General features: G+C 39.3%; 125 protein-coding genes and 1 pseudogene (1 of these 126 running past the window's edge). 105 read left to right on the forward strand and 21 right to left on the reverse strand.

All coding sequences use genetic code 11. The features are described 5' to 3' along the window. The 14 genes from dnaA (at window position 1) to IGI64_RS00070 (ending at window position 16,692) form a co-directional block, all read left to right on the forward strand. A complete protein-coding gene (gene dnaA, locus IGI64_RS00005; protein ID WP_429939060.1) occupies window positions 1–1,332 on the forward strand; it encodes a chromosomal replication initiator protein DnaA in 1,332 nt (443 codons plus the stop codon). A 167-nt stretch (window positions 1,333–1,499) separates the two neighbouring features. Further along, window positions 1,500–2,630 (forward strand): DNA polymerase III subunit beta, encoded by a 1,131-nt coding sequence (gene dnaN / locus IGI64_RS00010; RefSeq protein ID WP_016623158.1) that lies wholly within the window; start codon window positions 1,500–1,502, stop codon window positions 2,628–2,630. A 228-nt stretch (window positions 2,631–2,858) separates the two neighbouring features. Beyond that, a complete protein-coding gene (yaaA, locus tag IGI64_RS00015; protein ID WP_034861224.1) occupies window positions 2,859–3,101 on the forward strand; it encodes a S4 domain-containing protein YaaA in 243 nt (80 codons plus the stop codon). Then, complete coding sequence (gene recF, locus IGI64_RS00020) at window positions 3,088–4,212, forward strand: DNA replication/repair protein RecF (protein WP_016623160.1); 1,125 nt, start codon at window positions 3,088–3,090, stop codon at window positions 4,210–4,212. The genes yaaA and recF overlap by 14 nt, the downstream gene beginning before the upstream one ends. After that, the gene (gene gyrB / locus IGI64_RS00025) at window positions 4,209–6,158 is read left to right on the forward strand and encodes a DNA topoisomerase (ATP-hydrolyzing) subunit B (protein ID WP_016623161.1); all 1,950 of its coding nucleotides are present in this window, start codon (window positions 4,209–4,211) and stop codon (window positions 6,156–6,158) included. The genes recF and gyrB overlap by 4 nt, the downstream gene beginning before the upstream one ends. 19 nt (window positions 6,159–6,177) lie before the next feature. Further along, entirely contained in the window at window positions 6,178–8,670 is a 2,493-nt protein-coding gene (gene gyrA / locus IGI64_RS00030) for a DNA gyrase subunit A (protein ID WP_016623162.1), read from the forward strand. A gap of 140 nt (window positions 8,671–8,810) precedes the next feature. Further along, the gene (rpsF, locus tag IGI64_RS00035; RefSeq protein WP_016623163.1) at window positions 8,811–9,110 is read left to right on the forward strand and encodes a 30S ribosomal protein S6; all 300 of its coding nucleotides are present in this window, start codon (window positions 8,811–8,813) and stop codon (window positions 9,108–9,110) included. A 45-nt stretch (window positions 9,111–9,155) separates the two neighbouring features. Next, window positions 9,156–9,674 carry a single-stranded DNA-binding protein gene (gene ssb / locus IGI64_RS00040; RefSeq protein ID WP_429939065.1) on the forward strand — a complete coding sequence of 173 codons (519 nt, stop codon included), beginning with the start codon at window positions 9,156–9,158 and terminating at the stop codon, window positions 9,672–9,674. Window positions 9,675–9,699: 25 nt separating this feature from the next. Next, complete coding sequence (rpsR, locus tag IGI64_RS00045; RefSeq protein ID WP_016623165.1) at window positions 9,700–9,936, forward strand: 30S ribosomal protein S18; 237 nt, start codon at window positions 9,700–9,702, stop codon at window positions 9,934–9,936. Window positions 9,937–10,148: 212 nt separating this feature from the next. Beyond that, window positions 10,149–12,122 carry a DHH family phosphoesterase gene (locus IGI64_RS00050; RefSeq protein ID WP_429939066.1) on the forward strand — a complete coding sequence of 658 codons (1,974 nt, stop codon included), beginning with the start codon at window positions 10,149–10,151 and terminating at the stop codon, window positions 12,120–12,122. A gap of 5 nt (window positions 12,123–12,127) precedes the next feature. Then, window positions 12,128–12,580, forward strand: a complete 453-nt coding sequence (gene rplI / locus IGI64_RS00055) for a 50S ribosomal protein L9 (RefSeq protein ID WP_016623168.1) — start codon at window positions 12,128–12,130, stop codon at window positions 12,578–12,580. A 214-nt stretch (window positions 12,581–12,794) separates the two neighbouring features. Continuing rightward, window positions 12,795–14,162 (forward strand): replicative DNA helicase, encoded by a 1,368-nt coding sequence (gene dnaB / locus IGI64_RS00060; RefSeq protein ID WP_016623169.1) that lies wholly within the window; start codon window positions 12,795–12,797, stop codon window positions 14,160–14,162. Between the two features lie 134 nt (window positions 14,163–14,296). Continuing rightward, a complete protein-coding gene (locus IGI64_RS00065) occupies window positions 14,297–15,589 on the forward strand; it encodes an adenylosuccinate synthase (protein WP_016623170.1) in 1,293 nt (430 codons plus the stop codon). Between the two features lie 239 nt (window positions 15,590–15,828). Beyond that, the gene (locus IGI64_RS00070; RefSeq protein WP_429939069.1) at window positions 15,829–16,692 is read left to right on the forward strand and encodes a DegV family protein; all 864 of its coding nucleotides are present in this window, start codon (window positions 15,829–15,831) and stop codon (window positions 16,690–16,692) included. A gap of 112 nt (window positions 16,693–16,804) precedes the next feature. Here IGI64_RS00070 and IGI64_RS00075 read toward each other — a convergent pair whose 3' ends face one another. Both IGI64_RS00075 and spxB read right to left on the reverse strand, forming a co-directional pair. Beyond that, window positions 16,805–18,427, reverse strand: coding sequence for an ABC-F family ATP-binding cassette domain-containing protein (locus IGI64_RS00075; protein WP_429939071.1), 1,623 nt, complete (start codon window positions 18,425–18,427; stop codon window positions 16,805–16,807). 251 nt (window positions 18,428–18,678) lie between these two features. After that, window positions 18,679–20,412, reverse strand: coding sequence for a pyruvate oxidase (gene spxB, locus IGI64_RS00080; protein WP_429939073.1), 1,734 nt, complete (start codon window positions 20,410–20,412; stop codon window positions 18,679–18,681). Window positions 20,413–20,551: 139 nt separating this feature from the next. Here spxB and IGI64_RS00085 point away from each other — a divergent pair, with 139 nt between their 5' ends. Further along, a complete protein-coding gene (locus IGI64_RS00085) occupies window positions 20,552–21,370 on the forward strand; it encodes a ZIP family metal transporter (RefSeq protein ID WP_016623174.1) in 819 nt (272 codons plus the stop codon). Between the two features lie 137 nt (window positions 21,371–21,507). Here the strand turns inward: IGI64_RS00085 and IGI64_RS00090 are convergent, their stop codons facing one another. Beyond that, window positions 21,508–21,708 carry a hypothetical protein gene (locus IGI64_RS00090; protein WP_016623175.1) on the reverse strand — a complete coding sequence of 67 codons (201 nt, stop codon included), beginning with the start codon at window positions 21,706–21,708 and terminating at the stop codon, window positions 21,508–21,510. Between the two features lie 159 nt (window positions 21,709–21,867). On the opposite strand from IGI64_RS00090, the gene IGI64_RS00095 reads away from it, so the two are divergent. Next, a complete protein-coding gene (locus IGI64_RS00095) occupies window positions 21,868–22,449 on the forward strand; it encodes a TMEM175 family protein (protein ID WP_429939076.1) in 582 nt (193 codons plus the stop codon). A gap of 716 nt (window positions 22,450–23,165) precedes the next feature. Next, a complete protein-coding gene (locus tag IGI64_RS00100; protein ID WP_429939078.1) occupies window positions 23,166–23,972 on the forward strand; it encodes a hypothetical protein in 807 nt (268 codons plus the stop codon). A gap of 47 nt (window positions 23,973–24,019) precedes the next feature. Here the strand turns inward: IGI64_RS00100 and IGI64_RS00105 are convergent, their stop codons facing one another. Beyond that, the gene (locus IGI64_RS00105) at window positions 24,020–24,883 is read right to left on the reverse strand and encodes an AraC family transcriptional regulator (RefSeq protein ID WP_429939080.1); all 864 of its coding nucleotides are present in this window, start codon (window positions 24,881–24,883) and stop codon (window positions 24,020–24,022) included. 332 nt (window positions 24,884–25,215) lie between these two features. On the opposite strand from IGI64_RS00105, the gene IGI64_RS00110 reads away from it, so the two are divergent. After that, complete coding sequence (locus IGI64_RS00110; RefSeq protein ID WP_429939082.1) at window positions 25,216–25,899, forward strand: CpsD/CapB family tyrosine-protein kinase; 684 nt, start codon at window positions 25,216–25,218, stop codon at window positions 25,897–25,899. 141 nt (window positions 25,900–26,040) lie between these two features. Here the strand turns inward: IGI64_RS00110 and IGI64_RS00115 are convergent, their stop codons facing one another. After that, the gene (locus tag IGI64_RS00115; protein ID WP_429939084.1) at window positions 26,041–26,799 is read right to left on the reverse strand and encodes a MerR family transcriptional regulator; all 759 of its coding nucleotides are present in this window, start codon (window positions 26,797–26,799) and stop codon (window positions 26,041–26,043) included. A gap of 142 nt (window positions 26,800–26,941) precedes the next feature. Between IGI64_RS00115 and IGI64_RS00120 the strand changes: the two are divergent. Together IGI64_RS00120 and IGI64_RS00125 are read left to right on the forward strand one after the other, a co-directional pair. Beyond that, window positions 26,942–27,286 (forward strand): annotated as a pseudogene (locus IGI64_RS00120) (ABC transporter transmembrane domain-containing protein); the annotation flags it as partial. A 158-nt stretch (window positions 27,287–27,444) separates the two neighbouring features. After that, window positions 27,445–27,747 carry a hypothetical protein gene (locus IGI64_RS00125; protein ID WP_429939086.1) on the forward strand — a complete coding sequence of 101 codons (303 nt, stop codon included), beginning with the start codon at window positions 27,445–27,447 and terminating at the stop codon, window positions 27,745–27,747. 81 nt (window positions 27,748–27,828) lie between these two features. Here IGI64_RS00125 and guaA read toward each other — a convergent pair whose 3' ends face one another. Beyond that, the gene (guaA, locus tag IGI64_RS00130; RefSeq protein ID WP_034861819.1) at window positions 27,829–29,397 is read right to left on the reverse strand and encodes a glutamine-hydrolyzing GMP synthase; all 1,569 of its coding nucleotides are present in this window, start codon (window positions 29,395–29,397) and stop codon (window positions 27,829–27,831) included. A gap of 57 nt (window positions 29,398–29,454) precedes the next feature. Beyond that, entirely contained in the window at window positions 29,455–30,378 is a 924-nt protein-coding gene (gene coaA, locus IGI64_RS00135) for a type I pantothenate kinase (protein WP_016623901.1), read from the reverse strand. A gap of 314 nt (window positions 30,379–30,692) precedes the next feature. Between coaA and IGI64_RS00140 the strand changes: the two genes are divergently transcribed. The 18 genes from IGI64_RS00140 (at window position 30,693) to IGI64_RS00225 (ending at window position 48,080) form a co-directional block, all read left to right on the forward strand. Next, entirely contained in the window at window positions 30,693–31,295 is a 603-nt protein-coding gene (locus IGI64_RS00140) for a class I SAM-dependent methyltransferase (protein ID WP_429939089.1), read from the forward strand. A gap of 42 nt (window positions 31,296–31,337) precedes the next feature. Next, complete coding sequence (locus IGI64_RS00145) at window positions 31,338–32,354, forward strand: LacI family DNA-binding transcriptional regulator (protein WP_016623899.1); 1,017 nt, start codon at window positions 31,338–31,340, stop codon at window positions 32,352–32,354. A 139-nt stretch (window positions 32,355–32,493) separates the two neighbouring features. Continuing rightward, window positions 32,494–33,795 carry a pyrimidine-nucleoside phosphorylase gene (locus IGI64_RS00150; RefSeq protein WP_429939091.1) on the forward strand — a complete coding sequence of 434 codons (1,302 nt, stop codon included), beginning with the start codon at window positions 32,494–32,496 and terminating at the stop codon, window positions 33,793–33,795. A 15-nt stretch (window positions 33,796–33,810) separates the two neighbouring features. Next, window positions 33,811–34,473 carry a deoxyribose-phosphate aldolase gene (gene deoC, locus IGI64_RS00155; RefSeq protein ID WP_016623897.1) on the forward strand — a complete coding sequence of 221 codons (663 nt, stop codon included), beginning with the start codon at window positions 33,811–33,813 and terminating at the stop codon, window positions 34,471–34,473. 4 nt (window positions 34,474–34,477) lie between these two features. Continuing rightward, the gene (locus IGI64_RS00160) at window positions 34,478–34,885 is read left to right on the forward strand and encodes a cytidine deaminase (RefSeq protein WP_429939093.1); all 408 of its coding nucleotides are present in this window, start codon (window positions 34,478–34,480) and stop codon (window positions 34,883–34,885) included. 64 nt (window positions 34,886–34,949) lie between these two features. Beyond that, window positions 34,950–36,026: a BMP family lipoprotein gene (locus IGI64_RS00165; RefSeq protein ID WP_034861879.1), complete on the forward strand. Its 1,077-nt coding sequence runs from the start codon at window positions 34,950–34,952 to the stop codon at window positions 36,024–36,026. A gap of 519 nt (window positions 36,027–36,545) precedes the next feature. After that, window positions 36,546–38,108, forward strand: a complete 1,563-nt coding sequence (locus IGI64_RS00170) for an ABC transporter ATP-binding protein (protein ID WP_034861811.1) — start codon at window positions 36,546–36,548, stop codon at window positions 38,106–38,108. Beyond that, a complete protein-coding gene (locus IGI64_RS00175; protein WP_016623893.1) occupies window positions 38,101–39,234 on the forward strand; it encodes an ABC transporter permease in 1,134 nt (377 codons plus the stop codon). The genes IGI64_RS00170 and IGI64_RS00175 overlap by 8 nt, the downstream gene beginning before the upstream one ends. Then, window positions 39,234–40,190: an ABC transporter permease gene (locus IGI64_RS00180; RefSeq protein ID WP_016623892.1), complete on the forward strand. Its 957-nt coding sequence runs from the start codon at window positions 39,234–39,236 to the stop codon at window positions 40,188–40,190. Before IGI64_RS00175 ends, IGI64_RS00180 begins: the two co-directional genes overlap by 1 nt. Before the next feature lie 161 nt (window positions 40,191–40,351). Then, on the forward strand, window positions 40,352–41,518 hold the full coding sequence (gene deoB, locus IGI64_RS00185) for a phosphopentomutase (protein ID WP_429939097.1): 1,167 nt from the start codon (window positions 40,352–40,354) through the stop codon (window positions 41,516–41,518). Between the two features lie 12 nt (window positions 41,519–41,530). After that, the gene (locus IGI64_RS00190; RefSeq protein ID WP_429939099.1) at window positions 41,531–42,349 is read left to right on the forward strand and encodes a purine-nucleoside phosphorylase; all 819 of its coding nucleotides are present in this window, start codon (window positions 41,531–41,533) and stop codon (window positions 42,347–42,349) included. Between the two features lie 16 nt (window positions 42,350–42,365). Beyond that, on the forward strand, window positions 42,366–43,070 hold the full coding sequence (gene deoD / locus IGI64_RS00195; protein WP_016623889.1) for a purine-nucleoside phosphorylase: 705 nt from the start codon (window positions 42,366–42,368) through the stop codon (window positions 43,068–43,070). A 125-nt stretch (window positions 43,071–43,195) separates the two neighbouring features. Further along, window positions 43,196–44,374 (forward strand): iron-containing alcohol dehydrogenase, encoded by a 1,179-nt coding sequence (locus tag IGI64_RS00200; RefSeq protein WP_429939101.1) that lies wholly within the window; start codon window positions 43,196–43,198, stop codon window positions 44,372–44,374. 456 nt (window positions 44,375–44,830) lie between these two features. After that, complete coding sequence (locus IGI64_RS00205) at window positions 44,831–45,778, forward strand: magnesium transporter CorA family protein (protein ID WP_429939103.1); 948 nt, start codon at window positions 44,831–44,833, stop codon at window positions 45,776–45,778. A gap of 28 nt (window positions 45,779–45,806) precedes the next feature. After that, window positions 45,807–46,700 (forward strand): SDR family oxidoreductase, encoded by an 894-nt coding sequence (locus IGI64_RS00210; protein WP_016623881.1) that lies wholly within the window; start codon window positions 45,807–45,809, stop codon window positions 46,698–46,700. Between the two features lie 27 nt (window positions 46,701–46,727). Further along, window positions 46,728–47,294: an alkaline shock response membrane anchor protein AmaP gene (gene amaP, locus IGI64_RS00215; RefSeq protein ID WP_016623880.1), complete on the forward strand. Its 567-nt coding sequence runs from the start codon at window positions 46,728–46,730 to the stop codon at window positions 47,292–47,294. A gap of 12 nt (window positions 47,295–47,306) precedes the next feature. Then, the gene (locus IGI64_RS00220; protein WP_016623879.1) at window positions 47,307–47,495 is read left to right on the forward strand and encodes a DUF2273 domain-containing protein; all 189 of its coding nucleotides are present in this window, start codon (window positions 47,307–47,309) and stop codon (window positions 47,493–47,495) included. A gap of 12 nt (window positions 47,496–47,507) precedes the next feature. After that, on the forward strand, window positions 47,508–48,080 hold the full coding sequence (locus tag IGI64_RS00225; RefSeq protein ID WP_016623878.1) for an Asp23/Gls24 family envelope stress response protein: 573 nt from the start codon (window positions 47,508–47,510) through the stop codon (window positions 48,078–48,080). 355 nt (window positions 48,081–48,435) lie between these two features. Here the strand turns inward: IGI64_RS00225 and IGI64_RS00230 are convergent, their stop codons facing one another. Then, window positions 48,436–48,558, reverse strand: a complete 123-nt coding sequence (locus IGI64_RS00230; protein ID WP_429939106.1) for a putative holin-like toxin — start codon at window positions 48,556–48,558, stop codon at window positions 48,436–48,438. A 172-nt stretch (window positions 48,559–48,730) separates the two neighbouring features. On the opposite strand from IGI64_RS00230, the gene IGI64_RS00235 reads away from it, so the two are divergent. The 3 genes from IGI64_RS00235 (at window position 48,731) to IGI64_RS00245 (ending at window position 50,876) form a co-directional block, all read left to right on the forward strand. Beyond that, window positions 48,731–49,252 carry a GNAT family N-acetyltransferase gene (locus tag IGI64_RS00235; protein ID WP_429939108.1) on the forward strand — a complete coding sequence of 174 codons (522 nt, stop codon included), beginning with the start codon at window positions 48,731–48,733 and terminating at the stop codon, window positions 49,250–49,252. Between the two features lie 61 nt (window positions 49,253–49,313). Further along, window positions 49,314–50,048 carry a hypothetical protein gene (locus IGI64_RS00240; RefSeq protein WP_429939110.1) on the forward strand — a complete coding sequence of 245 codons (735 nt, stop codon included), beginning with the start codon at window positions 49,314–49,316 and terminating at the stop codon, window positions 50,046–50,048. Window positions 50,049–50,183: 135 nt separating this feature from the next. Further along, window positions 50,184–50,876 (forward strand): N-acetylmannosamine-6-phosphate 2-epimerase, encoded by a 693-nt coding sequence (locus IGI64_RS00245; protein WP_429939112.1) that lies wholly within the window; start codon window positions 50,184–50,186, stop codon window positions 50,874–50,876. Between the two features lie 71 nt (window positions 50,877–50,947). Here the strand turns inward: IGI64_RS00245 and gpmA are convergent, their stop codons facing one another. The 3 genes from gpmA to rpiA form a co-directional block, all read right to left on the reverse strand. Next, window positions 50,948–51,634 carry a 2,3-diphosphoglycerate-dependent phosphoglycerate mutase gene (gpmA, locus tag IGI64_RS00250; protein WP_016623873.1) on the reverse strand — a complete coding sequence of 229 codons (687 nt, stop codon included), beginning with the start codon at window positions 51,632–51,634 and terminating at the stop codon, window positions 50,948–50,950. 251 nt (window positions 51,635–51,885) lie between these two features. Further along, window positions 51,886–52,464 carry a recombinase family protein gene (locus IGI64_RS00255; RefSeq protein WP_016623872.1) on the reverse strand — a complete coding sequence of 193 codons (579 nt, stop codon included), beginning with the start codon at window positions 52,462–52,464 and terminating at the stop codon, window positions 51,886–51,888. Window positions 52,465–52,581: 117 nt separating this feature from the next. Then, entirely contained in the window at window positions 52,582–53,259 is a 678-nt protein-coding gene (gene rpiA / locus IGI64_RS00260) for a ribose-5-phosphate isomerase RpiA (RefSeq protein ID WP_016623871.1), read from the reverse strand. Window positions 53,260–53,567: 308 nt separating this feature from the next. Here rpiA and rpsL point away from each other — a divergent pair, with 308 nt between their 5' ends. The 40 genes from rpsL (at window position 53,568) to IGI64_RS00460 (ending at window position 79,908) form a co-directional block, all read left to right on the forward strand. After that, window positions 53,568–53,981 (forward strand): 30S ribosomal protein S12, encoded by a 414-nt coding sequence (gene rpsL, locus IGI64_RS00265; RefSeq protein WP_002294318.1) that lies wholly within the window; start codon window positions 53,568–53,570, stop codon window positions 53,979–53,981. 71 nt (window positions 53,982–54,052) lie between these two features. Further along, window positions 54,053–54,523, forward strand: a complete 471-nt coding sequence (gene rpsG, locus IGI64_RS00270; protein ID WP_016623870.1) for a 30S ribosomal protein S7 — start codon at window positions 54,053–54,055, stop codon at window positions 54,521–54,523. A 78-nt stretch (window positions 54,524–54,601) separates the two neighbouring features. Further along, the gene (gene fusA, locus IGI64_RS00275; protein ID WP_016623869.1) at window positions 54,602–56,686 is read left to right on the forward strand and encodes an elongation factor G; all 2,085 of its coding nucleotides are present in this window, start codon (window positions 54,602–54,604) and stop codon (window positions 56,684–56,686) included. 168 nt (window positions 56,687–56,854) lie between these two features. After that, complete coding sequence (gene tuf, locus IGI64_RS00280; protein ID WP_034861800.1) at window positions 56,855–58,042, forward strand: elongation factor Tu; 1,188 nt, start codon at window positions 56,855–56,857, stop codon at window positions 58,040–58,042. A 332-nt stretch (window positions 58,043–58,374) separates the two neighbouring features. Further along, the gene (gene rpsJ, locus IGI64_RS00285; protein ID WP_034861796.1) at window positions 58,375–58,683 is read left to right on the forward strand and encodes a 30S ribosomal protein S10; all 309 of its coding nucleotides are present in this window, start codon (window positions 58,375–58,377) and stop codon (window positions 58,681–58,683) included. A 31-nt stretch (window positions 58,684–58,714) separates the two neighbouring features. Further along, a complete protein-coding gene (gene rplC / locus IGI64_RS00290; RefSeq protein WP_016623866.1) occupies window positions 58,715–59,344 on the forward strand; it encodes a 50S ribosomal protein L3 in 630 nt (209 codons plus the stop codon). Between the two features lie 27 nt (window positions 59,345–59,371). Next, window positions 59,372–59,995: a 50S ribosomal protein L4 gene (gene rplD, locus IGI64_RS00295; protein ID WP_016623865.1), complete on the forward strand. Its 624-nt coding sequence runs from the start codon at window positions 59,372–59,374 to the stop codon at window positions 59,993–59,995. After that, window positions 59,995–60,282 (forward strand): 50S ribosomal protein L23, encoded by a 288-nt coding sequence (gene rplW / locus IGI64_RS00300; protein WP_016623864.1) that lies wholly within the window; start codon window positions 59,995–59,997, stop codon window positions 60,280–60,282. Before rplD ends, rplW begins: the two co-directional genes overlap by 1 nt. A gap of 40 nt (window positions 60,283–60,322) precedes the next feature. Then, on the forward strand, window positions 60,323–61,156 hold the full coding sequence (gene rplB, locus IGI64_RS00305; RefSeq protein WP_034861793.1) for a 50S ribosomal protein L2: 834 nt from the start codon (window positions 60,323–60,325) through the stop codon (window positions 61,154–61,156). Between the two features lie 42 nt (window positions 61,157–61,198). Beyond that, window positions 61,199–61,477, forward strand: a complete 279-nt coding sequence (gene rpsS, locus IGI64_RS00310) for a 30S ribosomal protein S19 (RefSeq protein WP_016623862.1) — start codon at window positions 61,199–61,201, stop codon at window positions 61,475–61,477. Window positions 61,478–61,499: 22 nt separating this feature from the next. After that, the gene (gene rplV, locus IGI64_RS00315; protein ID WP_002288657.1) at window positions 61,500–61,847 is read left to right on the forward strand and encodes a 50S ribosomal protein L22; all 348 of its coding nucleotides are present in this window, start codon (window positions 61,500–61,502) and stop codon (window positions 61,845–61,847) included. Window positions 61,848–61,860: 13 nt separating this feature from the next. Continuing rightward, on the forward strand, window positions 61,861–62,517 hold the full coding sequence (gene rpsC, locus IGI64_RS00320) for a 30S ribosomal protein S3 (protein ID WP_016623861.1): 657 nt from the start codon (window positions 61,861–61,863) through the stop codon (window positions 62,515–62,517). A 2-nt stretch (window positions 62,518–62,519) separates the two neighbouring features. Next, entirely contained in the window at window positions 62,520–62,954 is a 435-nt protein-coding gene (gene rplP / locus IGI64_RS00325) for a 50S ribosomal protein L16 (RefSeq protein WP_010720445.1), read from the forward strand. Further along, a complete protein-coding gene (gene rpmC, locus IGI64_RS00330) occupies window positions 62,944–63,132 on the forward strand; it encodes a 50S ribosomal protein L29 (protein WP_002288664.1) in 189 nt (62 codons plus the stop codon). The genes rplP and rpmC overlap by 11 nt, the downstream gene beginning before the upstream one ends. Window positions 63,133–63,156: 24 nt before the next feature. After that, window positions 63,157–63,423 carry a 30S ribosomal protein S17 gene (gene rpsQ, locus IGI64_RS00335; RefSeq protein ID WP_016623860.1) on the forward strand — a complete coding sequence of 89 codons (267 nt, stop codon included), beginning with the start codon at window positions 63,157–63,159 and terminating at the stop codon, window positions 63,421–63,423. A 57-nt stretch (window positions 63,424–63,480) separates the two neighbouring features. After that, window positions 63,481–63,849: a 50S ribosomal protein L14 gene (gene rplN / locus IGI64_RS00340; RefSeq protein WP_002288669.1), complete on the forward strand. Its 369-nt coding sequence runs from the start codon at window positions 63,481–63,483 to the stop codon at window positions 63,847–63,849. Window positions 63,850–63,885: 36 nt separating this feature from the next. Continuing rightward, window positions 63,886–64,194: a 50S ribosomal protein L24 gene (gene rplX / locus IGI64_RS00345; RefSeq protein WP_016623859.1), complete on the forward strand. Its 309-nt coding sequence runs from the start codon at window positions 63,886–63,888 to the stop codon at window positions 64,192–64,194. A 28-nt stretch (window positions 64,195–64,222) separates the two neighbouring features. Continuing rightward, window positions 64,223–64,762, forward strand: a complete 540-nt coding sequence (gene rplE, locus IGI64_RS00350; protein ID WP_010734460.1) for a 50S ribosomal protein L5 — start codon at window positions 64,223–64,225, stop codon at window positions 64,760–64,762. 18 nt (window positions 64,763–64,780) lie between these two features. After that, window positions 64,781–64,966 (forward strand): type Z 30S ribosomal protein S14, encoded by a 186-nt coding sequence (locus tag IGI64_RS00355; RefSeq protein WP_016623858.1) that lies wholly within the window; start codon window positions 64,781–64,783, stop codon window positions 64,964–64,966. 34 nt (window positions 64,967–65,000) lie between these two features. Next, window positions 65,001–65,399 (forward strand): 30S ribosomal protein S8, encoded by a 399-nt coding sequence (gene rpsH / locus IGI64_RS00360; protein WP_016623857.1) that lies wholly within the window; start codon window positions 65,001–65,003, stop codon window positions 65,397–65,399. Between the two features lie 30 nt (window positions 65,400–65,429). Next, entirely contained in the window at window positions 65,430–65,966 is a 537-nt protein-coding gene (gene rplF / locus IGI64_RS00365; RefSeq protein ID WP_016623856.1) for a 50S ribosomal protein L6, read from the forward strand. A 165-nt stretch (window positions 65,967–66,131) separates the two neighbouring features. Then, window positions 66,132–66,488, forward strand: a complete 357-nt coding sequence (rplR, locus tag IGI64_RS00370) for a 50S ribosomal protein L18 (RefSeq protein ID WP_034861781.1) — start codon at window positions 66,132–66,134, stop codon at window positions 66,486–66,488. A 20-nt stretch (window positions 66,489–66,508) separates the two neighbouring features. Continuing rightward, window positions 66,509–67,009: a 30S ribosomal protein S5 gene (gene rpsE, locus IGI64_RS00375; protein WP_016623854.1), complete on the forward strand. Its 501-nt coding sequence runs from the start codon at window positions 66,509–66,511 to the stop codon at window positions 67,007–67,009. A 14-nt stretch (window positions 67,010–67,023) separates the two neighbouring features. Then, window positions 67,024–67,203 (forward strand): 50S ribosomal protein L30, encoded by a 180-nt coding sequence (gene rpmD, locus IGI64_RS00380; RefSeq protein WP_016623853.1) that lies wholly within the window; start codon window positions 67,024–67,026, stop codon window positions 67,201–67,203. Between the two features lie 40 nt (window positions 67,204–67,243). After that, on the forward strand, window positions 67,244–67,684 hold the full coding sequence (gene rplO / locus IGI64_RS00385; RefSeq protein WP_016623852.1) for a 50S ribosomal protein L15: 441 nt from the start codon (window positions 67,244–67,246) through the stop codon (window positions 67,682–67,684). Beyond that, entirely contained in the window at window positions 67,684–68,979 is a 1,296-nt protein-coding gene (gene secY / locus IGI64_RS00390) for a preprotein translocase subunit SecY (protein WP_016623851.1), read from the forward strand. The genes rplO and secY overlap by 1 nt, the downstream gene beginning before the upstream one ends. Before the next feature lie 106 nt (window positions 68,980–69,085). After that, window positions 69,086–69,733 (forward strand): adenylate kinase, encoded by a 648-nt coding sequence (locus tag IGI64_RS00395; protein WP_016623850.1) that lies wholly within the window; start codon window positions 69,086–69,088, stop codon window positions 69,731–69,733. Window positions 69,734–69,925: 192 nt separating this feature from the next. Then, window positions 69,926–70,144 (forward strand): translation initiation factor IF-1, encoded by a 219-nt coding sequence (gene infA, locus IGI64_RS00400; RefSeq protein WP_034861776.1) that lies wholly within the window; start codon window positions 69,926–69,928, stop codon window positions 70,142–70,144. Window positions 70,145–70,176: 32 nt separating this feature from the next. Continuing rightward, window positions 70,177–70,293, forward strand: a complete 117-nt coding sequence (rpmJ, locus tag IGI64_RS00405) for a 50S ribosomal protein L36 (RefSeq protein WP_034861773.1) — start codon at window positions 70,177–70,179, stop codon at window positions 70,291–70,293. Between the two features lie 17 nt (window positions 70,294–70,310). Beyond that, a complete protein-coding gene (gene rpsM, locus IGI64_RS00410) occupies window positions 70,311–70,676 on the forward strand; it encodes a 30S ribosomal protein S13 (RefSeq protein ID WP_016623848.1) in 366 nt (121 codons plus the stop codon). A gap of 27 nt (window positions 70,677–70,703) precedes the next feature. Next, window positions 70,704–71,093, forward strand: coding sequence for a 30S ribosomal protein S11 (gene rpsK, locus IGI64_RS00415; protein WP_016623847.1), 390 nt, complete (start codon window positions 70,704–70,706; stop codon window positions 71,091–71,093). 79 nt (window positions 71,094–71,172) lie between these two features. Next, window positions 71,173–72,111 (forward strand): DNA-directed RNA polymerase subunit alpha, encoded by a 939-nt coding sequence (locus IGI64_RS00420; RefSeq protein ID WP_016623846.1) that lies wholly within the window; start codon window positions 71,173–71,175, stop codon window positions 72,109–72,111. A gap of 27 nt (window positions 72,112–72,138) precedes the next feature. Then, the gene (gene rplQ / locus IGI64_RS00425) at window positions 72,139–72,519 is read left to right on the forward strand and encodes a 50S ribosomal protein L17 (RefSeq protein WP_429939122.1); all 381 of its coding nucleotides are present in this window, start codon (window positions 72,139–72,141) and stop codon (window positions 72,517–72,519) included. Window positions 72,520–72,787: 268 nt separating this feature from the next. After that, a complete protein-coding gene (locus tag IGI64_RS00430) occupies window positions 72,788–73,627 on the forward strand; it encodes an energy-coupling factor ABC transporter ATP-binding protein (RefSeq protein WP_429939123.1) in 840 nt (279 codons plus the stop codon). Continuing rightward, window positions 73,603–74,472 (forward strand): energy-coupling factor ABC transporter ATP-binding protein, encoded by an 870-nt coding sequence (locus IGI64_RS00435; RefSeq protein ID WP_429939124.1) that lies wholly within the window; start codon window positions 73,603–73,605, stop codon window positions 74,470–74,472. The genes IGI64_RS00430 and IGI64_RS00435 overlap by 25 nt, the downstream gene beginning before the upstream one ends. Continuing rightward, on the forward strand, window positions 74,462–75,259 hold the full coding sequence (locus IGI64_RS00440) for an energy-coupling factor transporter transmembrane component T (protein WP_034861767.1): 798 nt from the start codon (window positions 74,462–74,464) through the stop codon (window positions 75,257–75,259). Before IGI64_RS00435 ends, IGI64_RS00440 begins: the two co-directional genes overlap by 11 nt. A 138-nt stretch (window positions 75,260–75,397) precedes the next feature. Then, the gene (gene truA / locus IGI64_RS00445; protein WP_429939125.1) at window positions 75,398–76,162 is read left to right on the forward strand and encodes a tRNA pseudouridine(38-40) synthase TruA; all 765 of its coding nucleotides are present in this window, start codon (window positions 75,398–75,400) and stop codon (window positions 76,160–76,162) included. 138 nt (window positions 76,163–76,300) lie between these two features. Next, window positions 76,301–77,992, forward strand: a complete 1,692-nt coding sequence (locus tag IGI64_RS00450; protein WP_429939126.1) for a hypothetical protein — start codon at window positions 76,301–76,303, stop codon at window positions 77,990–77,992. Between the two features lie 22 nt (window positions 77,993–78,014). Continuing rightward, window positions 78,015–78,146 carry a hypothetical protein gene (locus tag IGI64_RS00455; protein WP_429939127.1) on the forward strand — a complete coding sequence of 44 codons (132 nt, stop codon included), beginning with the start codon at window positions 78,015–78,017 and terminating at the stop codon, window positions 78,144–78,146. A 166-nt stretch (window positions 78,147–78,312) separates the two neighbouring features. Next, complete coding sequence (locus IGI64_RS00460) at window positions 78,313–79,908, forward strand: hypothetical protein (protein WP_429939128.1); 1,596 nt, start codon at window positions 78,313–78,315, stop codon at window positions 79,906–79,908. Window positions 79,909–79,963: 55 nt separating this feature from the next. Here IGI64_RS00460 and IGI64_RS00465 read toward each other — a convergent pair whose 3' ends face one another. Together IGI64_RS00465 and rpmB are read right to left on the reverse strand one after the other, a co-directional pair. After that, window positions 79,964–82,600 (reverse strand): YfhO family protein, encoded by a 2,637-nt coding sequence (locus IGI64_RS00465; protein ID WP_429969558.1) that lies wholly within the window; start codon window positions 82,598–82,600, stop codon window positions 79,964–79,966. Window positions 82,601–83,050: 450 nt separating this feature from the next. After that, on the reverse strand, window positions 83,051–83,239 hold the full coding sequence (gene rpmB, locus IGI64_RS00470; RefSeq protein ID WP_016623836.1) for a 50S ribosomal protein L28: 189 nt from the start codon (window positions 83,237–83,239) through the stop codon (window positions 83,051–83,053). A gap of 366 nt (window positions 83,240–83,605) precedes the next feature. On the opposite strand from rpmB, the gene IGI64_RS00475 reads away from it, so the two are divergent. The 14 genes from IGI64_RS00475 (at window position 83,606) to ftsY (ending at window position 101,581) form a co-directional block, all read left to right on the forward strand. Next, window positions 83,606–83,968, forward strand: a complete 363-nt coding sequence (locus IGI64_RS00475; RefSeq protein WP_016623835.1) for an Asp23/Gls24 family envelope stress response protein — start codon at window positions 83,606–83,608, stop codon at window positions 83,966–83,968. Between the two features lie 51 nt (window positions 83,969–84,019). Further along, window positions 84,020–85,699 (forward strand): DAK2 domain-containing protein, encoded by a 1,680-nt coding sequence (locus IGI64_RS00480; RefSeq protein WP_016623834.1) that lies wholly within the window; start codon window positions 84,020–84,022, stop codon window positions 85,697–85,699. Window positions 85,700–85,807: 108 nt separating this feature from the next. Then, a complete protein-coding gene (gene recG, locus IGI64_RS00485) occupies window positions 85,808–87,844 on the forward strand; it encodes an ATP-dependent DNA helicase RecG (protein ID WP_429939130.1) in 2,037 nt (678 codons plus the stop codon). A 51-nt stretch (window positions 87,845–87,895) separates the two neighbouring features. After that, entirely contained in the window at window positions 87,896–88,900 is a 1,005-nt protein-coding gene (gene plsX / locus IGI64_RS00490; RefSeq protein WP_016623832.1) for a phosphate acyltransferase PlsX, read from the forward strand. Between the two features lie 110 nt (window positions 88,901–89,010). Beyond that, window positions 89,011–89,253, forward strand: a complete 243-nt coding sequence (gene acpP / locus IGI64_RS00495) for an acyl carrier protein (protein ID WP_034861759.1) — start codon at window positions 89,011–89,013, stop codon at window positions 89,251–89,253. Between the two features lie 337 nt (window positions 89,254–89,590). Next, entirely contained in the window at window positions 89,591–90,595 is a 1,005-nt protein-coding gene (locus IGI64_RS00500) for an ABC transporter ATP-binding protein (protein WP_034861757.1), read from the forward strand. Beyond that, complete coding sequence (locus tag IGI64_RS00505) at window positions 90,596–91,540, forward strand: ABC transporter ATP-binding protein (RefSeq protein WP_429939131.1); 945 nt, start codon at window positions 90,596–90,598, stop codon at window positions 91,538–91,540. After that, the gene (opp4B, locus tag IGI64_RS00510; protein ID WP_016623828.1) at window positions 91,540–92,502 is read left to right on the forward strand and encodes an oligopeptide ABC transporter permease; all 963 of its coding nucleotides are present in this window, start codon (window positions 91,540–91,542) and stop codon (window positions 92,500–92,502) included. The genes IGI64_RS00505 and opp4B overlap by 1 nt, the downstream gene beginning before the upstream one ends. Before the next feature lie 30 nt (window positions 92,503–92,532). Beyond that, window positions 92,533–93,447, forward strand: a complete 915-nt coding sequence (locus IGI64_RS00515; protein WP_034861754.1) for an ABC transporter permease — start codon at window positions 92,533–92,535, stop codon at window positions 93,445–93,447. A gap of 26 nt (window positions 93,448–93,473) precedes the next feature. Next, window positions 93,474–95,255 carry an oligopeptide ABC transporter substrate-binding protein gene (locus tag IGI64_RS00520; protein ID WP_016623826.1) on the forward strand — a complete coding sequence of 594 codons (1,782 nt, stop codon included), beginning with the start codon at window positions 93,474–93,476 and terminating at the stop codon, window positions 95,253–95,255. Window positions 95,256–95,453: 198 nt separating this feature from the next. Continuing rightward, window positions 95,454–96,146: a ribonuclease III gene (gene rnc / locus IGI64_RS00525; protein WP_429939132.1), complete on the forward strand. Its 693-nt coding sequence runs from the start codon at window positions 95,454–95,456 to the stop codon at window positions 96,144–96,146. A gap of 16 nt (window positions 96,147–96,162) precedes the next feature. Then, a complete protein-coding gene (gene smc / locus IGI64_RS00530; protein ID WP_429939133.1) occupies window positions 96,163–99,744 on the forward strand; it encodes a chromosome segregation protein SMC in 3,582 nt (1,193 codons plus the stop codon). 9 nt (window positions 99,745–99,753) lie between these two features. Beyond that, window positions 99,754–100,563: a Cof-type HAD-IIB family hydrolase gene (locus IGI64_RS00535; RefSeq protein WP_429939134.1), complete on the forward strand. Its 810-nt coding sequence runs from the start codon at window positions 99,754–99,756 to the stop codon at window positions 100,561–100,563. Window positions 100,564–100,573: 10 nt separating this feature from the next. Next, window positions 100,574–101,581 carry a signal recognition particle-docking protein FtsY gene (ftsY, locus tag IGI64_RS00540; protein WP_016623821.1) on the forward strand — a complete coding sequence of 336 codons (1,008 nt, stop codon included), beginning with the start codon at window positions 100,574–100,576 and terminating at the stop codon, window positions 101,579–101,581. Between the two features lie 81 nt (window positions 101,582–101,662). Here ftsY and IGI64_RS00545 read toward each other — a convergent pair whose 3' ends face one another. Next, complete coding sequence (locus tag IGI64_RS00545; protein ID WP_429939135.1) at window positions 101,663–102,109, reverse strand: MerR family transcriptional regulator; 447 nt, start codon at window positions 102,107–102,109, stop codon at window positions 101,663–101,665. Between the two features lie 108 nt (window positions 102,110–102,217). On the opposite strand from IGI64_RS00545, the gene IGI64_RS00550 reads away from it, so the two are divergent. Together IGI64_RS00550 and gshAB are read left to right on the forward strand one after the other, a co-directional pair. Next, window positions 102,218–103,261, forward strand: a complete 1,044-nt coding sequence (locus IGI64_RS00550; protein ID WP_429939136.1) for an SDR family oxidoreductase — start codon at window positions 102,218–102,220, stop codon at window positions 103,259–103,261. Window positions 103,262–103,393: 132 nt separating this feature from the next. Beyond that, window positions 103,394–105,658 (forward strand): bifunctional glutamate--cysteine ligase GshA/glutathione synthetase GshB, encoded by a 2,265-nt coding sequence (gshAB, locus tag IGI64_RS00555; RefSeq protein ID WP_429939137.1) that lies wholly within the window; start codon window positions 103,394–103,396, stop codon window positions 105,656–105,658. Window positions 105,659–105,701: 43 nt separating this feature from the next. Here the strand turns inward: gshAB and IGI64_RS00560 are convergent, their stop codons facing one another. The 4 genes from IGI64_RS00560 to IGI64_RS00575 all read right to left on the reverse strand — a co-directional run bounded on the left by IGI64_RS00560 (window position 105,702) and on the right by IGI64_RS00575 (window position 108,315). Next, window positions 105,702–106,451 carry a hypothetical protein gene (locus IGI64_RS00560; RefSeq protein WP_429939138.1) on the reverse strand — a complete coding sequence of 250 codons (750 nt, stop codon included), beginning with the start codon at window positions 106,449–106,451 and terminating at the stop codon, window positions 105,702–105,704. Beyond that, the gene (locus tag IGI64_RS00565) at window positions 106,451–107,311 is read right to left on the reverse strand and encodes an ATP-binding cassette domain-containing protein (protein ID WP_429939139.1); all 861 of its coding nucleotides are present in this window, start codon (window positions 107,309–107,311) and stop codon (window positions 106,451–106,453) included. Before IGI64_RS00565 ends, IGI64_RS00560 begins: the two co-directional genes overlap by 1 nt. Beyond that, window positions 107,301–107,675 (reverse strand): GntR family transcriptional regulator, encoded by a 375-nt coding sequence (locus IGI64_RS00570; RefSeq protein WP_429939140.1) that lies wholly within the window; start codon window positions 107,673–107,675, stop codon window positions 107,301–107,303. The genes IGI64_RS00565 and IGI64_RS00570 overlap by 11 nt, the downstream gene beginning before the upstream one ends. 181 nt (window positions 107,676–107,856) lie before the next feature. Further along, the gene (locus IGI64_RS00575) at window positions 107,857–108,315 is read right to left on the reverse strand and encodes a YueI family protein (protein WP_034861746.1); all 459 of its coding nucleotides are present in this window, start codon (window positions 108,313–108,315) and stop codon (window positions 107,857–107,859) included. A 150-nt stretch (window positions 108,316–108,465) separates the two neighbouring features. Between IGI64_RS00575 and IGI64_RS00580 the strand changes: the two genes are divergently transcribed. Genes IGI64_RS00580 through IGI64_RS00595 form a run of 4 tightly spaced genes read left to right on the forward strand, consistent with a single transcriptional unit; the run spans window position 108,466 to window position 112,088 of the window. Then, on the forward strand, window positions 108,466–109,416 hold the full coding sequence (locus IGI64_RS00580) for an ABC transporter permease (protein WP_429939141.1): 951 nt from the start codon (window positions 108,466–108,468) through the stop codon (window positions 109,414–109,416). Beyond that, window positions 109,409–110,368, forward strand: coding sequence for an iron chelate uptake ABC transporter family permease subunit (locus IGI64_RS00585; protein ID WP_429939142.1), 960 nt, complete (start codon window positions 109,409–109,411; stop codon window positions 110,366–110,368). Before IGI64_RS00580 ends, IGI64_RS00585 begins: the two co-directional genes overlap by 8 nt. Further along, entirely contained in the window at window positions 110,365–111,120 is a 756-nt protein-coding gene (locus IGI64_RS00590; protein ID WP_429939143.1) for an ABC transporter ATP-binding protein, read from the forward strand. The genes IGI64_RS00585 and IGI64_RS00590 overlap by 4 nt, the downstream gene beginning before the upstream one ends. Window positions 111,121–111,140: 20 nt before the next feature. Continuing rightward, window positions 111,141–112,088 carry a siderophore ABC transporter substrate-binding protein gene (locus IGI64_RS00595; protein ID WP_429939144.1) on the forward strand — a complete coding sequence of 316 codons (948 nt, stop codon included), beginning with the start codon at window positions 111,141–111,143 and terminating at the stop codon, window positions 112,086–112,088. A gap of 109 nt (window positions 112,089–112,197) precedes the next feature. Here the strand turns inward: IGI64_RS00595 and IGI64_RS00600 are convergent, their stop codons facing one another. The 3 genes from IGI64_RS00600 to IGI64_RS00610 all read right to left on the reverse strand — a co-directional run bounded on the left by IGI64_RS00600 (window position 112,198) and on the right by IGI64_RS00610 (window position 113,005). After that, a complete protein-coding gene (locus tag IGI64_RS00600; protein ID WP_429939145.1) occupies window positions 112,198–112,338 on the reverse strand; it encodes a hypothetical protein in 141 nt (46 codons plus the stop codon). Window positions 112,339–112,486: 148 nt separating this feature from the next. Continuing rightward, window positions 112,487–112,699 (reverse strand): hypothetical protein, encoded by a 213-nt coding sequence (locus IGI64_RS00605; RefSeq protein ID WP_429939146.1) that lies wholly within the window; start codon window positions 112,697–112,699, stop codon window positions 112,487–112,489. A gap of 9 nt (window positions 112,700–112,708) precedes the next feature. Next, window positions 112,709–113,005, reverse strand: a complete 297-nt coding sequence (locus IGI64_RS00610; protein WP_016623806.1) for a hypothetical protein — start codon at window positions 113,003–113,005, stop codon at window positions 112,709–112,711. A 203-nt stretch (window positions 113,006–113,208) separates the two neighbouring features. On the opposite strand from IGI64_RS00610, the gene IGI64_RS00615 reads away from it, so the two are divergent. From IGI64_RS00615 to IGI64_RS00630, 4 genes are all read left to right on the forward strand, one after another. Further along, complete coding sequence (locus IGI64_RS00615) at window positions 113,209–113,778, forward strand: GNAT family N-acetyltransferase (RefSeq protein WP_429939147.1); 570 nt, start codon at window positions 113,209–113,211, stop codon at window positions 113,776–113,778. 69 nt (window positions 113,779–113,847) lie between these two features. Further along, window positions 113,848–114,201 (forward strand): iron-sulfur cluster biosynthesis family protein, encoded by a 354-nt coding sequence (locus tag IGI64_RS00620; protein WP_429939148.1) that lies wholly within the window; start codon window positions 113,848–113,850, stop codon window positions 114,199–114,201. A 7-nt stretch (window positions 114,202–114,208) separates the two neighbouring features. Next, window positions 114,209–115,108, forward strand: coding sequence for a metallophosphoesterase (locus tag IGI64_RS00625; protein ID WP_429939149.1), 900 nt, complete (start codon window positions 114,209–114,211; stop codon window positions 115,106–115,108). 112 nt (window positions 115,109–115,220) lie between these two features. Next, window positions 115,221–115,343, forward strand: partial view of a DUF1093 domain-containing protein gene (locus IGI64_RS00630; protein WP_034861739.1) — the start only. It continues 258 nt past the right edge of the window; the window shows 123 of its 381 coding nt (coding positions 1–123); its start codon is at window positions 115,221–115,223; its stop codon lies off the right edge, out of view.

Genomic DNA, 115,343 nt, shown 5'->3' on the forward strand with positions numbered 1-115,343 from the left:
ATGGTATCCCTCGATGCTCTCTGGACCGAACTAAAAACTGGTTATCAAAAGGATTTATCTCCTGCCAGTTACAATACCTGGATCGAAACAGCTGTCCCTCGCTCGCTGAAAAACAATCAGCTGGTATTAGAGGTACCCAGTAAGATCCATAAAGAATATTGGGAAAAAAATCTCTCAACAAAAATCGTTGAACTAGGCTTCATGCTGACCGGCGATGAGATTATCCCTCGTTTCGTTACAGGCGATGAAGCTGACCAAGAAATCATTGAAGAAGCAGCTCCAAAAGCACCAGCTGCTGATCCAAAGAAAAAAGCGATGCTGAATCCTAAATATACATTTGATACTTTCGTTATCGGGAAAGGCAACCAAATGGCCCATGCTGCAGCTTTAGTTGTTGCGGAAGATCCTGGTTCTATCTATAATCCGCTGTTCTTTTATGGTGGTGTCGGACTTGGTAAAACCCATTTGATGCACGCGATCGGCCATCAAATGCTGCTTAGCCAGCCAAATGCGAAAGTAAAATATGTCAGCAGCGAAACATTTGCGAATGACTTTATCAATTCTATCCAAAACAAAACAGCAGAAGAATTCCGACAAGAATATCGAAATATTGATCTGCTGCTAGTAGATGACATTCAATTTTTTGCTGAAAAAGAAGCAACCCAAGAAGAATTTTTCCATACATTCAATGCACTTTATAACGAAGGAAAGCAAATCGTTCTGACAAGTGATCGTCTGCCAAATGAGATCCCTAAACTCCAAGAACGTTTGGTTTCGCGCTTTGCGTGGGGTCTTTCAGTTGACATCACACCGCCAGACCTTGAAACACGTACTGCGATTTTGCGAAAAAAAGCGGCAGCTGAACGTTTGGAGATCCCGGATGACACACTAAGTTATATTGCGGGACAAATCGATTCAAATATCCGTGAACTTGAAGGCGCGTTGGTGCGTGTTCAAGCATTCGCTACAATGAATAGTGCAGATATCACAACTAGTTTGGCAGCTGATGCACTGAAAACATTGAAATCAGGAAAAGGGCACAATCAATTGTCGATTTTGCAGATCCAAGAAGAAGTGGCAAAATATTATCACATCCAATTGAAAGATCTAAAAGGGAAAAAACGGGTCAAATCCATCGTTGTTCCTCGACAAATCGCAATGTACCTTGCTCGAGAGCTGACAGACAGTTCATTACCGAAAATCGGTGCTGAATTTGGCGGCAAAGATCATACAACAGTCATCCATGCGCATGAAAAGATCCAGCAATTGATGGATTCAAGTGCAAGTATGCAAAATGAAGTTTCAGAGATCAAAAATTTTCTTTTAAATTAGCTTGTGGATAGTACCGGATTTTTCCCAAAAGTTTTCCACACGATATCCACAAGGCTTTTTCTTTGAGAATCTTTGATTTTTTTAGTTTTCCACAGAATTAACAGCACCTATTACTTTTATTATTTATATATACTAATAATAAATATAACTACCAAAGGAGATTCATTATGAAAGTTACGTTAAATCGAGCAAGTTTTATGCAAGAGTTGCAAACTGTTCAGCGCGCTATTTCAAGTAAAACGACTATTCCTATTTTGACTGGGGTAAAAATCACTTTATCTTCAGAAGGATTGACCTTGACTGGGAGCAATGCGGATATTTCTATTGAAACTTTCTTGTCTTCTGATAATGAAAAAGCCCAAATGCAGATCGAATCAACTGGTTCGATCGTTTTACAGGCGCGTTTTTTCAGCGAAATCATCCGTAAATTGCCAGAAGATACATTTACACTAGAAGTTTTAGAAAACAAACAAGTAGCAATCACATCAGGTAAAGCAAACTTTACTGTAAATGGGTTAGATGCCGATAATTATCCGCATTTGCCTGTAGTAGAGAGCCAAAACCAAATCAAATTACCTGTCCATGTTTTGACAAAATTGATCAATGAAACTGTTTTTGCCGTTTCTCAACACGAAAGCAGACCGATTTTAACAGGGGTCCACTTTATTTTGTCTAATCAATCCTTATTGGCTGTAGCTACTGATTCACATCGTCTAAGCCAGCGTGTGATCCCAATTGAACAAGCAGCAGATCAATTTGATATTGTTATTCCAGGAAAAAGTTTGACAGAATTATCTCGTTCTTTGACAAATGAAGAAGAAATCGTTGAAATCAGCATCATGGAAAACCAAGTGCTGTTCAAAACAGAGACAATGTTCTTCTATTCTCGATTACTGGAAGGGAATTACCCTGACACAAACCGTTTGATTCCTTCAAGTTTCAATACAGAAATCGAATTTTCTGTTCCAAGTTTCTTAGCAGCGATCGAACGTGCTTCTTTGCTATCCCATGAAGGCAGAAATAACATTGTACGTTTGTCTATTTCTTCTGATTCCGTTATTTTGTATGGAAATTCTCCTGAAATCGGGAAAGTAGAAGAAAGCTTGTCTTATGAATCAAGCAGCGGCGACCCATTAGAAATCTCATTCAACCCTGATTACATGAAAGCTGCATTACGCGCATTTGGCGATATGAGCATCAAAATCAAATTTATCTCATCTATTCGTCCATTTACGCTGGAACCAACGGAAGACGGCGTTCAATTTATTCAGCTGATTACACCAGTCCGCACGAATTAATCTGGGATTTTTCACACTTTTTGAAAAATGAACTGAAAAAAAATAGAAAAAAGAATCTTGAAACAGAAAGCCATAAAATCACTTTTAAGGCTTTCTGTTTCTTTTTATTCAAAATACCTTTTTTCGCTTAAATCGTCTTATATCCAAAAATATACGTATGAATTTGTTTTCTTGGGCAAAAAAAGGTATAATATACATATGTTGAAAATTGAAAATGAGGGATGAGCTTTGAAACAACAAATCGTTTTGGAAACGGATTACATGACACTCGGTCAAATGCTGAAAGAAGCGACGATCATCAGCAGCGGAGGCCAGGCAAAATGGTTTTTAGCTGAAAATACCGTTTATGTCGATGGAGAACCAGAAAATCGTCGCGGTAGAAAACTTTATCCCGGAATGATTGTTGAAGTTCCAGATGTCGGAACTTTTTTTATGGTAAAAAAAGGAAATCAATCAAATGAGGCTGAATAAACTCCAGCTGAAAGATTATCGGAACTATCATGAGCTGAACATGGAATTTTCTAAAAATCTGGTCATTTTTTTAGGAGAAAATGCGCAAGGAAAGACGAACATTTTAGAAAGTATCTATGTTTTGGCTATGACAAGAAGCCACCGGACAGCCAGCGAACAGGAGCTGATCAGCTGGGGAAAGGATCAAGCGCTGATCCAAGGCGAGATCACGCGAGGTACTTCAAAGATTCCCTTAGAGATCCTGCTTTCTAAAAAAGGACGCAGAACAAAGATCAACCATATCGAACAAAAAAAATTAAGCAGCTACGTCGGCCAGCTAAATGTCATTTTATTTGCGCCAGAAGACCTTTCGATCGTAAAAGGAAGTCCGCAGCTGCGTCGAAAATTTTTAGACATGGAATTAGGACAAGTCAATCCAATCTATCTTTATGATCTGGTCCAATATCAAGGAATCTTAAAGCAGAGAAATCAATATTTGAAACAGCTGAACGAAAAGAAACAGTCCGATCAGCTGTATTTAGACGTTTTATCTGAACAATTAGCGGAATTCGGAAGCAAAGTACTCGCTGCCAGGTATCGTTTTGTTCAACGTCTGGAATATTGGGCGAATGCATTGCATGGTCAAATCACACATCAAAAAGAAAGTCTGCAAATCGACTATTTGTCTTCAATCGGTTCTTTAGCTGATCAAACACAAGAACAATTACAAGAAACGTTTCTAGAATTATTGAAAAAAAACAAGCAAAAAGATTTGTTCAGAGGGACGACCACTATTGGACCCCACAGAGACGATCTTCAGTTTTTGATCAATGAAAAAAACGTCCAGACTTACGGGTCACAAGGACAGCAGAGAACGACTGCATTAAGTGTGAAATTAGCAGAGATCGATTTGATCAAAGAGGAAACAAACGAATACCCGATTTTGCTGCTTGATGACGTGATGAGTGAGCTAGATGACAGCCGCCAGCTTCATCTGTTGGAAACCATCGAAGGAAAAGTACAAACATTCTTAACAACAACGACACTTGAACATGTAAAAAATAAAATGACGGTGGAACCGGAAGTGTTTTATGTTCAGCAAGGGAAAATAAAAGGAGAAGAAACTGAATGACAGAAGAAGAAAAAAGTTTAGTGGAACGCGCGAAAGAGTACGATGCCAGTCAGATCCAAGTACTGGAAGGTCTCGAAGCTGTTCGTAAGCGTCCAGGGATGTATATAGGTTCAACAAGTTCAGAAGGGCTGCATCATTTGGTTTGGGAAATCGTCGATAATTCGATTGATGAAGCTTTAGCCGGTTTCGCAAATTCGATCCATGTAGTGATTGAAGAAGACAACAGTATCACAGTCATCGATGACGGACGCGGAATCCCAGTTGGTATCCAAGCGAAAACAGGTCGTCCAGCCGTAGAAACAGTTTTCACTATTTTGCATGCTGGAGGAAAATTTGGCGGAGGCGGATATAAAGTTTCCGGCGGTTTGCACGGGGTAGGTTCATCTGTTGTAAACGCGTTGTCAACTTCTCTTGACGTAAAAGTATATAAAGACGGAAAAGTTTATTATCAAGAATATCGCAGAGGCGCTGTAGTGGATGATTTGAAAGTCATCGATTCAACCGATCGCCATGGTACGACCGTCCATTTTGTCCCAGATCCAGAAATCTTTACTGAAACAGTGGTCTATGATTTCAATAAATTAGCGACACGTATCCGCGAACTTGCATTTTTGAACCGCGGACTGCAAATCTCTATTGAAGACCGCAGAGAAGAAGAACCTGTACTGAAAACTTATCATTATGACGGCGGAATCAAAAGCTATGTTGAATATTTGAACGCAAACAAAACAGTGATTTTCCCTGAACCAGTTTATTTAGAAGGTGAACAACAAGATATTACTGTTGAAGTCGCAATGCAATATACAGATGGCTACCATTCAAACATCATGAGTTTTGCCAATAATATCCATACGTATGAAGGCGGAACACATGAATCAGGGTTCAAAACAGCGTTGACTCGTGTCATCAATGATTATGCGCGCAAACAAAAGTTGATGAAAGAAAATGATGACAATCTAACAGGTGAAGATGTACGTGAAGGACTAACAGCTGTTATTTCTATCAAGCATCCCGATCCTCAGTTTGAAGGGCAAACAAAAACAAAATTAGGAAATTCAGAAGTGCGGACAGTAACAGATCGTCTGTTCAGCGAACATTTCATGAAATTTTTACTAGAAAATCCTAGCGTCGGCCGTCAAATCATTGAAAAAGGACTGCTGGCTTCAAAAGCACGTCTAGCCGCAAAACGCGCGCGTGAAGTGACACGTCGAAAAGGCGCTTTGGAAATCAGCAACTTGCCAGGGAAATTGGCAGACTGCTCAAGCAATGATCCAGAAAAATGCGAATTGTTCATCGTCGAAGGAGATTCAGCCGGCGGATCAGCAAAACAAGGTCGAGACAGACAATTCCAAGCTATTTTGCCAATTCGAGGAAAAATCTTGAATGTTGAAAAAGCAAGTATGGATAAAATCCTTGCCAACGAAGAGATCCGTTCTTTGTTTACAGCGATGGGCACAGGTTTCGGCGAAGATTTCGATGTATCAAAAGCGCGTTACCACAAATTAGTTATCATGACCGATGCCGATGTCGATGGTGCACATATCCGTACGTTGTTATTGACATTGTTTTATCGCTACATGCGTCCAATCGTTGAAGCTGGTTATGTTTATATCGCACAACCACCTTTATACGGAGTGAAACAAGGGAAGAAAATCACTTATGTACAGCCTGGTAAAAACGCAGAAGAAGAATTGAAAGAAGTTGTTGCTTCTTTACCTGCTTCACCAAAAGCAACTGTTCAGCGTTATAAAGGGCTTGGAGAAATGGACGACCATCAATTATGGGAAACAACTATGGACCCAGAAAAACGTATGATGGCGAGAGTCAGTGTGGATGACGCAATCGAAGCAGATCAGATTTTTGAGATGCTGATGGGTGACCGCGTAGAGCCAAGACGCGCATTCATTGAAGAAAATGCCCACTATGTTAAGAATTTAGATATTTAATCGAAAAGGAGGAAAAATCGTGAGTGAAGAAATCAGAGAAAATATCCATGATGTCAATTTAAGCAGTGAAATGAAAAACTCCTTTATCGATTACGCGATGAGTGTTATCGTCGCTCGTGCTTTGCCAGATGTACGGGATGGATTAAAACCTGTCCACCGCCGTATTTTGTACGGAATGAATGAACTAGGAGTCACACCAGATAAACCACATAAAAAATCAGCCAGAATCGTCGGGGATGTTATGGGTAAATACCATCCCCATGGCGACAGCGCGATTTATGAATCAATGGTCCGGATGGCACAGCCGTTCAGCTACCGCTACATGCTGGTAGACGGACACGGAAACTTTGGATCGGTCGATGGAGACGGCGCTGCGGCGATGCGTTATACGGAAGCACGTATGAGCAAAATCGCCACAGAGATGCTGCGCGACATCAACAAAAACACGGTAGATTTCCAAAGCAACTATGATGATACAGAAAGAGAGCCGCAAGTACTGCCAGCACGTTTCCCTAATCTTCTTGTCAATGGAACAACAGGGATCGCGGTAGGTATGGCTACAAATATCCCACCGCATAATTTATCGGAAGTTGTGGCTGCGATTGATCTTTTGATGGACAATCCTGACGTAACGACCCATGAATTGATGGAAGTCTTGCCTGGACCAGATTTCCCTACTGGCGGTTTAGTTATGGGTAAATCAGGTATCCGAAGAGCTTATGAGACAGGAAAAGGTTCGATTACTGTCCGTGCTCGTGTTGAAATCACAGAGATGCCTAACGGAAAAGAACGGATCTTAGTAACGGAATTGCCTTACATGGTCAATAAAGCGAAATTGATCGAACGTATTTCAGAACTTCATCGTGACAAACGAATCGAAGGAATCACAGATTTACGTGATGAATCATCTAGAGAAGGTATGCGGATCGTGATCGATGTTCGACGCGACGCAAGTGCATCTGTTATTCTAAATAACTTATACAAACTTACTTCTTTGCAAAACTCATTTGGTTTCAACATGCTGGCTATCGAAAAAGGCGTGCCGAAAGTCTTGAGTTTAAAACAAATTTTAGAAAATTATGTGGAACATCAGCGCGAAGTTATTACTCGCCGGACGATTTTCGAAAAAGACAAAGCAGAAGCACGCGCACATATCCTAGAAGGTCTGCGTATTGCTTTGGATCATATCGATGAGATTATTGCAATCATTCGCGGTTCGAAATCCGATGATGAAGCAAAAAGTACAATGATCGAACGTTTCGAGTTATCAGATCGTCAAGCGCAAGCAATTTTAGATATGCGTTTGCGCCGTTTGACTGGTTTGGAACGAGAAAAAATCGAAAATGAATATCAAGAATTATTAAAACTGATTGCTGATTTAGCAGATATTTTGGCACGTCCAGAGCGTGTATCAGAGATCATCCGCACAGAATTAGCTGAGTTGAATCAACGTTTTGGCGACAAACGCCGCACGGAACTTCTTGTCGGTGAAGTCTTAAGTCTAGAAGACGAAGATTTGATCGAAGAAGAAGAAATCGTGATTACATTGACTAATAACGGCTACATCAAACGTGTAGCAAACAATGAATTCCGCGCACAAAGACGTGGTGGCCGCGGTGTCCAAGGAATGGGTGTCCATGACGACGACTTCGTGAAAAATCTGGTTTCTTGTTCGACTCATGATACATTGCTGTTCTTTACGAATAACGGCAAAGTTTATCGTGCAAAAGGATATGAGATCCCAGAATACGGCCGCACAGCTAAAGGAATCCCTGTAATCAACTTGCTAGGAATCGATTCAAGCGAAAACATCCAAGCAATCATCTCTGTGTCTGGACAAGCAGAAGAAGGCCATTATTTATTCTTCACCACTCGCTTAGGAACAGTGAAACGTACCTCAGTCACAGCCTTCTCAAATATCCGAAGCAACGGTTTGATTGCTATTGGTTTGAAAGATGAAGATGAATTAGTCAATGTATTGATGACAGATGGCCAATCAAACATCATTATCGGTACTCACGATGGCTACTCTGCAACGTTCAAAGAAGAAGCCGTTCGCGATATGGGACGTACAGCATCCGGTGTTCGCGGGATTCGCTTGAGAGAGAATGATTACGTCGTTGGAGCAGCCTTGATGAAAGAAGACCGTGAAGTTCTTGTCATCACAGAAAAAGGTTACGGAAAACGAACAAAAGTTTCTGAGTATCCTGTAAAAGGTCGTGGCGGTAAAGGGATCAAAACTGCGAATATCACTGAGAAAAATGGACCATTGGCAGGTTTGACAACTGTAACTGGCGACGAAGATATCATGTTGATCACAGACAAAGGCGTCATTATCCGTTTCAATGCGGCAACTGTTTCTCAAACAGGCCGTTCTACATTAGGTGTGCGCTTGATGAAAATGGAAAATGAGACAAAAGTTGTGACAATGGCAACCGTTGAACCAGAAGCAGCAGAAGAAGCGCCAGAAAGCGCCGAAACAGAAAATCCAGAAACAACCGAAGATAAGTAAAACTTAAAATTATTTATTTCTGAGTTTTATTGCTTTTTCAATTGAAGTCATGTATAATCAAGGATCGTGGGTAGTCTATACTCACGATCCTTGCTCTTAGAAAACTAAGAGCCTGAAGTCCATAGGGAGGTGAAAAATCAATGGAAAATACGAAATATGAAATCATGTACATTATTCGTCCAAACATTGATGAAGAAGCGAAAACTGCTTTAATCGAACGTTTCGATACAATCTTGAAAGATAATGGAGCTGAAGTTCTAGAATCTAAAGATTGGGAAAAACGCCGTCTAGCGTATGAAATGAACGGTTACCGTGAAGGTATCTATCACATCGTTAAAGTATCTTCTCCATCAAGCGCAGGCGCAATCAACGAGTTTGACCGTCTTGCTAAAATCAATGATGACATTATCCGTCACATGATTATTAAAGAAGAAGCTTAATGTTTGTTTCACGTGAAACAAAAACGATGAGAGGAGATGACTATTTTGATTAATAACGTTGTATTAGTTGGACGTTTGACCAAAGATCCAGACTTGCGTTATACATCTAGTGGAACTGCTGTTGCAACATTCACTTTAGCTGTGAATCGTAATTTTACGAATCAGAATGGAGACCGCGAGGCAGACTTTATCAATTGTGTAATTTGGCGTAAATCTGCTGAAACGTTGGCAAACTATGCTCGTAAAGGGACACTTTTGGGTGTTACCGGACGTATTCAAACTCGTTCTTATGATAATCAACAGGGTCAAAGAGTATATGTGACAGAAGTTGTTGCTGAAAACTTCCAATTATTGGAATCACGTACAGCATCTGAGAACCGTCAACAAACTGGCGGCTATCAACAAAATTCTGGACAATCATCTGCTAACTTTGGCGGTGGTAGCAACTTTAATCAATCATCTCAATCATCCAACGGTATGCCTGATTTTGATCGCGATAATTCTGATCCATTTGGTTCAGGAGGATCAACGATCGACATTTCAGATGATGATCTACCATTCTAAACGAATTTGATAGGAGGGAAATAGAATGGCACAACAAAGAAGAGGCGGACGTAAACGTCGTAAAGTAGACTATATCGCTGCTAATCATATTGAATACATCGATTATAAAGATATCGAATTGCTAAAAAGATTTATCTCAGAACGTGGTAAAATTTTACCTCGTCGTGTAACAGGTACAGGCGCTAAAAACCAACGTAAACTTACAGTTGCAATCAAACGCGCACGTATCATGGGATTACTTCCTTTCGTTAGCGAAGACTAATCTTTGAGAATAGAACTGCAGACAGCTTTCCTTGAGTGAAGGCGGTCTGCAGTTTTTTCGTCTGCTGTATTTTCAAAAAATAGATATATAATTGTTATTGAAAATTTTCTGCAAACATATTTCATGACGCCTCTTCGTTATTTAGAAATGAATTTTAGTTGTATGACCAAAGTTATGGTAAAATTAAACTAATCATGTACGGGAGGAAGAATATGGAAGAAGAAAAACAAAAACTGAGACCCAGCCCTCTACTGATCGTCTTTTTCATCATGCTGGAGACATTGATTGTTTTACTGTTCCCATTTCGTTATTTCAGCGCCTTATTTATCTTGGTCACGAACTTATTACTCTTGCGCTTTTGGCTGAAGATCCAAAACGGACAAGTCTTAGAAGAACGTGAAAAGATCCAGCACGCGTCTGCAATCGCAGAAACGAATCTAGCGTATGTTTCAGAAATCATGCCAGTGGGAGTTATCTCTTTCCACAAAACTTCGCAGAAAATCGACTGGATCAATCCTTTTGCAATGGATATACAGGCAGCGGCTTCATTATCTGAAGAAGAAATGCTGGACGTGTTTTTTGATGCAAAAGAGAAAAATAAAAACCAAGTTTATTTAGCAGATAAGACATTCCAATTCGATTTGGATACCATAAAAGGAGTTATTTATTTTGTCGATGTCACGCAAAACCAGCTCTTAAAGATTCATCAGCGGAATATGCAGCCAGTTGTTGGGATTTTGTCGATCGATAATTATTCGGATGCAATCGATAAACTGGACGACAAAGAAGTCTCTTATTTGAACTCTTTTATTACGACTATGGTTTCTGACTGGATGGCCGAATATCATATTTTCTACAAACGGATCAATGCAGAACGATTTTTCTTTTTTGCACAAATGGCTGATTTGGAGAGAATGAAAGAAAAGAAATTCGACCTTTTAGACAGAATGAAAAACGAAGCGGAAAGACAAAATCTCCCGATTACGCTGAGTATGGGTGTAGCGTATGGGCAGAAAACGTTGGAAGAAATCGGTGACGAAGCACAAAACAACCTGGACATCGCTTTAGTCCGCGGCGGCGATCAAGTCGTGGTCAAAGAAGTGAGTGAAGGAGCCAAACCAATCTACTACGGCGGAAAGTCTGCCAGTGCAGTACGAAGAACCAGAGTCCGTTCAAGAGCGATGAGTACAGCTGTGAAGCGCATCTTTGGTGAAACAGGCGATGTTTATATCATGGGGCATCGTTTCCCGGATATGGATGCACTTGGATCCGCAGTCGGTGTAGCAGCTTTGGCACGTTTTAATGACAAGAAAGCTTATATCGTTATCAATCAAAAAGAGAGCATTCCTGACGTTGAACGATGTTTGGAAGAAATCCATAAACAACCGGAACTAGAAGAATTGATCATTTCTCCTGAGCAGGCAATGGAACAGAAAAAGGCCAATGATTTGCTGGTAATGGTGGATTATCATAAACCATCACTTTCGATTTCTCAAAATCTTTATGAACAATTTGATAAAATCGTATTGATCGATCATCATCGCAGAGGGGAAGAATTCCCAAGCAAACCGTTGCTGACATATATTGAGTCCTCTGCTTCGTCAGCGTCGGAACTAGTGACTGAATTGATTCAATACCAAAGCAGCCGCAGCAATAAAATTACTCGTTTTGAAGCGACTCTCCTGCTTTCAGGGATGGTTGTAGATACGAATAGTTTCACTGTCCGGACTTCAGCGCGTACATTTGACGTAGCAAGCTATTTACGAACTTGCGGTGCGGATGCTTCCCTAGTACAATATCTATTGAGCTCAGATTTGGGAACGTATCTGGAAATCAGTGATTTGATTGCTCACAGTGAATATGTTACTAAAGATATCATTGTTGCTGCAGGTTCAGAAGAAAAAGAATATAATAGTGTGATTGCAGCAAAAACAGCAGACACATTGCTCGCAATGATCGGGATCAATGCTGCATTCGTAATCACCAAACGAACAGATGGATTGATTGGGATCAGCGCACGAAGCAGCGGTACGATCAATGTCCAGATCATCATGGAATCATTAGAAGGCGGCGGGCACTTTACAAATGCTGCTACTCAGCTGTCAGATACGACGGTCGAAGAGACCCAGAAACGATTGATTAGCGTCATTAACGACAACCTCAATCAAATGTATGAAAAGGAGTAATTTTTATGAAAGTTATTTTTTTACAAGACGTAAAAGGTAAAGGAAAAAAAGGTGAAGTGAAAGAAGTGCCAACTGGTTACGCACAAAACTTTTTGATCAAAAACAACCTTGCGCAAGAAGCAACTAAAGGAAGCATCAGCCAATTAGCAGGTCAGAAAAAAGCCCAAGAAAAACAAGAAGCAGAAATTCTAGAACAAGCAAAAAAATTAAAAGAGTTTCTTGAGCAAGAAGACACAGTGGTTGAATTGAAAGCAAAAGCTGGGGAAGACAGCCGTCTATTTGGTTCAATTCCTTCAAAACAAATTGCAGAAGGCTTGAACAAACAATACAAGATCAAATTAGACAAACGTAAAATCGAATTGAACAATCCAATCCGTTCATTGGGTTACACAAGCGTTCCTGTCAAATTGCATCATGAAGTAACAGCAAAAATCAAAGTACATGTCGTTCAAGAATAAGAAAGACAAATCAGTCATTAAAAAAATAGTTTAAGCAGGCTGTTCATTGGACGATTTTGTACATGAATAGCCGCACAGCGCATAAGCTGGAGTTTATCAAGATCAGTCACTGAATGGTTTGATAAACTTCAGCTTCTTTCGAGTCCAGAAGTCTGCTTTTATTCTCTGCTGATTTGTTGTAAAATGAAACGAATGAAAACAAGGAGCGATATGTATGAACGAAGTCTGGCAGGATCGTGTTCCACCCCAAAATATCGAAGCAGAACAAGCGGTTTTAGGTTCGGTATTTTTGGACGCTGAAACAATCATCGATGCCATGGAATATATAGAACCAAAAGATTTTTACCGTCGCAGTCACCAAATCATCTTTGAAACGATGATCGAATTGAACGACCGAAATGAAGCAATCGATGTCGTCACAGTCAAAGATCGCCTAGAACAAGGCAACCTGTTAGAAGATGCTGGCGGATTAAGTTATTTGTCTGACTTGGCACTTTCTGTACCGACTGCTGCGAATATCGTTTATTATTCAAAGATCGTCGAAGAAAAGTCTTTGCTGCGCACATTGATCCAAACAGCAACTGGTATCGTTACAAAAGGGTTTGAACAAGGTGAAGAAGTTCAAACAATCTTAGATGATGCTGAACGCAGTATTTTAGAAGTTTCAGAAAAAAGAAATCGAAGCGGCTTTTTATCTATTTCTGAAGTATTGAACAATACGATCGAGACAATTGATAAACTTGCCCAAAATAACGAAGAAATCACTGGTTTGCCAACCGGTTATCAAGCATTGGACAAAATGACTGCTGGATTGCAGTCAGAAGAGCTGATTATCCTTGCTGCACGTCCAGCCGTTGGGAAAACGGCTTTTGCGCTGAATATTGCTCAAAATGTCGGCACAAAAACAGATCGTTCTGTTGCTATTTTCAGTTTAGAAATGGGGGCAGAATCTTTGGTTAACCGGATGCTTTGTGCAGAAGGGTCCATTGAAGCGAGTCATTTGCGAACTGGTCAGTTGTCGGAAGAAGAATGGTCCAATCTAATCGTTGCGATGGGGAGTTTGTCCAAAGCAAACATCTACATTGATGACACACCAGGGATCAAGATTTCTGAGATTCGGGCAAAATGCCGAAAATTAGCGCAGGAAAAAGGCAATCTTGGTCTGATTTTGATCGATTATCTTCAATTGATTGAAGGAAATGGTAAAGAAAACCGTCAACAAGAAGTTTCGGATATTTCGCGTCAGCTGAAAAAGCTGGCGAAAGAACTAAAAGTCCCTGTTATCGCGCTGTCACAGCTTTCTCGTGGTGTGGAACAACGCCAAGACAAACGACCTGTCCTTAGTGATATTCGTGAATCAGGATCTATCGAGCAGGACGCCGATATTGTTGCATTCTTGTACCGAGACGATTACTATGAAAGAGAAAACGGGGAAGACGGCGATGCGCCAGAACCGCAAAACGACAACGTAATCGAAGTTATTATTGAAAAAAACCGGAGTGGTGCTCGGGGAACAGTCGAACTGCTTTTCATCAAAGAATACAACAAATTTTCTTCACTTTCACCAAGAGAAGAATTTTAATTATTCTGGTTTAATGTTCGTGTTTTGCTCTTTTTAATAAAGTCAATATTTTTAACATTCGAATTTTGGTTGAATAAAGGAGCATAACTTGGTACAATAGTTCAGGATAAAATATTATAAAACGAGGTGTTCGAATGTCATCTGTAGTAGTAGTTGGTACACAGTGGGGCGATGAAGGAAAGGGTAAAATCACTGATTTCTTAAGTGAGAACGCGGAAGTCATTGCACGTTATCAAGGTGGCGATAATGCTGGACATACAATCAAATTCAATGGCGTAACATATAAATTGCATTTGATTCCTTCTGGTATTTTTTATAAAGACAAAATCAGCGTAATCGGTAACGGTGTCGTTGTTAACCCTAAATCTTTGGTTACAGAATTAGCTTATCTGCATGAAAGAGACGTCACAACAGACAATCTTCGTATCTCAGATCGTGCACATGTCATCTTGCCTTACCATATCAAATTGGACCAATTGCAAGAAGATTCAAAAGGCGAAAATAAAATCGGTACAACGATCAAAGGGATCGGACCAGCATACATGGACAAAGCTGCACGTGTTGGTATCCGTATCGCTGACTTGCTTGACAAAGAAATCTTTGAAGAGCGCTTAAGAATCAATTTGGAAGAAAAGAACCGCCAATTCGTTAAAATGTTCGATTCTGAACCAATGGACTTTGATGAAATCTTCGAAGAATATTACGAATACGGCCAACAAATCAAAAAATATGTCACAGATACATCTGTGATCTTGAATGATGCGCTGGATGCCGGCAGACGTGTTCTATTTGAAGGCGCACAAGGTGTTATGCTGGATATCGACCAAGGAACATATCCATTTGTTACTTCTTCTAACCCAGTTGCTGGCGGCGTGACAATCGGCAGCGGCGTTGGCCCATCAAAAATCAACAAAGTCGTAGGTGTCTGCAAAGCGTATACTTCACGTGTTGGTGATGGTCCATTCCCAACTGAGTTAACAGACGAAGTTGGTGACCAAATTCGTGAAGTTGGTCGTGAATATGGTACAACAACAGGACGTCCTCGCCGTGTCGGCTGGTTTGACACTGTAGTAATGCGCCATTCAAAACGCGTATCAGGAATCACAAATCTATCTTTAAACTCAATTGACGTATTGAGCGGTCTTGAAACAGTAAAAATCTGTACAGCTTACGAACTAGATGGCGAATTGATCTATCATTACCCAGCAAGTTTGAAAGAATTGAAACGATGCAAACCTGTTTATGAAGAACTGCCAGGCTGGTCAGAAGATATTACACAATGTAAAACACTTGCTGAACTGCCAGAAAACGCTAGAAACTATGTACGTCGTATCTCAGAGCTTGTAGGCGTGCGTATCTCAACGTTCTCAGTCGGTCCTGACCGAAACCAAACAAATATCTTAGAAAGCGTTTGGGCGCAAATCTAAGGCATTTAAATGCATGAATGAAAACCAATAGGAAGAAATACGTAAAACAAGAAAATCAGTTTCGTTAAAGAAAGGAATTGATAGGTTCTCTGTTTTATGTATTTCTTCTTTATTTAAGTGTCTATAATTCAGCATCTCCATAAAACAAAGAATAACAATAGTAATGACTTATATTTAACCGAATAATTGATATATTTGTTATAATGAAGTACAAAAGTGAGAGTTAGGAGTTGAAAAATATGTATCAAATCGTAACAGATTCAGGATGCGATTTGCCTTATGAGATGCTGAAAGCCGCCAATGTCGAATTTCTATCTATGAAAATCAACTTGAACGGAAAAGAATACATTGATGATCTTGGAGAAGCATTTGACTATGCAAAATTTATGGAACAATTGAAAAATGGCGCTATGCCGACAACTTCTCAAATCAATGTTGGCCAGTATCTAGAATTTTTCCGACCATTTGTTGAAAAAAAAATCCGAGTGTTATACGTAGCATTTTCCAGCGCGCTAAGCGGTTCATATTCAAGTGCTCGTCAAGCTGTAGAAATACTAAAAGAAGAATACGCTGATCCAGAAGTCTATATTTTTGATACAAAAGCTGCCAGTGTCGGTCAGGGAGTACTGGTTTTAGAAGCTGCTCGTATGCAAAAAGAAGGAAAAGAACTAACAGAAGTTTTGACTTGGCTGCAAGACAATTATTTAAAAGTCCATTCTTGGGTAACTGTCGATGATTTGAAGCATTTGGAACGAGGCGGCAGAATCTCCAAAACAACTGCTGCAATTGGTAGCCTGCTAAGTGTTAAACCAATCATCACAGTGGACCCGGAAGGAAGACTGCAAAATGTCGACAAAGTACGCGGACGCAATAAATCGATTCAGAAAATCGTTGATGAAACAATCAATACAATCGTTTCCCCAGCAAATCAAACGCTGTATATTGCCTATGCCGGTGATTTAGAGAGTGCAGAAAAAGCCAAAGCCTTGCTAGAAGAAAAAATCCAGACAAAAGAAATCAAACTGCTGCCGCTCGGTCCAACGATCGCCAGTCACACTGGGTACGGCTGTATTGCGATTTTCTCTATGGGGATCAGCCGCTAGAAAACAACTTTTCGAAAAACAAAAAAACACCGCAAAATTTCAATGTTTTGCGGTGTTTCTTTTGTTTTAGATTGCTTATATATGAGTATTTAGGACTGCTGTTATTTAATTATTAATTAAATAACACATTGATGCGTTCTTGTACATCTTTATTTTCCAAAAACTCATCATAAGTCGTTTCTGCACGGTCAACCATACCTTTGTCTGAGACAGCAATAATACGATTTGCCAATGTTTGGATGAATTGATGGTCATGAGAAGCGAATAGCAAAGCGCCTGTAAAGGCCATCAAACCGTCATTCAACGCTGTGATAGATTCTAGATCTAAGTGGTTTGTTGGGTCATCAAGAACTAAAACATTGGCTTTTGAAAGCATCATTTTTGATAACATACAACGAACTTTTTCGCCCCCAGAAAGGACATTTACTGGTTTCAAGACTTCTTCACCAGAGAAGAGCATTCTTCCCAAGAAGCTGCGTAAGAACGTATTGTCATCTTCTTCTTTGCCAGCATATTGTCGCAACCAGTCCAAAATCGGCAGGTCATTCGCAAATTCTTTGGATGTATCTTTTGGCAAGTAAGCTTGGCTAGTTGTGACACCCCAGCGTACAGTTCCTGTGTCTGGTGTGATTTCGCCCATGATGACTTTGAACAAAGTAGTGGTTGTGATATCGTTATTTGCAACAAAAGCAACCTTGTCATCTTTATTCAATGTGAAAGAAATATCATCCAAGATTTTTTTGCCGTCGATCGTTACACTGACATTTTCCACTTGCAACAAGTCATTACCGATCTCACGTTCAGGATTGAATCCAACGAAAGGATAACGGCGTGAAGATGGCTGGATATCGTCAAGAGTGATTTTTTCCAGCATTTTTTTACGAGAAGTCGCTTGTTTTGATTTAGACGCATTTGCGCTGAATCGAGCGATAAAGTCTTGTAATTCTTTGATTTGTTCTTCTTTTTTAGCGTTAGATTGTGCTTGGAGTTTTGTTGCTAATTGGCTTGATTCTAACCAGAAATCATAGTTTCCGACATAAAGTTTGATTTTACCAAAGTCAAGGTCAGCCATGTGTGTACATACTTTGTTCAAGAAATGACGGTCATGGGAAACCACGATAACAGTGTTCTCAAAGTTGATCAAAAATTCTTCCAGCCAATTGATTGATTGGATATCCAATCCGTTTGTTGGTTCATCTAAAAGAAGAACATCTGGTTTGCCAAACAAAGCTTGCGCAAGAAGCACTTTGACTTTTTGACCAGCTGTCAGTTCACCCATCAATTGATCATGGAATTCTTCTGGGATATTTAGACCTTGCAATAACACGGCAGCTTCTGGTTCAGCTTCCCAACCATTTAGTTCAGCAAATTCGCCTTCTAATTCAGCCGCACGGATGCCGTCTTCGTCAGTAAAGTCTTCTTTCATATAAATACTGTCTTTTTCTTTCATCACTTCGTACAGGCGTTTATGGCCCATAATAACTGTTTCTAAAACAGTATATTCCTCATAATCAAAATGATTTTGTTTCAAAACAGCCATTCGTTCGTCTGGTCCTAATGTCACAGTACCTGTTGAAGGCTGCATGTCCCCGGATAAAACTTTAAGGAACGTTGATTTACCTGCGCCATTTGCACCAATCAAGCCATAACAATTTCCAGGGGTGAATTTAATATTAACATCGTCGAATAGTTTGCGGTCTGAAAAATGCAAACTTACATCATTTACAGTAATCAATTCTTTTCCTCACTTTTTAGTAATAAATTTAGACTACAAGTCTTATAGAATTATAAAGGGGATAACGGAAAGTTTCAAGGAAACAGGAGAAACACTTTTGAAAGTTTCACGTGGAACGCCAGAAAGGAAGTAACAAAAACGCAGAATCGGCTGAAAAGAAAAAAACTCTTGCCTAAAAAAACATCAAAAATGCTGTTAATTCAACATTTCAGGCAAAAAAGCCGTTGTTTTTAAGACAAGAGTCATTTATGTTATTGATTTAGTTCTTTATAAATTTCATTTAAGACTGGCAGATTGGAAACTTCATATCTCTCTTTAAAAGCTTGGATTTCTGCTTCTGAGAATTTTTCTGGGTCCAATACCAATTCTTCAACAGGGATAGGACGTTCATTTTTGATTTTGACGTCAATCACGACTGGGCGTTTGCTTTTCTTCGCTGCGTCGAAGGCATAAGCGAGTTGTGAATAGTCAGTTACTGTAAAACCATCTGCACCTAATGCTTCTCCGACTTTCCCAAAATCAGCTTCTTCAATAAAGACACCAAATTTTTTCTGTTCGGTATCTTCTTGCTCTGCTTCGATGAATCCGAAAGAATCATTAGAAAATACAACGTTGATGATTGGCAATTCATATTTTACTTGAGTAATGATATCTTGCATCACCATAGCAAATCCGCCATCACCGCTTAATGTGAATACTTGTCGTTCTGGATAGCTCAATTGGGCAGCGATTCCTCCGGGGATACCATTTCCCATAGTTGCAAACCAGCCAGAAGTCGTATGTTTTTGGTTGCCGTTCAAGTCAAGAAGACGAATTGAATGGATGGTCGTATTACCGACATCTGTCACAAAAATCGCATCGTCTTCTGCGATTCGATTGATTTCTTTGTAAACTGCTTCTGGACGTAATGGTTTGTCTTCCCGAGTCTCAAAGGTTTTCAACCAGTTTTTCCAATTACGGTTATTTTCTTGGTTTGCTTTCAGCCAATTATCTGCTGGGCGAATAGGCGCCAGTTCCATCAGACGTTGCAAAGCTTGGATTGCATCACCTAAAATCGCTACATCCGTATGGTGGCGTCGTCCAAATTTTGAAGCATCAATGTCGATTTGGATAAATTTTGCATCTGGGTTGAAGAAAGTTCGGCCAAATGGGAAATCACTGCCGACAAATACAATCAAATCGGCGGAAGCAAGGACTTCATTTCCTGGTTTAGTTGCCACTCTTCCGGCAAAGCCCATAAAGTTTTCATAACTGTCAGGAACAATACCTTTTGCTAAAACAGAAGCAACGATCGGCATAGAGAAATGTTCTGAAAAAGCAGTGATCGTATCGGCGCCGCCTCGTGTTCCTTGACCAATATATAACACTGGTTTTACGGCATTTTTGATGTACGGTAAGGCTTCACGCAAGGGTTCATCTTTTGGTGTTGGATAATTGACTTGGTGAGTATGTGCACTAGTGAGGTCTGTTTCTTCGATTTCAGCAAAACCGTAATCGACAGGGATCGTGACTACTGCGACACCTTTGTTTTCATAGGCCGCTTTGATTGCTTCGTCTACTACGTGAGGCAAGCTTTCAGGAGTCATTACCGTTCGATTGTATACGCTGACATCTGCATACATGGGATTTTCATTCATTTCTTGGAAAGCCGTGTAGTTCATTGAAGTAGAAGCTACTTGTCCTAATAAAGCAAGTACAGGAACATGATCCATCTGAGCATCATAGAGTCCGTTGATCAAATGAGTAGCGCCAGGACCGGCAGAGCCAAAAACAGCCCCTATTTTTCCAGTCAATTTTGCATCTGCAGCGGCAGCAAGTGCCCCAACTTCTTCATGACGTACTTGAATATATTTGATTGAATCTTTTTCGTGATACAACGCGTCCATTGTTGAATTAAAAGAGCCTCCGGGAATTCCGTAAATATGATCGATTCCCCAACTTTCAAGAACTTTGACCATTGCAACACCTGCATTGATTTTAACCATAAAAAATCCCTCCGTTTCATTGTATCTAAAATTATAGCGCCAATTTTCGTTTTCCCCAATCAAAGCGCATCGGATATAGTAGTAGCTTGCTTTTGAGGGATGTGCTAGAGTAGTACTTGAATGAGAGAGGAGGGGGAAAATGACAGATTGGCTATTGCAGCTTGATCCGTGGCAGCAAGCATTGACAGGTACTGCTTTTACATATTTCATGACAGCGTTAGGGGCAGCATTAGTATTCTTTTTCAAAGAAATCAAAAAAGAAGTCTTGAATTTGATGCTGGGTTTCGCTTCAGGCGTGATGATTGCTGCGAGTTTCTGGTCTTTATTGGACCCGGCAATCGCAAAAGCAGAAGAAAATGGCGATATTGCTTGGCTAGTCGTAAGTATTGGATTTGGTCTAGGCGGCGTTTTCTTATATATAGCAGATAAAACATTGCCTCATATGCACTTTGGTCCGAAACATGAAAAAGAAGGACTGCCTTCGCATTTGAAACGGACGATCTTGTTGGTTTTTTCTATTACGCTGCATAACATACCAGAAGGATTGGCAGTCGGGGTCGCATTTGGTGCAGCTGCTACCGCAGATAACCCTACTGCTGCGATCCTAGCCGCTATTTCTGTGGCTTTAGGTATTGGGATCCAGAACTTCCCAGAAGGTGCGGCTGTGTCGATCCCATTGCGTCAAGAAGGCTTATCAAGGAAAAAAGCATTTGTGTATGGACAAGCATCAGGTATCGTGGAACCAATCGCCGGTGTAATCGGGGCAATCCTAGTAACGAAAGTGTCGATTTTGTTGCCTTACGCATTGGCATTTGCAGCTGGAGCAATGATTTACGTTGTCGTGGAAGAATTGATTCCTGAAGCACAACAAACTTTGTCCAGCAAGCGCCATTTCGCTGTTTTCGGGGTAATGAGCGGATTTATTATCATGATGATCTTGGATGTTGCCTTAGGATAAAAAAAGAGACTGGTCAGGCGACCAGTCTCTTTTTTGTTTTTCTATATATCTGTCCGAAGAATTTGCGAAATCAAAATAAGGATACAAAATTGGGGAGATAGTGTATTTTTTGATTATCGTAGAAAACAGCGAATCTATTAGTAATAACGTCGGTTGTTATTTGAACGTCCAGTAATCAAGCGAACAAGCCAGACAACGATAGCGATTGGGATAAGCACTTTTATAGCAAACCATAAAATACCACTCAATACGCTGACAAATAGGCTAAGGAAAAAGCCTCCGACAATCAGTACAAGCACTAGTAATAATATATTGGATAACATACTTCTTTGTCTCATGAGTTAAACCCTCCTTGGTTTTTTGAACATACTGAGTATATCAATTTTTGCACAGTTTTACGTCCAACCTTAGACTGATTTTGTTTTCAGACCTTAGCGAATTTATTCATTGCTTTTTTAGTATCTCACATATAATATAGGGCGGAGGAGGAATTAAAAATGACAAAAAATAGGCTTGAAGCTTTTACTGACGCAGTTATTGCTATCATTATGACGATTTTGGTCTTGGAACTTCATGAACCAAATGGAGATACATGGTTCGCACTTGGAGAATTAGGGCATAAGTTTTTTATTTATATCATCAGCTTCTTTAGTTTAGCGATTTACTGGAATAATCATCATCATATGTTCCAAGTCGTTCGAAAAATAAATGGGCGTGTTTTGTGGGCAAATGGATTTCTTATATTTTCACTGTCGCTGTTCCCTTTTGTGACTTCTTGGATCAGTGAGTACATCAACAGCTGGGCACCAGAAGCAACGTATGGATTAGTTGTACTGTTGGCAAATGCCGCGTATCTTGTTTTGGCAAAAGAATTAGCAGCAGCAAATCCAAAAGAACAATTAGCCAAAAATCTATTCAATAACTATAAAAAATCATATATTTCAATCAGTCTCAATATTATTGGACTGCTCTTGGGCTGGCTGATTGCTCCGATTGCTGTATTACTCGTCAATGTTGTCATCTTGTTGACGTGGTTGATTCCTGACAAAGCAATCGAAACACATTACAAAGAACAATAAATAGCCGATAAAAAGCTGGATCACTTCAAATATGAAGCGATCCAGCTTTTTTGTGGATAAAGCAAAAAAATAGAATCGAAATCCTTACTGTGGAAAACCCTAAAACCCCCAAAAAAAGACCTCTCTGAAAAATATCCACTGTGGAAAAGTCTGTCTTTTTCCCATAAATAAAACAGACAAAAACCTTCCACCCTCGATTGAAACGCGCAATCCCTTGATAATAAAGGATTTTTGTTTTAAAAACTAGTTCCTAGATTTCTTTACAAATCATTGATCCTTCTGTTCTCTAGTCTTAGTAACACTTTTAGTGGGATTTTGTTAGAATAAAAGCAGAAACTAATTGTCTAAACAGTAAATCAATAGCAGAATACCCTTTTTAGCCAAAAGTTAATGACAATAGCGGATTTTTAGAAATATTAATAAAAATGTATAAATATAAACGAAGATAAAAGAAGTGGATTTACAAATAACAAAAAAGAACATAACCCTCTGCATAACGATGTTATTTTATATATTTTAAATAACACCTAATTTCTGCTAAAATCACAATCTGATAGAAAAAAGACAAACTGATATACCAGTAGCAGAAAATACGAAGAATTAGCAAATGGCTACAACTGCAAGGTTTACAAGAAGCAAAAAGATGGACAAATCTTTGCTTTTGTTAGCAAAATGGAAGTGATATATCAAAGAAAGCAGCTTGAAGGTGGAGTAGTATGATAAAGAAAATAGTTTATGGATTTATACATGGAACAAAGACATCGGGGCGTGTGACAGCTTGCACGTACGCTATTTATCGCGTGATTGCAGTAGGAATGCTGATAAATGAGCTTTATTTAGGGCGCTGGGGCACAGTCGGCTTGATAATACTGACGTTAGCTCTGTTTGAAGTGCCAGCCTTGATAGAGAAGAAGCTGCAAATCGAGATTCCGAACTTATTGGAATGGATTGCCATTTCTTTTGTGTTCAGTTCTACGATTTTAGGCGAACTAAGTGATTTTTACGGTCATTTGCCGTTTTGGGATGTACTACTTCATTTGACAAATGGTTTTTTATCGGCAGGAATCGGCTTCTCATTGGCATTTTTATTGAACAGAAATGTGGTCTCGATTCAACTGACACCGATATTTATTGCGATCCTTGCTTTTTCCTTTTCTATGACGATTGGTGTGATGTGGGAATTTTTAGAATTTACAGCAGATCAGTGGTTCAGCACAGATATGCAGAAAGACGCTATCATTCAACAAATAAACAGTGTGTTATTGTCAGGTGAACAGTCTAATACAGTCAAACATATAGAAGACATTCAAAAAACAGTCATCTATTACCATGACAACGCAGGTGATTTGAAACAATTTGTAGTTCAAGGCGGTTATTTGGATGTAGGTGTTCTTGACACGATGAAAGATCTTTTCGTTAATTGTATTGGCGCTATTATTTTTAGTATTTTTGGGTATTTCTACGCAAAAGATCAATCTGGAAAATACGAATTTTTAGAGAATTTCATTCCTAAAAACGAATAAAAAGACAAAAGCAGCCTCTATTTCAGAGACTGCTTTTTTTATAGGTGCTAATTCTTTTCTTTAACAGCGATCCAAATCTCACTGTAGGCATTCTCAGGCCCTTCAGACCATTTTGTAAAAGAGATCTCGGGTACTTCCGCCAATTCATAAGAAGAGGCTGGCAGCCATTCTGAGAAGATTCTTGCCCAAGTATCTTGCAATGTTTGCGGGAACGGTCCTTGATTTGGGAAGATTGCCCAAGTATGTTGTTCGATATCCAACTGAACAAGATCATCATAAGGATTTTCTTTGGTCGTAGCAAAGCCGATCATGTGTTTTAAAGTTCCGTTTTCTTGCATTCTTTCACCCTCGAAATCATAAGAGACATTTAAGACTTCACGAGGATATAAATCGGCTAAATCGTGCATTTGTTCTCGTTGTTTTTCAGTGATTGATTGTGCAAGTTCCATGATATGCTGGTTTTTTCCTTCAAATTGGAGTGGGACACGTTTGGAGACCCCAACCACCTTGAATTTTTCTTTTTTCTCAATTTTGAATTCCATTGAATTTCCTCCTCGAACATCGATATAAAAGGATAGTTTAGGAAAAGTTTTCTGTCTCTTTTCTTTGACTGCTTCTGAAGGCAGGTAACCTGTCCAGTCGCGAAACGCTCTGGAGAACCCATCAAGTGTCTGGTAGCCGTATTTGAAGGCGACATCTGTCACTGTTGCTCCATTGACTAATTCTTGATTCGCACAAGCTAATCGACGTTTTTTAATATATTCCGGCAAGGTCATACCTGACAGAAATGAAAAAGTGCGTTTTAGATGATAGTCAGAGATACCAAGTTTTTTCGCAGCATCTTCTAATAAAATCTGTTCAGAAAGATGTTCTTCAATATAATCCATCAGCTGGTTAAAATAGTGCAGCATCCTTTTCCCCGTCCTTTCTTTTATATCCTAACAAACCTTTTTTTCTCCTACTCGATATTTCCAAGACAAGTTTTGTCGATTCAGAAATTATTGAACAACTAAATTATAGACTGTACATTAACAAAAGAGAATCGGAAAGAACAGCTGTATTTAAGGAAAAGATTCTTTGAATATTTTTGGAGACCATTTTTTTCCAAAAGAAAATAAAAATTGACACGAATACTTAAAAGAAAAATGTTATAAAGAGTGAAGAGTCCTGTTCTCTGTTTTTATGAGATAAAATAATCTTTTTTACTAATGACAATTGGAAGAGCAAGTTTAAGGAGAAAAAAATGATAAGTAAGAAAAGTAAAAATAATGTACCTGTTCCGCTAGTAACAGTAATCGACAAAAATGGAGCGGTATCAGAAAAATTTAGAGCAATCCGTTCGAATATCACTTTCAGTTCTGTAGATAAAGAATTGAAATCTCTTGTAATTACTTCTTCTGGACCAAGCGAAGGCAAGTCTTTTACAGCAGCCAATCTAGCAGTTGTTTTTGCTGACACTGGAAAAAAGGTCTTGCTTGTAGATGCGGATTTGCGTAAACCGACTGTTGGCATAACGTTCAAATTACCTAATGCAGAAGGCTTGAGCACACTTTTAGCAAATCGCCAAGACCAGCCGGAAAATTACATCTATCAAAGCGAGATCGAAAATGTCTCTATTTTATTGAGTGGACCAAAACCACCAAATCCTTCTGAAATGATCAACTCGCGTAGGATGGAAGAACTAATTACAGAATTGGAGCAATCCTATGACTTAGTGATTTTTGATATGCCGCCAGTTGCTACTGTTACTGATGCCCAGATTCTGGCCGCAAGAGCAGATGGGACGTTATTAGTAGTACGTGAACGCCAAACGAGCAAACAAGTACTTTTACGAGCAAAACATCTATTGGAAATGGCTAAAGCTAATGTAGTAGGCGTTGTCTATAATGATGCCAAGCGAACAAATGAAAGCAATTATTATTATTAAAATAAAAACGATTTTTTAGAATTAAAAGATGAGATAGGAAAAATTGATTATTTACCTTACATATTTTGCTCCAATTTAAAAATGCAAACAACAGAGGCTGCGGAAGTAGCAGCCTCTGTTGTTTTTTTACTATAGAAAACTTTATCGAAAAATCTCCAACCAGCCTTGATAATAATCAACATAAACATTTTGTTCAGATAAACTGCGAAACAAGTACTCTCCAAAGACGATGCCCGTTTGATAACCTTGTTTTTTCATTAACGTTTGGATTTCAGAAAGATTGTTTTCACTAGGATAATCTCCATTGACTTTTAAAAGAAAAGAATAGTATTGTGCATGTTCATCGTATGTCCATAAAACTTCTTCTTGCTCAGAAACTTTCCAGTCCTCCGTAACACAAAAACCGTATTCCAAATTTTCCAAATCATCCGGTTGATTGCAAATCCCAAGAATCAGCTGTTTGTTTAGATAGGATTTGATGACATGCTTCTCTTCAAAATTTGATTTTAAGATTCGTGTAAAATCTGGTCGAATATTTTGAGGTAATTCGTCATTCATAATAAGCTTCAAATGGTTTTTTCGAAAATGGATTTCTTCCAATCTCTGTTTGTTTTCTTGAATCGTTTCTTCGATTTTTTTTTGCGTTATTTCAAATGTCTGATACATTTCTTCCGGTGTTTTTTGATATAGGTTCGTCATTTTTTTGACAGGGATGTCCAGATTTCGATAAAAATAAATATCATAGATTTTGAAAATATCATCGATGTCAAAAATCCTATAACCATTTGTGTCATTTCTTTTAGAAGAAATCAAACCTTCCGCATCCCAATAACGAATGGTTGAGCTAGGAATATTCAATAATTCGGAAACATCTCCGATCGAGAAATATTTTTCATCCATCGTTTAGCTCTCCTTGACTATTTCTTTGTTTGTTATAAAAACAATTGCATTTTTTGTTGAAAATTTTTTTGAACATCTATTGACCTTAAAGCTACTTTAAGCTGTGGTATATTTTCTGTCAACTAGAAAAGGAGGAATAACAATGGATTTGTTGAAAAAATTTATTAAAGAAAACAAAGGACTCGTTTTCTTGACCATATTCTTTATTTGTATACAAATTCTTGGTGTACTTGGCGTTCCTAAATTAGTTGCAGAATTGATTGATCAAGGGATTGCCAACAATGACCAAGAAAGAATCAGACGAATTGGTGTAGAGATGCTGATCGTGGCATTGATTGGTGCAGGTGCGGCAGTTTTATCCAGCTATTTATCCGCAGTGGTCTCTGCGCGATTTGGAATCCAAACAAGAGAAAAATTTTTCCATAAGTTTCAGCAGTTTTCGATTTCCGATATTGACCATTTTGGTTCCAATACATTGCTGACCCGAAGCATATCGGCTTAGTTATTAACTTGAACTTTCAAGAATAACTAGGTCTATTTTTTTGTCCGAAAATCAGGAGCAAAACGTAATAGTTCGTACTTGTTATATGAAAGACTGGTTCTATGGTAAAATTGGAAACACTAAAATGAACGAGGAGATAAGGTATGATCAAAGTAGTTTTCACGTATAAAACAAAGCAAAAGGATTTGCCTGAATTAATGGAAAAGTTTGCTGAATCTGCAAATAACCCTAAATTTATATCAGATGTCACCAATCAAAGAATCGATCGATTTAAGAGAGTAGATGGAGAGGACGTTTATATTGTTTTAGACATTTATTATCAATCAAGAGAAGATTATGAAATGAGGACAAAATTCGAACGAAGTCTGAAAGAATGGAACGATATTTGGTTTTCACCAACCAATAAGCATGAAGAAGTTAGTGTGGAAGTTTTTGATGTGCTTTAGGACAAAGAAATAAAACTGTGATCAAGCTAAAAGAAACACGCTAGAAACCCTATGATATAGGCATTTCTAGCGTGTTGTTTCTTATTCCCACTCAACTGTTGCTGGTGGTTTACTTGTAATATCGTACACGATACGGTTAACGTGTGCGACTTCATTTACGATACGTACAGAGATTTTTTGCAGTACTTCCCATGGGATACGAGCAAAGTCTGCTGTCATTCCATCGATTGAAGTTACGGCACGGATACCAACTGTATAATCATACGTTCTTCCATCACCCATAACACCTACAGAACGGATGCCTGGTAAAACAGTGAAATATTGCCATACATCGCGGTCAAGGCCAGCAGCAGCGATTTCTTCACGCAAGATTGCGTCAGATTCGCGAACGATTTCTAGTTTGTCTTCAGAGATTTCGCCTAGGACACGGATACCTAATCCAGGACCAGGGAAAGGCTGACGCCAAACGATAGAATCAGGCATACCAAGTTGAGTACCCAATTCGCGGACTTCATCTTTGAACAATGTATTCAAAGGTTCGATCAATTGGAATTGCATATCTTCTGGCAGTCCGCCAACGTTATGGTGAGATTTGATTGTTTGGGCTGTTTCAGTTCCGCTTTCGATCACGTCTGTGTAAAGCGTACCTTGTGCTAAGAAAGAAACGCCTTCTTTACCAGCAAGTTTTGTCGCTTCATCATCAAAAACATAAACGAATTCATTACCAATGATTTTACGTTTTTGTTCAGGGTCAGAAACACCTTTTAATTTGTCTAAGAAACGATCTTTCGCATCTACTTTGATGATATTCAAGCCGAATTTTCCGCCTAAACTTTCCATTACTTGTTCTGCTTCATCTTTACGCAGCAAGCCGTGGTCAACAAAGATACATGTCAATTGGTCGCCGATCGCTTTTTGTAAAAGAACACCGACAACACTTGAGTCAACACCGCCAGAAAGACCTAGAAGCACTTTTTTGTCGCCAACTTTTTGACGGATTTTTTCAATTTCCATGTCGATGAAGTTATCCATCGTCCAGTTTCCTTCACATCCGCAAACATCAAAAGCGAAGTGGCGAAGCAATTCGATTCCGTATTCAGAATGACGTACTTCAGCATGGAATTGGATACCATAGAAGTTTCTAGTTGTGTCTTGGATGGCTGCGATAGGGCAGTCTTTGCTTGTTCCGACAGTTTCAAAACCTTCTGGGACTTTTGTTACAAGGTCGCCGTGGCTCATCCAAACAGTTTGTTCTTGAGGTGTGTCTTTGAATAAAACAGCGTCATCGCTAGTAACAGATAATTGTGCTTTTCCGTATTCACGGTTTTTAGCTGGTTCCACGTTTCCGCCAAGTTTGTAAGTAATCAATTGCATACCATAACAGATACCTAACACAGGAATACCTAAATTGAAGATTTCAGGATCAATTCCGAAAGCTCCGTCATCATAAACACTATTTGGTCCGCCTGAAAGAATGATTCCTTTCGGGTTCATGGCTTTGATTTCTTCAGCAGTTACTCTGTGGCTTAGTAATTCAGAGAAAACTCCTAAATCACGAATTCGGCGTGTTATCAATTGGTTATATTGGCTACCGTAGTCTAATACAATAATCTTTTCAACGTCTGTCATAGTATCGGCAACGTTTGTCACATCTATTACCCCTATCCATTTAAATTTATCTCAAAATAGCAGAACTATTTTAAAATGCTAATATTTGCGCATAAAAATTGAATCTATAATATGATTTTTTGTTTTATGGAGAATTATATCGGCTCTGCCTCGAGTAGGCAAGATATATTCAGTCAAATTTTTCAGATTCACATCTTTCCATACTTGTTTTGCCATTTTAAAGGCTTCTTTCCGGTCGCCGATCGCGAATTGATAATAATAATTTTCTGGTTTTTGAAAAGCAGTATCAAGTAAAGCACCAAAGCGGTCAAGATACCATTTTTCGATCAATTCGGATTCTGCATCGACATACACAGAAAAATCAAAAAAATCACTTACATAGATTTGCTGGTTTGCTGGGAGCTGCAATGTATTGATTCCTTCAACAATCAATATATCCGGTTGTTGGACCAATTCATATTCTTCTGGAATGATATCGTACACGTCATGGGAATAAATCGGTACTTTGATTTCTTCTTTTCCCGATTTGACTTGGTTTAAAAAATCGATCAGCATCTCCATATCATAACTTTCAGGAAATCCTTTGCGATCCATGATATTTTTTTCCTGCAGCACCCGATTTGGATATAAAAAACCATCCGTCGTGATCAATTGGACATTTCGCCGTTTAAACGTTCGCGATAAAATCGTTTGAAGTAAACGAGCGGTCGTACTTTTTCCAACTGCCACGCTGCCGGCGATACCAATAATAAAAGGCGGGACCGACGTATATTTGTGAAGAAAAAGGCCTTTGCTTACAGAAAGCGACTCAAATTCTTTCATATAAAGATGGATCAAGTGGGTCAGCGGAATATAAATATCTTGGACATCCTGCATGGAAATCCGGTCATTCAAACTTTTGATACTATCTAATTCTTCTTGTGTCAGAGGAGCAGGACCATTTCGATAAAACTCTTGCCACTCTTCTCTGGCGATACGATAATAGTTCATTAAATCATTCATAACAGCCTCCAGAATTCTCCCGTCAATGGACTTATTCTAACATAAAAATTCTATAAACTATACTACTTAAAGTACAAGTTTTAAGAGTAATCTCAGAAATGATTTTTAAAGCGTTTTTCTTTGGAAAGAAAACAGGTAATAATAAAGTTTGAACAGCTGTTTTAAATAGTGATTTTTTAGAACAAAAAAACGATAACTGTGTTTTTTCGTTCGTCTTTCAGTAAAATATGGCGCCAAAAGTTGCGAAAATCCTCTTGATTCCACTATCTATTAAAGGTAGACTATGAACAATCAGAACTAAAGGAATGAAGACGATGACAAACCATTATTATACAGAACAGCCAGACACGGCACATGACTTGGAACAATGGAGTTTTGAACTCAAAGGGAAGAAATTCCAATTTGTGACAGACTCTGGGGTGTTTTCACGTGAAACAGTGGACTATGGTTCCCGAGTATTGATCGACGCCTTTACTTGGACAGAGCTGCCAGAAGGGAAAATTTTAGATGTAGGCTGCGGATACGGCCCTATTGGTTTAGCTCTCGCTTATGCCAGCCAATTACCTGTAGAAATGGTCGATATCAATCAGCGCGCTGTCGGATTAGCGGAAGGAAATGCGAAACGAAACCATATCGAGAATGTGGAAGTCCATCAATCAAATATTTATGAAGAAGTAAAAGATACTTATGCAGCGATCGTCAGCAACCCACCCATCCGAGCCGGAAAAAAAGTCGTTCACGAGATTCTGACAGGCGCCTATCCACGGTTGAAAAAAGGCGGTACCTTGACCATCGTGATCCAGAAAAAACAAGGGGCGCCAAGTGCTCAGAAAAAAATGGAAGAAACTTTCGGTAATGTAGAAATCGTTACAAAAGACAAAGGCTATTATATTTTGAAAAGTATAAAAGAAGACTGATTATTTAAAACAAAACAAGCAAGAACGGATAGGGGAGGGCAAATGAAGCTAACAATCAGAGATATTGCTGAAATGGCTGGTGTATCTGTGACAACTGTGTCACAGATCTTGAACAACAAAGGCAGCAGATTCAGCGAAAAAACGAGAAAAAAAGTGTTGGAAATCGTCAACGAGCATCATTATAAACCAGATTACTTCGCATCAAATGTGATTAATCGACATTCAAAAACGATTGGCATGATCGTTCCGGATGTTACAGATTTTTTCTTTTCAAAACTGATTGAAGGAGTAGAAAGCTACCTCAATCCTTTAGGGTACGTGATCATGTTATGCAATTCCCGACATAGTCAAGAAAACGAGACAAAATATTTGCAAGAATTGATGCATCGTTCAGTAGACGGGATTCTTTTTGCGACGCCGAATCTGCTGCCAGAGGAATTTTCTTTAGACAGCGGTTTCTATCAAAATGTCCCTATTATCTTGATTGACCGCGGTTTGAATAACAGAGACACAGGGCGTTTGATTGTAAAAGAATACGAGGGCGCGTACAAGGCAGTCTCGCTTTTGATTGAAAAAGGCCATCGAAAGATCGGTATGTTGAAAGAAACGACTGGCTATTATCAATTAGAAGAGCGATTCAACGGCTATAAGCACGCATTGAAAGATGCAGGTATCCCTTTTAGCGGTGCATTGGTCGAACCAGGAGATTTGACGGTCCAAGGCGGATATACCGCAACCAAACGATTGCTTCGTCACAAAGATGTAACCGCTGTTTTTTGCGGAAATGATGCTATGGCGATTGGTTGTTATCAGGCAATTGATGAAATCGGTAAAAGTGTACCAGAGGATATTTCTGTTGTTGGTTTTGACGGCTTAAAACTGTCTGAATATATGATTCCTAAACTCACAACGGTTAAACAGCCAAGTTTTGACATCGGCTTTTATTCAGCGAAATTCTTGATTGATGCGATCGAATTCCCGGATAGACAAGTTCCGAACAAAATTTTTGAAACAAAATTAATTATTCGTGAGAGCGTAAAAGCATTGACAAAGAACTAGCTAGGCGGTATATTGCTTTTGTAAGTGTTTTCAAAAAGAGGAAATATTTCTGTAGACTTTAGTAAACCAGTTTACTAAAGTGGTTTACCATGTAGGAAAATCATGTATAATATTTGGTGGAGACAAGGGGGATCAAGCGATGCGAATGGTAGATTTGATTGAAAAAAAGAGAAACGGTGATCGTTTATCTAAAGAGGAAATCGACTATATAATCACGAACTATACAAACGGTTCGATTCCCGATTATCAAGTCAGTGCATTACTGATGGCAATTTTTTATGAAGACATGACAAATGAGGAAATCACGAACTTAACTTTGGCAATGGCCCATTCAGGTGACGTGATCGATCTTAGTGTGATCAACGGCATAAAAGTAGACAAACATTCTACCGGAGGCGTTGGTGATACAACTACTTTGATACTTGCTCCGCTTGTCGCAAGTGTTGACGTGCCTGTTGCAAAAATGTCTGGACGCGGTCTAGGCTATACTGGCGGAACACTTGATAAATTAGAAGCAATCCCAGGATTTAAAATAGAACTCTCAGATGAGACCTTCATACAATTAGTAAATGAAAGTAATGTAGCTGTTATCGGACAGTCCGGAAATCTTGCACCAGCAGACAAAAAACTTTACGCATTAAGAGATGTCACAGCAACGGTGGACTCGATTCCATTGATCGCAAGCTCTATTATGAGTAAGAAAATCGCTTCAGGTGCAGATGCAATCGTTCTGGATGTGACGATCGGCGACGGCGCGTTCATGAAAAATATCGACGATGCTAAACGCTTAGCGAAAACAATGACCAGCATCGGCGAACTAGCAAATAGACAAACAATTGCAGTGATTTCGGATATGTCCGAGCCGCTGGGTGAAGCAATCGGCAATAGTTTGGAAGTTGTTGAAGCCATTGATACATTAAAAGGAAACGGCCCAGAAGATTTATTGGAAATGTGTTATGTCCTAGGTAGTCAAATGGTTGTTTTGGCTGGGAAAGCAGAAACAGCTGAACAGGCCCGAAAAATGTTAGAAGAAGCATTAGAGTCTGGTCAAGCTTTAGCGAAATTCAAAGAAATGATCCAAAACCAAGGCGGAGATCCTTCAATCGTTGATGCGCCGGAAAAACTGCTCACAGCACAGCATGTGATCGAGCTTCCAGCCGAGGATTCAGGTGTCGTATCGAAAATTGCAGCGAAAGAACTAGGAATCGCAGCGATGATGCTAGGTGCCGGACGCAAAACAAAAGAAGATACGATCGACCACGCAGTTGGCTTGCGATTGCATAAAAAAGTTGGCGACAACGTCCAAAAAGGCGAATCACTGCTGACGATTTACAGCAATAATCCAGATGTAGCAGATGTTTCCAAGTTGTTATATCAAAATATTGAAATAAGTGAGACAGCGGAAAAACCAACATTAGTCCATGCAATCATCACAGAATAGAAAAGGGGCATACAAATGGAATTAAACAGAATGATCGACCACACAATCTTAAAAGCAGATGCTGCAGAAGAGGATGTATTACGCATTATTGAAGAAGCAAAAAAATATCAATTTTTCTCTGTTTGTCTTAATCCGACATGGGTAGCACTTGCAAAAGAAAAATTAGCAGGTGAACCAGTCGCTGTATGTACAGTTATCGGATTCCCTCTAGGAGCAAACACATCAAGCGTCAAAGCTTACGAAACAAAAGATGCAATCGCAAATGGTGCAGATGAAGTCGATATGGTTATCAATATCGGTGCCTTGAAATCACAACAATATAAAAAAGTACAACAAGATATCGAAGCTGTGGTAGAAGCAGCTAAAGATAAAGCTCTTGTAAAAGTAATCATTGAAACAGCTTTGTTGAATAACGAAGAAATAGTCAAAGCATGTGAATTAGCAAAAGCAGCAGGCGCGGACTTTGTTAAAACTTCAACAGGATTTTCAACAAGCGGTGCAAAAGCAGAAGATGTTCGCTTGATGCGCCAAACAGTGGGACCAGATATGGGCGTTAAAGCTTCTGGCGGTATCCATAACGCAGAAGAAGCAATGGCTATGGTCGAAGCAGGAGCAACACGTATCGGAACGAGCGCAGGCGTTGCAATCGTTTCTGGTACATCAGGAGAAGGATACTAGAATCATGAGCGGATTTGAAAAAGCAAAAAAAGAATGGATCGACTGTGCAGTCAGTGCTTTGGATAAAGCGTATGTACCCTATTCAAAATTTCCAGTAGGCGCTTGTCTTGTCACAGATGAAGGCAACACGTATCAAGGAATCAATATCGAAAATGCGTCATTCGGTTTGACAAATTGTGCAGAACGCACAGCATTTTTTAAAGCAGTCTCTGAAGGAGAGAAGAACTTCAGTCATTTAGTCGTCGCTGGTCACACACCAGAACCAATCTCACCGTGCGGAGCTTGCCGCCAAGTCATGGCTGAGTTTTGTTCACCAGAAATGCCTGTGACATTAGTAGGCGATGAGGGCGTCATCAAAAAAATGACAGTCCGACAGCTGCTGCCATATGCTTTTACAGAAAAAGATCTATAATCTACGTTCATTCAGTCATCTGACTGTTGGAAAAAAACAATTATATTTAGGGGGCTTTACAGAAATGAAAAAAGCAAAATTATTTGGTTTGGGCGCGATTGCTCTATCTGCTGGACTATTTCTAGCAGCATGCGGAGACGGCGGATCATCAGACTCAGGTGACTCAAACAGCAATGGTACAGCAACTGCTGCATTGATCACAGATACAGGCGGTGTCGATGACCGTTCATTTAACCAGTCTGCTTGGGAAGGTCTGCAAGAGTGGGGGAAAGCAAATGATCTTTCTCGCGGAAACGACGGCTACCAATATTTCCAATCAGCAAGCGAATCAGATTATATCCCAAATATTGACCAAGCGTTAAACGCAGGATTCAAAACAATCTTTGGTGTTGGTTATAAATTACAACCAGCGATCAAAGAACAAGCAACAAACAACACAGAAACAAACTTTGTTATTATCGATGATGTTATTGATGGGTTAGACAATGTCGTATCTGCAACATTTAAAGATAACGAAGCTTCTTACTTAGCTGGTATCGCAGCAGCTTACACAACAAAAACAAATGTTGTTGGTTTTGTTGGTGGTGTGAAAGGTGAAGTTATCGACCGTTTTGACGCAGGTTTCAAAGCTGGTGTTGATGCTGGTGCTAAAGAATTAGGCAAAGATATCAAAGTATTGAACCAATACGCAGGTGACTTCAATGCTCCTGATAAAGGACGTTCAATCGCACAAGCAATGTACGGACAAAATGCAGATATCATCTTCCACGCTTCAGGCGGTACAGGAAATGGTGTCTTCCAAGAAGCGAAATCATTGAATGAATCTGGCGAAAAAGAAGTTTGGGTTATCGGTGTTGACCGTGACCAATCAGACGAAGGTTCATATACAAAAGACGGCAAAGATGCAAACTTCACTTTGACATCTACACTTAAAGGCGTAGATACTGTCGTGAAAGATTTGGCACAAAAATCTGCTGACGGCAAATTCCCTGGCGGCGAACACACTGTTTACGGTTTGAAAGAAGACGGTGTTGGTTTGACAAAAGGACAACTTTCTGACGAAGCACAAAAAGCGGTTGATGAAGCAAAAGAAAAAATCATCGCAGGCGATATCAAAGTACCAGAAACTCCTGAAAATTAATAAAATTTCTATAGCCTTGTTGGACATCCGTTTGACAAGGCTATGGTTTAGATTAAATGTATTTGTTTCTTTATTCAAAGAGATCGTAAATTGGAAAGATAGAGCTGTTTTAAAGCTTTTCTCTTTGCTGCTTGAAGCTAAACGGTTCTTTCACGACTGCTATCTAAACGGTGTTCAAGAACCAGCTTCTTCGGCATTAATTCAAACTTTCAAAAAATATGAAGAACTATTTTCTGAAAGTCTTCTTTAATGCTTGAAGCTAAACGGTTCTTTCATGACCTCTTTTTAAACGGTGTTCACTCAGCTGCTTTTCGGCACTAAGTCAAATTTTCGTAAAAGTCTGAGAAGCGACTTTTAAAAAATTATTCCTTACTGCTCAAAGCAAGACGCTGAGTTCACGACCTCTTTGAATAAGGGAGCAAAATCCCGAAGTGTTTCATCACTTTAGATAAATCATCGCAACATTGGTGATTTTTGTTGATCGTTGCCCTGGATATAAATCGTTAGGATGTGAAAAATGTGGTTCAAGAAAACTTTGTCATTGAGATGAAGAACATCACCAAACAATTTGGCACCTTCAAAGCCAATGACAATATCAACTTGCAGGTCAAACCTGGAGAGATCCATGCACTGCTAGGAGAAAACGGCGCTGGCAAATCGACATTGATGAATATGTTATCAGGTCTTTTAGAACCAACTTCCGGTGAAATCTTGCTGCGTGGAGAAAAAGTAGAAATTACTAGTCCTACAAAAGCAAATCAGCTCGGTATCGGAATGGTCCATCAGCATTTCATGCTCGTTGACGCATTTACAGTGACGGAAAATATTATTTTAGGTAGTGAGCCAAGCAAAGCTGGTGTCATTGACCGCAAAAAAGCCCGTGAAGAAATCCAAAAAGTTTCTGAACAATATGGATTATCTGTTAATCCAGATGCGTACATTCGTGATATCTCAGTCGGGATGGAACAGCGTGTCGAGATTTTAAAAACTCTTTACCGCGGTGCAGAAGTATTGATTTTTGATGAACCAACAGCAGTATTGACCCCGCAAGAAATCGAAGAATTGATTATTATCATGAAAGAACTGGTCAAAGAAGGCAAATCAATCATTTTGATTACGCATAAATTAGATGAGATCAAAGCAGTCGCAGATCGCTGTACCGTGATTCGCCGAGGCCAAGGAATTGGAACAGTAGATGTGAAAGATGTTACTTCACAACAACTGGCTGATATGATGGTTGGCCGTTCCGTTTCATTTAAAACAGATAAAAAAGAAGCACGTCCGCAAGAAGCAGTGTTGTCGATTGAAAATCTTGTCGTCAATGAAAACCGCGGCATCCCAGCAGTAAAAAATCTAAGCTTGGAAATCCGCGCTGGTGAAGTTTTGGGGATTGCTGGAATCGATGGAAATGGACAATCAGAGCTTGTCCAAGCATTGACTGGGCTTCGAAAAGCAGAAAGCGGAAAAATCCGCCTAAACGGTAATGATATTACAAATCATAAACCACGTAAAATCACTGAAGCTGGCGTTGGTCATGTGCCGGAAGACCGCCACAAATATGGCTTAGTCCTTGATATGACCTTAGCAGAAAACATTGGTCTGCAAACTTATTATCAAGAGCCGTACAGCAAATTCGGTGTATTGAATTATCAAGAAATCAATGAACACGCTCGTAATTTGATTGACGAATACGATGTTCGTACAACAAACGAAATCGTTCCTGCAAAAGCTCTTTCTGGCGGAAATCAGCAAAAAGCGATCATCGCTCGTGAAGTAGACCGCGACCCAGATTTGCTTATTGTTGCAAATCCAACCCGCGGACTTGATGTCGGTGCGATCGAGTTTATCCATAAACGTTTGATCGAGCAAAGAGATAAATTCAAAGCAGTTCTATTGATCAGCTTTGAATTGGAAGAGATTCTAAATGTTTCTGACCGCATCGCGGTAATTCACGAAGGCGAAATCGTCGGAGTTGTTGATCCAAAAGAAACAACTGAAAATGAATTGGGTCTTCTAATGGCAGGTTACTCGTTAGAAGAAGCGCGGAAAGAGTTAGAAAAGGCAGGTGGCGTTCATGAATGATCGCAGTGAAAAGATCCGTAATCTACTAGTGCCTATCATTTCAGTAATTATCGGCTTGCTTTTAGGAGCTGTTTTGATGGCAGTATTTAACCTTAACCCTATTTCTGGGTATTCTTCGATGCTGAACGCATCACTTGGTTCACAAAGAAGTATCGGTGAGACATTAAGACAAGCAACGCCATTGCTTTTCACAGCACTTGGCTTCTCAGTGGCGAATTCAGCCGGCTTCTTTAATATCGGTCTTTCTGGACAAGCATTGTGCGGATGGATCGTTAGTGTTTGGATCGCTTTAGCGTTTCCAGATATGTCTAAAATCGTCCTTGTTCCTTTATGTGTGATCGCAGGCGCATTAGCAGGGGCAATGGCAGCTGCTATTCCTGGTTTGCTGCGTGCATTCTTTGGAACAAGTGAAGTAATCGTAACAATTATGATGAACTATATTTTACTTTATACAAGTACATTCATGCTTCATGAAGTGATGCCTGAAAGTTTCCGTACAAGTTTGGATTCTTCAGCAATGATCAGTCAAAATGCTTCATTGAGAATTCCTTGGTTAACACAATTTTTCGGCGGCTCACGAGTAAGCGGCGGTTTGATTTTAGGATTAGTTGCATTAGTTGCCGTTTGGTTCTTGATGAAAAAGACAACGCTTGGTTATGAGATCCGTTCGGTAGGTTTGAACCCATTTGCTTCGGAATACGCAGGTATGAGCAGCAAACGGACAATCGTCTTGTCAATGGTCATTTCTGGCGCATTGGCGGGTCTAGGAGGCGTTGTAGAAGGTTTAGGAACATATCAAAACTTCTTCGTACAAACAGCTTCTCTATCAATTGGATTTGACGGTATGGCCGTTTCTCTTCTAGGTGCTGGTTCTTCAATCGGTATCTTGTTATCGGCTTTGTTATTCAGTATTTTGAAAATCGGTGGTTTGGGTATGCAGACTGGTGCTGGTATCCCATTCGAGATCGTAAATGTTTCGATCGCATTAATCATTTTCTTTGTAGGTATCAATTTCTTGATCCGTTTCTTGATGGCGAAATTTTTCCAAGGCAAAAAACAAACAGCTGTAGTTGCCAACTTGGAAGCTAAACCAACAAACCAAGATCAGGAAGGAGGAGATCTATAATGTCAACTGTAGGTTTGATTTCGTTGATTCTTACTTCAACGCTTGTGTATTCGACTCCGTTGATCCTTACTTCTTTGGGAGGAACCTTTTCTGAACGAAGCGGGATCGTCAATGTTGGTTTGGAAGGTATCATGGTCATGGGTGCGTTCAGCGCGATCGTCTTTAACTTGACGATGAGTCCGACATTAGGCGCAATGACTCCGTGGATCGCGATTTTGGTTGGTGGTGCAGTCGGTGTCTTGTTCTCGCTGCTTCATGCGGTGGCAACAGTCAGCTTACGTGCAGATCATATCATCAGCGGGACAGTTATCAACTTGATGGCGCCAGCGTTAGGTGTGTTTTTGATCAAAGTCTGGTATGGCAAAGGTCAGACAGACAATATCAACTTCAACTTAGGTTATTATTCATTCCCTGGGCTGTCAAAAATCCCAGTGATTGGACAGATTTTCTTTAGAAATACATTTTTACCTGCATACTTAGCAATCGTGATTGCAGTTATTGCATGGTTCATTATTTTTAAAACAAGATTTGGTTTGAGATTACGTTCTGTGGGTGAAAATCCGCAAGCCGCAGATACATTAGGGATCAATGTTTACGCAATGCGTTATTCAGGTGTCTTGATTTCTGGTTTACTTGGCGGTATGGGCGGCGCAGTTTTTGCTCAATCGATCTCAGGTAACTTCTCTGCTGGAACAATCGTGGGTCAAGGGTTTATCTCAATGGCTGCGATGATTTTCGGAAAATGGAATCCATTAGGCGCAATGGGCGCATCTTTATTCTTTGGTTTTGCTCAAAGTTTGAGTATCATCGGTGCCCAACTGCCAGTTATCTCTTCTATTCCGCCAGTCTTGCTGCAGATTGCTCCTTATGTTTTAACGATCATCGTTTTAGTCGTTTTCTTAGGCAAAGCATCTGGACCAAAAGCAAACGGGAAGAATTACATCAAATCGAAATAACGTTTTAGTTGCTGAAAGGGTGGGACTATGGGAAATGTTTCTTAGTCTCGCCTTTTTTGTGTATTTACGCTAATCTGTTAATAAGAAGATGTTTGCGGATACAGAAATCTTGAATCCGTGGACGCCTTATTTAAGAAAGAAAAAAGAAAGAAGGAAAAGCCATGTTTAAACGTGTACATTTAGTTGTTATGGATTCAGTCGGAATCGGTGAAGCACCAGACTCAGAAAAATTCAATGACGTCGGAGCAGACACATTAGGTCACATCGCAAAAGAAGCTGGATTGACGATTCCTCATCTGGAAAAACTTGGTCTAGGTATGATCCGTCCTCTTGAAGGAGTCAAAGCAGTAGAAGACCATCAAGGCTATGCGACAAAATTAGAAGAAGTATCTGTTGGTAAAGATACAATGACTGGCCACTGGGAAATCATGGGATTGAATATCAAAAAACCATTCCGTGTCTTTCCAAACGGTTTCCCGAAAGAATTATTGGATCAAATCGAAGAATTTTCCGGTAGAAAAATCGTCTGCAATAAACCATATAGCGGAACAGCTGTTATTGACGATTATGGTCAACATCAAATGGAAACAGGAGATCTGATCGTTTATACCTCTGCCGATCCAGTACTGCAAATCGCAGCACATGAAGAAATCATTCCATTAGAAGAACTTTACCGTATTTGCCAATTTGTCCGTGACATCACGAAAGATGAGCCATATATGATTGGTCGTATTATCGCGCGTCCGTACATTGGAGAACCAGGAAACTTTACACGAACAAGCAATCGTCATGACTATGCGCTTGATCCATTCGGTCATACTGTTCTGGATTCATTGAAAGAAGACGGAAAAGATGTGATTGCTGTTGGTAAAATCAACGATATCTTCAACGGGCAAGGCATCACAGAGTTTGTACGCACAAAAAGCAATATGGATGGCGTTGACCAATTGTTGAATGTCATGAAAAAAGATTTTACCGGATTAAGTTTTACAAATCTGGTGGATTTTGATGCATTATACGGCCATCGCCGCGACGTTATCGGGTATGCCCATGCAATCGAAGAATTTGATTTGCGAATCCCAGAAATCTTAGACACAATGGCAGACGATGATTTATTGATGATCACCGCCGATCACGGAAATGACCCAACCTTCCCAGGAACAGACCATACCCGTGAATATGTCCCGTTATTGGTTTACAGTAAAAAAATGCAGCAGCAAGGAGCACTTCCTCAAGGCTACTACGCAGATATCTCAGCAACAATTGCAGAAAACTTTGATGTAGCTCCAACAGAAAATGGCGAAAGTTTCTTAAAATTATTGAAGTAGGAGATAAGACGGATGACTAAGTTGAATGAAATGTTGCAAGAAACAACTCGATTTATCCTTGAACAAGGAGTAGGAGAAGTTGAATTTGGATTGATTCTAGGCTCAGGATTAGGTGAACTAGCAGAAGAAATCGAAAATGCTGTTACTATCCATTACAACGATATTCCACATTTCCCAGTTTCTACAGTAGTAGGTCATGCTGGGCAGTTGGTTTATGGTACTTTGTCTGGCAAAAAAGTTTTAGCGATGCAAGGTCGCTTCCATTATTACGAAGGCCATTCTATGCAGACAGTTACTTATCCAGTAAGAGTAATGGCTGCACTTAAAGCCCATTCATTGATTGTAACGAATGCTTGCGGCGGCGTAAATGAATCATTTGTTCCAGGCGATTTGATGCTGATTACTGACCATATCAATTTTACTGGTGATAACCCGCTGATTGGCCCAAATTTCGACGAGATGGGTCCTCGATTCCCTGACATGAGCAATGCCTATACACCAGAATATCGTGAAAAAGCAGCTGCAGCCGCAGAAAAACAAGGTTTGGATATCAAAGAAGGCGTATATATGGGCTTCTCAGGTCCAACCTACGAAACACCAGCGGAAATCAGAATGTCACGAACAATGGGTGCGGATGCAATCGGTATGTCTACTGTTCCTGAAGTAATCGTTGCTGCTCATAGCGGATTGAACGTATTAGGTATTTCTTGTATTACAAACCTAGCAGCAGGCATGCAATCAAGCTTGAATCATGAAGAAGTAGTAGAAACAACAGAACGTGTGAAAGCATCATTCAAAACATTGGTAAAAGAAACACTGACTATACTTTAATTAACGGAGGTAAGCCATGAGTGTCCATATCGAAGCAAAGCAAGGTGAGATCGCAGAAAAGATTTTGCTGCCAGGAGATCCGCTGCGTGCAAAATATATTGCGGAAACTTTTTTAGAAAATCCTGTTTGTTATAATAATGTTCGCGGAATGTTAGGTTATACGGGGTATTATCAAGGAGAACGTATCTCTGTCCAAGGAACGGGTATGGGAATGCCGTCAGCAGCGATTTATGCCCACGAACTAATCAATTCTTATGATGTGAAAAAATTGGTGCGTGTAGGCACATGCGGCGCATTATCCAAAGATATCCATGTCCGCGATTTAGTGATTGCACAAGGAGCAGTAACAAGTTCTTCTATGATCCAAAAGAATTTTCAACAATTTCATTTTGCGCCGATCGCTGATTTCCAATTGATGAAGAACGCTTATGAAGTTGCCGTGAAAAAAGGATTTACAGTCCATGTCGGTAATGTTTTGTCTGAAGATAGTTTTTACAAAGATGATTTGACAGAGACAATGAAACTGGCAGAACTAGGGGTGATGGGCGTCGAAATGGAAGCAGCAGCTCTTTATTATCTAGGTGCAAAATTCAATGTTCAAACACTAGCAATCTGTACTGTCAGCGACCATTTGATCACTGGTGAAGAAACAACAGCCAGCGAACGTCAAACAACATTCAATGAAATGATCGAGGCTGGATTAGAGACGATCATCCAATAAACCACTTTTTTCAATAATTAGAAATTTTCGATAGCCTGCGGGTAGACCAATAGTATCAAATCTATTGTTCTATCCGCATTTTTTGTTTATGATAATCATGATCAATAAAAAAAGGAGCGTGTAACATGGAAAATTTTCGTTTTGAAGTCTCAACAGATATCCGATTTGGAAAAGATCGCTTAGATGAACTTCCAGAAGTATTGAAACAATTTGGCACCAATGTCCTATTTGTTTATGGCGGAGGCAGCATCAAGAAAAATGGTCTGTATGATAAAATCAATGATTTAATGCACGCACATGGATTCAACGTTTTTGAACTAAGCGGCGTAGAGCCTAATCCTCGGATTGAAACAGTCCGTAAAGGTGTGGAACTTTGCCGAGAACATAACATAGATGTCATCCTACCTGTTGGCGGCGGTTCAACGATTGATTGTGCCAAAGTCATCGGAGCAGGTGTATTTTACGAAGGCGACGCTTGGGATCTTGTTATCAAGAAAGCAAGTGTTGAAAAAGTTTTACCAATCGTTACTGTGTTGACGCTAGCTGCGACAGGAAGCGAAATGAATCGCGGAGCAGTTATCTCAAATCCAGAAACAAATCAAAAATTAGGAGTTGGCGGATGGGAAATGCTGCCAAAAGCTTCTTTTCTTGATCCAACGACGACATTTACTGTTTCCAAATATCAAACAGCTGCTGGATCTGCGGATATTTTCAGCCACTTAATGGAGAATTATTTTGATTCTACTCCGGGTACGGATGTCCAAGACGGTGTAGCGGAGGGGTTGATGAAGGCAGTCATCAAAAATGTACCAATTGCTTTAGAAAATCCAGAAGACTATGATGCACGTGCTAATTTAATGTGGGCAAGTACGCTAGCTTTGAATGGATTGACAGGCAGCGGGAAAAAAGGTTCATGGTCTTGTCATGCGATGGAACATGAATTAAGTGCCTTTTACGACATCACGCATGGTGTAGGTCTAGCTATTCTAACTCCACGTTGGATGCTGCATATTTTAAATGAAGAAACAACACCTAAATTCGCACGTTTTGCCAAAGAAGTCTGGGGTGTCCAAGAAGAAAATCCAGAAAAAGCAGCACGTGAAGGAATCAGAAAATTGTATGATTATTTTGTTTCTTGCGGCATACCAATGACATTACCAGAAGTTGGAATCGACACGGATAAAGACTTCAAAGAAATGGCGAAACAAGCTGTTGCACATAGCTCGATTTCTGAAACTGCCTTTGTTCCATTACATGCAGAAGATGTCGAAGCAATCTATCAAGCAAGTATGACAGAGATGTAAAAAATAAGTATAAAAGACATGGCGGCTGCCATGTCTTTTTGTTTGGAAAAATACTCATCCTAAACAATTAGCTTTTATCCCTAGATTAAAAAGAATAAGAGTTGTGTTTCTCAATTGGAAAATTTGAAGAGAAAATGAAAAATAAAGACAAACGCTTGTTTTTCAGTGTTTTTCTTATGATATAAAGGTTTTTTACCAAAAAATAACTAAATTTACGAACATATTTTTTGCGTGAAAATAACAAAAGGAATATTATTGATGTAGAGTAGGTTAGAAGATGATTAAAATAAAAAGCGATTCCTACCATTATTTTTGAATCTATTTTTATCAAAGGTCGTTCAATTTGAATGAGAGGTTCAAAATGTTTTTTTCTATTAGATAACTGTTTATTTTTATCGTTTCATTTCTGTTTATCGCTAATAGTTGCATTTTTTTAAGTCAGGAAGGGGAATTCAGATGTTTTCTTATTACTTTGTGGATGAAAAAGGAGTAGTGGAAACAGATGAGAGTAATTACAATTGGCTCATTGCAGACGGCTCTGATGATGAAGCAGTGGGCGAACTAATTCAGAAGTTTCATTTGCCTGATGATACATTTACAGGCAGTACCTACCCAGAAGAAGTTTCCAGGATCGAATATCTGACAGAAACAACACTCAAAGACCCTTTGTTAATTGCTTTGATTGACTTAGAAAAAACAGAGGGGCAAATAGAAGATCGTTTGAAACCAGTCGTGCACATCATTTCAGAAGGTCTGATGATCACATGCAGAGACAGCAAGCACAGTAAAGCCAATTTTATTGAAAATCTACGTGAAGAATATGGTGTTCGTCTTATTTCTTTCGAAAAAATCTTGATGTACTCCATTCTGACCATTTACAACCATTTTGTTGATGAATTGAAGACGATGAAAAAACAGATTGATCAGCTGGACGGTGCGGCAAGAAAAACGACCGAAAACGAGGAATTGTTTAGGCAAGCAACCTTGGAAAGAAATATTGTGTACATTGACCACACGCTAAGGGATCAAAAAAGCACGATGGAAGAATTGTGGGGAGATGAAAATTTTACCACACGGCTAGGAGAAGGAAATTTGCTTTATGATGTACATTTACGTCAGCGGCAAGCACAAAAAATGATTGTGATTTATCGTGACCTGCTGGAAAGCATCGGAGATTTGTTCAACGGAATGATGGATAACAATTTAAACCATTTGATGAAGTATCTGGATTCCGCAGCGTTGATCATTTCTATTCCAGCGTTGATTGCAGGTCTTTGGGGAATGAATACTGGCGGGATGCCAGGAGAAAATTCAACATTAGGTTTCTTTTTAGTAATAATCGGCGCAGTTATTCTAACAGCTCTGGTCGGTTGGCACTTATCAAGAAAAGACTATAGTAAATAAAATGTTCAAATTATAAGGAGGAGAAACAATGGCAGAACCAAATTTGATTGATCCAAGAAAATTGTATCACACGGAAGAATTCGAGAAACAAGATCAGGATACTCCGGCGCTTCAAAAGAAAATGACACCCGAACCGGATTGCGGTGAAGAAACGTATGAGGGAAGCGGTCAATTAGAAAACCGTCGCGTCTTGATTACTGGAGGCGACTCTGGGATTGGACGAGCTGCTGCAATCGCTTATGCAAGAGAAGGTGCAGATATTGCGTTACAATTTTTCCCTGGTGAAGAAGAAGATGCAAAAGAAGTGGCTTCTTATATCGAAAAAGCAGGGAGAAAAGTTATCTTGCTTCCATATGATTTGAGAGATGACTCAGCGCCAAAAGAAATCATCCAAAAAGCTGTCGACGGTTTAGGTGGATTAGATACGATGGTCCTAAATGCTGGACAACAAATTTCTCAGCAATCTATCGCTGAATTACCGATCCAACAAGTAAAAGATACTTTTACTGTTAATATCATTGCAATGTTTGCTTTAGTAAAAGAAGCAGAACCTCATTTGCCAGCTGGCGGAGCTATCGTCACGACGACATCTGTCCAAGCATTTAATCCAAGTGAACATTTACTAGATTATGCATCAACGAAAGCTGCGATTGCAAACTTCACTATCGGTTTAGCCAAACAGCTTGCGCCAAAAGGGATTCGTGTCAATGGTGTAGCACCTGGCCCAATTTGGACACCACTTCAACTGGATCATGGTCAGCCTCAAGAAGATATTCCTGAATTTGGCCAACAAAGCTTGCTGGAACGAGCTGGTCAACCAGGAGAATTAGCACCTGTATATGTTTTCTTAGCTTCAAACAAAGCAAGTTATGTAACAGCACAAATTTATGGAGTTACTGGCGGCGAAGCCATTAATTTATAGAAAAAACAGAGTTGCAGGAGGTGTGAAATGAATCGAGGAGTAAAAGTAATTAGTGTCATCGGCAGTCTACTGCTGCTCTCAGTGCTCATTATATTGGCGCTGATAAATGTTCCGTATCTTATGCCGATTCCATTGGAAAGATTCCGGTTTTTCACTTTGACCAATTATTATGTACAGCAATATGCATTCTGGGTGGCTATAGGGTTTATTTGCTTAATCATTCTTTTCTGGCTGTTCCTTCTTTTTTCTCCAAAGGCAAAAGAAACATTTGTACTGAAACGTCAAGACGGCACATTGACTTTGGATAAAAAAGCGATTGAAGGGCTGGTACGTTCGCAGCTGCATCAAGAGGAATTTATTGATTCGCCTAAAGTAAATGTTCACGCAACTAAGCGGAAAATCGATGTCAAAATCAAAGGCCAGTTGAAACGAACATCTTCATTGATCGGACAAACAGGAACGTTGATGAAAACCATCGAAGAACATATACAAAGCGTATTAGGAACCAGAGATAACGTGAAAGTAGCTGTCCGCTACAGCGGTTATCAAGAAAATGAAGACCCTAAAGACAATACGCACTCTCGAGTGGATTAAGGAGGGGCTTGAATGAATGAATTTTTTTCTAAATACAAACTTCCAATTATTTTCGGCGGATTAGGTTTGATATTAGGGATCTTATGGATAACGGTTGGTTTTTTCAAAACACTGCTGTTATTGATAATGGCAGCCATAGGACTTGGTATCGGCTTTTATCTAAAACAAACACATTTATTAGATAATATTTTTAAATCTTAGGAGGAAACGATTATGGCATTCGAAGACAACAAAAACGTAAATATTTCTAGAGTAACACCAGGTAACACACAAACAAATGAAATGGGGAACTCATCTATGAATGGTGAATTGACTTATGAAGATAAAGTAATCCAAAAAATCATCGGTATCGCATTAGAAAACGTAGACGGCTTATTGACAGTTGACGGCGGATTCTTCTCTAATATCGCTGAAAAATTAGTGAACACTGACAATCTTACAGCCGGTATCGAAACAGAAGTAGGTAAGAAACAAGTAGCTGTAGATATGGATGTTGTGGTTGAATACGGAAAAGATATCGAAAAAATCTATGATGAAATGAAAGAATTGATTGGCCGAGAAGTCAAAAACATGACTCATTTAGATGTTATTGAAGTAAATGTCAATGTAGTAGACATCAAAACAGTAGCAGAATATGAAAAAGACAGCCAAACAGTTCAAGATAAAGTAACAGGTGCAGCCAAAGCAACTGGTGAATTTGCTTCTAAGCAAACAAACAAAGCAAAACATGCAGTAGACAAAGGCGCACAACGCGTAAAAGACAATTCAGAACCACGTGTTCAATAATCTATCTAATTCTTGTTTAAGAAATTGTTTTGTTGTTATAATCAACAACGAAAGAGGAGTTGCGCAAACAACGCCCAGATAGCACCGTTTAAGACGGCAGCAATTTTTAATTACTAGTGAAAGCAACCAGTCAGACTCGCTAAAGTGAATGACTGGTTGCTTTTTTAGACAGGAACATACTTTTCATGAGAATTCTTCATTTGTCATTGTGATTGTAAAAAGGGTGTTTTGTTGTTATAATTAACAACGAAAGAGGAGTTGCGCAAACAACTCCCCGACAGCACCGTTTAAGACGGTAGCGATTTTTAATTACGAATGAAAGTAATTAGTCAGACTCGCTAAAGTTAATGACTGGTTACTTTTTATTGTCGTCTTTAAGCATGTTCACAACCACACTGATCAAAGCAATGGTAAACATACCAAAGCCTAGAATCGTCTGGATCGTCTCATATGCAGACAAAAGGCTTACTCCTTTCATAGATTTCAGCACTTACATTCATAAGCACCACCACCTTTCAGAAGCCGCCACCGTCATTAAACTTTACTGTTCTCATTATTATAACATAGCTAAAATAGAATAAAAATTCGCTTTCAAAGAGCAGTCTGCTATAATTTATTATAGTGTCGCATTGGATTGGAGGTATATATAAATGGTTGTTAGGATTGAAACAAACAGATTGTGTTTACGAGAAATGAAACAATCTGATTACTCTTCTTTGCGTAAAATACTACAAGATCCAGCTGTCATGTATGCTTATGAAGGCGCTTTTTCTGATGCTGAAACACAAGAATGGCTAGATAAACAGCTCCGCAATTATAAAGAATACGGCTTTGGCTTATGGGCAGTCCTTTTAAAAGAAACAGACGAAATGATTGGGCAATGCGGGCTGACGATGCAAAATTACAATGGGCAAAAGGTTCTTGAAATAGGCTACCTTTTCCAGAAAGCATTCTGGCATCACGGTTATGCAGCAGAAGCAGCGGCTGCTTGTAAAGAGTATGCTTTCGACACATTGAACGCTGAGAAAGTTTACTCAATCATCCGTGACAGCAACAGCGCCTCACAAAATGTTGCTCTGCGAAATGGCATGAAAATAGAAGGAGAATTCATCAAGCATTATCGTGGTGTCGATATGCCGCACTATCTTTTGGGTGGATCACAAAAAAGTTAACAATAAAATAGAAACTTAGAAAAATGGAGAAGTGAAAGAAAGGGAACGAACAATACGTATCATGGCAGAAAATTTAGTGAATTTTATCATCGTGGCAGGTTTTATTTTTATCCACTTAAGCTCCAACTTTTTTTTATCCCGAAAATTAAATGTACAGGTAATGAGTTCTCTTGCTGCTGGAGTAGGTGTATCCTATGCAATTGTTCACTTATTGCCGCATTTAGCTTATTTTCAAACAATTTTAGTTAAGGAATTTGCTTGGGAGACGGGTGTTTTTTATACGCATACGATTTATGCAATCGTATTGGTAGGTTTAGTTGGAAGCTACGTGGCCTATAAAATAGACGAAAGAACGTTTATGGTTTTAGAGAAAAAAGATATAGCTAGTGCCAAAAATGCTTTTTTCTGGTCGGATATCTCCTTTCACATAGTCTATAATTTAATGATTGGTTATATCGTGATTGCCAATACGCTTTCTGAGCGGTTTTACATAGCGACCTATTTTCTTGCTTTCGGACTGCATTTTTTGATGAACGATTGGACGTTATATCATCATCATGGCGAATTATACAATAAAATTGGCAGATTTTTACTTTCATTGAGTATTTTCACAGGTGCTGTTCTCTCAATGGCTTTCACGCTGCCTTATTATGTAGTTATTTCAATCGAAGCTCTTATCACAGGAGCATTGCTTATGAATATTATCAAATTTGAATTACCTGACGGCGGTGAAGGGAGCATAAAGTATTTTCTCTTGGGCACTATTTTCTCAGGGATATTATTTGTATTTATATAAGTTAAATGAGTGATGAGCCTTATTAAAATTAGGAAAAGCTTGATTAAATTGATTTTTACAACCATGTAAGCGTGTGCTATAGTGATTTTAGAAAGAAAAACTGTATCAAGTGATAAGATTGGAGCGTTTTGGAGTATGGAAAAAGCAGCATTTTTAGAAGCAATCAACGGAGGGCTTATCGTTTCTTGCCAAGCTTTACCTGGAGAACCGCTATATACAGAAGCTGGGGGAGTGATGCCTTTGCTAGCATTAGCGGCAAAAGAAGCTGGAGCAGCTGGTATCCGTGCAAACTCGATTCGAGACATACGACAAATCAAAGAAAAAGTCGATTTGCCGATCATTGGGATCATCAAAAGAGAATATCCGCCAGAAGAGCCGTTCATCACTGCAACGATGCAAGAAATCGACGAACTAGCTGCTGAAGGGGTAGAAGTGATAGCGTTGGATTGTACATTGAGAAAACGTCATGATGGATTGTCAATCAATGAATTCATCAAGAAAGTCAAAGAAAAATATCCGAATCAACTACTGATGGCAGATATTGCTACCTTTGAAGAAGGACTCAATGCATATCAAGCAGGCGTTGATTTTGTAGGAACGACATTAAGCGGCTATACAAACGAAAGTGGACTGCAAACAGAAGGTCCGGACATTGGTCTCATCAAACAATTGCTCGAAGCAGATGTTTGTGTGATTGCGGAAGGCAAGATCCATACGCCGGAACAGGCAAAAGAAATCCAATCATTAGGTGTGGCGGGAATCGTTGTCGGCGGAGCCATCACGCGGCCAAAAGAGATCACCGAACGATTTATCCAAGCGTTGAGCTAGAAGAAAAAATCAAAGAGAAAAACAAAAAAAGCAGCCCAGTCCGAAGACTGGAACTGCTTTTTTTTACTATCTTATAAGTAGTATTTTTTAGCTACTGTTAGGTCATCGTTTAATTCATAAACAAGTGGTTGACCTGTTGGGATTTCAAGATCCATGATATCTTCGTCTGAAATACCTTCGATGTGTTTAGCTAAAGCGCGTAGAGAGTTACCATGTGCAGCAACTAAAACAGTTTTGTTATCTAACAAAGCTGGTGCGATTTCATCTTGCCAGAATGGCAATGCACGTTCTAGAGTAACTTTCAAGTTTTCTCCACCAGGGATATCGCGTTTGTCTAACATTGAGTAACGACGGTCGTTTACTGCTGAACCTTCATCGTTTTCGTCCATTAATGGAGGAAGAGTATCGTAAGAACGACGCCAGATGTGTACTTGATCGTCTCCGTATTTTTCAGCAGTTTCTTTTTTGTTCAATCCTTGTAATTGACCATAGTGACGTTCGTTTAAGCGCCAAGATTTAACTTGAGGTACCCAAAGTTGGTCAGAATGTTCTAAAATCAAGTTACATGTTTTGATTGCGCGAGTTAAAACAGAAGTGTAGGCAATATCAAATTCGATTCCAGCTTCTTTGATTTTGCGTCCGCCTTCTTTTGCTTCTTCGATTCCTTCTGGTGCTAAGTTTACGTCAGCCCAGCCAGTGAATTGATTTAGCGCATTCCATTCGCTAAGTCCATGACGAGAAAAAACTAATTTTGGCATATTTAGCTCTCCTTTAAATAATATAGTTTCTGAAATTTTCAATTCCTTTGCTATTGTACAATTTTTTTGACTAAATTTCCAATGTAAAATAGATAAGAATTCTGCTTTTGCAGAAGTAGGGAAGAGAAGAAAAGCTGGTTTTCAAAACTTGGACCAGGATTCTTCAAAAAAAGAGGCTAGCAATACCCTTGCCAGCCTCTTTGTCAAAGTGAAGTTTTTTCGCTTTCTTTATTCAATCTCTTATAAGATATTTAAAATAATTGCGGAAGTTCTTCTTCTGAAAGATTGATGTACTTATAACAAGTCCCCACGGAAACGCCGCATTTTGCAGAAATGAATTGGATCGTTTCTTTTTTCTCATAGTAAAGCTGACGGATTTTCTTGATCGTTTTTGGATCGATTTTTGGTCTGCCGCCGATTTTCCCTTTTTTACGTGCTTCGTTCAAGCCCACAAGAGTTCGTTCTTTGATCAACGCACATTCCATATCGGCCAAACCAGCCATCAGCTGGAAGTAGATTTTCCCCATTGGTTTCCGAGTATCTAATTCCTCATCTAAACTAACAAGATGCAGTTCATTTTTTTTGAAAAACTCTGTCAACTCTGTCAGCTGACGTGTCGATTTCCCTAAACGATGAAGTTGGCATACAGCAAGTGTATCTCCTGGCTGCATTTCTTGTATCACTGTTTCCAGCAGTTCCTCCATCAATTTTTCTTGATCGTCATAAGCGTGGTGGAAAATCTCCTGACATCCGAATGCAGAGAGTCTGTCGATTTGCTCGGTTAGATTCTGATCATTGATAGTCGTACGAGCATAACCAATAATTTTCATAGTGGTTCCTTTCTAGCAGTGTTTTTTATTGTTCATATATATAATAGTAAAAATGTAGCACATTCTGGCAGAAAATAATAGCGGCCATGTGCGTGTTTTTGCTTCTAAATCAAATTTTTAATGAGAAGAGTGCAGTGTTTTCACGCCAGCTTCACTTCCGACGATCACTGTTGAAACAAGGCTTAGGAATAAACCGTGTTCGACTACGCCGACTAAGCTGTCTAGATAGTGAGCTAGTTTCTCTGGTTCCTCAATGGTTTGAAGGTGCAGGTCAATGATGTAGTGTCCGCTGTCTGTCAAAATAGGGAAACCGTGCTCATCTAAACGTAAGGAAGGATCATAGTTTTTTTCTTTGAAAATCCGAAGCAGCTGCTGCGAACCATAAGGAATTACTTCAACAGGTAAAGGAAATGCGCCAAGTTTTGTAACTAATTTGGATTCGTCAACGATCCAGATAATCTCATTAGAATAAGAAGCAACGATTTTTTCAAAAAGAAGGGCCGCGCCGCCGCCTTTGATACCGTGGAAATCTTCACTGATCTCATCTGCGCCGTCAATCGTCAAGTCAACATGATCAACATCATCGATACTCTTCAATGGTATTTCTAAAGCTTCTGCCTGCTCTTTAGTAGCAGAGGAAGTAGTCACACCGATAATGCTTAAACCTTCTTCTTTGACACGGCGGCCTAGTTCTTCAACCATATAATAGGCCGTAGACCCTGTGCCAAGTCCGACGACCATACCATCTTTGACATATTTCGCCGCTTCGATGCCGGCGTTTTGTTTTAAGTTCATATTTACGCTCCACCTTTTGATTTAAGTTTTCAAAGCTATTTTAGCGGTTCTATCAATAAAAAGATATACTTACTTGCGTGTTTTCTTTGTTTAAAAAAATGTTTTTGGAGAAGTTGACATACGAAAGTAATCATGCTATCCTAACAAAGGTGCTTTATCTACAGGTCTCTCGTATGGAGACGTGCTGACTGTTTATCAAAGCATAATTTGATAAAATGCAGGAAGATTGCATTTATTTTTTATCGCAAAAAAAGAACCACCTGGATGTGTGGAACTAGAAGCGAATCGAGGAAGGAGGAAAACAAGGAATGCCTACAATTAACCAATTAGTACGTAAACCTCGTAAATCAAAGGTGGAAAAATCAAATTCACCAGCATTGAACAAAGGATATAACAGTTTCAAGAAAACTCAAACAAACGTGAACTCTCCTCAAAAACGTGGGGTAGCTACACGTGTGGGAACAATGACACCTAAAAAACCGAACTCAGCTTTGCGTAAATATGCTCGTGTTCGTTTGTCAAACTTGATTGAAGTTACTGCTTATATTCCAGGTATCGGTCATAACTTACAAGAACACAGCGTTGTATTGCTACGCGGTGGACGTGTAAAAGACTTACCAGGGGTACGTTATCATATCGTTCGTGGTGCACTAGATACTGCTGGTGTTAACGATCGTAAACAAAGCCGTTCTAAATACGGTACTAAAAAACCTAAAGCATAAATTTAATCAAATCAATCAAACAAACTGACTTATTTTAATAAGCAGAACTATTTCGGAAGGAGGAGTTACGGATGCCACGTAAAGGTCCTGTTGCAAAACGTGATGTTTTACCAGATCCTATTTATAACTCAAAATTAGTAACTCGCTTGATCAACCGTGTAATGGTTGACGGAAAACGCGGGACTGCATCAAAAATTATCTATAAAGCCTTTGAAATCATCAAAGAATCTACAGGTAATGATCCATTAGAAGTCTTCGAACAAGCAATGAACAACATTATGCCTGTTCTTGAAGTTAAAGCACGTCGTGTTGGGGGTTCTAACTATCAAGTACCAGTTGAAGTTCGCCCAGAACGTCGTATCACTTTAGCTCTACGCTGGTTAGTGAACTATGCTCGCCTACGCGGAGAACATACAATGGAAGAACGTCTAGCGAAAGAAATCATGGATGCAGCCAATAACACTGGTGCTTCTGTTAAAAAACGCGAAGACACACACAAAATGGCAGACGCGAACCGCGCATTTGCTCATTATCGTTGGTAAGATCCTCTCTGCCTGTTGGTTTAAACAACAGCAGAAAGTCAATTTACAATCGATTTAAATAGAGAGAGGAGTAAGAAAATGGCAAGAGAATTTTCGTTAGAAAAAACTCGTAATATTGGTATCATGGCTCACGTTGATGCAGGTAAAACTACAACAACAGAGCGTATCTTGTATTACACTGGTAAAATCCATAAAATTGGTGAAACCCACGAAGGTGCTTCACAAATGGACTGGATGGAACAAGAACAAGAACGTGGTATCACAATTACATCTGCTGCTACTACTGCGCAGTGGAAAGGCTATCGCGTAAATATCATCGACACACCTGGACACGTGGACTTCACAATCGAAGTACAACGTTCTCTACGTGTATTGGATGGTGCGGTAACCGTTCTTGATGCACAATCAGGTGTTGAGCCTCAAACTGAAACAGTTTGGCGCCAAGCAACTGAGTACAAAGTGCCTCGTATCGTATTCTGTAATAAAATGGATAAAATCGGTGCGGACTTCTTATACTCAGTAAACTCATTGCATGATCGCTTGCAAGCAAACGCTCATCCAATCCAATTGCCAATCGGTTCTGAAGATAACTTTACTGGTATCATCGACTTGGTAAAAATGAAAGCTGAAATCTACACAAATGACTTAGGAACAGATATTCAGGAAACTGAAATCCCTGAAGAATATGTAGACCAAGCAAATGAATGGCGTGAAAAATTAGTCGAAGCTGTTGCTGAAACAGACGAAGAACTAATGATGAAATATCTAGATGGCGAAGAAATCACTCAAGAAGAATTAGTTGCTGGTATCCGCCGTGCAACAATCAACGTTGAGTTCTTCCCAGTATTAGCCGGTTCTGCATTCAAGAATAAAGGGGTTCAATTAATGTTGGACGCTGTTCTTGATTACTTGCCTTCACCGCTTGATATTGAAGCTATCAAAGGTATTGATACAAAAACAGACGAAGAAACAACACGTCCAGCTGATGACGAAGCTCCTTTCGCTTCATTAGCGTTTAAAGTAATGACTGACCCATTCGTAGGTCGTTTAACTTTCTTCCGTGTATATTCTGGTGTCCTTGAAAGTGGTTCATACGTATTGAACGCTTCTAAAGGCAAAAAAGAACGTATTGGACGTATCTTGCAAATGCACGCGAATACACGTCAAGAAATTGACAAAGTGTACTCAGGTGATATTGCTGCTGCTGTTGGATTGAAAGATACAACAACAGGGGATACTCTATGTGCGCTAGATGCACCAGTTATTCTTGAGTCAATCGAATTCCCTGACCCAGTTATCCAAGTCGCTGTTGAACCTAAATCAAAAGCTGACCAAGATAAAATGGGTGTCGCTCTACAAAAACTTGCTGAAGAAGATCCATCATTCCGCGTTGAAACAAACGTTGAAACTGGTGAAACAGTTATCTCTGGTATGGGTGAATTGCATTTGGACGTTTTAGTAGACCGTATGAAACGTGAATTCAAAGTTGAAGCAAACGTAGGTGCGCCTCAAGTTTCTTACCGCGAAACATTCCGTGAAGCTACTAAAGCTGAAGGTAAATTCGTACGTCAGTCTGGTGGTAAAGGTCAATACGGTCACGTATGGGTTGAATTTACACCAAACGAAGAAGGTAAAGGATTCGAATTCGAAAACGCAATCGTCGGTGGTGTGGTTCCTCGTGAATACATCCCAGCTGTCGAAAAAGGTTTAGAAGAATCAATGAACAACGGGGTTCTTGCTGGTTACCCATTAGTGGATATCAAAGCAAAACTTTACGATGGTTCATACCATGATGTCGATTCCAATGAAACAGCGTTCCGTGTTGCTGCATCTATGGCTTTAAGAGCTGCTGCAAAACACGCACGTCCTGTAATTTTAGAACCAATGATGAAAGTAACGATCACTGTTCCAGAAGATTACTTAGGTGATATCATGGGACACGTAACAAGCCGACGCGGACGCGTTGAAGGTATGGAAGCACACGGTAACTCACAAATCGTTAATGCGATCGTACCATTGGCTGAAATGTTCGGTTACGCTACAACATTGCGTTCAGCAACTCAAGGACGCGGTACATTTATGATGGTATTTGACCACTATGAAGATGTACCAAAATCTGTCCAAGAGGAAATTATTAAGAAAAACGGCGGCAAAGCTGAATAATTCTTAAAACAATCTAGGTATAATCGAGAGATTTAACGAAGAGGCTGTATTTTTGATACAGTTTCGTGTAAAATAACTATCGATGATATGGGCATACGATACATACTATGTATCGTATACCTATCAGATAAAAAAATCATATTTGTATTATTAGGAGGACATTTTAAAATGGCAAAAGAAAAATTTGACCGTTCTAAACCACACGTTAACATTGGTACAATCGGCCACGTTGACCACGGTAAAACTACATTAACAGCTGCAATCACAACTGTACTATCTAAGAAAAACGGCGGCCAAGCTATGGCTTACGATCAAATCGATGGTGCTCCAGAAGAACGCGAACGCGGAATCACAATCTCAACAGCTCACGTTGAGTACGAAACAGATACACGCCACTACGCTCACGTTGACTGCCCAGGACACGCGGACTACGTTAAAAACATGATCACTGGTGCTGCTCAAATGGACGGAGCTATCTTAGTAGTTTCTGCTGCTGACGGCCCAATGCCTCAAACTCGTGAACACATCTTGCTATCTCGCCAAGTTGGTGTTCCTTACATCGTTGTCTTCTTGAACAAAGTTGACATGGTTGACGATGAAGAATTACTTGAATTAGTTGAAATGGAAGTTCGTGACCTATTAACAGAATACGAATTCCCTGGTGACGATGTTCCTGTAGTTGCTGGTTCTGCTTTGAAAGCATTAGAAGGCGACGCTTCATACGAAGAAAAAATCCTTGAATTGATGGCTGCAGTTGACGAATACATCCCAACTCCAGAACGTGACAACGACAAACCATTCATGATGCCAGTTGAGGACGTATTCTCAATCACTGGTCGTGGTACTGTTGCTACAGGACGTGTTGAACGTGGACAAGTTCGTGTTGGTGACGAAATCGAAATCGTTGGTATCGCTGAAGAAACAGCTAAAACAACTGTTACAGGTGTTGAAATGTTCCGTAAATTATTGGATTACGCTGAAGCTGGAGACAACATTGGTGCTTTACTACGTGGTGTTTCTCGTGAAGATATCCAACGTGGACAAGTTTTGTCAAAACCAGGTACAATCACACCTCATACAAAATTCTCTGCTGAAGTATACGTGTTGACAAAAGAAGAAGGTGGACGTCATACTCCATTCTTCACTAACTACCGTCCACAATTCTACTTCCGTACAACTGACGTAACTGGCGTTGTTGAATTACCAGAAGGAACTGAAATGGTTATGCCTGGCGATAACGTAACAATGGAAGTTGAATTGATCCACCCAATCGCTATCGAAAACGGTACTAAATTCTCAATCCGTGAAGGCGGACGTACAGTTGGTGCCGGTGTCGTTACAGAAATCAAAGCTTAATTTTTGATTCGAGCGATCCTTTAAAAGCAACATTGTATTCGGATAATAAAAGGACTGTGGTGTCGCAAGACATCGCGGTCCTTTTTTGTTTTATGAAAAAGAATGAAAACAAGTGATTATTTACCGAAAAAGTTCTTGCTTTATAAACTTATCTATAATATAATTACAAAGGTGCTGTTTACATTGATGAACACACACAGGACGAAAAACTATTTTCGTCGGCTAAGAAACGAGAGGTTGCGACACGCCCGGACGCTTTGCCACGAACGAGCGTGACGGAAATTTTCGTGGAGCTATGTCTACTTTTCAAAATAGGCGAAGGAGGGAACAAGATGGCAAAACAAAAAATTCGTATCCGTTTGAAAGCATATGAACACCGTACATTAGATCAATCAGCGGATAAAATCGTGGAAACTGCAAAAAGAACTGGAGCTAGCGTATCAGGTCCGATTCCGTTACCAACAGAACGCAGCCTTTATACAGTTATTCGTGCGACTCATAAATACAAAGACTCACGCGAACAGTTCGAAATGCGTACACACAAACGTCTAATCGACATTGTGAATCCAACACCAAAAACTGTTGATGCTTTGATGAAGCTAGACTTACCATCTGGTGTAAACATCGAAATCAAACTATAATCAAACTAAAAAAATTAATGGAGGTGTACTCATGACCAAAGGAATCTTAGGGAAAAAAGTGGGAATGACACAAATCTTCACTGAATCTGGTGAATTGATTCCAGTTACTGTTGTAGAAGCTACTCCAAACGTAGTTTTACAAGTGAAAACTGTTGAAACAGACGGCTACGAAGCAATTCAAGTCGGCTACCAAGATATGCGTGAAGTTTTATCAAACAAACCTGCGAAAGGTCATGTTGCAAAAGCAAACACGGCTCCTAAGCGCTTCATTCGTGAATTCAAAAATGTTGAGCTAGGAGAATATGAAGTAGGAAAAGAAGTTACAGTTGATGTTTTCCAAGCAGGAGACATTGTTGATGTAACAGGAACAACGAAAGGTAAAGGATTCCAAGGGGTTATCAAACGTCACGGCCAAAGCCGCGGACCAATGGCTCACGGTTCTCGTTACCATCGTCGTCCTGGGTCAATGGGTCCAGTTGCACCTAACCGTGTATTTAAAAACAAACGTCTTGCTGGCCGTATGGGCGGCGACCGCGTAACGATCCAAAACTTGGAAATCGTACGTGTAGATGCTGAAAGAAACGTAATCTTGATCAAAGGTAACGTTCCTGGAGCTAAAAAATCACTAATCACTATCAAATCAGCTGTGAAAGCTAAATAATAGTAGGAAGAAAGGAGGAACTAAGGAATGCCAAATGTAGCATTATTTAAACAAGATGGTAGCCAAAATGGTGAAATCACTCTTAACGAAGAGATTTTCGGTATCGAACCAAATGAAAGTGTTGTGTATGACGCAATCATCATGCAACGCGCATCATTAAGACAAGGAACACACGCTGTTAAAAACCGTAGTGCTGTTCGTGGCGGTGGCCGCAAACCATGGCGTCAAAAAGGAACAGGTCGTGCACGTCAAGGATCTATCCGTTCACCACAATGGCGCGGAGGTGGCGTAGTCTTCGGACCAACTCCACGTTCTTACAGCTACAAACTTCCTAAAAAAGTTCGTCGTCTAGCAATGAAATCTGTTTTATCAGAAAAAGTTGCTTCAAATAACTTAGTTGCTGTTGAAGGATTAAGCTTCGACGCACCAAAAACAAAAGAATTCAAACAAGTGCTTGCTAACTTGTCTATTGACTCTAAAGTATTGGTAGTACTAGAAAACGGTAATGACTTTGCTGCTTTATCAGCACGCAACTTGCCAAACGTTTCTGTAGTTACTTCTGATAACGTAAGTGTTTTAGATATCGTTTCAAACGTAAAAGTTTTAGCAACGCAAACTGCTCTTACTCAAATTGAGGAGGTGCTTGCATAATGAACTTACTAGACGTAATCAAACGCCCAGTAATCACTGAAAAGTCAATGCTTGCTATGGATGATAAAAAGTACACTTTTGAAGTGGATACTCGCGCAAACAAAACTTTAGTAAAACAAGCGGTAGAAGCTGCTTTTGACGTTAAAGTCAAAAACGTGAACATCGTGAACGTTCGTGCGAAATTCAAACGCATGGGCAAATATGCAGGATATACAAAAAAACGTCGCAAAGCGATCGTTACATTAACTGAAGATTCAAAAGCAATCCAAATTTTCGAAGCTGAATAAGCTATTACTGAAATAACTATTTAAATAGGAGGGAAAAGACGTGGCGATTAAAAAGTACAAACCTACCTCAAACGGTCGTCGTAACATGACAGGTTCTGATTTTGCTGAAATCACAACATCAACACCTGAAAAAACTTTGTTACAACCTTTGAAAAACCATGCCGGTCGTAACAACAACGGTCGCATTACTGTACGTCATCAAGGCGGCGGTCACAAACGCCAATACCGCGTAATCGACTTCAAACGTAACAAAGATAACGTTGTTGCAACTGTTCAAACGATCGAATACGATCCAAACCGTTCAGCTAACATCGCGTTAGTACATTATGAAGATGGGGTTAAAGCTTACATCTTAGCACCAAAAGGACTACAAGTTGGAATGAAACTTGTTTCAGGTCCTGAAGCAGATATCAAAGTAGGGAATGCTCTACCATTAGAAAACATCCCAGTTGGTACTGTGATCCACAACATCGAAATGAAACCTGGTAAAGGCGGACAATTGATTCGTTCAGCTGGAACAAGTGCTCAAGTACTTGGTAAAGAAGGCAAATACGTATTGATCCGTTTGAACTCAGGCGAAGTTCGTATGATCTTAGCTGCATGCCGTGCAACTATCGGTTCAGTTGGTAACGAACAACATGAACTTATCAACATCGGTAAAGCAGGACGTTCTCGCTGGATGCGTAAACGCCCAACTGTACGTGGTAGCGTAATGAACCCTAACGATCACCCACACGGTGGTGGTGAAGGTAAAGCACCAATCGGACGTAAAGCACCAGTATCACCTTGGGGCCAACCAGCTCTTGGCTACAAAACTCGTGATAAAAAAGCTAAATCTGACAAGCTTATCGTTCGTCGTCGTAAAAATAAATAATTTCTTTGACCATGTGTCGCACATTTTGAGAGGAGGTTCACCATGGGTCGTAGTTTAAAGAAAGGACCTTTCGTTGATGAGCATTTGATGAAAAAAGTCGAAGCTCAAGCAGGGGTTGAAAAGAAAAAAGTTATCAAAACTTGGTCTCGTCGTTCGACAATCTTCCCAAGTTTTGTTGGATATACCATCGCAGTTTATGATGGACGTAAACATGTACCAGTTTACATCCAAGAAGACATGGTAGGACACAAATTAGGTGAATTCGCACCAACAAGAACTTATCGTGGACATGCTGCAGACGATAAGAAAACTAAGCGCTAATTTGAGGGGAGGATAAATCCAAATGGCAGAACAAATCACATCAGCTAAAGCAACTGCAAAAACAGTTCGCACTTCACCTCGTAAAGCACGTTTAGTAATCGATCTTATCAGAGGCAAAAGTGTTGCGGATGCAATTTCAATCTTGAAATTCACGCCAAACAAATCTGCTGGAATCATCGAAAAAGTTTTGATGTCCGCAGTTGCGAATGCAGAAAACAATTTTGACTTAGATGTTGAAAACTTAGTAGTATCTGAAGCTTTTGTAAATGAAGGACCAACAATGAAACGTTTCCGTCCACGTGCAAAAGGATCAGCTTCTCCAATCAACAAACGTACAAGTCATATCACAGTAGTCGTATCAGAAAAATAAGGAGGGATAATCAGTGGGTCAAAAAGTACATCCAATTGGAATGCGTGTAGGCATCATCCGTGACTGGGATGCTAAATGGTATGCTGAAAAAGAGTATGCTGAATTCTTACACGAAGATTTAAGAATTCGTAAATTTATCGCAACTAAACTTGCTGATGCTGCTGTATCAACAATTGAAATCGAACGCGCTGCAAATCGTGTAAACATTTCAATTCACACAGCTAAACCAGGTATGGTTATCGGTAAAGGCGGTTCTGAAGTCGAAAACTTAAGAAAAGAACTGAATAAACTTACTGGTAAAAGAATCCACATCAACATCGTGGAAATCAAAAAACCAGATTTAGATGCAAAATTAGTGGGCGAAGGAATTGCACGTCAATTAGAAAACCGTGTTGCTTTCCGTCGTGCACAAAAACAAGCCATCCAACGCACAATGCGTTCAGGCGCTCAAGGAATCAAAACTCAAGTATCTGGTCGTTTGAATGGTGCGGATATCGCTCGTTCAGAAGGATACTCTGAAGGAACTGTTCCTCTTCATACATTACGTGCGGACATTGATTACGCATGGGAAGAAGCAGATACAACATACGGAAAACTAGGAGTTAAAGTGTGGATCTATCGTGGAGAAATTCTTCCAACTAAAAAGAACACTGAGAAAGGAGGGAAATAATCATGTTAGTACCTAAACGTGTAAAACACCGTCGTGAATTCCGCGGAAAAATGCGTGGGGAAGCTAAAGGCGGCAAAGAAGTAGCATTCGGAGAATACGGTTTGCAAGCTGTTGATTCACACTGGATCACTAACCGCCAAATCGAAGCTGCTCGTATCGCAATGACTCGTTACATGAAACGTGGTGGGAAAGTATGGATTAAAATTTTCCCTCACAAATCTTATACTGCCAAAGCTATTGGGGTACGTATGGGTTCTGGTAAAGGGGCACCAGAAGGATGGGTTGCACCAGTAAAACGTGGAAAAATCATGTTTGAAATCGCAGGCGTGTCTGAAGAAGTTGCTCGTGAAGCGTTACGTCTAGCTTCTCACAAATTACCAATGAAAACTAAGATCGTAAAACGTGAGGAAATGGGTGGTGAATCGAATGAAGGTTAAAGAAATCAGAGAATTAACCACTGCCGAAATGCTTGATCAAGAAAAACAATTGAAAGAAGAATTGTTTAATCTTAGATTCCAATTAGCAACAGGTCAATTAGAAAACACTGCACGTATTAAAGAAGTACGTAAATCGATTGCACGCATCAAAACTGTATTGCGTGAACAAGCTAAGTAATAGTGGAAGGAGGCCATTAATCGTATGACTGAAGAAAGAAATCAACGCAAGGTTTACCAAGGTCGCGTGGTTTCAGACAAAATGGATAAAACCATTACGGTCGTTGTTGAAACAAAAAGAAACCATCCTATCTACGGCAAACGCATGAACTATTCTAAGAAATACAAAGCACACGATGAAAACAACACAGCAAAAGTTGGCGATATCGTGAGAATCATGGAAACTCGTCCATTATCAGCTACAAAACGTTTCCGTTTACTAGAAGTAGTCGAAGAAGCAGTTGTTATCTAATAACACGAGATTTTCCTATATAGATTGAATGCAAAATCTGAAAGGAGGATACACAACGTGATCCAAGCAGAAAGTCGTTTAAAAGTCGCTGATAACTCAGGCGCACGTGAAATCTTAACGATCAAAGTCCTTGGCGGATCTGGTCGTAAAACTGCTAACATTGGTGACGTTATCGTTGCTACGGTAAAACAAGCAACGCCAGGTGGGGTTGTCAAAAAAGGTGACGTCGTTAAAGCCGTTATCGTTCGTACAAAATCAGGAGCTCGTCGTACAGACGGTTCATACATTAAATTTGATGAAAATGCTGCAGTGATTATTCGTGATGATAAGAGTCCTCGTGGAACACGTATCTTCGGTCCAGTTGCACGTGAATTGCGTGAAAACAACTTCATGAAGATCGTTTCACTAGCACCAGAAGTTTTATAATCTTGAGTCACTTATCAAAGGAGGTGCGAAACAGTAATGTTTGTTAAAAAAGGCGATAAAGTTAAAGTTATCACTGGTAAAGACAAAAACAAAGAAGGCGTTGTATTAGCAGCGTTCCCTAAAACAAATAAAGTTCTTGTCGAAGGACTGAACATCGTTAAAAAACACCAAAAACCGTCTCAAACTGCTCCTCAAGGTGGAATCGTTGAGGTGGAAGCACCAATTCATGTTTCTAACGTAATGGTGATTGATCCTACTGGTGTAGCTGGACGTGTAGGTTACAAAGTCGTTGACGGCAAGAAAGTCCGTTTTTCTAAAAAAACCGGCGAAGTTTTAGATAAATAATAAGTTTAAGGAAGGAGGGTCTTACTGAATGAACCGCCTAAAAGAAAAATATCTTAAAGAAGTAACTCCATCATTGATGGAAAAATTTGACTATAGCTCTGTTATGCAAACACCTAAAGTTGAAAAAATCGTCATCAACATGGGTGTTGGTGATGCGGTATCAAACGCTAAAAACTTGGACAAAGCAGTTGAAGAATTAACTTTGATCACAGGTCAAAAACCAATGATCACAAAAGCTAAAAAATCAATCGCTGGATTCCGTTTACGTGAAGGAATGCCAATCGGCGCGAAAGTTACATTGCGCGGCGAAAGAATGTATGAATTCTTAGACAAATTGGTAAGTGTTTCTCTACCACGTGTTCGTGACTTCCATGGTGTAAGTAAAAAAGCCTTTGACGGTCGTGGAAACTACACTTTAGGTATTAAAGAACAATTGATCTTCCCAGAAGTTGATTATGATTTAGTAGATAAAGTACGCGGTATGGACATCGTTATTGTTACAACAGCAAACACTGATGAAGAATCACGTGAGTTGTTGACACAATTAGGCATGCCATTCCAAAAATAATTAAAGGAGGCGAACTACGTGGCTAAAAAATCAATGATTGCTAAAAATAAACGCCCTGCAAAATTCTCAACACAAGCATACACACGCTGCGAACGTTGCGGACGTCCACATTCAGTTTATCGTAAATTTCAACTTTGCCGTATTTGCTTCCGCGAACTTGCCTATAAAGGACAAATTCCCGGCGTGAAGAAAGCTAGCTGGTAAAAAAGTAAATTCGCATAAAGGAGGTAAAAGCTCAATGGTCATGACAGATCCAATTGCAGATTTTCTAACTCGTATCCGTAATGCCAATATGGTAAAACATGAGACTTTAGAAGTACCTGCATCAAAAATCAAACGCGATATCGCTGAAATCTTGAAACGTGAAGGTTTTGTTCGCGATGTTGAATATATTGAAGATGACAAACAAGGCGTTATCCGTGTTTTCCTTAAATATGGTAAAAACGGCGAACGTGTTATCACTAACTTAAAACGTATCTCTAAACCAGGTTTGCGTGCATATGTCAAAGCTGACGAAGTGCCAAAAGTATTGAACGGTTTAGGTATCGCAATCATTTCGACTTCTGACGGTGTTATCACTGATAAAGAAGCACGTGAAAAAAACGTTGGTGGCGAAGTAGTCGCTTACGTTTGGTAATCTATTAGAAATATAAGGAGGTGTCTTTAAGTGAGCCGTATTGGAAATAAAATCGTTGTTCTTCCAGAAGGAGTATCTATTACTCAAGATGGAAACAACATTACAGTTAAAGGGCCTAAAGGTGAATTGACTCGTGAGTTCTCTTCTGATATCAAAATGAATATCGAAGGAAACGAAGTAACATTCACTCGTCCAAATGACAGTAAAGAAATGAAAACTATCCATGGAACAACTCGTGCAAACTTCAATAACATGGTTGTTGGTGTCAGCGAAGGTTTCCAAAAAGCACTAGAATTGATCGGGGTTGGGTACCGTGCGCAATTACAAGGAACAAAACTTGTATTGAACGTTGGTTACTCACATCCAGTAGAAATCACACCGCCAGCTGGTGTAACTGTTGAAGTTCCTGCAAACACACAAGTGATTGTTAAAGGCGCAAACAAAGAAGCTGTGGGTGAATTAGCTGCGAATATTCGTGGAGTTCGTCCTCCAGAACCTTATAAAGGCAAAGGTATTCGTTATGTTGGCGAATATGTACGCCGTAAAGAAGGTAAAACTGGTAAATAATAAGAGATGCATTTGGAAAAACGATAGAAGCAGGCAGCAAGAAAAAAGATTCTTATTGAAGATCATCTTTAATAACAATTGTTTATCTCATGTCCAGGCTTCTCTTTTCCGCAACTCGTTCGCTGCTTGAAATAGTAGTACAATAAAATTAAAGAGGTGACAATTGTGATTACAAAACCAGATAAGAACAAAACACGTCAGAAAAGACATCGTCGTGTACGTAACACTATCTCTGGTACTGCTGAGCGCCCACGCTTGAACGTTTTCCGTTCGAATAAAAACATCTACGCGCAAGTAATTGATGACGTAGCGGGTGTGACGCTAGCAAGTGCCTCTACCTTGGATAAAGAAATTTCAGGTGGAACAAAAACCGAAACAGCTCAAGCTGTCGGCAAATTAGTTGCTGAACGCGCAGTTGAAAAAGGTATTAAAGTAGTAGTCTTTGACCGTGGCGGATATCTTTACCACGGACGCGTGCAAGCTTTAGCTGAAGCAGCTCGTGAAAACGGACTAGAATTTTAAGAGAAGGAGGAACACCATTCATGGTTTATATCGATCCAAAACATTTGGAATTAGAAGACCGCGTTGTTGCGATCAACCGTGTAACAAAAGTTGTTAAAGGTGGACGTCGTCTACGTTTTGCTGCTTTAGTTGTTGTCGGTGACAAAAACGGACACGTTGGTTTCGGTACTGGTAAAGCACAAGAAGTACCAGAAGCAATCCGTAAAGCAATCGAAGACGCGAAGAAAAACTTGGTTGAAGTGCCAATGGTTGGTTCAACAATCCCTCACGAAGTAATTGGTGTTTTCAGTGGTGGAAGAATCCTAATGAAACCTGCTGTTGAAGGTTCTGGGGTTGCTGCTGGCGGACCAGTTCGTGCCGTATTGGAATTAGCTGGTGTGGCAGATATCACATCTAAATCATTAGGCTCAAATACACCAATCAACGTTGTTCGCGCAACTGTTGAAGGTTTGAAACAATTGAAACGTGCTGAAGAAGTTGCAGAACTTCGCGGCAAATCAGTTGAAGAATTAATCGGATAAGGAGGACAACAATAATGGCTGAATTAAAAATTACTTTAAAACGCAGTGTTATCGGACGTCCTCAAAACCAACGCGATACAGTTAAAGCGTTAGGTCTTAAAAAAATGAACAGCACAGTTATCAAGCCTGCAAATGATGCAATCAAAGGCATGGTCAACACTGTTTCTCACCTAGTGGACGTTGAAGAAATCTAAAAAAGCTAAATCTAGATTTTATTAAGGAGGTGCCAAACCTATGAAACTTCATGAATTACAACCTGCTGAAGGTTCACGCCAAGTACGTAACCGTGTTGGTCGTGGTACTTCATCTGGTAACGGAAAAACTGCCGGACGTGGTCAAAAAGGACAAAAAGCTCGTTCAGGCGGTGGTGTGCGTTTAGGATTTGAAGGTGGACAAACACCTTTGTTCCGTCGTTTACCAAAACGCGGATTTACTAACGTTAACCGTAAAGAATATGCAGTAGTTAATTTAGACGTATTGAATCGTTTTGAAGACGGAACAGAAGTAACTCCTGTTGTGTTGATCGAAGCTGGAATCGTGAAAAACGAAAAAGCTGGAATCAAAGTCTTAGCAAACGGTGAATTGACTAAAAAATTAACTGTTAAAGCAGCTAAATTCTCGAAAGCAGCCCAAGAAGCTATTGAAGCTGCTGGTGGATCAATCGAGGTGATTTAATGTTTAAACTATTAAAAGATGCTTTTAAAGTCAAAGACATTAGATCCAAAATCCTTTTTACTGTTTTTGTGTTATTAGTGTTTCGTCTTGGTGCCCACATTACGGTGCCAGGCGTAAACGCCAGCACATTGCAAAACCTTACTTCTTTGCCATTTTTCAACATGTTGAATCTGGTCAGCGGTAGTGCAATGCAAAACTTCTCCATTTTCTCAATGGGGGTTTCGCCTTACATCACTGCTTCAATCGTTATTCAATTGCTGCAAATGGACATTGTTCCTAAATTCGTAGAATGGTCGAAACAAGGGGAAGTAGGACGTAAGAAATTAAACCAAGCAACCCGCTATTTGACATTAGTTTTAGCTTTTGTCCAATCAGTTGGGATCACTGCTGGATTTAACCAATACGCTCAATTAGGTTTTGTAACTAACCCAAATGTAACTACATATGTAACAATCGGTTTGATTTTGACCGCTGGAACGATGTTTGTTACTTGGCTTGGTGAACAAATCACAGAAAAAGGAATCGGTAACGGTGTATCAATGATCATTTTTGCTGGGATCATCTCACGATTACCTGAAAGTATCAAAGAACTTTACGAAGATTACTTTGTAAATATCGATCCTTCAGACATTTGGAAATCTGCACTTTTTGTGTTAGGTTTACTGATCGCAGTATTGGTTATTATTACATTCGTCACATTTTTCCAACAAGCTGAACGTAAGATTCCAATCCAATACACGAAGCGCGTAGCAGGAGCACCAACAAGCAGTTATCTGCCGTTGAAAGTCAATGCTGCTGGGGTTATCCCAGTTATCTTTGCCAGCTCATTCATTGCTACACCAAATGCTGTTTTACAAGCATTGAGCGGAAGATTTGGTGCGGAAAGCTGGTATAAAGTGATGATGGAGATCTTTAACTATAATACGGTGCCTGGTGCAACGATTTATACGGTATTGATCGTCGCATTTACTTTCTTCTATGCTTTTGTTCAAGTAAACCCTGAGAAATTAGCGGAAAACTTGCAAAAACAAGGAAGCTATATACCAAGTGTGCGTCCTGGTAAAGGAACTGAAGAGTATGTTTCAAGTCTATTGATGCGATTAAGTACAGTTGGTGCGATTTTCTTAGGATTAGTCGCATTACTTCCAATCATTGCTCAAATGTTGTGGAATCTTCCACAATCAATCGGCCTTGGCGGAACAAGTTTGCTGATCGTTATCGGTGTAGCGCTAGAAACAGCGAAACAGTTAGAAGGCTTAATGCTGAAACGCAAATACGTAGGCTTTATTGATTAAACGTAAGAAAGTGAGGCTGGGACAATAAGTCGATTCAGCAACTCCTAGCGAGTGTATCACTTTTGTCACAACCTCCCGTTCTCACATCTTATTAGGAGGGAAAAAAATGAACCTCATTTTAATGGGGCTCCCAGGTGCGGGAAAAGGAACCCAAGCAGAAAAAATCATTGACGCTTACGGTATTCCTCACATCTCAACAGGAGACATGTTTCGTGCAGCAATGCAAAACCAAACAGCTCTTGGCTTGGAAGCAAAGTCTTATATCGATAAAGGTGAGTTAGTTCCCGACGAAGTAACGAACGGGATCGTCAAAGAGCGCCTAGCAGAATCTGATACGGAGAAAGGTTTCTTATTAGACGGCTTTCCTCGTACATTAGAACAAGCAGAAGCTCTGGATCAAATGCTTAAAGAATTAAATAAAACAATTGATGCTGTCATCGATATCCATGTTGGAGAAGAAGTATTGGTTGAGCGTTTAGCTGGCCGATTCATCTGCAAAAACTGCGGGGCAACATACCACAAGATCTTCAACCCAACAAAAGTTGAAGAAACATGTGATCGCTGTGGCGGACATGAATTCTATCAAAGAGAAGATGATAAACCTGAGACGGTTCGTAATCGTTTAGCTATCAATATCAAAAACAGTGAACCAATCTTAGCTTATTATCAAGAAAAAGGTTTATTGCATACTATCGATGGTGATCGTGAAATCGATGCTGTATTTACTGATGTACAAAAGATCATTGAAAAATAGCATGATTGCCCGTAACCGACTTGCATAATGCAGTGACACTTGTCAAGTTCGATAAACTATGATAGAATATGACAGTCCGACTTCTGGAGAATCTCTCTAGATTATCCATTTTTCAGAATTTTGAGGTGGGAACTGCAGTTTCCGCCATTTTATCGTGTGAAAATGCGAAACAAGTACAAGGAGGTACTGTGCGTGGCAAAAGAAGATATGATTGAAGTCGAAGGTACAGTCGTCGAAACTTTGCCGAATGCAATGTTTAAAGTTGAATTAGAAAACGGACACCAAGTTCTTGCCACTGTTTCCGGTAAAATTCGTATGTATTATATCCGTATCTTACCTGGCGACAAAGTAACGGTTGAGTTATCTCCGTATGATTTGAGCCGTGGCCGTATCACTTATCGCTTTAAATAATTGTACTCCGTCAAACTACAGGAGGTATTATCATGAAAGTAAGACCATCAGTAAAACCAATGTGTGAACATTGTAAAGTAATTCGTCGTAAAGGACGCGTTATGGTGATTTGTTCTGCAAATCCAAAACATAAACAACGTCAAGGATAATTGGAGGTGTAACAAATATGGCTCGTATTGCAGGAGTAGATATTCCTCGTGATAAACGTGTAGTAGTTTCACTTACTTATATCTATGGTATTGGTAACACTACTGCTAAAAAAATCTTGGCTGACGCTGGTGTTTCAGAAGATGTTCGTGTACGTGACTTAACAAACGAACAAACTGATGCTATCCGTGCGGAAGTTGATAAATTAAAAGTTGAAGGTGACCTTCGTCGTGAAGTGAACTTGAACATCAAACGTTTGATGGAAATCGGTTCATACCGTGGAATCCGTCATCGTCGTGGATTACCAGTTCGTGGACAAAACACGAAAAATAATGCACGTACTCGTAAAGGCCCAGCTCGCGCTATCGCTGGCAAGAAAAAATAATTCTTAAGTGAAGGAGGTTAAAACTTCATGGCAGCAAAAAAAGTGAATCGTAAACGCCGTGTGAAAAAGAATATAGAAGCAGGGATTGCACATATCCATTCTACATTCAACAACACTATCATCATGATCACTGATACTCACGGAAATGCATTAGCGTGGTCATCAGCTGGTTCGTTAGGTTTTAAAGGAAGCAAAAAATCAACTCCTTTTGCCGCTCAAATGGCAGCAGAAACTGCTACTAAAGCAGCAATGGAACACGGACTAAAAACTGTCGAAGTAACAGTTAAAGGACCTGGTTCTGGACGTGAAGCAGCAATTCGTTCATTACAATCAACAGGTTTAGAAGTGACTGCAATTCGTGACGTGACTCCAGTTCCTCATAATGGTGCCCGCCCTCCAAAACGCCGTCGTGTTTAATGAGTGCCGCTCATTTTGAGTTCTACTAGAAACGTCATTGAACAAGACACTTTTCGTTTTGAAAGGGGTAAAGATAAGAATGATTGAGTTCGAAAAACCAAGAATCGCAAAAATTGATGAAGAAAAAGATTATGGCAAGTTCATCGTTGAACCTCTTGAAAGAGGGTATGGGACTACTTTAGGAAATTCCCTACGTCGTATTTTGTTATCTTCTTTGCCAGGTGCTGCCATCACTAATATTCAAATCGATGGTGTACTGCATGAATTCTCTACTGTTAAAGGTGTTAGAGAAGACGTCACTCAAATCATCTTGAACATTAAAGGCTTAGCGCTAAAAATGTATGGCCAAGAAGAAAAAACCCTTGAAATCGATATTACCGGACCTGCTACAGTAACTGCTGGCGATATTATCGTTGATAGTGATGTAGAGATTCTTAATAAAGATATGTACATCTGCAGTGTCTCAGATGGAGCTACGTTCCACGCTCGCTTAACAGTGAAACCTGGTCGTGGTTATGTTCAAGCAGATGAAAACAAAAAAGAAGATATGCCAATCGGTGTACTTCCTGTCGATTCTATCTACACACCCGTTCGTCGTGTAAACTACCAAGTAGAAAATACACGTGTCGGACACCGTGAAGATTTTGACAAATTAACGATGGAGATTTGGACAGATGGTTCAATCGAACCGCTTGAAGCAATGAGTCTATCTGCAAAAATCATGACTGAACATTTAGATATTTTTGTGAATCTGACAGATGAAGCGAAAAATGCTGAAATCATGGTAGAAAAAGAAGAAACACAAAAAGAAAAAATGCTGGAAATGACAATTGAAGAATTAGATTTATCTGTTCGCTCTTACAATTGTTTGAAACGTGCAGGAATCAATACTGTACAAGAACTTACGAATAAATCTGAACCAGAAATGATCAAAGTCCGCAACTTGGGACGTAAATCATTAGAAGAAGTGAAAGCAAAACTTCACGATTTAGGTTTAGGTTTGCGTAAAGAAGATTAAAACCTTTTACGAAGGAGGGAAACCAACGTGAGTTATCGTAAACTAGGACGCACATCTAGCCAACGTAAAGCGATGTTGCGTGATTTAACAACTGATTTATTAATCAACGAACGTATCGTAACAACTGAAGCACGTGCGAAAGAAGTTCGCTCAACTGCTGAAAAAATGATCACTCTAGGCAAACGCGGAGATTTGCATGCTCGTCGTCAAGCAGCAGCTTTTGTACGTAACGAAGTAGCAAGTGTTCGTGAAGAAAACGAAGAGATCATCATTGAATCAGCTTTGCAAAAGTTATTTAACGATATTGCACCACGTTACACAGAACGTCAAGGTGGATACACTCGTATCTTGAAAACAGAACCAAGACGCGGTGACGGTGCACCAATGGTAATCTTAGAACTTGTCTAAAATCACACTAATAACATCACTTTATAGATGATTCTTTTAGAGTGTTATGATGTTGGAAGCTTGCTTCCGAGTCTAGCTCAGCGCTGCTCCCCAGTTTTTAAACTGGGGAGTAAGCACTCATCATAAAGTGTTTTTTTATACCTTCAAAAAGATGTCAAGACACTCTTTGAAGATATAAAAAAGTACTTTGACAAAGTGAAGAAATAATTGAAAAGTTTATTTTTTTTTGTTAGTGTTAGAAAGAACTTTAAGATGAAAAGGAGCAGTCATGGAGCCGATTATTGAATTAAAGAATATTAATTATAAATACCAGCCTGATGATCTTCGTCCTGCGTTGAACGATGTTTCCTTTACGATTGGCCGCGGCGAATGGATCGCGATAATTGGACATAATGGTTCTGGAAAATCTACTTTAGCAAAAACGATCAATGGTCTGATTTTACCAGAATCTGGTTCAGTAAAAATCGGCGCGCTTGATTTGAAAGAAGACACGATCTGGACAATCAGAAAAATGGTTGGAATGGTCTTTCAAAACCCAGACAATCAGTTTGTGGGTTCAACAGTTGAAGACGATGTAGCTTTTGGACTTGAAAACCAAGGAATCCCTCGTGAAGAAATGCTTGTGCGCGTAAAAGATGCTTTGGAGAAAGTTCGGATGTCTGAATTTTCAACACGTGAACCTGCACGTTTATCAGGCGGACAAAAACAAAGAGTCGCAATTGCCGGTGTTGTTGCTTTGCGTCCAGATATCATCATTTTGGATGAAGCAACCAGCATGTTAGATCCTGAAGGGCGCGCAGAAGTGATTGCGACGATCCAACAAATCAAAGAAGAAAGTAATTTGACTGTTATCTCGATCACGCACGATATTGACGAAGCAGCCAATGCAAACCGTATCCTGGTGATGAAACAAGGCGAACTTGTGGAAGAGGGAACACCAAAAGAAATCTTTTCTGCTGGTCCTAAACTCATTGAACTTGGGTTAGACCTTCCTTTCCCAGAAAAACTAAAAAGCGCATTGAAACAGCGCGGCATCGCCGTTCCCGACGAGTATATGACAGAAGAAAGGATGGTGGACTGGTTATGGACATCTATTTTGAAAAAGTAGACTATACGTATCAACCCAATACACCATTCGAGCAACGTGCTTTATTCGACATTAATTTATCGATCAAAGAAGGAAGCTATACAGCATTAGTTGGTCACACAGGAAGCGGAAAATCGACGTTGCTTCAGCATTTGAATGCTTTGGTCAAACCAACAGCTGGTACTGTAACAATCGGTGATCGAGTAATTACATCAGAAACAGACAACAAAAACTTGAAACCCATCCGCAAAAAAGTCGGTATCGTTTTCCAATTCCCAGAAGCACAGCTGTTTGAAGAAACAGTAGCAAAAGATATCGCTTTTGGACCGAAAAATTTCGGCGTCAGCGAAGAAGAAGCAAGAGAATTGGCAAAAGAAACCCTTCTTCAAGTTGGTTTGGATGAAAGCTATCTTGAACGCTCACCATTCGAGCTCTCTGGGGGACAGATGAGACGTGTGGCTATTGCTGGGGTATTGGCGATGAAACCGGAAGTCTTGGTCTTAGACGAGCCTACAGCGGGATTAGATCCCCAAGGCAGAAAAGAAATGATGGAAATGTTTTGGGCGCTTCATCAACAAAAAAACATGACGATCGTTCTAGTAACCCACTTGATGGACGATGTAGCAAATTATGCGGACTACGTTTATGTACTAGAAAAAGGCAAGATTGCTAAAAGCGGGAGTCCAAAAGATGTTTTCCAAAGCTTAGAATGGCTGAAAGAAAAACAACTAGGGGTACCTGCAGCAGCAGAATTCGCAGAACAATTGATCCAAAAAGGCATGGCTATTCCTGAACTGCCTCTGACAGTTGACGAATTAGCGGATAAAATCTTGTCATTATCTGGAGGTCATGCAGATGATGAATAAATTGATTTTCGGCCGCTATATGCCAGGGGATTCAGTCGTTCATCGTATGGACCCTCGTGCAAAGCTGCTTGCTAGTTTTTATTTTATCGGAATTATCTTTTTAGCTAACAATTGGCAAACCTATGCTCTTTTAGGCGTCTTGACTTTAGGAGCAGTTTTCTTGTCTAAAGTTGATATAAAATTTTTCATTCGCGGCATTCGACCATTGATTTGGCTGATCTTGTTTACAGTAGCACTTCAAGTGTTGTTTACACAGGGCGGCGAAACGTACTGGAGCTGGGGAATCTTTAACATCACAGAATTCGGTGTATTAAATGGGATCTTTATTTTCTGCCGATTCGTCTTGATTATTTTTATGTCTACACTTTTGACATTGACGACTCCTCCATTAGAATTATCTGATGCCATCGAATATCTTTTGCGCCCATTAGCTGTTTTCCGTTTCCCAGTCCATGAAATCTCATTGATGCTTTCTATCGCATTGCGTTTCGTTCCAACATTGATGGATGAAACAGAGAAGATCATGAATGCGCAGCGGGCAAGAGGGGTGGATTTTGGTGAAGGAAGTCTGATCCAAAAAATGAAAGCAGTGATTCCATTGCTGATCCCATTATTTGTCAGCAGCTTCAATCGTGCAGAAGATCTTGCTACTGCTATGGAAGCAAGAGGCTATCAAGGCGGAGATGGAAGAACAAAATATCGGGTCTTGCATTGGCATATGAGAGACACAATGGTTCTAGTAGTGTTTGCTGTGCTGACTGGATTATTGATCTTTTTAAGAAGTTGATAAGGCATCATGCTTTAATCAAACATATCAAAGCTATGTAAACAAAAGGCGTAGTTGAATCGGTTTCCCAATCTTTGCTGGCGAAGCAGGTTCATCTATAGCCTTTTTTATTCGGTATAAAAAGGAAAGAGGAAGAAAATGACACGTTACAAAGCAATCATTGCTTATGATGGTACACAATTCAACGGATTTCAAAAACAGCCAAATGGCAGAACAGTCCAAGAAGAGCTTGAAAAAACATTGATGAAAATGGCAAATGGCAAGCCAATCACTGTTTTTGGATCAGGACGAACAGATGCGGGGGTTCATGCAGAAGGACAAGTGATCCATTTCGATTATCCGGAAGAGCGACCGTTGGAAAGAATGCGGTTTGCTTTAGACACGCAATCTCCTGAAGATATTGCAGTGAAACAAGTAGAAATCGTACCAGAAACTTTTCATGCTCGGTATATGGTAAAAGAAAAAACTTATCGCTTCCGTGTTGATATCGGCAAACCAAGAAGTCCTTTCCGCCGACATTACGCAAGCTATTTTCCTTATCCCTTAGATTTAGCAAAAATCGAGCGCGCATTACCAGACTTGTTAGGGGAGCATGACTTTACCTCTTTTTGTGCGTCTGGCAGTTCGATCGAAGACAAGGTACGGACGATTTACGAAGCAAAAATGGAAGTAAATGAAGCAGGAGATGAGTTGGTATTTACCTTTAGAGGAAATGGATTTCTGTACAAAATGATCCGAATCCTAGTAGGGACATTGCTCAAAATCGGCAATGGCCGTTTGCCAGAAGACAGTATTCCTAAAATCATTGCCGCAAAAGACCGTAATCTAGCAGGTCCTACAGCGCACCCAGAAGGTTTATATCTTTATAAAGTAAGTTATGAGGCTGATTTAGAAGAGCAATAAACTTTCTATTTTACAGTATTTTTCAAAACGTTCTCGAATCTTCGGGGACGTTTTTTATTTTTTAAGAAAAACTAGAAACAGAAAATGATTTTTTTTAAGCTACAATATAAGGCAATAAACGGAAAGGAGAACAGGAAAATGGTCGAAACACAAAAAGCAGAAAAGAATCCAGCATTGATTCTTGCATTAAAGGACTTAAAAATGCTGCATGAAAAAAGTGAAAAAAATCTTCTTACAGGTGGCGAAATTATTAGGATAAAAGATGATTACAAGTCAATCAATGAATTTATCAATGAAATAGAAAAGAAGCACAGAGAATTAACTCATGACGGCATCAGCGATAGTAAAACACTGAAAGATTTAAACATCACTCTCCAGATTATAGATCAGTATGTTGTCCCAAATAGACGTTCAAATGAAGCTCAAGTTAAGCCTTTACCTATTGTTTCCAATTCTCTTAAAGTATTAAAAGACAGGAAAAAAGAATTAAATACGTATTTGAAAAAAAACAAAAAAAATAGACATGAAGTTACATTTGCTAAAAGCGTACATGAGTTGATTGAAATTCGAAAGGAAATAAAAATAAAAGAAGAATCAAGAAATGAGGTCAAGCAAACGATAGGAATTGAGCCTGAAAAATTCTATAGAAAATATAATCTAAGTTTATTAGAAAAACAGGAAAAAAAACATTTACAAGAAAAAATCAAGAATAATTCTCGTGAACTTATGAATAAAGATACTATTTCTCTAGCAGAAATAAACGCCTTTCATAATGATTTATGTAGTTATATTGACAAGTCTAAGTTAAACTCTCAGAAAAGTTTTTATGATATGCGTACTAGCAAAACAGCAGCAAAAAATGGAATCCATGTTATTAATGTTGATCGGAAGAAAGAGATTGATACGTTATCTGCGGATCTAGCATACTTAACAGATAAAGAATTACAAAAAAGAAAAGCAAAATTGAATAGTTTTCTGAAAAACAATTCAAATGACGTAAAAAATAGCGACTTTAATAATACACTAAATGAAATAGCTGTTTACAAAGAAGAATTTGAAATCCGAAAGTGTTTAGCACAACTAGATAAAATTGCAGGAACCGATGTGAAAAAAATCTATAGTAAAAGCAATGCTGTCTCTGGTACAGGAGTCAATAATTACCGTTCAAAATGGAATGAACTACGAGACAAATTCCGTGCGGCAGATTCCCCGCATACATTAAAACACAGCAACATAACAAAAGAAGAGAATGTTGAACAGAGAACATTAACAGTTGATTCGAATCGGGAATCAGATCCTAATTATGAAGCTGTAGTATCACGAAAAGCCCCATCAATACCTGCTATCCCGCAGTCAAATGCCAGTATGTCTAATGATGTTATTGATTCGCCTTACATCCCGGTGCCACCGCCTCTGCCAGGCGAGAAATCTAGTATGTCAAAAAGTGTACCAGAATATATAGAAAGAAGAACCCCTGTTATTGAATCAGACTATGCAGAAGTATCAAAAGTTGTCAGTGAAAAACAACATACAGAAAAAACAGAAACCATTAAGGCAGAACCTATATATGCAGAAATAAATGTGGCTAACAAGAAAGAGAATCGAATACACGCAGCAAAAAACCAAGCTGTTCTGAGAAATACAAACTTGGAAACTGTAAATACAGGATTCAATATGGATGAGCTGAGGAACGTATTAGTCGCAAGACGACTAAAAATGCAAGCGGAAGAAAACAAACACGACCAGTTGATACAAACCCCTGAAACCAGAGAGTACATTTCTTGCAAAAAAAAATCAGGTCTTGCTTGCAAATTACGACAAAGTTCCTAAAAGAGCAGTATCCATTACAAATATGAATAAAGAAACACAACAATCAATAGACACAGCAAAGAAACAAGCAGAGAGAAAATCAAAAAAACAAAAAACACTGCGAGAAAATAAAAAATATAAAACTATTAGAATGGAAAAAGAAATCTGGGTATAGTGAAAGTGAACGTAAAACATTTAAAAAACTAATTAAAGCTAATCAACGAACGTTTTCAAACTACTGAGAACGTTCTTTTCTATTTTTAGAAAAAGGTGAAAAGAGAACAGAAAAAAAGGCGAGTTTTTTCCTTTATACTGTAGCTAAATAGATAGGAGGGGATTGGATGGATAAATTTTTACTAGAAAGAACGAAAAAAAATATAGAAATGCTGAAAAATAAATATGCGGTTGCATACACAACAAAAGATAACATTACCGATATTATGGCTATGTATGATAACAGCGTCAATGAAATGAAGAAGGATATCATCATCAATGGTACTGCTAATAAATGGATAGATGGAGTAGCAACTGCAGAAGCAAAGATACGTATCTATAAAGCCAATGAAAGCAGAGTATATGGGTATCCAATCGATAAGATAGACGAGTTATTGAAAATTCCTGAAATTAAGAATAAAAATCGAGAATTTTTTTCCGCTTTAAAAGCGGAAAAGGCTATAAAAAATTATTTTGAAAATTCAGGAATCAGTTTTGATGAATTTGAGGAAAAATTTTCCAAGATAAACAAAATGTTTGCCGAGAGGGAATATTATGCAGCAGAACAAAAACAAATGGATAATTTAAAAGAACCTGCAAAATTTGACCCTAAAAAAGAAATTCGCGAGATGTACAAACAACTAAATAAAAAAGATGAACTAACGGAAAAGATGAAAGAACTGAAAAAAGAACAGATAAAAAGTGAACTAGTTAAATACTTCACTGAACAAACAAAAAAACAGCAGAGTTTTTATGATGTATCAGGTAGCAAGACTTTCACAAAATTGGGTATAACCAATATGGTTGATATTTTTAAGGAAAATCCTAAAAAAATAGCAGTAAATTTGGAAAACATAAAAACGTCAGTATTGGAAGATACGAAAAAGTTAATAAAAAGTGAATTAAAGCAAGGACTAAAAAAAGAGAGAAGATCAAATGAAAATTCACAACAAAGTCGATTTATATCAAGTGTAGAACCAAGAAAAAGAAATAAATTAAAAGAATTAACATTTCTGAATGAGGAACTAAGAGTGCGTGAAGAACTAAAAAAAGCAGAAAAACATTTTGGTATCAAGTTGAGTAAAATTTTTGGAGAAGAGACAGCACAGGTAAAAAAAGAGTTCCACAATCTTTTACGCCCAGAAGACTCACTAGTAACAGCCGTCAAAATAGTACAACAAACTTTTTCAAGTACTTACAACCGTAATCCAGAAAAAACAAACGTTGTTCAGCAGAGTTTATCATCACAAATCGAAACTGCGTCTATCAATAGTAAAAAAAGTAACCCAGAAAAGACGGTTGTGAACCCAGAACCAGAAAAGAAACTGCAAGCCACCGTCACTAAAAAGGTTATTCAAAGACAAGATGGTTTGGCAGAAATGGATAAAAACGCAACCCGCATGAAAGGCAACGCCCAAGCATTCTCAGAAACAGTTAAACAGCTTCCGAAATCGCAAGCTTCAACTCCCAAGAAAAAAAGCAAAGGTATAAACTTTCCACGATTCCCACAATCAAATTGGAACAAATGGATGAACGGACTGCCTGTATTCCGAAATTTCATTAAACCAATGGCACAAACAACCAAAGTGCAGGAACAAAACCAAGAAGCTGCACTTCCACGTGGTTTTAATCAAACAAGGACATCTAGTATACAACGTTCGAATAGCCAAAATGCAAACTTTCAAAAAAGGCAGCCGGCAACTGTCAGCAGAGACAGACATTAAAAACCCAGCACAGCAGGATTCCTGCTGTACTGGTCTTTTCAATCGTTAAAGAGGATCAACTATGTTTATAGCGTCGCTCTCTTTTTTTAGCTGGACGCGGATTATCTTTATTTAAATACCAGACATATAAAACAAACAGAGCGATGCAGAGAACGAACAAGATAGCACCTATGATAAAGCCTTGCGGAAGATAACTGAACGTGATTTTGTGTTCGCCCGCCGGAAGTTTGACCATCAAGAAGGCGTTTTGGAAACTTTCGATTTCCGCTTTTTTCCCGTCGACTTTCACTTGCCAGCCTTTATCATAAGGGATCGTTGTGACAAGCATAGAATCTTGGGCAACAGTTGCAGTTCCAGATGCTTTTCGCCCGCTGACGTCCATTTTTACGCCATTTTTGTTGATTTGATTCATTGCTGCTTGGTAAGCTACGACATCTAAACCAACCACTTGCGGATTCATGAAGCTGACTTCTGGTGTCCCATAGAAGCTTGCAGTGAATGTTACTGTTGTATCTTGAGAATAATAACCAAGATCATAATATTGACCAGAAATACCGATTTGTGATTTGCGTTGAGAGCCGTTGACAGTAATTGTTGCGGTAGAGCTTTCTAATTGCGCAAAATTCGTTGGGAATAAGCTTAGATAAGCTTGTGTATTCGCAGGAACGTGTACTTCCCAAGTGACGTCTTTCGGCTGATTTGGTTCAACTTCACCGTAAGTCACGGTTGATCCGTTATTTGTGATCTTTGTATTTACCTGATTTTTAAACGTTGGTTCATAAAAAGTAAAGAATTGCTGATTTAATCCTGAAAGACCATTGATCAAGTTTGTTTGACTTGTCAGGTTATCTGTCAGCGGCTGTTCAATATCATTGATCGAAAGCGGAGCAGTAAATGCGAGCGGCAAAGCATTTCTATTTTTGTAAAGAGTATAGTCGCCGCTTTGTGCAAGTTGTTGGAACCCATATTTGCTGAATCCATCTTTTGCAATGTTATATTTGATACCAGTAAAACTATCCATCAATAAAGTATTATTGGCATAGCGGATGTTTAGATTGGTTCCTCTTGAACGGAAACCTAAACGATCAAGATACGAAGATGAATTTCGATTTCGGATGGAAGAAAACATGCTGATTCCGCTGTAGCCGTAATTAAATGAATCATTGGAAGAAACAGAGTCAAGATTTTCTAAACGAGAGAATTGATCAGAATCTTTCTTCGACTCGTCGACCAATTTTTTGATATCGGGATAAGGATCAGTGAACAAGCTTCGTGAAGCATAGTTCCAATCATCCAAAATACCGTGGATCATACTATTTGTATTGACAATTGCTTCTGAAGACATCAATAACAACAACAAAATACTTAATTTTTTCATCGAAATGCTGTGGAATTGGAAGATTCCTACGGCAAAAAGATACAAAACAAGGAAAATAAGTGTCAGGATAAAGGAAGTCATCGTTACATAAGTATAGCTTTCAGCTGGTTTGACGCCCCAAGCAATCGCAAAAATTGCTGCTAGGACAATAACGATACCTGAAAACAAACCTTTGTCTTCTTCTGTTAATTTTTCCCAGCCATAACCTGCTAGAAGTAAAACTAAGAAAGAAAACAGATAAGCATAACGGAATAAAAACATATTCGGAGCGTGCATCCCGTGCCAGAATAAATTCAAAGGAACAAGATAGAAGCTGGCAATCAAGAGAGCAAACAAGCTTCCAAATAGTAATTTATTGATCAAAGGCACTTTTTTTACAGCAAAGTAAAACAAACACAGAACTAACGGAAACAATCCAGCATAGATAAATGGGATCGAACCATATTTCGTCGTATCATAAACACCGATCATATTTTTCATGACGATGTCCCAAAAAGCCGTTGCCTCTGTTTTTAACGTAGTGATTTGACTCAGTGCCTCACCATTTGACCGTAAATCTAATATGGCGGGTAAAATAATGATCATCGATGCTCCGCCGGCTAATAAAGAAGTAATCCCGTACGGCAAGATCGATTTTTTGTAGACACTCCATTTTGTGAAAAGACGTGCCAAGAAATATAAGAAAGAAAAGACACCCACCATGAAACCCATATAAAAACTTGACAAGAATAACAGTAAGTAGCTTACAAATAGAAGGGTAGGGCGTTTTTGATCCATAACAAGATGGATGCCCAAAATCACTAAAGGCAGATAGACAAAAGCGTCAAGCCACATAATGATTGCCGAGTGTGCTGTTACAAAAGAAGTCAGAGCGTAACTCACGCTCAAAGCTACATGCCCCCATCTAGGAATCTTAAATGTGTGTCGAGCAAGGAACCAAAAGGACAGACCGGCGAATCCTACTTTGATCAATGTCAAAAAGTACAGAGCATCCGGCATCAGCTGGTTCGGGAAGAACAAGACAAGCGGTGTAAAAATACCGCCGAGATAATAGGAAATCAGCGAAAGGTAATTCAGCCCCATCGATGCGTTCCAAGTATAGAAAATACTTTGTTTCCCTGTCAGCATGTTTCGAAAACTAGCGTGAAAATTTGAAAATTGCGAGAATGCATCACTTGCTAAGACGCTGCGATCGCTGCCAGGATAAATGCCGATACTTAAATAGACAGCAGCAAGTATAAGAAAAGGAATAAAGAAGCTAGCAAGTAGAAATATGCCGTTTTCTTTAAAATAATTTTTGATTATTTTTGTCATCTATACGTCACCAAATTTCTAAGAATGTTAATCATAGTGTATCACATACGCGCATAACACTAAAAAGAAGAGCTGTTTTTTCACAAAAATTTCTAAAATAAATAATAAATAACATGTGTAAGTTTAAACTTGTTGAGTAATATTTTTTTCTGGAAAATAAAATAAAAGGGATACAATGTCGCCAAAAAGCCTTTTTTTAGTATTGACTATCGTGCGAAAACGCGCTATATTTATAGTATAAAAAAACATATAATCATTCGTTGGGGAAGCAACGGCACATATAAAAGACAAAGAGACCGCAACATTTCGAAATGTTGCGGTCTCTTTTTTATCGAAAATCTCTATTTTGGGAGATTTTCAGCGAAAAACCGGCAAGTTTTCAAAACTTGCCGGCAAGGAAATAAAAAAACCGTTCAATAAGTGAACGGTCCAGATGTTTTCTATTAAAAATTAAACACGCTCAACTTTACCTGATTTCAAAGCACGAGTTGACACCCAAACTTTTTTAGGTTTTCCGTCGATAAGAACGCGAACTTTTTGCAAGTTAGGTTTAACCGTACGTTTTGTTGAGTTCATAGCGTGAGAACGGTTGTTACCGCTGCTAGTTTTACGACCTGTAAAGTAACAAACTTTTGCCATTTAAATTTCCTCCTTTGCCTTGATATTGGAGCAATATATAATTCAGCTCATACTAAAATAACTTATCATATAAGCAAACATTTTGCAAGACCCTAATTAGATAAGCTTTGTGCTATTTTTGACTGATCAGCTAAGTCAGTTGCGGATAAAAGGTGTTTTTTCAGAAAATATCTTTGAAAATCAGCCGGAAGCCGAATTGACATCTCTGAACAAAAATTGTAAATTAGACGAAGTTATTAAGAATTTTGGTTGTATAAACAAGCATTTCGGGCACTTTACGATTAACTGCCTTTTATTTCAATACATGCTATGATAAAATACTATAGTAGAAAAATGGGTGTATTTTGCCGTTAAGGAGGCTTATTCATGGCTGTAAAAATTCAAACTTCAGCTGGGATGATCGAGATTACCAATGATGTGATTGCAACCGTTGTGGGCGGAGCAGCAACAGATGTCTTTGGTGTCGTAGGCATGGCCAGCAAAAATCAAATCAAAGACAATATCACAGAGATTTTGCGTAAAGAAAATTATTCAAGAGGCGTCGTGGTCCGTCAAGAAGAAAACGGGATCGCAGTAGACGTGTATACGATTGTTAGTTATGGAACAAAAATTTCTGAAGTATCACGCAATGTGCAGGAAAAAGTAAAATATAATTTAGAAGCATTACTTGGTGTAGCAGCCAATTCCGTGAATGTCTTTGTACAAGGTGTTCGTGTACTGCCTGACTAGGCAAGAGTCTTGCTGTTTGGTCAGCAGTCAATCTGAAGGAGGATTATCTAGGTGAACGTAACAGAAATCAGCGCGAGTCAGTTCCAGGAAATGGTTCAGGCAGGCGCGAATCGTCTGCAAGCAAATGCAGAATATGTCAATTCATTAAATGTATTTCCCGTACCGGACGGCGATACAGGGACAAATATGAACCTATCTATGACAAGCGGGGCAAAAGCAGTCAGTGATTCCGCTTCTGAAAAAGTAGGGGAATTAGCAGAAAGACTTTCTAAAGGACTCTTGATGGGTGCTAGAGGGAATTCTGGTGTTATTTTGTCTCAGTTATTCCGCGGATTCTCAAAACAGATCCCTGATGTCGAAACTTTGACAGCGGCAGATTTAGCGGCTGCTTTTACGCATGGTGTCGAAACGGCTTATAAAGCTGTAATGAAGCCTGTGGAAGGAACGATCCTAACAGTTGCTCGAGAAGCAGCCAAAGCAGGCGAAAAGAAAGCTAACACAACAGATAACGTAGTTGAAGTAATGACTGCTGTTGTAACTGGCGGTAAAAAAGCTTTAGCAAAAACACCAGATTTGTTACCTGTATTAAAAGAAGTCGGTGTTGTAGATAGCGGAGGACAAGGACTTTTGTTTATTTATGAAGGCTTTTTAAGTGCGCTGAACGGCGAATTTGAAGCAGATGACTCTTTTGAACCTTCGCCAGGCGAAATGGATGAAATGGTGAATGCAGAACATCACCGCAGTGTCCAAGGGCATATGGCTACAGAAGACATCAAATTTGGTTATTGTACGGAAATCATGGTCAAGATCGGTGAAGGTCCAACTGCCGACAGCAAATTCGATTATGAAACATTCCGCAACTATTTGGATGCTTTAGGTGATTCTCTGCTTGTGGTCAATGACGATGAGATCATCAAAGTCCATGTCCACACTGAACATCCAGGAGAAGTCATGAACTATGGTCAAAAATTCGGTTCATTAGTCAAAGTAAAAGTCGACAATATGCGTGTGCAGCACGAAACGATTTTAGAAAATGACAACGAACCTGCACCAGCAGCACCGAAAGCTTCTCGTGTTCCTTATGGTATCGTAGCAATTGCAGCAGGAAATGGTGTTCAAGAATTGTTCAAAAGCTTAGGTGTCAACTATGTCATCAGCGGCGGACAAACAATGAATCCAAGCACAGAAGATATCGTGAAAGCTATTGAAGAAGTGAATGCAGATAAAGTAATCATTCTTCCAAATAACAAAAATATCTTCATGGCAGCAGATCAAGCAGCCGAAGTGACTGAAATCCCAGCTGTCGTGATTCCTTCACGCACGATCTCACAAGGATTGACTGCAATGCTTTCATTCAACGATCAAGCTTCATTGGAAGAAAACAAAGAATTGATGACAGAAATGTTGTCAAATGTAGTCAGCGGACAAGTAACAAACGCAATCCGCGATACATCGATTGACGGTGTAGAGATCAAAGCAGGCGATTTTTTAGGCATGATCGATGGAAAAATCGTTGTCTCAATGCCAGACATCGCTGAAGCTTCTTTTGCCACACTGGAAAAAATGATTACAGAAGATACAGAAATCGTAACAATCATTTTCGGTGAAGAAGGAAAAGAAGATCAAGCAAACAAATTAGCGGACAAACTGACAGAAAAACATCCTGATTTGGAAATCGAGATCCACGAAGGCAATCAGCCAGTCTATCCATATCTATTTTCTGCAGAATAACGTTTCGTATTGAAAATCAAGTACAAATAATTTTGTTGAAGAGACTGGCTGACATATGTCCCAGTCTCTTTTAGACTAGTCATCTGGATAACAGAAAAGGAGGATTTTATGCGGGATTTGAAAGATTCAATCACCGTTCTGCAAGGTGTAGGAGAAAAACGTGCTGCCACTTTAAACGGCTTAGGAATCGAAACGATTGAAGATCTATTGACATATTATCCTTTTCGTTATGAAGATATCCAGGAACGAAGCTTGGAAGAAATCCAAGATCAGGAAAAAGTAACGTTAAAAGGATTAGTTGTTTCTCCTCCTGTAATGAGCCGGTTTGGATATAAAAAAAGCAGACTTCAGTTTCGGATGATGCAGGACCATGATGTGTTCAATGTGTCCTTTTTCAACCAGCCGTATTTAAAAGACAAGATCATTGTATCTGAAGAAATCGCTGTTTATGGAAAATGGGATGCCAAAAGAAAAGCATTAAGCGGGATGAAGATTCTTAGTTCACAAAACGATGATGGATTTTCGCCCATTTATCATGTCAACAAATCGATTCGTCAAAGCACATTAGTTGATTTGATCAAAAAAGGGTTCGCTGAATATGGTGAATTTATTGAAGAAAACCTTCCTCAATCATTAGTTGAAAAATATCGACTTCTGGATCGCAAAACAGCAGTCCGCAGCATGCATTTTCCGAAAGACAGGGAAGAAAACCACCAAGCAAAGCGCCGAGTCGTTTTTGAAGAGTTCTTTCTTTTCCAAATGCAGCTTCAAGGATTGAAGAAAGCAGAAAAATCGGAAAAAAACGGACTGTCGATTTTATACGATGTTCAGAAGTTAAAAGAATTTACCCAAAAACTGCCCTTTGAACTAACGGACGCACAGAAGCGGGTGACCAATGAAATCTGTCGTGATTTGCGCAGCCCTAAACATATGCAGCGTCTGCTTCAAGGAGATGTAGGGAGCGGAAAAACAGTCGTGGCAGCTATTGCATTGTTTGCAGCAGTGACAGCAGGTTTCCAAGGCGCGTTGATGGTTCCGACAGAGATCTTGGCACAACAGCACATGGAAAGTCTGCAGCAGCTGTTTGCTGATACAGATGTGAAATTAGGTCTTTTGACTGGTTCAAGCAAAGCTAAAGAGCGAAGAGAATTATTGGCAGAATTAGCCGCAGGAGATATCCAGATCATTGTAGGGACCCATGCGTTGATCCAAGAAGGGGTAGAATTCAAGAATCTTGGGCTTGTGATCACAGATGAGCAGCATCGATTTGGTGTGAACCAGCGGAAAGTTTTACGAGAAAAAGGCTGGCGGCCAGATGTCTTATTCATGACAGCGACCCCGATCCCAAGAACATTAGCCATCACTGCTTATGGTGAAATGGATGTGTCGATCATCGATGAGCTTCCTGCAGGGCGAATCCCAATCGAGACACGATGGATCCGTTCGCCTCAATTAGACAGTGTGCTGGATTGGACGGGGAAAGAATTACGAAGAGGACATCAGATGTATGTGATTTGTCCGCTGATTGAAGAATCAGAAGCATTGGATGTAAAAAATGCCGTAGAAATCTATGAAAAACTAAAAGAATTTTATGCACCTGATTATGAGGTCGGTTTGCTGCATGGGAAAATGAAAAACCAAGAAAAAGAAGAAATCATGGAAACATTCAAAGAAAACAAGATGCAAATCTTGGTTTCTACAACAGTTATCGAAGTTGGCGTAAATGTGCCAAATTCAACAGTCATGCTGATCATGGATGCAGATCGTTTTGGTTTGGCACAGCTGCATCAATTGCGAGGCCGTGTTGGACGGGGGAAAGATGCTTCTTACTGCGTATTGGTGGCGAATCCGAAAAACGAACTAGGTGTCGAACGGATGAAAATCATGACGGAAACAAATAATGGTTTTATTCTCAGTGAAAAAGATTTAGAATTAAGAGGACCAGGAGAAGTCTTCGGGTTTCGCCAATCCGGGCTGCCGCAATTTGCAATCGCTGATTTGGTTGCAGACGGCAATGTCCTGGAAGTAGCGAGAGAAGAAGCTGCCGTTATTTGGCAGATAAAAGATTGGCACTTGCTGCCTGAATACCAGCCGCTGACGAACAGTCTGCAGCTGGAAAAGCATGATAATCGTTATTTTGATTAAAGGATATGCTATACTTGGACTGATTAAAACAAAAAGGAGTAAACCAAACCGATGAAAATTGCAGTAGACGCAATGGGCGGAGATAACGCGCCAAAAGCAATCGTTGAAGGCGTTTCTTTAGCCCAGCAAGATTTTCCGGATGTCGAATTCCTGCTTTATGGGAAAGAATCCGAGATCAAAAAATATTTAACAAATGAAAAGAATATCACTATTATCCATACTGATGAGAAGATCAACAGCGACGATGAGCCGGTCAAAGCAATTCGCCGCAAAAAGACTGCATCCATGGTCTTGGCTGCTCAAGCAGTCAAAAACGGTGAAGCAGATGCGATTTTTTCAGCTGGAAATACTGGTGCGCTGTTAGCTGCAGGTTTATTTATTGTAGGACGTATCAAAAATATCGAACGTCCTGGTTTGATGTCTACATTGCCAGTGATGGGCAAACCAGACAGCGGCTTTGACATGTTGGATCTAGGTGCAAATGCAGATAATAAAGCAGAGCATCTTTTACAGTATGCCGTTCTTGGTTCTTTCTATGCGCGTAAAGTTCGCGGTATCGGACGTCCAAGAATTGGATTGTTGAATAATGGAACAGAGCCGACAAAAGGGAGCGAAGTCACAAAACGGGCATTTGAATTGCTTCAAGCGGAAACAAGCTTGAATTTTATCGGAAATGTCGAAGCGCGTGATTTGCTAAACGGTGTCGCAGACGTTGTCGTAACAGATGGATTTACTGGAAATGCCGTTTTGAAATCTATCGAGGGAACAGCTTTGAACTTGATGGACATGTTGAAGGCCTCAATCATGAATGAAGGCATCAAAGGGAAAATGGGCGCGATGCTGTTGAAGAATGGTTTGCGTTCATTGAAAGATGAAATGGATTATTCCCGCCATGGCGGAGCAGTTTTATTTGGGCTGAAAGCGCCAGTTGTCAAAACACACGGTGCAACAGGACCGGATGCTGTTCGTTATACGATTCGCCAAATCCATACAATGTTGGAAACAAATGTTGTTGGGCAGCTTGTTGAACATTTTGAAAAAGAAGAAAACCAATAAATAGCTAAGATTTACCCCTTAATTTTTAAAAAAAGGTAGACATTATTGATAATTGTCAGTAAAATTAGCCTTGATTAAGGTAGTCTCTCTCGAAGTTGGAGGTGAAAAAATTGACTCGTGAAGAAGTATTTACTAAAGTAGCGAAAATCATTTCGAACCATTTTGATATGGATGCGGACAAAGTAACAGATGAGTTGAATATCAAAGATGATTTAAAAGCTGATTCTATCAGCATTATGGAATTCGTACTTGAATTAGAAGATGAATTTGGCACAGAGATCTCTGATGAAGATGCAGAACAAATCGAAACAGTCGGTGGTGCTGTAAACTACATCTCAGAACATTTGAAATAGACAAAAAGGACCGCAGCAGTGAAAAACTGCTGCGGTTTTTTTATTTTATAATTTTCATAAAAAAACATTTGTACTTATTTTTTCATTTGTACTTTAAATAGGAAATGTTCTCATAAAACAAACTAGAAGGCGCTTAAATAGACGGAGTTTTCTGACAATTTACAATTATAACAAAACAAGGGTTGCATGTTAAAACGTTTTTATATATAATTATTAAAAAACTATTACGCTATATTAAGAAAAGGATTTGTGGAATCCTTTTTTTCTATATAGAGAAATAGATGTCTTCCGTACTATTCAAACTTCTATTAACAAGAAGGCAGAAAGGGGTATTCGTTTGTCAGATAATCAATTATTAGATATTCAGAATCTGCACACAGGATTCAGGATCAAAGATGAGTTCTACGATGCTGTAGATGACGTCTCATTTACTTTAGACAAAAATGAGATTTTAGCCATCGTTGGAGAATCCGGATGCGGAAAGAGTACATTAGCTACTACTATTATGGGACTGTTAGATCCCAATAATACCAAAATCACCGGTGAAATCCTCTACAAAGACCTGAATCTGGTTGAATTAAACGAAACTTTATATAACAAGATTCGAGGAAATGATATTGGAATGATCTTCCAGGATCCGTTATCTGCTCTTAACCCTTTGATGCGAATTGAAGATCAAATCAAAGAAGGTCTATACTACCATACTAAAATGACACCAAATGAACGTCAAGAAAGAGCACTTGAGCTTTTGGAACAAGTAGGAATCCCAAATCCAGCACGCGTTGGACACCAATATCCGCATGAACTTTCTGGCGGTATGAGACAGCGTGTGATCATCGCCATTGCTATTGCCTGCAAACCGCCGATCGTTATCGCGGATGAACCGACGACAGCGTTAGACGTAACGATCCAGGCACAGATTTTAGATTTGCTGAAAGACCTTCAAGAAGAAACGAAAACCGGCATCATCTTGATCACTCACGATTTAGGAGTCGTTGCAGAAATGGCTGATCGTGTGGCAGTGATGTACGGCGGACAGTTTGTCGAAGTTGCAGAAGTCCAAGAGCTGTTTGACCATCCAAAACATCCATATACCCGTTCACTATTGAATTCCATCCCGCAAGAAGATGACCACGATGCTGAATTGCATGTTATAGAAGGTGTGGTTCCTTCACTAAAAAATATGCCAAGAAAAGGCTGCCGTTTTGCTCCGCGGATTCCTTGGATCCCAGAGAGCGCTCACGAAGAAAACCCGGTTTTACATGAAATAGCACCAGGACATCTTGTACGTTGTTCCTGCTATAAGCATTTTCATTTTAGAGACGAAAAAGGAGAGGTGTAGATGACAGAACTAATAACGATCAAAGACTTAAAAGTACACTATCCTATTCGCAGCGGTTTTCTGAACCGAGTAACAGACCATGTATTTGCTGTCGACGGGGTCGATTTCGTGATTGAAAAAGGAAAGACATATGGTTTGGTGGGCGAATCCGGATCAGGGAAATCAACGACTGGAAAAGCAATCGTAGGTTTGGAAAAAATCAGCGGCGGCGAGATCATTTATGAAGGAAAAGATGTTTCTCGCGCAAGCAACCGAAAAAAAATTGGCTATAACAAAGATGTCCAAATGATTTTCCAAGATTCGATGTCCAGCTTGAACCCTAAAAAACGTGTATTGGATATCATCGCAGAACCGATTCGAAACTTTGAACGGCTAAGCGATCAAGAAGAAAAGAAAAAAGTAAAACATTTGCTAGACATTGTCGGCATGCCGGAAGACGCCCTTTACAAATATCCTCATGAATTCTCAGGAGGACAGAGACAACGTCTAGGTGTTGCGCGAGCAGTGGCGACGAATCCAAAATTGATCGTAGCCGATGAGCCGGTATCTGCTCTTGACTTATCCGTACAGGCTCAGGTGTTGAACTTTATGAAACGAATCCAGCAAGAATTTGGCTTAAGCTATCTATTTATCTCTCATGATTTAGGTGTCGTAAAACATATGTGCGACAACATTGCGATCATGTATAAAGGGCGCTTTGTAGAAATTGGGACTAGAAAAGATATCTATGAAGATCCGCGCCACATCTACACGAAACGTCTCTTATCTGCTATTCCGAGAATCGACGTGGAGAATCGGGAAATGCATAAAGAAAATCGCCGCAAAGTTGAAAGAGAATATATCCAGAATCAGCAAAAGTATTATGATTCAGCTGGACGGGTATATGATCTGCGTACGATCAATGAGACGCACAAAGTAGCATTAAGAGATGGAGGTGCTGACTAATGTGGAAAACGATTTCGCGTCGTGTATTGCTGATGATTCCGCAAGTCATCATATTAAGTATTTTGATTTTTCTATTAGCGCAAGCAATGCCAGGAGATCCTTTTACTGGGTTGATCAATCCGAACCAAGATCCTGCAGTTATTGAACAAATGAGAGCAGCAGCTGGGTTGAATGATCCATGGTATGAACAATATTTTCGTTGGATAGGAAATGCGTTACAAGGTGATTTTGGACAAAGTTTCTTATATAAACGAGAAGTTTCCTCACTGATTGGCGAACGTGTCGTCAATACATTATATCTTTCTGTTCTAACAGTTATTATTACCTATTTGATCGCGGTGCCGTTAGGAATGCTCGCAGGGCGTTACCAAAATTCGATTTTAGACAAAATCGTGGTCATTTATAACTTCTTCAGTTTTGCCGTTCCATTATTCATCTTTGGTCTGATCATGCTATTCGTTTTCGGTTACCGTTTAGGCTGGTTCCCAACAAGCGGATCACAAACATTAGGGATGCAGGGTGGAATAGTTGCTCAATTCTTTGACCGGATGAAATTCATTTTGCTTCCGGCAATCACACAAGCATTTTTAGCTACAGCAGTAACGATCCAGTATCTTCGAAGCGAAGTGATCGACTCCAAATCATTAGACTTTGTACGGACAGCTCGTTCAAAAGGTGTTCCTACAAGCAAAGTATTCAGCCGCCATATTTTCCGAAATGCAGCATTACCAATGGCTTCTCAGATGGGCTACGAAATCACTTCATTGATCGCAGGTTCCGTCGTTATTGAAAAAATCTTTGGTTATCCTGGTGTCGGAAAACTGTTCATCGATTCAATCGGTCAGCGGGACTACACAGTCATTACTTCTTTGGTCTTGATTTTAGGGATTGCGACATTAGTGGGTACGCTGCTTTCAGATATCATCATGAGTATCGTCGACCCGCGTATTCGAATCCAATAACGATCAACGACAGAAAGGAGAATGATGCAAATGAGTAATAAAACAAAAGAAGTCGCTCAAGAAAGCATCCCGCCAATGGGTATCCGGATGATTGCTCGAGAATTCAAAAAAGATAAAATCGCGATTTTTTCTCTGGGACTGCTGGTCATTATTTTATTAGTGATTTTTATCGGTGCGGTTCTTATAGATCAAGATAAAGTAATGTTTGTAAGTATTTTTGACAAGTATGCGCCGCCGGGAGCCGTTTCAATGAATGGTTCGCAGTATCTGCTTGGCGCAGATGAAGGTGGCCGGGATGTTTTTGGCCAGTTGATTATTGGTGCTAGAAACTCAGTCACAATAGGTTTTGCTATTACGATCATCACATCAATCATCGGTGTGGGACTTGGGATCATTTCTGGTTTTTACGGAGGACTCATCGATAACATTTTGATGCGTATCGTTGATTTCATCATGATTTTACCAATCATGCTGATCATCATCGTGTTTGTTTCGATCATTCCTCGCTACAACGTATGGTCTTTCATCTTTATCATGAGTGCCTTTTATTGGGTCGCAAAAGCGCGGCTGTTTAGAAGTAAGACTTTGTCGGAAGCACGCCGCGATTATGTCAATGCTTCTAAAACAATGGGTACCGGTGATTTCAAAATCATGTTTCGAGAAATCATGCCGAATCTTAGTTCATTGATCATTACCAACCTGACAATGAATTTTGCGGCAAATATCGGAATTGAAACAACGTTGACTTTCTTGGGCTTCGGTTTGCCGGCAAATGTGCCAAGTTTAGGTACATTGATTGGTTACGCCAGCAGCGGAGATGTTTTAGTCAATCGGCAATGGATCTGGTTACCTGCATCGATTCTGATCTTAGTTTTGATGTTGAGTATAAACTACGTTGGACAGGCGTTCAAACGCTCAGCTGATGCGCGCCAACGTTTGGGATAACACACATAGCAGGGGGGATATAGGAAATGAAGAAAAAAGTTTTTGGAATTGCAACACTGATGTCCGCAATGGTTTTAGCAGCTTGCAGCGGCGGAGGGGGAAACACCGACAACTCAGCCAACAACAATTCAAATGCCAGCAATGATGTAACTCAATTTCCGATTGCAATGGAAAACGACAACGATCCAATCGAAGACGGCGTGTTAGAAGCAGCTGTTGCAACAGACAGCCAATTCAAAGGATTGTTCCAGTGGGAGTTTTACCAAGATGCTTTCGACCGCATGTTTATGGAACCATCTCACGAAGCACTATTTTCCAATGATGATAACTTTAAGATCACGGATGACGGTGCTGCAACATTAGATTTGGATATAGACCGAAAAGTAGCAACAATCACTATTAAAGACAACGTCAAATGGTCAGATGGTGAAGATGTGACTGCAGATGATGTGATTTTCCCTTATGAAATCATCGGACATAAAGATTACACAGGTATCCGCTACGATGACACGTTCAGAAACATCGTAGGAATGGAAGAATATCATAATGGTGATTCAGATACGATTTCTGGTATCACAAAAGTAGATGATAAAACAGTTGAGATCGAATACAAAGAAGTTGAACCAAGTATGCTTCAATCTGGCGGCGGAATCTGGTCATATGCTGCGCCTAAACATACATTAGAAGGCGTAGAAGTCAAAGACATGGAATCCAGCGATCAAGTTCGTAAAGCGCCAGTTACATTTGGTCCATACTACATGAGCAACATCATTCCAGGTGAGTCAGTTGAATACTTGCCAAACGAACATTACTGGAATGGCACACCTCAATTGAAGAAAATCACGATGAAATCTGTTCCAACAGCAAGTGCTACTGAAGCGCTGAATTCAAAACTATACGATATGATTTTCCAAATGCCGACAGATACGTATGAATCTTATCAAGATGTAGAAGGATATACAAACCTTGGCCGTGAACAAACTTCATACACATATATCGGCTTCAAATTAGGAAAATGGAACGCAGATACACGTTCTGTCGAATATGATCCTAATTCAAAAATGGCTGACAAATCATTGCGTCAAGCAATGGGTTATGCTTTAGACAATGATGCTGTGGGCGAACGTTTCTATGCTGGTTTGCGTCGTAATGCAACAAGCTTGATCCCGCCAGTATTCAAGTCTTTCCACGACGATGAAATGGAAGGATTTACGCAAGATATCGACAAAGCAAACAAATTATTGGATGATGCTGGTTTTAAAGATGTAGACGGCGACGGGTTCCGTGAAGACAAAGACGGCAACGAGTTAGTTATCAACTTTGCTTCTATGTCTGGCGGAGAAACAGCACAGCCTCTTGCAGATTACTACGTTCAACAATGGAATGAGATTGGTTTGAAAGTAGAGTATACATCAGGCCGTTTGATCGAATTCAATGCTTTCTATGACCGTTTGGAAAATGATGATCCTGAAATCGATGTTTACCAAGCAGCTTGGAGTACAGGAAATGATCCAAATCCTGTAGGTCTATGGGGAGCAAATGCTGCATTCAACTACACACGTTATGAATCAGACAAGAACACAGAATTGATCAACAACATTAATTCAAGTGAAGCATTTGATGAAGATTACCAAACGAACGCTTATAGAGAATGGCAGCAATATGCATTTGAAGAAGCTTTTGCGATCCCGACATTGTTCCGTAATGAGATTTTGCCAGTAAACAATCGCGTAAAAGATTGGGATTGGTCTTATGAAGCATCAAATCCATGGGCAAAAGTGACAGTAACTTCAGAAAACAGAGAATAAGCAATCTGAAAATATTAAAAAGAGACTCGCTGGACCATTCAACGTCCAGCGGTTTTTTTTGTTTTTTTAGGTAAAAACTTCTTTCCACCTCCTATTCTTAAGCCTTTGTTTACTTTTGACTCAAGCATTTCAAAAACAGAGAAAAAACAGTATAATAGGGAGGTATTATAAAAAATCCCTACAGAAGGAATGTGGAGAATGGACAATCAGCTGACACAAGAACTTAAACAAACATACCACATCGTTTTTCATGACTTAAACTTGCTCGAACAAGCTTTTACCCATTCATCCTATGTGAATGAGCATCGCAATTTAAACTTATCTGACAATGAACGGTTAGAATTTTTAGGCGACGCAGTTTTGGAATTGATGGTTTCGCAATATCTATATTGTGTATTTCCAGAGATGCCAGAAGGAAAATTGACAAAGATGCGTGCTGCCATCGTTCGAGAAGATAGTTTATCGAAATTCGCAAAAGAATGCCATTTTGATCAATATGTGCTTTTAGGAAAAGGGGAAGAAAATTCTGGCGGAAGACAACGCCCCGCATTGTTATGCGATCTTTTCGAAGCTTTTTTAGGCGCATTATATTTAGATCAAGGATTTGAAGCAGCACATACATTTATTGAAGCTGTTATTTTTCCGAAAATCCAAGCGGGTGCTTTTTCACATGAGATGGATCACAAAACAAAATTGCAAGAAGTTTTGCAAAAAGCAGGAGATGTCATTATTGACTATCGTCTGATCAACGAAGAAGGTCCAGCCCACGAACGTATTTTTTCAATCGAAGTCTATGTTGATGATCGATTGATTGGCGTTGGCCAAGGTAAATCAAAAAAATTAGCGGAACAAGCTGCTGCGGAAAATGCATTAGCAGCCTTAATAAAGTAAGTGAGGGAAACTATTCGTGTATTTGAAACGAATCGAAATCGCCGGTTTTAAATCATTCGCTGATCGAACAGTGATTGATTTTGAGAATAGCGTAACAGCGGTGGTTGGTCCAAACGGCAGCGGAAAAAGCAACATTACAGAAGCTATCCGCTGGGTCATGGGTGAACAATCAGCCAAAAGTTTACGCGGCGGAAAAATGCCGGATATCATTTTCGCGGGATCAGATTCCCGCAAACAATTGAATATAGCAGAAGTAACCGTTGTGTTGGACAACAGTGACCATTATTTGCCATTGGAATACAACGAAATCAGTATCAGCCGCCGTTATCGAAGAACCGGCGAGAGCGAATTCTCGATCAATAAACAAAGCTGCCGTCTGAAAGATATCCAAGAATTATTTATGGATTCCGGGCTAGGAAAAGAATCCTTTTCAATCATTTCCCAAGGTAAAGTAGAAGCCATTTTCAGCAGCAAACCAGAAGATCGCCGAGGGATTTTCGAAGAAGCAGCAGGTGTACTGAAATACAAACAGCGTAAGAAAAAAGCAGAGCAAAAGCTTTTTGAAACAGAAGATAATCTAAGTCGGGTCCAAGATATCATCCATGAACTAGAAGAGCAGTTAGTTCCTTTAGCGAGTCAAAGTGAAACGGCAAAAGAATTCTTGAAATTAAAAGAAGAGCTGACTCAAACAGATGTTTCTTTGTTGATCGCAGAAATCAAACAAGCACAGCAAGAATGGGAAAAGCAATCAGCAGAACTCACACGCTGCACCAAACAATTGGACGCACTGAATGCGCAGATCGAAGAACATGAAACAGTGCTTATCGGCTGGCGCAAACAGAAAACCCAAACTGATCGTTTGATGGAAAAAAATCAGCAAAAACTTCTGACTTTATCAGAAAAACTGAAGCAAACAGAAGGGCAAAAAGAAGTCCTGATCGAGCGCTCGAAACACACGAAAAAAAGCTCAAAAGAATACCAAGATGCGTTGAAAGAAGCCGAAAGCAAAGTCGCGCATTTTGAAAAACTATATGCAGAATTAGCAGAAACAGCCAAAGAAAAAGAAGCAGAGATCCAAGCAGCGGAAACCCGTTTTGTCCATACACAGCAAGAATTGGAAAAGTACCAAAAATCAACCAAAGAACTGTTGGCAGAACTCCGTGATCAATATGTTGATTTGATGCAGGAACAAGCGTCTGTCAGCAATGAGCTGAAATATCTTGAAAGACAGCACCAGCAAGAAACGGCCAAGAATCAGCAGACATTAGCAAAACAATCCGAAGTTTCTGCGACAGTTGCAGAACTGATGGTCCAAAAACAAGAATTAACAGAGAACCAGCAGCAGCTTGTACGTTTATTCTCTGAACAAAAAGCGCGTTTTGCAGAAGTACAAACGGAATTACAAACAGCACAAGAAGCATTTGCAAAAGAACAACAGCAAATGTACCAGCTGATGAACCAAGTCCAGCAATTACGCGCACGACAAAAAAGTTTGCAGGAAATCCAAGAAAACTATTTTGGTTTTTATCAAGGCGTTCGTCTTGTCCTTCAACACAAACAGCAATTGTCAGGCGTCGTTGGTGCAGTTGCGGAATTGATTGAAGTTCCTGAAGAGTTTACACTGGCTGTTGAAACAGCTTTAGGCGGCGCAGCACAGCACATCATTATGGAAAATGAAATCGATGCGCGTAAAGCAATCACTTACTTGAAGCAGCAACGCGGCGGTCGGGCAACTTTCTTGCCATTGACAACGATCAAACCACGTCAGCTTCCAGATCATATCATCGCTCAAGCACAAGAAATCGATGGGTTCATGGGCGTTGCAGGACAACAAGTTGCTTTTCCGGAAAAAATCCAAACAATCGTCGATAACCTTCTAGGAACGATCCTTTTGGCAAGAGATTTGGAAAGTGCGAATGCGCTGGCTAAAAAAATCCGCTACCAGTATCGAGTCGTTTCTTTAGAGGGCGATGTGATGAATGCAGGCGGATCAATGACTGGTGGTGCCAATAAACGCGGAAACCAAGGCAGTTTGTTTGCACAAAATCAGGAATTGAAACAATTGACGAATGATTTTGAACAAGCAGATCAAAAATTGAAATCAAAAGAAAAACAAGTCCAAGCCTTGCAGCAGCAAGTCCAGAAGTTGAGTGAAGAACAAGAAGAACTTCGCTCAGCCAATGAACAAATGCGTTTTAAAGAACAAGAAATCGATAACCAGCTGCAAAATGTAAGCAATGATTTGTCGCGCTTTGAAAAAGAACAACAGATATCTAATTTTGAAACAAGAGAATTACAACAATTCCTTGCTGAATATCAAGCACAAAAAGAAGAGCTGACACATAAGCATAAAGAAATCGAGACACAACGCCAATCGATTGATGAAGAAATCAAATCGCTGAACCAGGAAAGCGATCAGATGGAAGAAAAACGAATCAAGCTCCAAAATCAGCAAGCGCAAGAACAAGCAAGTCTCGCCGTGTTGAAAGAACAGTACAATCACTTGCAGATCCAGCTTCGCGGGGCGCGTGTCCAAAAAATGGAAGCTGTCGAAAAACAAGAAAATATCACGAAACAATTGGCAGCTTTAACTGCGGACTTTTCAGATCATGAAGTGACAGAAGAGAGTCTGTCCGCGCAAATCAATGAATTATCTGTACAGCGTGAACAGCTGCAAGAAGAATTGCACAATGCCAAAAGCGAGCGGGAAAGCATCCAAGAAAAAATCGATGCGGGTGAAGCGAAACAAGCAGCACAAAACCGTGAGCAAAAAGAGTATTTGACGCAGCAGACCAAAATCGATGTCCAAAAAAATCGTACAGAGATGACATTAGAAAATCGAATGAATTATCTATCTGGCGAATACCAGCTGACATTCGAACAAGCACTTCAAGAATATACTGAAACAGAAGCAATCGACGAAGCAAAAGAGCAAGTCGCAGTATTGAAAGAAAAAATCGAAAAACTTGGTCCAGTCAACTTGAATTCGATCGAACAATACGAGCAGGTAAACGAACGTTATGAATTCCTGGTTTCCCAAAGAGATGATCTTTTATCTGCAAAAAATCAATTGTTCGACACAATGACTGAGATGGACAATGAAGTAAAAACACGCTTTAAAGAAGTTTTTGAGGCTATCCGTAAAGAATTTAAAGTCGTCTTTCCAAACATGTTCGGCGGTGGCCGGGCAGAGTTAGTGCTGACAGATCCAACCGATTTGCTGAAAACAGGTATTGAGATCGAAGCACAGCCGCCTGGCAAAAAATTACAGAATCTAAGTTTGCTTTCTGGCGGAGAACGTGCGCTGACAGCAATCGCACTTCTATTTTCGATCATCCAAGTCCGTCCAGTACCATTCTGTATTCTGGATGAAGTAGAAGCTGCCCTAGACGAAGCAAATGTCGCACGTTTTGGACGCTATTTAAGCAATTTCCAAGACGACACCCAGTTTATTGTCGTCACGCACCGTAAAGGAACGATGGAAGCTGCTGATGTTTTATATGGTGTTACGATGCAGGAATCTGGTGTATCAAAAATCGTTTCCGTTCGGATGGAAGACGTGAAAGAAGACGGAAAAATCGAAGCAGTCGAGAAGTAGGGAGAAAATATGATCAAATTAGTCGCCATAGATTTAGATGGCACATTATTGAACGAAGAAAAACGTATTTCTGACAGAAACAAAGAAGCACTAAGAAAAGCCAAAGAACAAGGCGTGAAAATCGTCTTGTGCACTGGCCGTCCTTTAGCGGCAATGGCTCATTATTTGGAAGAATTGACACTTGTCGAAGAAGGTGATTTCAGTATCACTTTCAACGGCGGATTGGTCCAACAAAATGATACAGGTACGATCATTGAGAAAAAAGTCATGCAAGTTTCAGATATCCAAGCATTGTACGAGCTGGCTGCACAATTAGAGTTACCTTTAGATGTGTTATCTGACGGAACTGTTTTACAATTGCCGACAGCTCCTGAAAAGCAATCTTTGTATAACGTATTGAACAGCCTGCTTGACTTCCAAACAGCAGAATTAGAGATGATCACAGAAGATATGATTTTGAACAAAGCAGTTATCGCTTATGATCAATCAATTCTCGATCCAAAAATCCAAGAAATCCCAGCACATTTCCATGAGAAATATGAAATCATCAAGACAAGAAGTATGTTGCTGGAATTTATGCCTAAAGGAGTTACCAAAGCTTATGGTATTTCACTTTTAGCAGCAGATTTAGGGATCTTGCCAGAAGAAGTCATGGCGATCGGTGATGAAGAAAATGACTTGCCAATGGTCGAATATGCTGGAATGGGTGTGGCGATGGACAATGCTGTGGATGCAGTAAAAGCAGTCGCAAATTATATCACTTCAAGCAACGAAGAAGACGGCGTTGCCGAAGTTATCGAAAAATTTGTATTAGCATAGGGGGGAAAACATGGGATTTTTTGACAAAATCAAACGCGCGTTTACTGGAGAAGAAAAACCAGAAGAAACAGAGGTCCAAGTCCAGGAAAAATATGACAAAGGGCTGGAAAAAACCCGTAAAACATTCGGCGAGCGGATGAATGAACTGTTTGCAAATTTCCGAACAGTCGATGAAGACTTTTTTGAAGAATTAGAAGAAACATTGATTGGTGCAGATGTCGGTTTTGAAACAGCAATCAAAATCAGCGAAGATTTGCGCCAAGAAGTAAAATTGCGTAATGCAAAGAAACCTGCTGAGATCCAAAACGCGATCATCGAAAAATTAGTCGACCTTTATGAACAAGAAGGCATGAATGAAGTCAACGAATTAACAATCAATGAAGATGGACTAACTGTTATGTTATTTGTTGGTGTCAACGGTGTCGGAAAAACAACCAGCATCGGGAAATTAGCACATCAATACAAAACAGAAGGCAAGAAAGTCTTGTTAGCTGCTGCGGATACATTCCGAGCAGGTGCAATTGATCAATTAGTTATTTGGGGCGAACGCGCAGATGTAGAAGTCGTACGCGGCAAAGCTGGCGGCGATCCAGCAGCGGTCGTTTTTGATGCGATCACCAAAGCCAAAGCAGAACAAGCTGATATCCTTTTGGTCGATACAGCAGGACGTCTGCAAAACAAAGTCAATTTGATGAACGAATTGGACAAAATCAAGCGCGTTATCCAGCGTGAATTGCCAGAAGCACCGCAGGAAACGTTATTGGTCTTAGATGCTACAACAGGACAAAATGCCATGGTCCAAGCAAAACAATTCAAAGAAACAACTGATGTTACTGGTTTAGTGTTAACAAAATTGGATGGTACAGCAAAAGGCGGTATCGTTTTGGCCATTCGAAATGAACTTCATTTACCAGTCAAATTGGTTGGTTTAGGTGAAGGAATCGATGATCTAGAACCATTTGATCCAAATGATTTTGTCGTTGGACTCTTCAAAGGTCTGCTCCAAAAAGAAGATTAATCTGTAAACAAAAAAATAAAGACTGTTTTCCCTTTCGCAGCCGATCATTCAGCTAGCGAGATGGAAACCAGTCTTTTTGTGTTATTTAGAAGTATGGAAAAATGGATCATTCAAAGCATACTTTTCTTTTTCTAAACGAGTTTTCTGAATTTTTTCAGCAATGATTTTTTCTGCGTCAGGCGAACTGTAATCTTCAATCTTTTTGTCGACTTCAGCAAGGTTCGTCTGCAACGTTTCTAATTGTTCAAGCACATTTTGGCGATGGTTTTCCAATAATTGACGACGAGATTCAATTGAGGAGGTACCTTGCATACAGTAGTCGATGTATGTGCGGATATCTTTCAGCGGCATACCGGTATTTTTTAGACAACAAATTGTGTAAATGAAGCCTAAATCAGATTCGGTGAATTCGCGATAACCAGAATCATTTTTTGAGACAAAAGGTAAAAGACCTTGTTTGTCATAATAACGTAAAGTATATATAGAAAGATCAAAAATCTCTGATACTTCTTTAATCGTATAAGTCATAAATCTTACTCCTTTTTAGTTGCACTAGAGTATAGTCTAGGGTTTAAAGTCACTATAACGCAACTCATTATTTTTCACAAACAACAACTAAGAATAGAGGGAATACTTATGAAAAAATATATATTAGTGACTGGCGGGACGGGTTTTTTAGGGATGCAATTGATTTATGGATTGTTACAAGAAGGCTATCCAGTAAAAACAACCGTGCGATCTTTAAAAAGTAGCCAACGTGTTATCGAAACATTGAAAAAGAACGGTGCAAAAAATATAGAAAATCTAGTATTTGCTGAAGCAGATTTAACGAAAGATGATCATTGGGAAGAACTGATGGCAGACTGTGAATATGTATTCAGTATGGCTTCTCCTGTATTTTTCGGAGAACCAGAAAATGAAGATGAATTGATTCGCCCAGCAAAAGAAGGGATCATTCGTATATTAAAAGCAGCTAGCCATTCCAATATAAGACGCGTAGTGATGACTTCAAATTTTGGCGCAATCGGCTTTAGCAATAAAAACCACCAAAAGATAACGACAGAAGCAGATTGGACGGATGAAAATGAAGCTGGCTTATCGATCTATGAAAAATCAAAATTATTAGCGGAAAAAGCAGCATGGGCGTTTGTAAAACAAGAAAAACCCTCTTTTGAATTTACAACAGTGAACCCTGTCGCCATTTATGGTCCTTCTTTAGATGAACATTTTTCTGGCAGTTTCAGCCTTCTGACAGGTTTGTTTGATGGAACATTCAAACGAATTCCACCGCTTCCATTGAATGTTATAGATGTTCGAGATGTCGTTTCTTTGCATATTCGCAGTATGTTTGTACCAGAAGCCGCAGGAGAACGTTTCATTGCTTCTGCTGATGGGCAAATTTCTTTAGTTGAAATCGCAGAACTAATCCAAAAAAAACGCCCAGAAATTGCTGGCAAACTGTCACTAAAACAGTTACCGCGTTGGACGGTGAATATAGGTGCATTATTCAATCAAAGAGCAAAAGAAGGAAAACTATTAATGGAAATCAATCGTGACATCAGCAATGAGAAAGCAAAACAACTCTTAGGCTGGAAGCCAACCAAAACAAATGAAGAAGCTGTGCTGGCTGGAATCGACAGCATGATAAAATATAAAGGAAAAGAATGGTTTACCAAATAACTATTTAAATAACAGTGGAAAAATCTTTTGATAAAGCTGTGCTTCATTTATGAAAGCAATAACAATCAGCAACCTTTTTTTTCTTCCTCATTTCTACTATAATGACAATGACACCAAGTGGAGGAAATCAAAATGAACATAAATGAATTATTGCAGCATCCAAGCGTACTTCCTTACATCGAACAAGCTCGTTTTGGTATTGAACGTGAAGGACAGCGCGTGACTTTGTCAGGGAATTTAGCACAAACAGAACATCCAGATGTTTTAGGCGATCGCTCCTATCATCCATATATACAAACTGATTTCAGCGAAACACAGTTAGAAGTAATCACGCCAGTAACAGAATCAATCGACGAACTGTTCAAATATTTGGAAGCAATCCATGATGTAGCTGCTCGTTCGATTCCAGAAGATGAATTGATTTGGCCTTTGAGTATGCCGCCTGCTTTACCAGAAAAAGACGAAGATATCCTTATTGCCAAGTTATCGACTTTTGAAGATGTTTTATATCGACGTTATTTAGCAAAAGAATATGGTAAAAGAAAACAAATGGTCAGCGGTATCCATTTCAACTTTGAATTTGGCGATGATTTATTAAAACAATTGTTTAACCTGCAAACAGAGCAAACAGATTTCGCAGATTTCAAGACGGATCTATATATGAAAGTCGGTCGAAACTTTTTGCGTTATCGCTGGTTATTGACTTATTTGTATGGCGCATCGCCTGTCAGCGAAGCGAATTACTTTGTTGATGAGGAAATGCCTCAAGAACCTGTTCGAAGTATCCGAAACAGCAGCTACGGTTACAGAAATCGACCAAATGTAAAAGTTTCTTATCGTTCAATGGAAAGATATCTTGCAGATATTGAACGCATGGTAGACGAAGGAAAACTTTCTGAAGACAAAGAGTTCTATGCCCCTGTACGTTTTAGAGGCGGCAAAAAAGTAGCAGATTTAGCAAAAACAGGTGTCCGTTATATCGAATTACGAAATATTGACTTAAATCCCTACGACCGCTTAGGGATCACGAAAAACGAAGTACGTTTCTTGCAATTATTCCTCTTACTGATGTTATGGACAGAAGAAAAAGAGGCTGCTGATGAATGGGTCGCAGCAGGAAACCACTGGAATGATGAAACAGCATTAGAAAATCCATTAGCAAAAACAGCACAATATGAAGAAGGGCTTGCACTTTTAGCTGAAATGAAAGAAATGCTGACAGCGTTAGGTTTAGTTCAAGAAATCGAACTTGTGGACCAAATGAAACGTTGGCTAGAGGAGCCAGAACTTACGCTTGCAGCACGTTTGTATCAAGAAAGCCAAGCTAGCAGCCAGCATGAGTTAGCAATGGCACTTGGTCAGGAATATTACCAAGAAAGTCATGAACGCCCTTATCAATTAGCTGGTTTCAGAGAAATGGAATTGTCTACGCAAATCATGTTATTTGATGCTATCCAAAAAGGAATCGAAGTCACTGTTTTGGACGAACAAGATCAATTTGTTCGTTTACAATTCAAAGATCATATCGAATATGTAAAAAATGCGAATATGACAAGCAAAGATCAATATATCGTACCGTTGATCATGGAAAATAAAATCGTGACAAAAAAAGTGCTGGAAAAAGCAGGTTTCCGTGTGCCAAAAGGGGCTGAATTCACATCGATGGAAGAAGCTTTGAGGGCTTATCCTCGTTTTGAAAAACAAGCGTTTGTTGTCAAACCAAAATCAACGAATTATGGTTTAGGAATCACGATTTTTAAAGAAGGCGCGGCATTTGACGATTATCGTACAGGGCTGAAACTTGCTTTTGATGAAGATTCTGCTGTACTTGTTGAAGAATTTCTTCCAGGGACAGAATACCGATTCTTTGTCATTGATGGGAAAACAAAAGCCATCTTGTTGCGTATTCCTGCAAATGTGGTGGGTGACGGCATCCATACAGTTGAAGAATTAGTCAATGACAAAAATCAAGATCCATTAAGAGGAACCAATCACCGATCACCTTTGGAATTGATCCAGTTAGGAGAACTTGAACAATTGATGCTCAAAGAACAAGGCTTGGCGACAACTTCGATTCCTGAAAAAGAACAAATCGTTTATCTGAGAGAAAACTCTAATATCAGTACTGGCGGCGATTCAATCGATGTAACAGATGAATTTTCAGAAGCTTACAAAGAAATCGCAGAAAAAGCTGTCATAGCGTTAGGAGCAAAAATCAGCGGAATCGACTTGATTATTCCTGACAAAGAAGTTGACCCATCCACAACACCTGAAGCTTATGGCATCATTGAAGCAAACTTCAATCCAGCAATGCACATGCATGTCTATCCTTTTGCAGGAAAAAGCAGAAGATTGACGCAAGATGTCTTGCACCTTTTATATCCAGAAGTAATGTAAAAAAACACCGTGAAAAAGCTATTTTCACGGTGTTTTTCTTGTGTCAATCTTCTTTCAACATATTCAATTGGATAGTAGAGACCAGCAAATAATAAAAGATGCTGCAGATCAAAAAAATCAAAAAACTGAATAGCATTGGATGAAAAGGCGTGAAATCAAGCGAATGCTTTGGCATACCAATAACGTATTTTCCAATATCAAGTAATTTCAACCATGTATCTGTGTTCAATTGCTGGAAGGCAATGACAAGAAGAGAAGGAATAAAAATCAATAATCCCATAAAAATCATTTTTTGTGTCTTAGTAATAACACTAAATAATGTACCAAGCAATAAGAAAATCGAAGAAAAGGCAATCATGATAATCATACCTAAAACAAACACAATCACGGAATTACTTAAATCAGAATGGAAATGATGGCCGTAAATTTTGGTGAAATCATCGATCACATGGATAAATGGTAATTTTGATGTAAGATACTGAAAAAAATCAGAAACCAGCAGTAAAGAAAAGCTGCCTAAAACAATCGTGATAATTGAAGAGATAAACATTGTTTTCCTTGAAACACCATTTTGAAATAGAAATTTCAAACCTTTAGAAGTAACAAACAATGTTGCGATTCCGCTATAAATAAAAGCAGAAATGAGTGGATTTCCAATCGGTATCGGTGCATTTGCACTTATTGCGAAAACGCCGGGTAAAACAATCGAAAAGAACAGCCAATACAAGAAAAAGATTCCCAACAGACGATAATAATTGGCTAAACGATACTTTGTCGCAGCTTGAATACGCATTATAATTCACTCTCTTCTTTCGTTAAATTGATAAACAATTTTTGCAGATCCATAGGTTCGATCATGATTTCTTCCGGCAAAATTGTTCTGTCTATAACATCTAAAGTATAAGCAGTCATGTGATTGCCAAGTGAATCAGTACCGATGATCTGATAAGGTTTAATGAACGTTTCTACCGCAAATTTTTCACCTGAGATCGTGCTGGCTCTAGAAAGGATTTCTTCTGTCGATGCATTCAAGATGATCTCACCATTTTTTATCAAGATGATTTTCTCAAGCAAGTTTGCGATTTCTTCAATCAAGTGGGTAGAAATAACGAATGTTCTGGGACGATCCATATAAGCAGCAATCAATTCTTTATAAAAAAGATCACGATGTGTTGCATCCAAACCTAACACTGGCTCGTCTAAGAAAATAAAACGGCAAGGCACGCACAAAGCGACGATCAATTTAGCGATTGAACGATAGCCCGTTGAAAGTTTGCCAAATTTTTTAGTAGTATCTAATTTAAATTTTGCTGCAAGCTGGTTTGCTAATCCAAAATCAAAATCGCCATAAAATTCTTCTGTCCATTTGAAGATATTTTTGATTTTCATCTGTTCAGGATACAAATCGTTTTCACTTGTCAGAAAGAAATGACGTTGGATTTTTTCATTGTCAAGATTGGTTTCATTTTGAAAAAGACATTCGCCAGTATCAGAAAAAATACGGTTATTGATGATATTCAATAATGTACTCTTTCCAGCGCCATTTCGACCTAGCAGACCATAAATGGTATTTTCTTCAAAGATAAGATTGATATTTTTTAGCACTTGGTTCTTTTTATATGTTTTAGAGACATTTGATAACTCAATCGACATTTTTGTACCCTCTTTCTATCAAATAAATCACGTCGTTTTTTGTAAGTCCGATTTTTTTAGCATCTGAAATCAGTGCTTCAATCTGATCAGCAAAAAAGGCTTCTTTTTTTTCGGCTTTTATTTTTTCTAAAGCCCCATAAGCAACAAACATACCTATTCCTCGTTTTTTTTCTAAAATATTTTCAGATACTAAAAGGTTCATTCCTTTCAATACAGTTGCAGGATTCATATTGAAATTTTTTGAGATCTCTGTCGTAGAAGGAACTTGCTGCCCTTCAGGAAAGCTGCCAATGAGAACAGCTTCTTTGATTTGGTCTGCAACTTGGATGTATAAAGGGATATTGCTCGAGTAATTAAATTCCATGGTCTTCCAACTTTCTTTTTGCACATGTGGTTAGTTAGTTGTGTAACTAAGTATATGACTAAAAAATAATTTGTCAATCTTTATTTCAAAAAAAAGGAGAGAAGAGTGACAAAGGGGAAAAAATTTTGAGATAAAGAAACCGCCCTGCAATGAATCTTGTTCATCGCAAGGCGGGCTTAGTTTAATGGAAAAGTTTACTCCAAAAACTTTCTTTTTTATCTTCTGTTTGCTCAGGCTCTTCTTGTTGAGTTGCCGTTTTTGGATATTTTTCCTCAATATCGATCACAGGTTCATTGACGGCTTCTTTAGCGGTCAGTAATAAACCAAAACTTTCAGGCTCAGCTGTGACAAAGTCGTTGATCACAGTAAAATGAGCTTTTTTCTGTGTAGCCAATTGAATATACGTGCTTTGCAGCGATTCTGGCATTGCACCATTCAGCAAAATAGAAGCATCAGGGTATCTGTCTAGTTCATCTAACAAATGCGACTGATTTTCTGGCTTTTTCATTTCAGAAATAGTCATACTCAGATAACATCTTTCTCTAAAGGTTCCCATGTATTTATGCTGTTCGTCAGGATTTACTAACGGGCTGCCATAACGACCTTTGTCCAAATGTTTTTTTACTTCATCTTGTGACAAGAAAATACCTCCCTCGGCTTTGTCGTGCATCCATTATATCACAGAAAAAAATAAGTTTGAAAAGATAAAAAAGCGGTTGCTTTTGCTCAATTCTTCACTTAGAATTAAATAAGAATGAAAATCATTCTCAATTAGACGAGGAGATTTTAAATGCGTTATTTTAGATTAATCGTTACTTTGATTTTTTTGAGTATTGTCTCGCTTTTGATTGGTGTTTCTCGTATCCAATTAAGCGATATCTTTGATTTAAGCAGCCAAACGGGACAATTGCTGCTTGTCACGCGCATACCGAGAACGGCAAGTTTGCTTCTTTCAGGAGCGATGATGAGTATTTGCGGATTGATCATGCAGCATATCACCCAGAATCGGTTTGTTTCGCCAACAACAGCAGGTACAATCGACAGCGCACGCCTTGGTATTTTAAGTGTCATGCTTTTTCTGCCGAACGTGGCAATCAGTGTTCGCTTTCTGACGGCGTTTCTCTTTGCTTTTGCCGGAACATTTTTATTTTTAGGTCTAACTCGTTTATTACCGAAAAGCAATCAGATGATGCTGCCGCTGGTAGGGGTCATGTTTGGGAACATCTTGGGATCGGTCGCTTCTTTTTTTGCTTATCAATATCAGCTGGTCCAGAATATGTCTTCTTGGCTTCAAGGAAACTTTGCTACAGTGATGCGAGGAAGTTACGAATTGCTGTATCTGACAGTGCCGTTATTCATCATTATCACTTTTTTTGCTTATCATTTTACGATTTTAGGTCTGGGAGAATCCTTTGCGGTGAATCTCGGGTTAGATTACCAAAAGATGCAGCTGTTAGGTATTGGACTAGTTTCGATGGCAAGTGCTGTTGTTTTGATCATGGTGGGTACCATTCCTTTTTTAGGTGTGATCATTCCCAATATCATCGCTCGGGTTTATGGCGATCATGTACAAGGAACGCTGGGATTAACGGCTTTTTGGGGAAGTATTTTTCTTATCAGCTGCGATATAGTAGCTCGGATTGTTATTTTTCCTTATGAGATTCCTGTGAGTGTGATCGTAGGGATCGTTGGCGGTTTAGTATTTATTTATCTGCTGACAAGGAGGAAGAAACTTGCGTAATAAAAAAACGTATTTATTTCTTATCCTAACAATAGCAGCGACAGCTTTCTGTGTTTTGTATTTAACTTTTCAAACGTATGGCAACTGGCAATTTGCTTGGCAGATTCGAAGCAGACGGGTAGCGGCTTTCGTGCTGACTGCACTGGCAGTGAGCGGTTCAACAATTAGTTTCCAGACTGTGACGAGAAATCAATTTTTAACGCCTTCGATTTTAGGAATGGATTCTCTTTATATCTTGATCCAAACACTTTTGTTTTTTGTCGTTGGCGGAATCACTATGCTACAGCAAACAAGTATTGCGTTTTTTTTCGGTAATATTTTCTTGATGACTGGATTTAGTTTATTACTCTTTTCTTTTTTGCTGAAGAAAGAACAAGGAAACTTGTTTTTATTGTTAATGATTGGGATGATTTTAGGAACTTTATTCAGCAGTATCAGTACTTTTCTGCAAGTCATCATGGATCCAAATGAGTACGATCTTTTGCAAGGACGGCTTTTCGCTAGTTTTGGCAATATTCCGATCCAGTACTTGCTTCCTGGGGCAATTCTAATTGCAGGTTGCTGGTTTGTATTATTTAAATTCCATCGTTATTTAGATGTTCTTCATCTAGGCAGAGAACAAGCTGTAAATTTAGGTGTAGATGTGGATCGGCTGCAGTTTTTGATTCTTTGTTGTGTAAGTATTATGACAGGCAGTGCAACTGCGCTTGTAGGACCAATAACATTTTTAGGCTTTATTGCTGCCAATGTGAGTTATCGATTGTTTGCATCTCACAGACACAAAGAATTATTTTTTGGCAGTTTTTTGATTGCAGTTATTTTTTTAATAGGCGGACAGTTTTTCGTGGAACATGTCTTTGGCTGGCGAACGACAGTGAGTGTAGTGGTTGAATTTGTCGGCGGCGTGTACTTTGTTGGAAAGCTGCTTCGAGAAAGGAAAACAGTACAGTGATCGATTTAAGAAATGTAACCAAAAGTTATCAAGACAAGTGTGTTGTCAATAATGTAAAAGTTCAGATACCTGATCAAAAATTAACAGCTTTTATTGGTCCGAATGGCGCAGGAAAATCAACTGTCTTATCAATGGTTAGCCGATTGCTGCCTAATGATGCTGGTGAAATCTACTTAGATCACAATGAAGTGAAATCTTGGAAATCACAAGAATTGGCAAAACGTTTATCGATTTTAAGACAGGCAAATAGTACAAATCTGCAACTAACTGTTAGAGAATTAGTAGAATTTGGTCGTTTTCCTTATACAAAAGGACGTTTGAAAAAAGAAGACCATAAGTTAGTGGATAAAGCACTTTCTTATTTGGGTCTAGAAAACTTAGCAGAACAAATCATCACTTCATTATCTGGCGGTCAACTTCAACGTGCCTATATTGCGATGATTTTAGCGCAAGATACGAAATATATCTTACTGGATGAACCTTTAAATAATCTTGACATGAATTATGCTGTTCAGATTATGAAGATTTTACGCAATATGGTATCTGAATTAGGAAAAACGATTGTGATTGTTCTCCATGATATCAATTTTGCTTCAAGTTATGCAGATGAGATTATCGCAATGAAAAATGGCGAATTATTTGTTCAAGGGCCGACGAGTGAAGTCATCCAGTCGGAGGTACTGAATCGTTTATATGGAATGGACATTCGAATCTGCGAAATCGAAGGACGCAGGTTTTGCATGTATTTTTAAATAAAATTTGGAGGAATAAGATGAAAAAACTTGTTTTAAGTGTAGCATTGTTATTTTTTTCAATTGGATTAGCAGGATGCGGATCAACAAATAACGCAGATGAAGCTAGCTCAAGCAGCGAAGCAAAAGATACGACGATTACTGTAAAAGACAGCAACGGAGAAGTAGAAGTAACAAAAAATCCAGAAAAAGTGGTTGTTTTCGATAATGGATCCCTTGATACGTTGGACGCGCTAGGTGTGGGAGACAAGGTCGTAGGCGCAGCCACAGCGAGTTTGCCTACATACCTTGAAAAGTATAAAGATGTTGAATCTGCAGGCGGCATAAAAGAACCGGATTTAGAGAAAATCAACCAAATGCAGCCAGATTTAATCGTGATTTCTGGTCGCCAAAGAGAATATCAAGAAGACTTGAACAAAATTGCTCCAACGTTATTCTTATCTGTAGATGCTGAAAAACCTTGGGAATCTATCCAGCAAAATGTAACGACATTGGGAGAAATCTTTGGTAAAGAATCTGAAGCTAAAGAAAAACTTTCTGAGCTGTCGGAAAGTATTGACGAAACAAAAGAAAAAACAAGTAATTTAGATAAAAAAGCACTAGTTGTCCTTGTAAATGAAGGTCAGCTTTCAGCTTACGGATCAGGCTCACGATTCGGATTGATCCACGATTTGTTTGGGTTCAAACAAGCAGACGACCAAATCGAAGCATCAACTCATGGGCAAAGTGTTTCTTACGAATATGTACATGAAAAAAATCCAGATATTTTATTTGTCATCGATCGTACCAAAGCCATTGGCGGCGATGACAGTAAAGATGATCTTTCTCAAAATGAATTGATCCAACAAACCAATGCAGGAAAAGAAGGCAAAGTCATCAATTTAGAACCCGATGTTTGGTATTTGAGCGGCGGAGGATTGGAATCAATGGAGCGAATGCTTGATGAGGTCAACGCGGCTTTTGAATAAACTATTTTTTAAGATAATATATTTTAAAAAGTAAACATAAAAAAAACGCAGAGTGCTCTGCGTTTTTTGTTTTTTAGAAATAAAAATCACCAATAGCCAGTCGGTATTTTTATCTTTTTTCGTTATTTTTAGGTATTTTGGTTGTTGTTTTTGGAAAGTCAGATTTTAGTATAAATTCATTGTCCACTTCATAAGGATCGATTCGAGCAGGTTCATCGAGTAAAAATGTTTTGAGCCATTTGATAAACATAGGTCACGCCTCCTTTTCTAAAGGATAACGCCGCTAGCTTAATCAAAGCTTAAATCGATAATGTTTTTATTTATTACATAAGTTTACCTCGCTGCTGCTCGGAGTTAAACGGTTCACTCACGACCTCTAATAAACGGTGTTCAAACGATTACTTCTGCGGAAATAAGTCCAAAAAAACATAAATGTGAGAAGCCATTTCTGTTTTTTCCGTTCTTATTTCTTGAAGCAAACCATCGTTTTCACGACCTCCACCCAAACGGTGTTCATGAACCAACTCCTTCGGCATTAATTCAAAATTTCGCAAAATATGAAAAGCTATTTTACGAAATTCTTCTTTAATGCTCGGAGCTAAACGGTTCATTCACGACCTCTACCCATGAAATTCCGCCAATGGTCGATAATTAAGGATATTCATTTTACGATAGAATTCAGCAGGAAGCTGGCTCCAACGTTTCAATAGCTGATAGAAATAATTTTCTTCTGCTTTGATTTTATATTCGCATAAGATCAAACCAAATGAATTTTTGGGATTTTTTACTTGTTTTTTGTAAAAGTCGAGGGCTTTTTCTTTGTCTTCATCAACGAAAAGCGTTTTGACTTCGATATAGGAACCCTCGATATTTTGTGTTTTTTCTATAAAATAAATGTTTTTTGTATACTCACGCATAGCGGTTCCTCCTAAATGGTAATGTTCAAGTTGATAATCTTACTATAACGGATAGTTGTTAATAAACTGTGAACAAAGATTTACACTTTTCTTGCTCATTATTAAAAGGATATAAATATTTGTACTGATTAAGGCGGATTTAAGGAATTTCTTGCTTTCATCCTATAAGTCCGCTAGAGTAAATAAAAAAAGAGGTGGAGCATATGGAAAATACAACGAATCGAAACCTAGTTTTTGCGCAAAATCAACAGATTGAAACAGAGCGGCTATTGCTTCGTCCAGTAGTTTTGACAGATGCGGCTGACATGTATGAATACGCAAATGATGAAGAGACGACACGCTTTGTTTTTCCGCAACATCAAAATTTTGAAGAGACAGAATATAGTATTGCGAATTATTTCATGAATGCTCCACTGGGTAAGTATGCTATTGAGTTAAAAGAAACCGGGAAAATGATTGGAACAATCGATTTGCGTATCGAGGAATCGACGGATATTGCTGAAATAGGGTATGTTCTAAACAAGAAGTACTGGGGCAAAGGATTGGTTGCTGAAGCAGGTCAATCAATGCTTACACTTGGTTTTACAAAATTGGATCTCGTGCGGATCTTTGCCTACCATGATCTCAATAATCCAAATTCAGGAAGAGTGATGGAAAAGCTGCATATGAAAAAAGAAGGCATTATACCGGATGCAAGACGTTGGAAAGGCGAAGTGGTTTCTGTAGTGATGCGTGGAATCACACAAAAGGAATGGCAGGAAATTTATCAATGAAGAACCATGCAAAACAGGATGGTTGCCAATAATCTGTAAAGCGGCTAATCTAAGGGTGAGGTGAGAACGATGAAATTAGAAATAACAAAAGAAGCGCAAGAACTATTGGAAAAGAAAATCCAACCTGATGAACAATTGATCTTAGATATTGAAGACGGTGATGGACCATTTGCAGAATCAATGGTTACGTGCCAGCTTGATACAGCTTTTCGTTTGCTTCTTGTCAAGAAAGACACAACGGCTGATTTACATTTGTATTCTGAAACAGCAGACACAGTGTTAGGACCCGTGCGAATGAAAAAAAGTGCAGAAATGTATTTAGACGATCCAACGATTCTTGACTTGGAACCAAATTACAAAAGCTTGCGTTTGAAAGGAAACGGCGGCTTGCTGAAAAACAATCTGCAAGTGGTGAGAAAGTAGTAAGAAAATGGGAAAATTAGCGGTTATCAGCGACTTGCATGTAGACATCAATAAATTCGATGAAAAAGAATTGACGATGCTCTTGGAAGTCCTGAAAGAAAAAAATGTAACACGGCTTCACTTAGCAGGAGATATTGCCAATAAAATCGAAACCTGTCTGGCAGTTCTTGATTTCTTTACTGACAGAGGATTAAAAACAACTTTTAATTTTGGCAATCATGAATTAGCAGATGTAACTGGCGAAGCAATGATGAATCATTTTCCAGATACTCGATTTTTGAATGAACGATACATTCCTTTGAATGATCACACTGTGTTGTTGGGGATCAATGGTTGGTATGACTATCGTTATTCTGAACTGAAAGATCCGGAAAAAATCCGCAGAATGAAACAGCTGTACTGGTATGACCGATATATCCAGCGGGCTGGTGATGATTTAGAGATTAATCAGCAAGTACTTGATTCAGCAAAAGTGATTTTAGACGATTTGGCAAAGAAAGAATACCAAGTGATTTTAGCGACACATTTTGTTCCAAAAGAATCTTTTATCATCCATCAATCGGAGCCCTATGAGCGTTGGAATAAGTTAAATGCTTTTTTAGGATCAGCATCGTTTGGGGAGCTTTTGGATCAATATCCAAATATCAAACAGGTCGTTTTCGGGCATACGCATCGACGTTTTTTAGATCAAAAATTCCAAGAAACGATTTATAGCTGCCGTCCATTTGGCTATTATTACGAGTGGCGTTTGACAAGAGATTTTGTATTGAAAGAAAAAATTGCCGAAAGTTATCAGCCAATGAAATTGCGCGTGCTTTTACGTGCCCATCATCCTGCTTTTCAAGCATATCAGGAAAAGCATCTGAAAAAGGAATTCGAGGAAGCTTTGACGATCATCGATTTTTAGCTGCAAACGAACAATTTTGTTCGTTTGTTTTGTAAAATTGTAATGTTTTTCGATTACTATTTAAAACACTAGAATTTATAATATGGGTAACTTAATTGAAAGAGGTACTGATATGAAAAAAATTCTTGTTGTTTTAGCAATTATCGTGGTTGGGTTTCTTGGCTACAAGTCATATAAATATTACGATGAAACTTATAATGGTGTGACCGCTTATGCGAAAGTGCCGATGGAGATT

It is taken from the genome of Enterococcus sp. DIV0210g (assembly GCF_050559705.1).
Lineage (GTDB): Bacteria > Bacillota > Bacilli > Lactobacillales > Enterococcaceae > Enterococcus_B > Enterococcus_B faecalis_A.

Bases quoted from the DNA above. Each gene is read 5' to 3' on its own strand.
- rpiA (WP_016623871.1), bottom strand. From the start codon at position 53,259: ATGAACTTAAAACAAAACGCCGGCATCGAAGCGGCGAAATATGTCAAA.
- IGI64_RS00460 (WP_429939128.1), top strand. From the start codon at position 78,313: ATGGATAAATTTTTACTAGAAAGAACGAAAAAAAATATAGAAATGCTG.
- IGI64_RS00455 (WP_429939127.1), top strand. From the start codon at position 78,015: ATGAATAAAGAAACACAACAATCAATAGACACAGCAAAGAAACAAGCA.
- recG (WP_429939130.1), top strand. From the start codon at position 85,808: ATGCGGGATTTGAAAGATTCAATCACCGTTCTGCAAGGTGTAGGAGAA.
- IGI64_RS00565 (WP_429939139.1), bottom strand. From the start codon at position 107,311: ATGTCGATTGAGTTATCAAATGTCTCTAAAACATATAAAAAGAACCAA.
- fusA (WP_016623869.1), top strand. From the start codon at position 54,602: ATGGCAAGAGAATTTTCGTTAGAAAAAACTCGTAATATTGGTATCATG.
- IGI64_RS00430 (WP_429939123.1), top strand. From the start codon at position 72,788: ATGGAGCCGATTATTGAATTAAAGAATATTAATTATAAATACCAGCCT.
- deoB (WP_429939097.1), top strand. From the start codon at position 40,352: ATGTTTAAACGTGTACATTTAGTTGTTATGGATTCAGTCGGAATCGGT.
- rpsS (WP_016623862.1), top strand. From the start codon at position 61,199: ATGGGTCGTAGTTTAAAGAAAGGACCTTTCGTTGATGAGCATTTGATG.
- IGI64_RS00150 (WP_429939091.1), top strand. From the start codon at position 32,494: ATGCGAATGGTAGATTTGATTGAAAAAAAGAGAAACGGTGATCGTTTA.
- rpmC (WP_002288664.1), top strand. From the start codon at position 62,944: ATGAAGGTTAAAGAAATCAGAGAATTAACCACTGCCGAAATGCTTGAT.
- rpsL (WP_002294318.1), top strand. From the start codon at position 53,568: ATGCCTACAATTAACCAATTAGTACGTAAACCTCGTAAATCAAAGGTG.
- dnaN (WP_016623158.1), top strand. From the start codon at position 1,500: ATGAAAGTTACGTTAAATCGAGCAAGTTTTATGCAAGAGTTGCAAACT.
- IGI64_RS00210 (WP_016623881.1), top strand. From the start codon at position 45,807: ATGGCAGAACCAAATTTGATTGATCCAAGAAAATTGTATCACACGGAA.
- IGI64_RS00115 (WP_429939084.1), bottom strand. From the start codon at position 26,799: ATGGATGAAAAATATTTCTCGATCGGAGATGTTTCCGAATTATTGAAT.
- IGI64_RS00100 (WP_429939078.1), top strand. From the start codon at position 23,166: ATGATAAAGAAAATAGTTTATGGATTTATACATGGAACAAAGACATCG.
- rpsJ (WP_034861796.1), top strand. From the start codon at position 58,375: ATGGCAAAACAAAAAATTCGTATCCGTTTGAAAGCATATGAACACCGT.
- IGI64_RS00550 (WP_429939136.1), top strand. From the start codon at position 102,218: ATGAAAAAATATATATTAGTGACTGGCGGGACGGGTTTTTTAGGGATG.
- IGI64_RS00240 (WP_429939110.1), top strand. From the start codon at position 49,314: ATGGCAGAAAATTTAGTGAATTTTATCATCGTGGCAGGTTTTATTTTT.
- recF (WP_016623160.1), top strand. From the start codon at position 3,088: ATGAGGCTGAATAAACTCCAGCTGAAAGATTATCGGAACTATCATGAG.
- rpsH (WP_016623857.1), top strand. From the start codon at position 65,001: ATGGTCATGACAGATCCAATTGCAGATTTTCTAACTCGTATCCGTAAT.
- rpsE (WP_016623854.1), top strand. From the start codon at position 66,509: ATGGTTTATATCGATCCAAAACATTTGGAATTAGAAGACCGCGTTGTT.
- IGI64_RS00090 (WP_016623175.1), bottom strand. From the start codon at position 21,708: ATGAGACAAAGAAGTATGTTATCCAATATATTATTACTAGTGCTTGTA.
- IGI64_RS00065 (WP_016623170.1), top strand. From the start codon at position 14,297: ATGTCATCTGTAGTAGTAGTTGGTACACAGTGGGGCGATGAAGGAAAG.
- IGI64_RS00230 (WP_429939106.1), bottom strand. From the start codon at position 48,558: ATGAAAGGAGTAAGCCTTTTGTCTGCATATGAGACGATCCAGACGATT.
- opp4B (WP_016623828.1), top strand. From the start codon at position 91,540: ATGTGGAAAACGATTTCGCGTCGTGTATTGCTGATGATTCCGCAAGTC.
- IGI64_RS00095 (WP_429939076.1), top strand. From the start codon at position 21,868: ATGACAAAAAATAGGCTTGAAGCTTTTACTGACGCAGTTATTGCTATC.
- rplC (WP_016623866.1), top strand. From the start codon at position 58,715: ATGACCAAAGGAATCTTAGGGAAAAAAGTGGGAATGACACAAATCTTC.
- rplX (WP_016623859.1), top strand. From the start codon at position 63,886: ATGTTTGTTAAAAAAGGCGATAAAGTTAAAGTTATCACTGGTAAAGAC.
- IGI64_RS00140 (WP_429939089.1), top strand. From the start codon at position 30,693: ATGACAAACCATTATTATACAGAACAGCCAGACACGGCACATGACTTG.
- rpsG (WP_016623870.1), top strand. From the start codon at position 54,053: ATGCCACGTAAAGGTCCTGTTGCAAAACGTGATGTTTTACCAGATCCT.
- rnc (WP_429939132.1), top strand. From the start codon at position 95,454: ATGGACAATCAGCTGACACAAGAACTTAAACAAACATACCACATCGTT.
- IGI64_RS00600 (WP_429939145.1), bottom strand. From the start codon at position 112,338: ATGTTTATCAAATGGCTCAAAACATTTTTACTCGATGAACCTGCTCGA.
- rpsR (WP_016623165.1), top strand. From the start codon at position 9,700: ATGGCACAACAAAGAAGAGGCGGACGTAAACGTCGTAAAGTAGACTAT.
- dnaB (WP_016623169.1), top strand. From the start codon at position 12,795: ATGAACGAAGTCTGGCAGGATCGTGTTCCACCCCAAAATATCGAAGCA.
- IGI64_RS00165 (WP_034861879.1), top strand. From the start codon at position 34,950: ATGAAAAAAGCAAAATTATTTGGTTTGGGCGCGATTGCTCTATCTGCT.
- IGI64_RS00560 (WP_429939138.1), bottom strand. From the start codon at position 106,451: ATGCGTATTCAAGCTGCGACAAAGTATCGTTTAGCCAATTATTATCGT.
- IGI64_RS00110 (WP_429939082.1), top strand. From the start codon at position 25,216: ATGATAAGTAAGAAAAGTAAAAATAATGTACCTGTTCCGCTAGTAACA.
- amaP (WP_016623880.1), top strand. From the start codon at position 46,728: ATGAATCGAGGAGTAAAAGTAATTAGTGTCATCGGCAGTCTACTGCTG.
- IGI64_RS00190 (WP_429939099.1), top strand. From the start codon at position 41,531: ATGACTAAGTTGAATGAAATGTTGCAAGAAACAACTCGATTTATCCTT.
- secY (WP_016623851.1), top strand. From the start codon at position 67,684: ATGTTTAAACTATTAAAAGATGCTTTTAAAGTCAAAGACATTAGATCC.
- IGI64_RS00200 (WP_429939101.1), top strand. From the start codon at position 43,196: ATGGAAAATTTTCGTTTTGAAGTCTCAACAGATATCCGATTTGGAAAA.
- IGI64_RS00180 (WP_016623892.1), top strand. From the start codon at position 39,234: ATGTCAACTGTAGGTTTGATTTCGTTGATTCTTACTTCAACGCTTGTG.
- IGI64_RS00605 (WP_429939146.1), bottom strand. From the start codon at position 112,699: ATGAACCGTTTAGCTCCGAGCATTAAAGAAGAATTTCGTAAAATAGCT.
- IGI64_RS00205 (WP_429939103.1), top strand. From the start codon at position 44,831: ATGTTTTCTTATTACTTTGTGGATGAAAAAGGAGTAGTGGAAACAGAT.
- IGI64_RS00535 (WP_429939134.1), top strand. From the start codon at position 99,754: ATGATCAAATTAGTCGCCATAGATTTAGATGGCACATTATTGAACGAA.
- gshAB (WP_429939137.1), top strand. From the start codon at position 103,394: ATGAACATAAATGAATTATTGCAGCATCCAAGCGTACTTCCTTACATC.
- IGI64_RS00570 (WP_429939140.1), bottom strand. From the start codon at position 107,675: ATGGAATTTAATTACTCGAGCAATATCCCTTTATACATCCAAGTTGCA.
- gpmA (WP_016623873.1), bottom strand. From the start codon at position 51,634: ATGCCAAAATTAGTTTTTTCTCGTCATGGACTTAGCGAATGGAATGCG.
- IGI64_RS00050 (WP_429939066.1), top strand. From the start codon at position 10,149: ATGGAAGAAGAAAAACAAAAACTGAGACCCAGCCCTCTACTGATCGTC.
- coaA (WP_016623901.1), bottom strand. From the start codon at position 30,378: ATGAATGATTTAATGAACTATTATCGTATCGCCAGAGAAGAGTGGCAA.
- IGI64_RS00595 (WP_429939144.1), top strand. From the start codon at position 111,141: ATGAAAAAACTTGTTTTAAGTGTAGCATTGTTATTTTTTTCAATTGGA.
- gyrB (WP_016623161.1), top strand. From the start codon at position 4,209: ATGACAGAAGAAGAAAAAAGTTTAGTGGAACGCGCGAAAGAGTACGAT.
- IGI64_RS00465 (WP_429969558.1), bottom strand. From the start codon at position 82,600: ATGACAAAAATAATCAAAAATTATTTTAAAGAAAACGGCATATTTCTA.
- IGI64_RS00235 (WP_429939108.1), top strand. From the start codon at position 48,731: ATGGTTGTTAGGATTGAAACAAACAGATTGTGTTTACGAGAAATGAAA.
- IGI64_RS00475 (WP_016623835.1), top strand. From the start codon at position 83,606: ATGGCTGTAAAAATTCAAACTTCAGCTGGGATGATCGAGATTACCAAT.
- IGI64_RS00580 (WP_429939141.1), top strand. From the start codon at position 108,466: ATGCGTTATTTTAGATTAATCGTTACTTTGATTTTTTTGAGTATTGTC.
- IGI64_RS00105 (WP_429939080.1), bottom strand. From the start codon at position 24,883: ATGCTGCACTATTTTAACCAGCTGATGGATTATATTGAAGAACATCTT.
- rpsF (WP_016623163.1), top strand. From the start codon at position 8,811: ATGGAAAATACGAAATATGAAATCATGTACATTATTCGTCCAAACATT.
- IGI64_RS00520 (WP_016623826.1), top strand. From the start codon at position 93,474: ATGAAGAAAAAAGTTTTTGGAATTGCAACACTGATGTCCGCAATGGTT.
- spxB (WP_429939073.1), bottom strand. From the start codon at position 20,412: ATGGTTAAAATCAATGCAGGTGTTGCAATGGTCAAAGTTCTTGAAAGT.
- plsX (WP_016623832.1), top strand. From the start codon at position 87,896: ATGAAAATTGCAGTAGACGCAATGGGCGGAGATAACGCGCCAAAAGCA.
- IGI64_RS00245 (WP_429939112.1), top strand. From the start codon at position 50,184: ATGGAAAAAGCAGCATTTTTAGAAGCAATCAACGGAGGGCTTATCGTT.
- IGI64_RS00420 (WP_016623846.1), top strand. From the start codon at position 71,173: ATGATTGAGTTCGAAAAACCAAGAATCGCAAAAATTGATGAAGAAAAA.
- rplV (WP_002288657.1), top strand. From the start codon at position 61,500: ATGGCAGAACAAATCACATCAGCTAAAGCAACTGCAAAAACAGTTCGC.
- rpmJ (WP_034861773.1), top strand. From the start codon at position 70,177: ATGAAAGTAAGACCATCAGTAAAACCAATGTGTGAACATTGTAAAGTA.
- IGI64_RS00160 (WP_429939093.1), top strand. From the start codon at position 34,478: ATGAGCGGATTTGAAAAAGCAAAAAAAGAATGGATCGACTGTGCAGTC.
- IGI64_RS00435 (WP_429939124.1), top strand. From the start codon at position 73,603: ATGGACATCTATTTTGAAAAAGTAGACTATACGTATCAACCCAATACA.
- rplW (WP_016623864.1), top strand. From the start codon at position 59,995: ATGAACTTACTAGACGTAATCAAACGCCCAGTAATCACTGAAAAGTCA.
- IGI64_RS00610 (WP_016623806.1), bottom strand. From the start codon at position 113,005: ATGCGTGAGTATACAAAAAACATTTATTTTATAGAAAAAACACAAAAT.
- IGI64_RS00515 (WP_034861754.1), top strand. From the start codon at position 92,533: ATGAGTAATAAAACAAAAGAAGTCGCTCAAGAAAGCATCCCGCCAATG.
- tuf (WP_034861800.1), top strand. From the start codon at position 56,855: ATGGCAAAAGAAAAATTTGACCGTTCTAAACCACACGTTAACATTGGT.
- IGI64_RS00505 (WP_429939131.1), top strand. From the start codon at position 90,596: ATGACAGAACTAATAACGATCAAAGACTTAAAAGTACACTATCCTATT.
- rplD (WP_016623865.1), top strand. From the start codon at position 59,372: ATGCCAAATGTAGCATTATTTAAACAAGATGGTAGCCAAAATGGTGAA.
- IGI64_RS00440 (WP_034861767.1), top strand. From the start codon at position 74,462: ATGATGAATAAATTGATTTTCGGCCGCTATATGCCAGGGGATTCAGTC.
- rplI (WP_016623168.1), top strand. From the start codon at position 12,128: ATGAAAGTTATTTTTTTACAAGACGTAAAAGGTAAAGGAAAAAAAGGT.
- rpmD (WP_016623853.1), top strand. From the start codon at position 67,024: ATGGCTGAATTAAAAATTACTTTAAAACGCAGTGTTATCGGACGTCCT.
- IGI64_RS00085 (WP_016623174.1), top strand. From the start codon at position 20,552: ATGACAGATTGGCTATTGCAGCTTGATCCGTGGCAGCAAGCATTGACA.
- IGI64_RS00225 (WP_016623878.1), top strand. From the start codon at position 47,508: ATGGCATTCGAAGACAACAAAAACGTAAATATTTCTAGAGTAACACCA.
- rplO (WP_016623852.1), top strand. From the start codon at position 67,244: ATGAAACTTCATGAATTACAACCTGCTGAAGGTTCACGCCAAGTACGT.
- IGI64_RS00220 (WP_016623879.1), top strand. From the start codon at position 47,307: ATGAATGAATTTTTTTCTAAATACAAACTTCCAATTATTTTCGGCGGA.
- IGI64_RS00625 (WP_429939149.1), top strand. From the start codon at position 114,209: ATGGGAAAATTAGCGGTTATCAGCGACTTGCATGTAGACATCAATAAA.
- dnaA (WP_429939060.1), top strand. From the start codon at position 1: ATGGTATCCCTCGATGCTCTCTGGACCGAACTAAAAACTGGTTATCAA.
- IGI64_RS00450 (WP_429939126.1), top strand. From the start codon at position 76,301: ATGGTCGAAACACAAAAAGCAGAAAAGAATCCAGCATTGATTCTTGCA.
- IGI64_RS00145 (WP_016623899.1), top strand. From the start codon at position 31,338: ATGAAGCTAACAATCAGAGATATTGCTGAAATGGCTGGTGTATCTGTG.
- IGI64_RS00620 (WP_429939148.1), top strand. From the start codon at position 113,848: ATGAAATTAGAAATAACAAAAGAAGCGCAAGAACTATTGGAAAAGAAA.
- IGI64_RS00395 (WP_016623850.1), top strand. From the start codon at position 69,086: ATGAACCTCATTTTAATGGGGCTCCCAGGTGCGGGAAAAGGAACCCAA.
- IGI64_RS00070 (WP_429939069.1), top strand. From the start codon at position 15,829: ATGTATCAAATCGTAACAGATTCAGGATGCGATTTGCCTTATGAGATG.
- IGI64_RS00615 (WP_429939147.1), top strand. From the start codon at position 113,209: ATGGAAAATACAACGAATCGAAACCTAGTTTTTGCGCAAAATCAACAG.
- deoC (WP_016623897.1), top strand. From the start codon at position 33,811: ATGGAATTAAACAGAATGATCGACCACACAATCTTAAAAGCAGATGCT.
- rplE (WP_010734460.1), top strand. From the start codon at position 64,223: ATGAACCGCCTAAAAGAAAAATATCTTAAAGAAGTAACTCCATCATTG.
- IGI64_RS00545 (WP_429939135.1), bottom strand. From the start codon at position 102,109: ATGACTTATACGATTAAAGAAGTATCAGAGATTTTTGATCTTTCTATA.
- truA (WP_429939125.1), top strand. From the start codon at position 75,398: ATGACACGTTACAAAGCAATCATTGCTTATGATGGTACACAATTCAAC.
- deoD (WP_016623889.1), top strand. From the start codon at position 42,366: ATGAGTGTCCATATCGAAGCAAAGCAAGGTGAGATCGCAGAAAAGATT.
- rpsM (WP_016623848.1), top strand. From the start codon at position 70,311: ATGGCTCGTATTGCAGGAGTAGATATTCCTCGTGATAAACGTGTAGTA.
- rplP (WP_010720445.1), top strand. From the start codon at position 62,520: ATGTTAGTACCTAAACGTGTAAAACACCGTCGTGAATTCCGCGGAAAA.
- rpmB (WP_016623836.1), bottom strand. From the start codon at position 83,239: ATGGCAAAAGTTTGTTACTTTACAGGTCGTAAAACTAGCAGCGGTAAC.
- rpsQ (WP_016623860.1), top strand. From the start codon at position 63,157: ATGACTGAAGAAAGAAATCAACGCAAGGTTTACCAAGGTCGCGTGGTT.
- IGI64_RS00175 (WP_016623893.1), top strand. From the start codon at position 38,101: ATGAATGATCGCAGTGAAAAGATCCGTAATCTACTAGTGCCTATCATT.
- IGI64_RS00125 (WP_429939086.1), top strand. From the start codon at position 27,445: ATGATCAAAGTAGTTTTCACGTATAAAACAAAGCAAAAGGATTTGCCT.
- ftsY (WP_016623821.1), top strand. From the start codon at position 100,574: ATGGGATTTTTTGACAAAATCAAACGCGCGTTTACTGGAGAAGAAAAA.
- IGI64_RS00255 (WP_016623872.1), bottom strand. From the start codon at position 52,464: ATGAAAATTATTGGTTATGCTCGTACGACTATCAATGATCAGAATCTA.
- rpsK (WP_016623847.1), top strand. From the start codon at position 70,704: ATGGCAGCAAAAAAAGTGAATCGTAAACGCCGTGTGAAAAAGAATATA.